This is a genomic window from Pseudomonas sp. HC1(2025) (genome assembly GCF_058742075.1).
This window is the reverse complement of record NZ_CP196017.1, coordinates 2,856,500-2,971,842: the sequence shown is the minus strand read 5'-3', so window position 1 is coordinate 2,971,842 and position 115,343 is coordinate 2,856,500. Positions and strand designations below refer to the sequence as shown.

The following is a 115,343-nucleotide window of genomic DNA, read 5'->3' as shown; positions in this document are numbered from 1 at the left end:
CAAGGTCTGCGCCAAGGGCTGCGAAATCTGGGTGGATGACGACGGCATCGGCATCCCCGAAGAGCAGCGTGCGCGGATTTTCGAACCGTTCTACCGCCTGGACCGCAGCCGCGACCGCGCCACCGGTGGCTTCGGCCTGGGCCTGGCGATCAGCCGCCGGGCCGTCGAAGCACAGGGCGGCACACTCACCGCCCAGGCCTCGCCACTGGGCGGCGCACGCCTACGGCTGTGGCTGCCTACCTGACTGTCTGTCTAGAGTGGGCTTGTGTGGGAGCGGGCTTGTCGGATCGCCGCATCGCCGCGAAGACGTCGGCCCAGCGAACATTGATGTTGACTGACCCACTGCTTTCGCGAGCAAGCCGGCTCCCACACAAGCCCGCTGCCACATGGATGGGTGTTTTTCTGCAGTCCTGCTTTTGGCATATGCGCAGCCTTACCGCCCCTGACGCACCCTTGCTATAGTTCGGCCCTTATCAGCCGCCAGCCAAGGATCACTGCCATGTCCGAATACCAAGCCTTTGTCGTCGAACTCCACGGCAACGTCGCCCATGTGCAGATCAATCGCCCAGAAAAAATCAACGCCATGAACGCGGCGTTCTGGAGCGAAATCATCGAGATTTTCCAATGGATCGACGACACCGACGCGGTGCGCGCAGTGGTGTTGAGTGGTGCGGGCAAGCACTTTTCCTCGGGCATCGACCTGATGATGCTGGCCTCGGTGGCCAATGAGTTTGGCAAGGACGTGGGGCGCAATGCGCGCCTGCTGCGGCGCAAGATCCTGCAACTGCAAGCCTCGTTCAACGCCGTGGATAACTGCCGCAAGCCGGTGCTGGCGGCGATCCAGGGCTACTGCATCGGTGGCGCCATCGACCTGATCAGCGCCTGCGACATGCGTTACGCCGCTGACGATGCGCAATTCTCGATCAAGGAAATCGACATCGGCATGGCCGCCGACGTCGGCACCCTGCAACGCCTGCCACGCATCATCGGCGACGGCATGCTGCGCGAACTGGCCTACACCGGGCGCACCTTTGGCGCCGAAGAAGCGCGCAGCATCGGCCTGGTCAACCGGACCTTTGCCGACCACGCAAGCCTGCTGGCCGGGGTGATGGACCTTGCCGCGCAAATCGCCGCCAAATCGCCGATTGCCGTGACCGGCACCAAGGCCATGATCAGCTACATGCGTGACCACAGCATCAACGACGGCCTGGAATACGTTGCCACCTGGAACGCTGCTATGTTGCAATCCAACGACCTGCGCGTGGCCATTGCGGCCCATATGAGTAAGCAGAAACCCGAATTCGTGGATTGACTGAACATGACCCCAGGCTGGATTACCACAACGCTGCTGGACAACGACGCCCCCGGCGGCTGGGCTGTGGCCCGCAGCCGCGAAGGCTTTTTGGTGGATGACAACGGGCCGCTGTTTCCCAGGGAGTGGCTCAAGCGCCAGGACCTGCCAGTATTGGCCGAGCATGGCATTGGCCATCTGGACGGCGAGCCTGTGTATCTGCTGGAGCTGAATAGCCCCGGCGACGTGCCAGGTTGCCGTTGGCAAGGCTTGCGGGCCTTTATGCTGCAAGGCGATCACCGCCTGTACAAAGTCCTGGGCTATGCCGCGCAAATCGGCACCTGGGCCCGCGAGCACCGCTTTTGCGGCAGTTGCGGGCAGGCGATGGTGCAGGTACCCCGCGAGCGCGCGATGTTCTGCAAGGCGTGCGACCTGCGCAGTTACCCGCGTATTTCACCGAGCATGATTGTGCTGATCACCCGTGGCGATGAGATTCTGCTGGCCCGTTCGCCGCGTTTCGTCACTGGGGTCTACAGCACCCTGGCCGGGTTTGCCGAGCCCGGGGAGTCTGCCGAAGACTGCCTGATCCGCGAAGTGCGCGAGGAAGTGCAGGTTGAAGTGCAGAACATCCAGTACGTGGGCAGCCAGTGCTGGCCGTTCCCCCATTCCATGATGCTGGGCTTTCACGCCGAGTACGCCGGGGGCGAGATCGTACCCCAGGCCGATGAGATTGAAGATGCGCAGTGGTTCAGCATCCACCAGTTGCCGCCGCTGCCGGCCTCGCGCTCGATTGCCCGCTACCTCATCGACCTGTATGTGGCGCGCCGTCTAGGCCACGCTGAACCAGTGCTGCCAGGCTAGGCGCACGGTCAGGCCGAGGACCACGGTGATAAACACCGGGCGAATGAATTTGGCGCCGCCGCTGATGGCACTGCGAGCGCCAAAGAACGCGCCCACCATCACCGACAGGCCCATGCTCAGGCCGACAATCCAGTCCACCGAACCGTTGAAGATAAACACCGATAACGCCGCCGCGTTGCTGACGAAGTTCATGCTGCGCGCCACGCCGCTGGCCTTGACCAGGTCCACCGGGTACATCAGCAGCGTGCTGACGGTCCAGAACGCCCCGGTGCCGGGGCCCGCCACACCATCATAGAAACCCAGGCCGAAGCCTTGGGTCGACTGCCATTTCTTCTTGATCGGCGCATCGGCGTCCAGCGGCGCCTTGGGCGTGCCGCCAAACAACAGGTAGATGCCGCAGGCAAAGACGATCACCGGCAGCATCTTGTTCAGCCACTCGGCGGGCAAGTAATGGGCAACGACGGCCCCGACCAGTGCGCCGACCAGCGTGCCGACGATGGCATGCACCCATTGGCGCGGGTGGAACAGCTTGCGCCGGTAGAAGGTAAAGCTGGCGGTGGCCGAGCCGAAGGTCGAACTCAGTTTGTTGGTGCCCAGCACCAGGTGGGGCGGCATGCCGGCGGTGAGCAGGGCCGGGGTGGTGAGCAAGCCGCCACCGCCGGCAATGGCGTCGATAAAACCGGCAATAAAGGCAACCACGGCGAGGATGGCCAGGGTGGTGAGGTCAACGCTGAGTTCAAAAGGCATGGAGGCGACTTATTTTCGGCGAGGCGCAGAAAGGGGCTGCGCGAAAGTCCGATAGCTTACCTATAACCGATTGTCAGGGCGACTGTTGCGACACACCCGCGCAGGTGCGGTAGGTGTTGTGCCAGCAACAGTGATCCAACAAACCATCCACCAAGGCAACATTGCCCGGCCCAGGCTCGCAGGGGCCAAACGCCCGTGCCACGTGGCTTGGCCCACACTGGCACGCTTGCTGCTCCACCACTTGCACAATCTTTGTGTGCGAGGTACCGAGCCATGACTCAGCAAGCCGTGAAATTTGCCTATTGGGTGCCCAATGTCAGTGGTGGCCTGGTGGTCAGCAAGGTCGAACAACGTACCGACTGGGGCATCGACTACAACCGCAAGCTGGCCCAACTGGCCGAGGAGGCGGGGTTTGAGTACGCCTTGACGCAAATCCGCTTCACTGCCGGCTACGGTGCCGAATACCAGCATGAATCCGTGGCCTTCAGCCACGCGCTGCTGGCCGCCACCCACAAACTGAAGGTGATCGCGGCGATCCTGCCGGGCCCCTGGCAGCCGGCGTTGGCGGCCAAGCAGCTGGCCACCATCGATCAACTGACCGATGGCCGGGTGGCGGTGAACATCGTCAGTGGCTGGTTCAAGGGCGAGTTCCAGGCCATTGGCGAGCACTGGCTGGAGCATGACGAGCGCTATCGGCGCTCCGAAGAATTCATCCGTGCCCTGAAGGGTATCTGGACCCAGGATGACTTTACCTTCAAGGGTGATTTCTACCGTTTCAACAACTACACCCTCAAGCCCAAGCCCCTGGGGCAACCGCACCCGGAGATTTTCCAGGGTGGCAGTTCCCGTGCGGCACGGGATATGGCGGCGCGGGTGTCGGACTGGTATTTCACCAACGGCAATACGCCGCAGGGGATCAAGGCCCAGGTCGATGACATCCGGGCCAAGGCCGCCGCCAATAACCACTCGGTCAAGATCGGGGTCAACGCATTTGTGATCGCCCGTGACACCGAAGAAGAAGCCCAGGCGGTGTTGGCCGAAATCATCGACAAGGCCGACCCGGACGCGGTCAACGCCTTTGGTGATGCGGCCAGGCAAGCAGGCAAGGCATCGCCTGAAGGTGAGGGCAACTGGGCCAAGTCCAGCTTCGCTGACCTGGTGCAGTACAACGACGGTTTCAAGACCAACCTGATCGGCACGCCCCGGCAGATCGCCGAGCGCATCGTCGCGCTCAAGGCCGTGGGGGTAGACCTGGTGCTGGCGGGCTTCCTGCATTTTCAGGAGGAGGTGGCGTATTTTGGCCAGCGCGTGCTGCCCCTGGTGCGCGAGCTGGAAGCCAAGGCCGCGGCGGCCGGCAGCGCCAAGGCGGCGTTACCGGTATAGCACCACTGCCGCACGCAGTTGGTTGTTGCCAAAGCGGCACATCCGCTCGAACTCCCCATGGCTGACCGGCAGGTGCTGGCAGTCCATGGGCTGGCGGTGCTGGCTATGGTCCACGTCGGGATCATGCAGGTAGACAAACTCTTGATCGCAGTCGGTCACGATCACCCAATGCGGTGACTTGGAGCGCGTCAGCCGGTAACTGCTGATCAGCACCAGCGGCTGGCCGCCGCCGTCCAGGACCTGCGGCAGGTCCAGCGCACCGCCAAATACCTGCTGCACATTGCTGCGGGCCAACTCATCCGCGAATCCCTCATGCACCAGGCGCATCACCTCTTTTTTATGCAGGTTGCGCACGCCATCGAGAAACAGCGGCCCACGCACGTTGACCTGCATGCGTACAGCAAACCCCCGGCGCCACGCGGCCAGGGCCAGGCCCTGGGGGCTGCAACCGCCGTGGCCGGCGGTCATGAACACGGTGGTTGCTTCGCGCCAGATCTGCAGTTCTTCGCGGCGCAGCGACTCACGTCCAGGTAACAGGGCCCCCATGGCCATCAGCAAACAGGCAGCGCCGCAGGTAAAGTCAGTGGTCTGCTGGTAGTAGGGGACACTCAAGGCGCGGGCGTGCGCGGGCTGGAGGATACGTTTTTCCAGGCGCAGGGCGTCGGTATGGTCGGCGTAATAGTCGTTGATCAGGGCAAAACGCCGGTAGCCAGCGCGCTCATACAACGCGATGGCGCCTGGGTTATCGGTGCGCACCTCAAGGCGCAGGTACGCACAGTCGTGGGCCACGGCGCAGGCTTCGATGCGCGCCAGCAACTGCCGGCCCAGGCCCATGCCCCGGGCCGGCGCGGCAATGGCCAGGGAGTACAGGCGCGCCAACGAGGTGCCGCGATGGAACAGCACCAGGGCATAACCGACCAATTGCCGGGCATTTTCGGCCACCAGCAACTGCGCGTGGGCACGGCTGATCATCCACTGGAAACTGCGGGCAGACAGCCGGTCAGTGGTGAAACAGTGCTGCTCCAACGTTACCAATGCTGGCAAGTCTTCGAGGGTTGCAACGCGAAAGGAAAGAGTCATATAACCGCCGTAAAAGTTGCGTAACTAAACGAGACTTCTGTGAAAGATCGTGCTTAATAGAAAAGGTCAAGTTCTCTAGCGGATCAATCAATATGTCAGCGGTACAAAGTCATTGGCGAGAAGTATCCGAGCAAACCGTCGCGGCGACAATAACTTCCAGCGGATATTTTTCTACCCCGCCCAAGAGCCCAAGCCAAGTCGTGATTATTGTTGAACGCAAGGAAGACTGGGCCTCGTACTTCCCTAGCGAAGATATAGTCACCGCCCAGGAATACCTCGAACACTCCCGGGAAAACGAGGCGGGCAAACGGGTCCAGGTGATCAACCTGTGCCGCAGCTACAAGTACCTGGGGCATGGTTACTACTGCTCGCTGCTGGCCGAGGCGCGGGGGCACAAGGTGATTCCGTCGGTGCGCACCATCAGCGAGCTGACAAAGAAATCCTTGTATGGCCTGGCCCTGGATGACCTGGATAAAACCCTCGATAAAGCGTTGAGTCATCACCTTTACAGCAATACCGAAGGTTTTACCCTGACACTTTATTTCGGTCGGACCAATATTGAACCGTTGCAGGATTTGGCCCGGCAGTTATTTGAGGCTTTCCCGTGTCCGATCCTGTTAGTTGAGTTTCGTAAACATAACGGCTGGCATATCGAAGGTATCAAGTCTGGAGTCTTACATAAGTTGCGCGATGATCAGGAAGATCAATTCGCCCATGCCCTGGACAACTTCAGTCGCCGGATCTGGCGCCAACCCCGTTCGCGGCGGCTGGCCCGTTATGACCTGGCGATCCTGCATGATCCCCAGGAGCAATTACCGCCGTCCAATGCCAAGGCCTTGGAAAATTTCGTGCGGGTGGGCAAGGGCCTGGGGATCGATGTGGAGTTGATCGAACGCAAGGACTACGCGCGGCTGGCCGAATACGACGCCTTGTTGATTCGCGAGACGACCAGTGTCGACAACCATACCTACCGCTTCGCCAAGAAAGCCGAGAGTGAAGGGCTGGTGGTAATGGATGACCCGGCGTCGATCCTGCGCTGTACCAATAAGGTCTACCTCACGGATATGCTCAAGAGCCATCAGTTGGGCATGCCCGCCACCGAAATTCTGTACAAGGAGCGACCGCAAGATTTCGAACGGGTCGGCGAGCGCCTGGGCTTTCCTCTGGTGCTGAAAATCCCCGACGGTTGTTTCTCCCGAGGGGTGATCAAAGTGGAAAGCCAGGAGGCGCTGCTGGCCGCCACGGCCGAGCTGTTCGAACACTCGGTGCTGCTGCTGGCCCAGGAGTTTTTCTATACCGAGTACGACTGGCGCATTGGCGTACTCAACCGCAAGCCGATCTTTGCCTGCCAATACTTCATGTCCAAGGGCCACTGGCAGATCTACAACCACAAGGCCATCGGCCAGGATATCAACGGCGAATGCCGGACCCTGGCGGTGCACGAGGCCCCCAAGGCCGTCGTGGAACTGGCAGTCAAGACCGCCAACCTGATCGGCGATGGCTTGTACGGCGTGGACTTGAAGCAGTCCGGCGACAAAGTGGTGGTGATCGAGGTCAACGACAACCCGAACATGGACGCCGGGATCGAAGACGCCTACTTGCAGGACGACCTGTACTCCCTGGTGCTGGAAGAGTTCGTGCGCCGCCTGGAGCTCAAACGCCAGGGCCAGGTCTGGTGATCTGCTTTGAGCTCAACGAGGGTGCGCTGCGCCGCACCGAGCGCGACAATGCCGAGATCCTGCTGTTCAACAACCCCGACAGCGATGAGCGTGAATTGCTGCGCGAGCGCTATAAAGTCGATGAGCACGCGCTGGCGTCGGCACTGGACCCGGACGAGGTGTCGCGCATCGAATTCCACCCAGACAACCTGTTTCTGATCTGGAAGCGCCCGCAAAACTACTCCGGGGGCAGCAACCTGGTGTTTGAAGTGTCGTCCTGTGGCTTGCTGTTTTCCCCCGACCGCCTGCTGGTGATTGCTACCGACGACAGCCAGTTGTCGGGCCTCGGCGCGCGCCGACCGCTGCATACACCGCTGGACGTGTTGCTGGACCTGCTGCTGAACAACATCCACCACTACCTGGGCCACCTCAAGGTGATCAAGCTGGTCGCCCGCGAGTTGCAGCAGCAGTTCAACGCCTCCATGAGCAACCGCCACCTGATGCAGATGTTCAGCCTCAGCGAGAGCCTGATCTATTACATCAACGCGCTGCACAGCAATGGCGCGGTCTTGACGCGCTTGCGCAACCACGGCGAAAAAGAACACTTCAGCGCGCAGACCCTGGGCCTGATCGGCGACCTGATCATCGAGAACAACCAGTGCTACAAGCAGGCGGAGATCTACTCCAACGTGTTCTCCGGGCTGATCGATGCCCGGGGCAACCTGATGAACAACAGCATGAACAACCTGCTGCGCAAGCTGACGCTGATCAACGTGGTGTTCCTGCCGCTGAACCTGATTGCCAGCATTGGCGGCATGTCCGAGTTCAGCATGATGACGGCGGGGACGCCGTGGTGGGTGGCGTACCCGCTGTTTTTGCTGGCAATGGCGTTGGGCGCGGCGGGGATGGTGCTGGGGCTGCGGCGGATTGCCAGGGGCGGCGGCAAAGCGGGGTGACCGGGCCCCGCATTCGCGCCGGTGCAGGCGGGCTTAGGCGCCGGCCTGCAGGGTCAATACTTCAAAACCCTCTGCGGTGACGGCCACCGTATGTTCCCACTGGGCCGACAGGCTGTTGTCACGGGTCACCACGGTCCAGCCATCCTTGAGGCTGCGCACCTTGGCGCTGCCCTGGTTGAGCATCGGCTCGATGGTGAACACCATGCCTTCGCGCAGGGTCAGGCCGGTGCCTGGGCGGCCGAAGTGCAGGATTTGCGGCTCTTCATGCATTTCCCGGCCAATCCCATGCCCGCAATACTCGCGCACCACACTGTAGCCATTGGCCTGGGCGTGGCTCTGGATCGCATGGCCGATATCCCCCAGGCGGGCGCCGGGCTTGACCTGGCGGATACCGGCCCACATCGCCTCGAAGGTCTGCTCCACCAGGCGCCGGGCCTTGGGCGCGACGGCTCCGATCATGTACATCTTGCTGGAGTCGGCGATAAAGCCGCCTTTTTCCAGGGTGATGTCGATATTGACGATATCGCCATCCTTCAACACGTCCTTGGCACTTGGCATGCCATGGCACACCACCTCGTTGATGGAGGTGTTGATGCTGAAGGGGTAGTCGTACTGCCCCAGGCTGGCGGGGCGGGCTTGCAGGTCCTGGCGGATAAATGCCTCGACGGCTGCATCCAGTTCCAGGGTGGTCTGGCCGGCCGCGACGCGGCTGTCGAGCATAGTGAACACCTGGCCCAGCAGGCGCCCGGCTTCGCGCATCACGGCAATCTGTGCAGGGGTCTTGATCATCAGCTGCGCCCCCGGATCAGGTCGGGCTTGTCGAGCAACAGTTTGTTGATCAGGTCGTTGTAGGCCAGGTGCGGATTGAGTTCGGCCAGCAGGCCGATCTTGATCCAGAACTCCGCCTGGGCGTTGATGGAGCGGTCCATCGTGGCGCTGGCCAGTCGGATTTGTTCATGCAGTTGGTCGGTGATCTTGACGATGCCCATGGGGTTCACTGTGTAGGGTTTATATACAAAGCGTATACGTTTCGTATATCGCTCGTAAACCCCGGTGTTGACTTGCCCAGGACCGGCGGTTAGTTTTGTTGCATGACATTACAAACCTATCGTTCCCAGCCAAGCATTATTACCGCCATTCCTCATTTGGCGGGATAGCGTTCGGCTGTACCCAAACCCGCCCTAGAGGCGGGTTTTGTTTTTCCGTCTCCAGGGCTCTGTCAAACGCCAGGAGACACCCATGAGTAGCCCGCTGCCGCAGTCCACCGCCGACGATGGATTGCTTGAGCATTACTTGAAGAAAATCCTCGCCGCGCCGGTCTACGACCTGGCGGTACGCACGCCGTTGCAGGCCGCCCCGGCGCTGTCGGCGTTGCTTGGCAATCAGATCCTGCTCAAGCGCGAAGACCTGCAGCCGACGTTTTCCTTCAAGATTCGCGGCGCCTACAACAAGCTGGTGCAGCTTGGCGAGGCGCAAAAAGCCTGCGGGGTGATCACCGCCTCGGCAGGCAACCATGCCCAGGGCGTGGCATTGGCGGCGCGCGAGTTGGGGATCAAGGCGACGATTGTGATGCCCAGCACCACACCCGAATTGAAAGTACTTGGCGTGCGTTCGCGGGGCGCCGACGCGGTGTTGCACGGCGCCAGTTTCCCGTTCGCCCTGGCCCACGCGTTGCAGTTGGCCGAACAGTCGGGCGCGACCTTTGTGTCGCCGTTCGATGATCCCGACGTGATCGCGGGGCAGGGCACCGTTGCCATGGAAATCCTGCGCCAGCAACAAGGTGCACTGGACGCGATCTTCGTGCCCGTGGGCGGTGGTGGCTTGATCGCCGGCATCGCGGCCTACATCAAGTATTTGCGCCCGCAAGTGCGGGTCATAGGCGTGGAGCCTGAAGGTTCCAGTTGCCTGCTGGCGGCCTTGCGTGCAGGCGAGCGGGTGATATTGCCCAGCGTCGACAGCTTTGCCGATGGCACCGCAGTGGCGCAGATCGGCGCCTACGGCTTTGAAATCTGCCGCGAGCATGTCGATGAAGTGATCACCGTCAGCAACGATGAACTGTGCAGCGCCATCAAGCTGATCTACGACGACACTCGCTCCATCACCGAGCCCTCCGGTGCCCTGGCGGTTGCCGGGATCCGCCGCTATGTGACACGCACCGGGGCCCGGGGGCAGACGCTGGTGGCGATCAACTCCGGGGCCAACATCAACTTCGATAGCCTGCGCCACGTGGCTGAGCGAGTGGCGGCGCAACAGCACAGCCTGAATGTAGGCGTTGTCGAGCGTTAGCGAGGCTACGATGGCGCCAGCAACTACACCTCGTCCATTGTGGGAGCGGGCTTGTCGGATCGCCGCATCGCCGCGAAGACGTCGGCCCGGCAAACATTGATGTTGACTGACCTACCGCTTTCGCGAGCAAGCCCGCTCCCACATTTGATGTGAGGCGCTACTGCACCCTGGCCTTCTCGACGGTGCTCGATGCCGACCAGATGCGGTAACGCACTTCGACATCTTTTGGAACATATATAACGATGGGTAACTTGCTGTTGTAGCGCAGCACAAAACCGTCGCCGACCACCGGCACAAAGTCCTCGCGGGTCTTGCCGCCGGGGCAGGCCATCATGGTGCTCATGGGGCCGCTGACCTTCTCCAGGCGGTAGAACGGATAACCCCAACCCTCGAGGTTTTTCTCTTCCAGTACACCACCCAGTCGCTGCTGGTTGCAGTCCACAGGCAAGGTTTTACCGGCGAGGATTTCGACCTTGAAGTCCTGCTCCTGGGGCTTTGCGGGCAAGTGGATGACCTGGCGAACCTGCCCGGCATCGGCCTTGGGGTAGGGCGCGATATCTTCAAGCTTGGCGGCATGGGCCTGGGCGGCCAACATGCTCATGGCCAGTACGCAAAGGATGTTGAGTGCAGAAGAAGTCATGGGACGTCCTTATCTTGGGGGGCGCTGAAACGGTCACTGCCACGCTGCACGCCAACGTCCGGCCGTGCAAACCAGCAGCAACTTATATAAGGGTTGCTGGTGCTTATGAGGAAAGGATCCTACGCCAAAAAACACAAGGAGTAGGCTTTGCAATGGAACGTGCCTGCCAGGGTTGGCAAGGCAGCGGTCAGACTATTGATAGCTATAAAAATTCATTGGCGGTCTCAAAAAAAGGAGAGGTTCAGCCATGCTTTCGGAATTGGAACTACGCGGCCTTATTGAAGGAAGCTTCCTGCCCAGGCGTTGTGAATGCATCAAGGCCCAGGATGCGTCGTTGACCATCAGAATCTACGACGACGATGGCACCAACATGACTGTCACCGGCATCCAGGCCGATAAACTCGACAGCAGTCGTGCCATCTGTAACTTGATCACGACGCTGCGTGGAGACCTCCATCACGCCCACGCACCCGCCCCGCGCAGGGCCGGCGCCAGGCTCTACTGATCAGCCCACGTTGGGCTTGCGGGCCTGGATAAACCCCAGGCCCAGCACCAGCTCCGTGCCCACGGCCAACAGAATCCCCGGGCCAGCATGCCCATTGAGCCATTCGCCCATCCCCAATGCGGCCAACCCCAGGCAACCGACAATAAAGCCGGACACCAGCGCGCTGCGCGTGGGTGACGGGGCGGTATGACGCAGGCGATAAAACATGATGCCGATTGCCAGGAACAGCATGGCATTGCGGCGCGCCACCAGGCCGCTGGCATCGGTGTATTGCACCCCCCAGAGCCACAGCAGCAGGTCGGGCCGCACACCCCAGGTAATCGCCAGGGCCAGGCATAGCACGGCAGTGAAGGTGGCGAGTGAGTGGAAGCTGAGGCGCATGGCGAGTCCTTTCGGCCGTTTCAGAAGGGCCCAAGAATAAGCTGTGCGGCAAGCCTCAGACAAATCCGATACGGCACGTTCCCATCTCGCTGCTAGTGTTTCGCCAAATCTGTCGGCAGTGGCTGAGGTAGTGCGTGCAACAAAAAATCGCAGCAGAGTTTCTCGGCACCTTCTGGTTGACGTTCGGCGGCTGTGGCAGCGCCATCCTGTCGGCCGCGTTTCCCGGCCTGGGCATCGGGTTTGCGGGGGTAGCGCTGGCGTTTGGCCTGAGTGTGCTGACCATGTCCTACGCGGTAGGCAGTATCAGTGGTGCGCATTTCAACCCGGCGATCACCGTTGGCTTGTGGGTCGCAGGGCGTCTACCGGCAATGGATGTGTTGCCCTACATCATTGCCCAGGTCGCCGGGGCGACGGTTGCGGCGGCGATCCTCGCGCTGGTCGCCAGTGGCCGGCCGGGGTTTGAAATCGGCGAGTTCGCCGCCAATGGCTATGGCGCCTTGAGCCCGGGGCAGTACAGCCTGCTGGCCGCGGTGGTGGTGGAAAGCGTGGGCACCTTCTTCCTGGTGTTTATCGTCATGCGGGTGACAGCGCCCGGGGCCGCGCCCGGGTTTGCGCCGATAGCCATCGGCTTGACGCTGACCCTGATTCACCTGGTGTCGATCCCCGTGACCAACACCTCGGTCAACCCGGCCCGCAGCACCGGCCCGGCACTGTTTGCCGGCGCCGATTACCTGAAGCAACTCTGGCTGTTCTGGCTGGTGCCCCTGGCCGGGGGCATCCTTGGGGCCATGGTGGCCAGGGCCGTACGGGAGCGGCCGTGAGCCGCTACCAGCTCATGCGGATGCCGGCATTGCCGCTCACGCCCTCCAGGGTGTTGGTGTCCAGTTGGGTGCTGTAGTCGGCGGCCACGTACACGCTGACGCTGGCGGACAGTTTGGCGACCACGCCGACGCCCAGATCGGCATAGGCTGACTTGTGGTCAGTCTTGATCCGATCAATGTCATCGTAAGTCACCGTATCGCTGCCACCGAACGTGCGCCAGGCGTTGACCCGCAGGTAGGGTTCAACGGGGGTGTCTTGCAGCAGGTAGCGACCTTTCAAGCGGGCACCCACGCGCCCGGTCCAGTAATCCTGGGAGTCGAAGGACACACTGGAGATCCCGTCATTCTGGCGATCGAGGTCAATCTGTTGGTGGATCACCTGGGCCTGTGGCTCCACCACCCAGTTCGCGGAAACGGCGAACGGGTAGCCCGCCTCCGCAGACAGGGCCAGCGCATGGCCTTTGGTATCCATCTTTATCCCGCGCTCGGATTTGTTGTCACCGTCCAGGCGCGTGCCCATGGCCACCAGGTCCACGTACCAGCCCTTGGGATCGGTCAACGTCCAGTAAGCACCGACGTTGTCGCCGGTGAGTTTGACTTGCCCGGAACGCTGGTCTTCAAAACCCAGGGCAAAGCCTTTGACGTCACCCTGCAGGCGGCTCTGCCCGATAAACAGCCCCAGGCGCTGGAGTTGCCCGCCATCGGTGGCCCAGGCATAGAGATCATGGCCCACCTGATAACCCTTGACGGAACCGTCGAAACTCGGAGACACCGTGCCGGACCAACTCTGCTTGAAGTCACTGCCATAGGCCCGGCCCCAGCCAGCCGGGGCGGTGCCGGTCTCGCCCAACAGGCTTTGCTCGCCCTGGCGGTCATGGAACGTGCCAAGCGCCTGCAAGGTCATGCGCTGGGCCGCCGGAACCACCACCGAGTACACCGGCACCTCGACGCGATACAGCGGGATCGGCTCGGCGCCGGCCACGGCGGTGGGCAGGGGCGGTGTGGAGTCGGCAGGGGTTGGCGAGACCTCGGCCGGGACCTGGGTCGGTGGTGGCGGCGCAGGCTCGACGGGAGCCACGGGCTGCGCGGTAGGGGGTTCGACCAAAGGCTCGTCGGGGCCGACCACCGGAGGCACGGCCGGGATAGGGGGTTCTGGCACGATCACCGGTGGCACCACCGGCGGCGTGGGCACGGCGGGTGGCTGCACGGCCACCACGGAAGAGCGTAGATACCAACTGTTCTCCGAACCGGCCGTCACGCCACCCTTGAACAGGAAGTACTCATAGGCCCCGGCCGACACCGCGCCTTTGAGGGCAAACGCGTCGCTGCTGCTGGTCGCGCCATTGAGCGCCTGCACCACTTCAATCCCATTGTTGCGGGTCAGCCCACCCAGGCCACCCAGGTTGCTCACGGCCAACTGGGTGTTACCGCTGATCGTGCCCTGGGACACCAGCAGCTTGTCGGTGGCCGAGGTCTCGTCGCCCAACACCGTTTGCAGCCACAACTGGCCGTTGTTACCGACATAGTTGCCGTGCACCGTCAACGAATCCGTGGCGCTGTTGCTGGCGCTGGCCATGTCGATGGTCCCGGCATTGTTCAGGGTGGCCAACTGGCCTGCGGTGTAGGGCCGGATACTGCCTTGGGTCACCGCCAGCACACTGCTGTTATCGATGGACAACACCCCGGTGCCGCTGGTGTTGTCCCCCAGGAACAGATCCTGCGTCAGGTCCAGGCGCGAGCCATTGTTGAGGTCGAAGGTTTCCCAGCCGATATAGCGGCCAGCATTGCCTGAGGTGGTGTTGTCGAAGGTCAAGCGATCATTGCCCAGGCCACCGTCAATCGAGGGGGTGCTGCCAAGCAGGGTTTCGTTGAGGTTGGCCAGCAATGCCGTGTCGTCACCGTCGCCCATCAGCACCGCAGACTTGATCACGCCGCCCGAACGCCACTCGAAGGTGTCGTTGCCGAGGCTGGCGCGGATCTCGCCGTTGATCACGCCGCCGCTGACGAGAAGGGTGTCGTTGCCGCCACTGACACTGATGTTGCCGCCAATGGTGCCGCCGGACACGCTGATCCGGTCGGTGCCAAAGCCAGTCACCAGGTTGCCGAGGATTGCGCCACCGGACAGGTCATAGATGTTGTTGTCCAGCTTCATGTCCACCCGGCCGATGGTCCCGGCGCTCTGGCTGGCCACATCGCCGTCTTCAAAGGCGCCGACGATGGTGCCGCCGGTCATGGTGAAGGTGTCGCGCCCATCGCCCTGGGCCAGGGACTGGATCTGCCCGCCGCCCATCACAAAGTCATCGATGCCGTTGCCCTGGGAGACTGCCCCGGTGACGGTCCCGGCGTTGATCTGGAAGCGATCGGCGCCGTCGCCCTGGGTCACCGAGCCGACGATGCTGCCGGAGTTCATCTGGACCCCATCGACGCCCGGCCCGAACAGCACATTGCCATTGACGGTGCCGGAGCCCCCCGTGGGCAGCGTCAGGCTGTTGTTGCCGGATACGTCGGTCAGGCCGCCTGCCGAGGTGCCGCTGTCGCAGGTATAGCTGTCGTCGCCACTGCCTGGGGTGAGGACGCATGCGGCCTGGGCAGGAGTCTGGAGTGAAAGAATGCCGACTACAAAAACGGCTGGCTTGAAAAAAGTCCGTTCATTGCTCATCGATCATCCCTGCCCATGTAGGAAAAATATACGTAACTAGGGTCTAGTACAGCCTGGGATGAATCGCAATGTTTAAGGCAAGGCTGAAAGCCACGAAATCCGTGGCCTGCAGTGATGGCACTGTGCAGTTATGCCTGTATCTAAGCGTTTAATTGCTGGCGATAGGGCAGGTCTGGCCCGGTCTTGCCACAGGTCAGCGCGGCGGCGCGAATGGCGAACTTGAGCATGCTGTCGATCTGTTCCCGGGCCAGCCCCTGCACCCCCTCAACCGAATCCAACTGCTGCTCGGTAAGCCAGGCGATCAAGGCCGCCTGGAAGGTATCGCCAGCGCCCACGGTATCGACCATCACCACTTTGACGGCCGGTGCCGACCAACTGCCATGCTGGCGGCTGAACACGCTCGCGCCATCGCCGCCACGGGTCAGGAACACCAGTTGGCAGCGCTGCTGCAACCAGCCTTGCAGCACGCTTTCGGGGGCCTGGCCTGGGTAGAGCAGGTGCAGGTCTTCATCGCTGACCTTGATCAGGTCGGCATGCTGCACCCACTCGGCCACGCGCTGGCGCCATACCTCGATATCCGGCTCGGGATTCAGGCGTACATTCGGGTCGAGACTGATCAGGCGCTTGCCGCTTTCCCGGCGGGCCAGGGCCAGCAGGCTATCGGCGACCGGCTGCACCACCAACGAAAACGAACCAAAATGCAGGCCGCGTACCTGCGCATCGAGGGCGGGCAAATGCTCGATCTGCAACTGCCGGTCGGCACAGCCTTCGCCGCGAAAGCTGTACTGCGGCGAGCCGTTGGCACCCACGGCGACCATCGCCAGGGTGGTCGGCGCGGCAAACTCCAACAGGTACTCGTCGTGTACCCCTTCATCCTCGAGCACCTGGCGCAGGCGCTGGCCCAGGTAGTCGCTGGACAACCCGGCGAACAGCCCGGCCTCGATCCCCAAACGGCGCAGCCCCACCGCCACGTTGAACGGCGAACCGCCGGCAAGCGCCTTGAAATTGACTTTGGAGGCCTGCCCGCTGGGATCCTCCTGGCTGAAAAAATCAAACAGCGCTTCGCCACACACCAGATACATAATTATTCGCTCTTAAAGGGTTGCCACATGCTGTTGATAGCGTTCATAGGCCTGCTGGTACGCCCTGACGCTGGCGGCGACGGGCTGGGTGCGACTGGCCGGGTCGACACTCACGCACCGCGCGCACAGCCCCTCCAGGCTTTCGCCGGACTGGCACCACGCGGCCTGGATCGCCGCGCCCAGGGCTGCCGCTTCGCTTTGTTCGGTACAGATCACTTCGGTGTCCATGATATCGGCGACCATCTGCCGCCACACCGGGCTTTTCGAGCCGCCGCCGATCAGGCGGATACTGTGGCTTTGCAGGCCGGTCTGGCGCAACAGGTCCAGGCCTTGGCGCAAGCCAAAGGTGGTGCCTTCGACCACCGCGCGGCACAGGTTGCCACGGGTCAGGTTGGTCATGGTCAGGCCGTGCAGGCTGCCGGTGGCGTGGGGCAGGGCGGGTACGCGCTCGCCATTGAGAAACGGCAGCATGCAGACGCCCTCGGCGCCAATCGGCGCCTGGGCCACCAGGGCGTTGAACGCCACCAGGTCCAGCTCGAACAGCTCACGGATGACCCCGGTGGCATTGGTCAGGTTCATGGTGCAGATCAGCGGCAGCCAGCCGCCGCTGGAGGAACAGAATGTCGCCACCGCGGCCTGGGCGCTGACAGTCGGCTGATCGGCAAACGCATACAGGGTGCCCGACGAACCGAGGCTCATGGTAAACACTCCAGGCTTGATATTGCCGGTGCCGATCGCCCCCATCATATTGTCGCCGCCGCCACTGGACACAATGGCCCCGGGGTTGATCCCCAGGCGCTTGGCGATGGCCGGCAGCACAGTGCCCAGCGCCTGATTGGCTTCTATCAGGGTTGGCAGCGCCGCTTCCAGGCGCCCGCTGGGGTCGATATGCCGCAGCAATGGCAGGTCCCATTGCCGGGTGCGGACATTGAAATAGCCGGTGCCCGAGGCGTCGCCATACTCGGCGCAGGCTCGGCCGGTGAGCCAATAATTGAGGTAGTCGTGGGGCAACAGGATATGGGCGACGCGTGCGAACACATCCGGGTGTTGCTCCAGGGTCCATAACAGCTTGGACACGGTGTAGCCCGGCGCAATCGCCACCCCGAGGCGCTCCAGGGAGCCGCTTTCACCGCCCAGGTAGTGCAACAATCGCAGGTTTTCGGCGCTGGTCTCGGTGTCGCACCACAGCTTGGCCGGGCGCAGCACCTGGCCCTGCTCATCGAGCAGCACCAGGCCATGTTGCTGGCCGGACACGCCGATGCCGAGAATGTCCTGGCCGTCCACACAGGCTTGCTGCAAGGCGCGGTGGGTGGCTTGGGTAAAGGCGTCCAGCCATTGCGTGGTGTCTTGCTCGCGCCGGCCATTGGCGCCGCTGATCAGGCTGTGGGTCGCGGCGCCCAGGCCCAGCACCCGGCCGCTGGCGGCGTCGAGGACGATGGCCTTGGTGCCTTGGGTGCCGCAGTCGATACCTAGAAACAGAGATTGGCGGGGCATGGTGGTTACTCAGCAGAAAACAGGGTGAAAACCCGAGCAATGTGGGGTTCTTCAGTCGGTAAGTCGTTTCAAGGTCTCTGTGACACCGTTATCGCGCAAACTGACAAAACACCGCTCGAACGCTGCCACAAACTCAGGCGAATTGGGAATCGCCGTGCCAAAAATCTCTTCCACACCCAACAAGCGCTGGCTGATCGAGGCGTCATCCGCCACCAGCGCCCGGCAGAAGTCGGCGCGGGGATCGGGGATGCGGTAGCGCACGCCGTTCTCGTCGACGCCTTGCAGGTACAAAGCCCAGGCTGCCACCACCAGTGCCGCCCGCTCGGTGTCGCGGCCCTCGGCAATCAGGCGGTTGATGGTTGGCACGGTGAACTTGGGAAACTTCGAGGAGCCATCGGAACACACCCGCTCCAACTGGTCGGCAATCGCCTTGTTGGAGAAGCGGTCCACCAGGGTCTGCTTGTACTCGCCCAGGTCAATGCCCGGCACCGGCGCCAGGTTGGGGGTCACGTCCAGGTCCATATAAGCGCGCATATACGCGACAAACAGCGGGTCGTTCATGGTCTCGTGGACAAACCGGTAGCCCTTGAGAAACCCCAGGTAAGTCAGGGCCAGGTGGCTGCCGTTGAGCAGGCCGATCTTCATTTCTTCATACGGCGTGACGTCGTCGGTGAATTGCACACCCACCTGTTCCCAGGCCGGGCGGCCGTTGACGAACTTGTCTTCCAGCACCCATTGCACAAAGGGTTCGCACACCACCGGCCAGGCATCGTCGATGCCGTGTTCATCATGCAGTTGCAAACGGTGCGCGGTGCTGGTCATCGGTGTGATGCGGTCGACCATGGCGTTGGGGAAACTCACATGCTCCTTGATCCAGTCATGCAGCTCGGCATCGCGCAATGCGGCGAACGCCAGCAGCGCCTTGCGAGTCACAGCGCCGTTGTGCGGCAGGTTATCGCAGGACATCACGGTAAAGGCAGGCACGCCCGCCGCCCGGCGCTGGGTCAGGGCCGCGCAGATAAAACCGAACACGGTTTGGGGCGCGTCGGGGTGGGCCAGGTCATGCTGGATCTGCGGCAGGTGGGCCATGAACTCACCGTTGCTATCGTCGATGCAGTAGCCGCCCTCGGTGATGGTCAGCGAGACGATGCGGATTGCAGGGCTGGCCAGCTTGTCGATCAGGGCCTGGGCGCCGTCCTGTGCCAGCAGCATGTCGCTGATGGCGCCGATCACTCGTACTTCGGTGTCGTCGGTATCGCCCAGTTCGTACAGGGTAAACAGATAATCCTGGCCGGCCAGGTCATCGCGCGCCTTGCGGTCTTCGGCCCGCAGGCCGATGCCGCAGATGCTCCAGTCCAGGCCGTCGCCGGTGTTCATCAGGGCGTCGGTGTAGTACGCCTGGTGCGCACGGTGGAAACCGCCGACGCCGATATGGGCGATGCCCTGGCGCGTATCGGCGATGGTGTAGGCGGGCAGGCGCACTTCAGGCGACAGCTGCGTGAGGTTTTGCTTATTGAGTTTCATCAGAAAATCTCGCGAAATCAGGCGGCAGCGCGCAGTGGGCGGGCCACGGCCACACCGTCGGTGTCGAACAGATGGCAGTGCGCCGGGTCCAGGTGCAGTTGCAGGGTCTCGCCATACTGGCTGGCCATGTCGCCACGGATCCGCATGGTCAGCGGCTCGCCGCTGGTGGTGAGCACATGGCAGAACGTGTCGCTGCCCAGGCGTTCGCCCACGTCGGCGGTGACGGTCAGGGTGGTATCGTCCGGCGCGGCCAGTTCCAGGTGCTCGGGGCGGATGCCCAGGGTCACCGCACTGCCCACGCGCAAGCTGGCGCTGCTCAAGGGCAGGCTGATCAGGGTGCCGGCGTCCAGTTGCACGTCGCAGCCCTGGCCCTCGATCCGGGTGACCTGGCCCTTGAGAAAGCCCATTTTCGGCGTACCCAAAAAGCCTGCGACAAACAGGTTGGCCGGCTGGTGATACAGCTCCAGCGGCGAGCCGACCTGTTCGATGCGCCCGCTGTTGAGTACCACCACCTTGTCGGCCAGGGTCATGGCTTCGACCTGGTCGTGGGTCACGTAAATCATGGTGGCTTGCAGTTCTTTATGCAGGCGCGCCAGTTCCAGGCGCATTTGCACGCGCAGGGCGGCGTCGAGGTTGGACAGCGGCTCGTCGAACAGGAAGATTTTTGGGTTACGCACAATCGCCCGGCCAATGGCCACGCGCTGGCGCTGGCCGCCAGACAGCTGCTTGGGCTTGCGCTCCAGCAGCGGGCCCAGCTCCAGGATGCGTGCCGCTTCACTGACTTTACTGTCGACGATTGTTTTGTCGACGCCGGCCAGGTCCAGGGCAAACGACATGTTCTTGCGCACGCTCATATGCGGGTACAGGGCGTAGGTCTGGAACACCATGGCCAGGTCGCGCTTGGCCGGGGTCACTTCGGTGATATCGCGGCCATCCAGTTCGATAGTGCCCTCAGTCACTTCCTCAAGGCCGGCAATCAGGCGCAGCAGGGTCGACTTGCCACAGCCCGACGGCCCGACGAATACCACGAACTCCTTGTCGTTCACTTGCAGGTCGATGCCCTTGATGATGGAGAAACCTTCGAAGCCTTTTTGCAGATTGGTGATTTTCAGGTTGGCCATGATGGGCCTCCTTTTTATAAGGGGTCGTTATTTCACTGCGCCAAAGGACAAGCCGCGCACCAGTTGCTTCTGGCTGATCCAGCCGAAGATCAGGATCGGCGCGCAGGCCAGGGTCGAGACGGCAGATAATTTGGCCCAGAACAAACCTTCGGGGCTGGAGTAGGAGGCGATCAGCGCGGTCAACGGTGCGGCATTCGAGGAGGTCAGGTTCAGCGACCAGAACGCCTCGTTCCAGCACAGGATCAGCGACAGCAACACGGTGGACGCCAGGCCGCCCTTGGCGATGGGCAGCAGCACCCGCAGCATTTCCTGCAACAAGGTGGCGCCATCCAGGCGCGCGGCTTCGAGGATGTCCTTGGGGATGTCCTTGAAGTAGGTGTAAACCATCCACACCACAATCGGCAGGTTGATCAGGGTGTAGATGATGATCAGCGCGATGCGCGTATCCAAAAGGCCCATGCTCTTGGCCAGCAGGTAAATGGGCATCAGCACGCCCACCGGTGGCAGCATCTTGGTCGACAGCATCCACAGCAACGTGCCCTTGGTGCGCTGGGTTTCGTAGAACGCCATGGAGTAGGCCGCCGGCACTGCAATCAGCAGGCACAAGGCGGTGGCGCTGAAGGAAATCACCACGGAGTTCCAGGCGAAGCTTAGGTAATTGCTGCGCTCATTGATGTGCAGGTAGTTCTCCAGGGTGGGCGTGAAAATGAACTGCGGCGGTGTGGCAAACGCGTCGATTTCGGTCTTGAAACTGGTGAGCACCATCCAGAAGATCGGGAAGAAAATCACGATCGCGATGGCCCAGGCCAGGGTGCCGAGCAACAGGCTTTGCAGGCGGCGGGATTGTTGAAGCGTCATGGCGCGGCCCTCAAGGCTTGTCAGTCAGGTTTTTGCCGAGCATCCGCACCAGGATGATCGCCGCGATATTGGCAATGACCACGGCAATCAAGCCGCCGGCCGAGGCCATGCCCACGTCGAACTGCACCAGCGCCTGGTTGTAGATCAGGTAGGCGAGGTTGGTCGAGGCGTAGCCGGGGCCGCCGTTGGTGGTGGTGAAGATTTCAGCGAATACCGAGAGCAGGAAGATGGTCTCGATCATCACCACCACGGCAATGGGCCGGGCCAGGTGCGGTAGGGTCAGGTGCCAGAAGATCGCAATCGGGCCGGCACCGTCCAGGCGCGCGGCTTCTTTCTGCTCCTGGTCCAGGGACTGCATGGCGGTCATCAGGATCAGGATCGCGAAGGGCAGCCATTGCCAGGACACAATGATGATGATCGACAGCAGCGGGTAGTGCGCCAGCCAGTCCACCGGCTGCGCGCCAAACAACTTCCACACCGCCGCCAGTACGCCGGACACCGGGTGGAAAATCAGGTTCTTCCAGATCAGCGCACCGACCGTGGGCATGATGAAGAACGGCGAGATCAACAACACCCGCACCAGCCCCCGGCCGAAAAACTCGCTGGCCTCCAGCAAGGCACTGATCAACACCCCCAGCACCACACTGATCAGCAGCACGCTGCCGACCAGCAACAGGGTGTTGGTGGCACCGGGCAAAAAGCCGGAATCGGTGACGAAGTAGGTGAAGTTCTCCAGGCCCACGAATTGGTTTTCGCCGGGGTAGAGCAGGTTGTAACGGATCAGCGAAAAATACAGGGTCATGCCCAGCGGCACGATCATCCACAGCAGCAACAGGGCCACCGAGGGGCTGACGAGGAACCAGCCGGGGTTGAGCAGGCGGCTTTTAGACGTATTCATGACAATCAGAACCCATTGGAGGCAAACAGAATCAGCCTTGGAGTGCGGTCAATGTAGGAGCTGGCTTGCCTGCGATGGCGGCCTGTCAGTGGATAAATCAGTTAACTGATCGACCGCTATCGCAGGCAAGCCAGCTCCTACATTGACGAGGGTGAGCCTGGGCTATTTGGGGTAGCCGGCACGCTTCATTTCCCGCTCGGTGGTGGTTTGCGCGGCAGCCAGGGCCTGGTCGACTGTCTGCTGGCCGGTCAGGGCGCCGGCGAAGAACTTGCCCACCTGGGTGCCAATGGCCTGGAACTCGGGAATGGTCACCAACTGGATGCCGACATAGGGCACGGGCTTGAGGGTCGGTTTGGTCGGGTCTGCGACTTTCAACGACTCCAGCGTCACCTTGGCAAAGGGCGCGGCCTGCATGTATTGCTCGCTGTAGGTCGAGGCGCGGGTGCCTGGCGGTACGTTGGCGATGCCATCGGTCTTGGCCACCAGCGCGCCGTACTCCTTGGACGTCGCCCAGGCACTGAAGACCTTGGCCGCGTCCTTGGCCTTGGAACTGGTGGGGATCGCCAGCGACCAGGAATACAGCCACGAAGTGCCCTTGTCGGTGACCTGTTGCGGGGCAAAGGTGAAGCCGACATGCTCGGCGACCTTGCTCTGGGTCTTGTCGGTGACAAACGAACCGGCGACGCTGGCGTCCACCCAGATCGCGCACTTGCCGCTGTTGAACAGCGCCAGGTTTTCATTGAAACCGTTGCTGGAAGCGCCCGGTGGGCCGGACTTCTTCATGTTGTCGACGTAGAAATTCAGCGCATCCTTCCACTCAGGGCCATTGAATTCGGGTTGCCATTTCTCATCGAACCAGCGCGCGCCATAGCCATTGGCCAGGGTGCTGATCAGCGCCATGTTCTCCCCCCAACCGGCCTTGCCGCGCAGGCACAGGCCGTATTGCTCCTTGCTCTTGTCGGTGAGTTTTTCGGCAAACTGGCCAATCTGCACCCAGGTCGGATGCTCCGGCATGCTCAGCCCGGCGGCCTTGAACAGGTCGCTGCGGTAGTAGGTAATGGAGCTTTCGGCATAGAACGGCAGGGCGTACAGCGTGCCCTTGACGGACAGGCCGTCGCGCACTGATGGGAACACATCGTCCAGGTCGTAGGACGCCGGCAGGTCCTTCATCGGCTCCAGCCAGCCCTTGGCGCCCCAGAGTGCAGCTTCGTACATGCCGATGGTCAGCACATCGAACTGCCCGCCCTGGGTGGCGATGTCGGTGGTCAGGCGTTGGCGCAGCACGTTTTCTTCGAGCACCACCCAGTTCAACTTGATGTCCGGATGCTCGGCCTCGAAGGTTTTCGAGAGCTTTTGCATGCGGATCATGTCGCTGTTGTTGACGGTGGCAATGGTCAGGGTTTGTGCACCCAGGCTAACGGCGCTGAGGGTCATGCAGGTACAGGCAAGCAGGGCTTTTGCTGGGAACTTCATCGCGCACTCCGTATCTGCGCCCAGAGGGCTGCAGAAGGACAGTTATTGTTGTTGTGTCTTCCAGGGCAGCAGGAAGAGTGTGCGTTGATTACAGCCTTGTGCAGGCCCGGTGACAAATCCTTGGACACACTTGCACTGATACTTTTTTGCACTGGTCGATGGGTGCCATGGGCGACCTGTTACTTTTGACAGTAGACGATCTAAAGGAATCAAGGGTTAATTGTTGTGCACAACCAACCGAGGATATGTTCATGAACTATTCCACCGTAAGACCCGACATTAACTGGCTCTACAAAGTTGCTCTTGGCATGGTCGTCGCACTGTTTGTCAGTGCATGCACAGGGCAGTCACCTTCTTCCGGTAATTTTGATGAATGCGTGCGTGAGGGTTATTTCAAAAGTGTCGAAATCGCCGGTGGGTATTACCGCTGCGTGTATAATTCAAGCACTAAGAAATATACGCTTTATCGCTACACTTGCCCGGCAGGCAAAGAGTTCAACGAAGCGACCAGACAATGTGAGTGAGCCCGTGTAAACCCACAAGGCCCCCAGTGTTTTCACTGGGGGCCTTGTGTTTTCAGGGGGTGAGTAGTAGATCAGTCGACCCCGTCTTCCTGCTCCAGGGTTATTTGACTTGGATAAGGCCGCTGCTGGATGATGATGTCGTCAAAATCGTAGATACCCTCGGTTGACGGATTCGTTATGGCAATTGACGCCTCAAATGGCTGGCCTGGCAAATATCCCATATACACATCGGCATACAACCACGTATTGATGCTGGGTATCGCCACGTTCTTGGTCAAGTTGCCTATATGAATAAACACACTGGTCGGCCCGCCGATATCCGCGAACTTGCTGATCCTGAAGCGCAAACTTACCCGATAGTAGCCCACTGCGGCGGGGGTGAAGGTTTTGTAAATCCTCACACCACTGCCGGGGTAGGGGGCGGCTTGCAGGTAGTAATTGCCGTTTGCCTCGCGGCGGATCCCGGTATTGGGCCACTGGCTGAGCCAACCATTGAGGAAGGAGCCGGTAAAGGTCGTCTCGTCGGTGATCATCCGGCTGCGGATGGTGTAAATGACCGGCGGGAACTCAATCGCCCGCGACTCTTCGATGCTGTTGTTGAACGCCACCTTAAATTGCAGGGTCAGTTGGCTGTTGTTGCCCAGGTCCGACAGGTAGCTATTGAGGATGGTTTGCTGGTGATACCCAAGGCTCAACCAGCCAGAGGTCACCCGGTCGCCGTAGGAACCGTCCAACAGGGTCAGGTTGTGGGCCGCGCCGTTGGGCCGGTTGCCGAGCAAGCGCAGCCAGACGGGCTGGTCCCTGGCAATAAGTGGCCAGGTACCTACGGTTGCCGTGGCGTTGCCGGCCAGTTCGCCCACATCCAGTACACCGCTGACGGCCTCGTCGATCCGCAGCACGGTTTTTTTCAGCTCAGTCACCGGAATGGCTTTGAGGGTCACGCTCAACACCGTTGACGAACGGCGCACGCCGTTGCGCAAGACGGAATACTGCACGGTGAACACGCTGTCGCGATTGTCCAGATTGGCGGCAATCAACGCGGCCGGCAGGCTGAAAGTCACCGTGCCATCGGCTTCGCCATTTTTCGGCCCCAGTTGCACCGACCCTGGCCCGCTGGCACCCAGTACCTCCAGGGTGAGGCTGTCGGTGGTGTACATCGGGCTGTAGGCCACCTCTACCGTCGCCCCGTTTTGCGCATTGAGCGGTGTCAGGGTTACCGCGGCTCCCGAACCCGTGGCCTCGAGCACTCGGGGCACTGGAAATTCGGCGGGAATGGCCTGCACGGTGTAACGGCGTTCCGGGAACCACAGTGCATTGGCCTGTTCGGTCGATTGGTCAAACGTCACCCCAAAGCGCATCACAAGTTGTGAGCCGTCCTTGAGCTGGCGCAATTGCGCCACCGGCGCCTGGGGGCGGATCCCGATCTGTTCGCCGTTGTAGGTCACCAGGTCACCGTCGTAGAGCACGGCAACAAAGGGCGTGTCATTGGCAGAGGTGCCGCGCAGTTCAAACCACATGCGTTGATTGCGGTTGATAAAGTTCCAGCGATCAACCATGGCGCGCTCGGAGCCGACCAGGTTGCTGAGGTTCAGCACGCTGCTGGTATGACCTTCGATATAGGGCAGGGGCAGTACCGGCGCCAACAGATTCAGGCTCAATACCGGCGAAGGTTTTTGGTGGGCACCCAGCAATACAAAGTACTGCACCTGAATGTAACGCCCGTATTCGCTGAGGTTGGCCCCGATGACCTCTGCCGGCACCTCGAAATGCAGGGTCCTGGAGGTGTTGCCATCCTTGGTTTCGCAATAGGTGCCCAATTGCGGGATACCGCTCCAGCAGGCCTGGATACGGTGACTGGGCAGCATTTGCGGGTAGGTGACGGTGATGGTCGCACCGTTCAGCGCCGCCTCCGGCAACAGTTGGTCGGGATAGCGCTGGGCTTGCAATACCTCTGGGCGCAACAGGTCCAGGGCCGCACCCACCGTGACCACTAACACGTCCGAGTAGAGCGTGGCGCCACCGCTTGCAGGCACCAGCGAATAGCTCAGGCGCAGCTCGCCATTTTCGCTGGCACGGATCAACGCCTCTTCCAGGGTGAATACCACCGGCTTGCCCGCCGTTGCATTGTTGAGGCGTATCTCATCGCTGGCAGTGCCGTTGCTGGTCGCGCCCAACAGTGTCCAGCGCAGAATGTCGCCACTGGCGGTGCGCGTGTAGGGCAGGGTTACCTGCAACTGACCACCTTTGATGCGCGCCGGGTCCAGGTTGTTGAACTCATCGACATATTGCATCAGGGGCGATGGCAGATCGGCATAGCGGGGGCCAAAGGTGACTTCCAGCACCTCTGACATGCGCACCGTCTGAATACTGGGGCTCAGGATACCCAGGGTGCCGGTGTCGACCAGGTAGTACACCCGTACGGTGCCCAGCCCGACGAAGCGATCGAAATTCTCCTTGAGCACAATGCGAAAACGCTCCGGAGGCGGCTCGGCGCCGGCCAACAGGGTTTCTTCGTAGACCACCAGGCCGCCGCCTGGGCGCACGGCTTCCATGCGCAGGGTCACGCTGTAGTTGCGGTCGTATGGGGTGTAACGCGGGAAAATCGCCTTGATAAAAGGATGGTCCGGGACAATGTTGCCGCCCTCGTTTTGCTCGATGATCATCGGCGGCATCGAGCTCCTGGTGCCGAACACCGTGATATTCAGGCGTCGGGAGGAGGCGAGGAACACGCCCGTGGCCGTGGTCAGCTTGTACTCGATTTGCAGGTGGCCGTTGAGCACCGCCTGCAGGTATTGGGGGGCCACGGCGACGGACGACGACAGGCCAATGCGTGCTGCAAACGCGGGCAGGGTCCTTTCGAACGGCAGGCCATCGGCATCGGCGCCTCGCAACGTCACTACGATCAACGCGCCTGTAGGGGTCGAGGCGCCATTGGGCAGGCGCCGCGGTACCACCATTTCGATATTGAAGTCGTTGTGGATGTCGAGGTTGACGTCGATAACGGAGTCCCCGTCCACTACAAAATGCGGAGCGTCAAGCAGGTAAGGGTCCAGGTCGCTGACGACCGTGACCGCCTTCGACCATTGCTGGGTTTCCCCGGAAAAGTTGAACACCTTGTCGTAGGCCCGGAAGCGAATAGTCACCACCCCACTGCCGCCCAGCAGGATGATTGATTCCGGGACCAATACGGTGATCGGCTTGATGCCGGCGACATGCTCGGCATCAAGCCTCAAGGAAATGGGGTAACCGTTCCAATACACCTCGACGGTGTCGCCTTCGGTCAGGTTAGGGTAAGGGTCGATCGTCATTTCCACCCCTTCGGCGGCGCGATGGGGGTCTATCACGCCGCCTTCCAGGTCGGGTGGCAGGTGTATCACCAGTTCCGTGTGATACGCCAGCCCGGGATCTTTACTGACCCCGCCGGGGCGAGTGCGCTTGACATACCAGGTTTCGTAGGGCGAGCTGCTGGTGGTGCCGCTGCCCCTGCGGATGACCTCGTAAAAACACGGGTAGGTATAACCCAGTGGCACCAATGGCGGGAGAATCACCAACGCCACCGACGTCTTGTCCAGATCCTCATCGCGGATTTCCGTCGACACAAGGGCAAAGCGGTTGCTGCCCATGAAGAAGTTCAACCTATCGCCGACAGTCAATTGGGTCCAGCGCGGGAAATGCACGGTCAACCACGGCTCGGTGTGGCGTATCCCCAGGCCGCGCACCGCGTCTGGCAGCGTGCGCACCGCATCGCTGACGTCAGGCGGGTCCAGGTCGTCGATAACGCTTGGGTCCACAGGTCTTGGATGGGGGAGGCAGGGCAAAGTGCTCGGGTTGGATGACTCGGTGTTCTTCATCATGGGTGCTCCGTGTGCAGAGGTAACTGGCCACGGACATCACACACCCAAGGTGCTGCTGCATATAACTGTCAAAATTGACAGTGGCGACGAGTGGTCGCTGTCAGGCCAGGTTCTGTTCCGTCAGGCGCTGCACTGCCAAGCGCCGGTAGTGTGAGGGCGTCATTCCCTTGAGCTGCTGGAAGCGCCGGTTGAAATTGGAGATGTTGTTGAACCCTGACTCAAAGCACACATCGGTCACGGCCTTGTCGCCCACGGCCAGCAACTCGCAGGATTTGCTGATGCGCAGGCGGTTGACGAACTCGACGAAGGTGCGCCCGGTGGCCTGCTTGAACACCCGGGAAAAGTAGGTGGGTTTCATCCCCAAGTACTGCGCGACTTCTTCCAGGGACAGTTCGCGGGCGTAGTGGGCAAAGATGTAGTCCACCGCGCGGTTGGTCCGGTCGATGCTGTGTTCATCGGCCAACTGCGCTGTAGTCCCTCCTGACAGCACCAGGTAGTCCTCACAGGCACAAAGTGCCTCCAGCAACACAAAGAAGTGCCCCAGCCGCGCCATGCCCTGGGCATCCTCGATGCGTTGCATCAGGGTCATGGCCTGGGCGATGGTGTTCTTGCAGCGAAATTCGATGCCGTACTGCGCGCGCTCCAGCAAGGGCGCCAGGCTCTTGAACTCGGTGAAGACCTGGCTGCCGTCCTCCAGCAACTGATCGGTGAAATTCACCAGCATGTCGCGCTTGGTGATCACTTCGCCTTCCTCCACCTGGCTGATCCAGTTGTGGGGCAGGTTGGGACCGGTGAGGAACAGGCTTTGCGGGTAGAAGTTGCCGATATAGTCGCCGATAAACACCTTGCCGGAACTGGCGACAATCAGGTGCAGCTCATACTCCTTATGAAAGTGCCAGCGCACCAGGGGGCAGGGGAAACCATGCTGGCGATAGATGATGGACAGGCCGTTGTGGTCGTCCATCAACTCGTAGGAGGGGTCGGTGATGCGCGTTGCTCGGCTCATGCTGGCGTCGCTTTTATTGTGGTTGCGCAGCCGATAATGCCCCGTTGCACGTCACCTCGCCAGCGCCGCTGTTTAAACGGGGCGGTTTTTTGCCTCGATCCACTGCGCCATGTATTGGGTACTTTTGTGCAGATGGTGGCGCAGCATGCTGCCGGTAAAGTTGTCGCGCCGATGTTGCGCCAGCTCGCCCAGGCAGTGTTGCAGGCGCTCGACCAAGGCCGGGCCGTGGTTGTGCGGGGCATAGCGACGGGCCAGCAATTGCTCGCCATGTGCCTGGGCCTCGGTCCAGGCTTGCCGATCTGCGTACAGGGCCACGGCAGCAGCGGCCAAGGCCGTGGCGCTCCGGGCGATCATCCCCGGCCAGGGTTGCCCGTCGCCCATGCCTTCGGCGCCGATGGGAGTGGTGATACTGGGGGTGCCGCAGAGCATGGCATCGGCCAGTTTGCCCTTGATCCCGGCGCCGAAGCGCAGCGGGGCCAGGCAGATGCGCGCCGCCGACATCACTTGCAGCGCGTCCTCGGCCCAGTTCATCACATGGAAGCCTTGCGCCGGGTTATGCAGCGCAGTGGCCTTGGGCGGCGTGTAGGCCCCATAGATATGCAGTTGGGCGCCGGGGAGCTGCTGGCGAATCAACGGCCAGAGGCTGTTTTTCATCCAGAGCACCGCATCCCAGTTGGGTGCGTGGCGGAAGTTGCCGATACTCAGGAAGTGCGCGCGGTCTTCATAAGGAGTAAACGCCTGGCTGGGCGCCTCGATCATCAACGGGCACCAGTGGAGCAGGGCGGCCGGCACCTTGAAGTGCTCGGTGAGCAGTTGGATCTCGACGTCGGAAATCATCAGGCTGATATCACAGCGGTAGATCGCGGCGATCTCGCGCTTGGCCAGGTCGGTGTCGGCCATCCTCTGGAACTCCTGGTCCAGGACCTGGGCGAATAACGGGCTGAAATCGTCAGCATCCGGCTGGTGCTTGAGGTAGTCCTTGAGGCGCTGCTGGCGGGCATCGCGCAGGCTCTGCAAATCCGAAGTCTCCAGCACGCGCAAGGCCTGCGGGCAATGCTTCTCTACGCGCCAGCCGAACTGCTCCTCCATCATGAAACGATCGAACAGCACGATATCCGGGGCCAGTTCACGGATAAAGTCGTCGAAACTGCGGTTATTGAGCTCGATAGCGCATTCGCGAACACCCAGTGCCGCAAGGTCGGCCTTGTGTTCACCGATAGCGGCTGGGCTGCTGAAGGTTACTTCCCAGCCTTGCGAAAGAAAGCTCTGCAAAATCTGCATCATATGTCCGCCAGCTGCCGAGGAGCGAGGCTCCGGCCAGACGTAACCGATGACCAGGACTTGGGTGGCAGGCTGATTCTTCAACGACGAACTCCTTCAAGGGCAGGGCAAAAGCGGCGCAATTAAACCACAGCCGTCGGCCCAGGCGCTGTCATGACAATTTGTGACGGCCATAGGTGTAAATCGAACTTTGTGGTTAACTTCTGCCTCTCGAATTCGTTTCATCCAACCCAGCATAAGGATTCCGTTCATGGCTCAAGTCACCCTCAAAGGCAACCCAGTCCAGGTTGAAGGCGAGTTGCCGCAAATCGGTACCCAGGCCCTCGACTTTTCCCTGACCGCAGGCGATCTGTCGGACGTCACCCTGGCGACTTTCGCCGGCAAGCGCAAAGTACTGAACATCTTCCCAAGCGTTGACACCCCGACCTGCGCCACGTCGGTGCGCAAGTTCAACGCCCAGGCCAACGAGCTGAACAACACCGTTGTACTGTGCATCTCCACCGACCTGCCATTCGCCCAAGCCCGTTTTTGCGGTGCCGAAGGCCTGGAAAACGTGAAGAACCTGTCGGACTTTCGCAGCGCCGATTTTGCCGTTGACTACGGTGTTTCCATTGCCGACGGCGCCCTCAAGGGCCTGACCGCCCGCGCCGTGGTGGTACTGGACGAAAACGACAAGGTGCTGCACAGCGAGCTGGTTGGCGAAATCGCCCACGAGCCAAACTACGAAGCGGCGCTGGCTGTACTGAAGTAATTGCGGCTGCGCGTTACTGTCGCTTTGCAGTAACACGTATGATGCATGCTTGCGGCCTGGCCTAGTCCAGGCCGTTTTTATTTGTGCTTCAGCGGTTTAGCCCAAATTGCTGACATTTCACTTCGAAAAGTAAATGTTTGTAAGCGCGAAGGTAAATAGCCGGTAAAGGCGCTTTTCTAAACGCGCCCCAGTGCTTATCTTTCAGCCTCCCACAGTAGAAGCCCTCGCATCCAATGGTTGATCAATCCATGCAATCGTCCCCCCGTAGTTCCCGCCGCTGGCTGTTTGGCTTGCTCGTCCTGTTGGTTGTTGCCGTGCTGTGCTGGAAGTTCTGGCCAACCGGCGCCGCCCAGAAAGAGGCCCCGGCAGCCCGGACCAGCAAGACGGGGATGATGCGTCCCGGCTTCGGCGGCTCAGGTGCTGCGGTGCCCGTGCGTGTCGCGCCCGCGATCACTGGGGATTTCCCGGTGTACTACAAGGCGCTGGGCACTGTGACGGCGCTGAACACCATCAATGTGCGCAGCCGGGTGGGGGGAGAGCTGGTCAAGATCGCCTTTGAAGAGGGGCAGATGGTCAAGGCCGGCGACCTGCTGGCAGAAATCGACCCGCGCAGCTACCAGAACGCCTTGCTCCAGGCCCAGGGCACGCTGCTGCAAAACCAGGCCCAATTGAAGAACGCCCAGGTCGACCTCGAGCGTTATCGCGGCCTGTATGAACAGGACAGTATTGCCAAGCAGACTTTGGACACCGCCGCTGCGCTGGTCCTGCAATACCAGGGCACGGTCAAGACCAACCAGGGCGCGGTGGATGACGCCAAGCTCAACCTGGAATTCACCAAGATCCGCGCACCGATTTCCGGGCGTGTCGGCCTGCGCCAGCTGGACGTCGGCAACCTGGTGGCGGCCAATGACACCACCGCCCTGGCGATCATCACCCAGACCCAGCCGATCAGCGTGGCATTCACCTTGCCGGAGAACAGCCTGCAAACCGTCCTGGCCCGCTACCGCAGCGGCAACAAGCTACCGGTGCAGGCCTGGGACCGTGGCGACCTGCAACTGCAAGCCTCCGGCGTATTGCAGAGCCTGGACAACCAGATCGATGTCGCCACCGGCACCCTGAAATTCAAGGCCCGCTTCGATAACCAGGACCAGGTGCTGTTCCCCAACCAATTCGTCAATGTGCGCCTGTTGGCCGACACCCTGAAAAACGTGGTGCTGGTTCCCTCGGCGGCGATCCAGTTCGGCACCAACGGCACCTTTGTTTATGCCCTGGACGGTGACAAGAAAGTCAAGATCCGCACCCTGGTGATTGGGGATACCGATGGCCAGAACACCGTGGTCAAGGAAGGCCTGGCCGCAGGCGATCGCGTGGTGCTCGAAGGCACCGACCGCCTGAAGGACGGCACCGACATCGAAGTGGTCAACGACAGCAACCTGGTCCCGACCACCCCAACCGAACATTTGCAGGGCAAACCCGCGGCGAAAGGCGAAGGCAGCCCGGCGGCTGACGCCGGCAAGGCGCAAAAGGCCGGCGCATGAACCTGTCACGGCTGTTCATCCTCAGGCCCGTCGCCACCACCCTGAGCATGCTGGCCATTGTCCTGGCCGGCCTGATTGCCTATCGCCTGATGCCGGTGTCGGCCTTGCCCCAGGTGGATTATCCGACCATCCGCGTCATGACCCTGTACCCCGGCGCCAGCCCAGACGTGATGACCAGCGCGGTCACCGCGCCCCTGGAGCGCCAGTTCGGGCAAATGCCCGGCCTCACGCAGATGGCGTCCACCAGTTCCGGCGGGGCCTCGGTGCTGACCCTGCGCTTTAACCTCGACGTCAATATGGACGTGGCCGAGCAACAGGTGCAGGCGGCGATCAACGCGGCCAGTAACCTGCTGCCCTCGGACCTGCCGGCGCCACCGGTGTACAACAAGGTCAACCCGGCCGATACCCCGGTCCTGACCCTGGCCATCACCTCCAAGACCATGCTGTTGCCCAAGCTCAACGACCTGGTCGATACGCGCATGGCGCAAAAAATCGCGCAGATCAGTGGCGTGGGCATGGTCAGCATCGCCGGCGGCCAGCGCCAGGCGGTGCGGATCAAGGTCAACCCCGAGGCCCTGGCCGCCAATGGCTTGAACCTGGCGGACGTGCGCAGCCTGATCGCCGCCTCCAACGTCAACCAGCCCAAGGGTAACTTCGACGGCCCGACCCGGGTGTCGATGCTCGATGCCAACGACCAGTTGGTATCGCCCGAGCAGTATGCCGAACTGATCCTGGCCTACAGCAACGGCGCACCGCTGCGCCTTAAAGACGTCGCGCAAATCGTCGATGGCGCAGAAAACGAACGCCTTGCCGCCTGGGCCAATGAAAACCAGGCGGTGCTGCTGAACATCCAGCGCCAGCCGGGGGCCAACGTGATTGAGGTGGTGGACCGGATCAAGGCGCTGCTGCCAAGCATCACCGACAACCTGCCGGCCGGCCTTGACGTGACGGTACTCACCGACCGCACCCAGACCATCCGCGCCTCGGTCACCGATGTGCAGCATGAATTGCTGATCGCCATTGCCCTGGTGGTGATGGTCACGTTCCTGTTCCTGCGCCGTTTCAGCGCCACCATCATCCCGTCGATTGCCGTGCCGTTGTCCCTGGTCGGCACCTTTGGCGTGATGTACCTGGCCGGCTTCTCCATCAATAACCTGACCCTGATGGCCCTGACCATCGCCACCGGGTTTGTGGTGGACGATGCCATCGTGATGCTGGAGAACATCTCCCGCTATATCGAGGAAGGCGAGACGCCGCTGGCCGCCGCGCTCAAGGGCGCCAAGCAGATCGGCTTCACCCTGGTTTCCCTGACGCTGTCGCTGATTGCGGTATTGATCCCGTTGCTGTTCATGGCCGATGTGGTCGGGCGCTTGTTCCGCGAATTTGCCATCACCCTGGCCGTGGCGATCCTGATTTCCCTGGTAGTGTCCCTGACCCTGACGCCAATGATGTGCGCGCGCCTGCTCAAGCGCGAACCCAAGGAAGAAGAACAGGGGCGCTTCTACAAGGCCAGCGGCGCCTGGATCGACTGGCTGGTCGCCGCCTACGGCCGCAAGCTGCAGTGGGTGCTCAAGCACCAGCCGCTGACCCTGCTGGTGGCCATCGCCACCCTGGGCCTGACGGTGGTGCTGTACCTGGTAGTGCCCAAGGGTTTCTTCCCGGTGCAGGACACCGGGGTGATCCAGGGTATTTCCGAGGCGCCGCAGTCGATTTCCTTCGCGGCCATGAGCCAGCGCCAGCAGGAACTGGCGAAGATCATCCTCGAAGATCCTGCGGTGGAAAGCCTGTCTTCCTACATTGGCGTCGATGGCGATAACGCCACCCTCAACAGTGGCCGCCTGCTGATCAACCTCAAGCCCCATAAAGAGCGGGACTTGAGCGCTGTCGAGGTGATTGCACGCCTGCAACCGACACTGGATAAACTGGTGGGCATCCGCCTGTTCATGCAGCCGGTGCAGGACCTGACCATCGAAGACCGTGTCAGCCGCACCCAATACCAGTTCAGCATGTCCTCCCCGGATGCCGAGCTACTGGCCCTGTGGAGCGGCAAGCTGGTGCAGGCCCTGAGCCAGTACCCGGAACTCACCGATGTGGCCAGCGACCTGCAGGACAAAGGCTTGCAGGTGTACATGGTGATCGACCGCGATGCGGCCTCGCGCCTGGGGGTGTCGGTAGCCAATATCACCGACGCGCTGTATGACGCCTTCGGCCAGCGGCAGATTTCCACGATCTACACCCAGGCCAGCCAGTACCGCGTGGTGTTGCAGGCCCAATCCGGCGAAAGCCTGGGGCCGGACGCGCTGAACCAGATCCACGTGAAGACCACCGATGGCGGCCAGGTGCGCCTGTCGAGCCTGGCCCGCATCGAGCAGCGCCAGGCGCAGTTGGCGATTACCCATATCGGCCAGTTCCCGGCGGTGATGATGTCGTTCAACCTGGCACCCGGCGTGGCCCTGGGCAAGGGCGTAGAGCTGATCAACCAGGTACAGAAGGACATCGGCATGCCGGTCGGCGTGCAGACCCAGTTCCAGGGGGCTGCCCAGGCGTTCGAAGCGTCGCTGTCGAGCACCTTGCTGCTGATCCTCGCGGCGGTGGTGACCATGTACATCGTGCTTGGCGTGCTGTACGAGAGCTACATCCACCCGATCACCATCCTCTCGACCTTGCCGTCGGCAGCGGTGGGGGCCCTGTTGGCGCTGCTGCTCACGGGCAATGACCTGGGGATGATTGCGATCATCGGCATCATCCTGCTGATCGGCATCGTGAAAAAGAACGCGATCATGATGATCGACTTCGCCCTCGACGCCGAACGCAACCAGGGCCTGGACCCGCAGACCGCGATCTACCAGGCTGCACTGCTGCGCTTCAGGCCGATCCTGATGACCACCCTGGCGGCATTGTTCGGTGCGGTGCCGTTGATGCTGGCCACCGGCTCCGGCGCCGAGTTGCGCCAGCCCCTGGGCCTGGTGATGGTCGGCGGCTTGCTGCTGAGCCAGATCCTCACGCTGTTTACCACGCCGGTGATCTATCTGTACTTCGACCGCCTTGGCCGTCGCTGGCGCAAGACCCCGGACGCGCTGGAGCCGGTTGAGCCATGAACCTGTCCGGACCTTTTATTCGCCGGCCGGTAGCCACCATGCTGCTGAGCCTGGCGATCATGTTGCTGGGCGGTGTCAGTTTCAGCCTGTTGCCGGTGTCGCCGTTGCCGCAGATCGACTTCCCGGTGATTGTGGTCTCTGCCAGCCTGCCTGGCGCCAGCCCGGAAGTGATGGCGTCTACCGTGGCCACGCCGCTGGAGCGCTCATTCGGTGCGATTGCCGGGGTCACCACCCTGAGCAGTTCGTCCAGCCAGGGCTCGACCCGGGTGATCCTGGCATTCGACTCCGACCGCGATATCAACGGCGCGGCGCGAGAAGTACAGGCCGCGATCAATGCCTCGCGCAACCTGTTGCCCAGCGGCATGCGCAGCATGCCCACCTACCGCAAGATCAACCCGTCCCAGGCACCGATCATGGTGCTGTCGCTGACCTCGGACGTATTGCCCAAGGGCCAGCTCTACGACTTGGCGTCCACCATCCTCTCGCAAAGCCTGTCCCAGGTGCCGGGTGTGGGCGAAGTGCAGATCGGCGGCAGCTCCCTGCCGGCGGTGCGTATCGAACTGGAGCCCAAGGCCCTCGACCAGTACGGCGTGTCCCTGGACGAGGTGCGCGACACCATCGCCAACGCCAACGTACGCCGGCCCAAGGGCTCGGTGGAAGATGGCGAGCGCAACTGGCAGATCCAGGCCAATGACCAGCTGGAAAAAGCCAAGGACTACGAGCCGCTATTGATCCGCTACCAGGACGGCGCGGCGTTGCGCCTCAGTGACGTGGCCAAGATCAGCGACGGCGTCGAAGACCGCTACAACAGTGGCTTCTTCAACAACGACTCGGCGGTATTGCTGGTGATCAACCGCCAGTCCGGCGCCAACATCATCGAGACCGTCAAGCAGATCAAGGCCCAGTTGCCGGCGTTGCAGGCGGTGTTGCCGTCCAGCGTCAAGCTCAACCTGGCCATGGACCGCTCGCCGGTGATCACCGCCACCCTGCATGAAGCGGAAATGACCCTGCTGATTGCCGTGGCCCTGGTGATCCTGGTGGTGTACCTGTTCCTCGGTAACTTCCGTGCCTCACTGATCCCGACCCTCGCGGTGCCGGTGTCGCTGGTGGGCACCTTTGCGATCATGTACCTGTATGGGTTTTCCCTGAACAACCTGTCGCTGATGGCCCTGATCCTCGCCACCGGCCTGGTGGTGGACGATGCCATCGTGGTGCTGGAGAACATCTCGCGGCATATCGACGACGGCATCGCGCCGATGAAAGCGGCGTACCTGGGAGCCAAGGAGGTCGGCTTCACCCTGTTGTCGATGAACGTGTCGCTGGTGGCGGTGTTCCTGTCGATCCTGTTTATGGGCGGGATTGTCACCAGCCTGTTCCGTGAGTTTTCCATCACCCTGGCGGCGGCGATCATCGTGTCGCTGGTGGTCTCGCTGACCCTGACCCCGATGCTCTGCGCGCGCTGGCTCAAGCCCCATGTCAAAGGCCAGCAGACCGGCTTGCAGCGCTGGAGCCAGAAGGTCAACGACCATATGGTTTCGGGTTATGCCAAAAGCCTCGACTGGGTGCTGCGGCACAAGCGCCTGACCCTGCTCAGCCTGTTCGTCACCATCGGGGTGAATATCGCGCTGTATGTGGTGGTGCCCAAAACCTTCATGCCGCAACAGGACACCGGGCAACTGATCGGTTTTGTACGCGGCGATGATGGCCTGTCATTCAGTGTCATGCAGCCGAAGATGGAGATCTTCCGCAAAGCCGTGTTGCAAGACCCGGCGGTGGAAAGCGTGGCCGGTTTTATCGGTGGCAGCAACGGTACCAACAACGCGGTGATGCTGGTGCGCCTCAAGCCGATCAAGGAGCGCAAGTTGTCGGCCCAGGCGGTGATCGAGCGCCTGCGCAAAACCGTGCCGCTGGTACCCGGCGGCCGCTTGATGCTGATGGCCGACCAGGACCTGCAATTTGGCGGCGGCCGCGACCAGACGTCCTCGCAATATTCCTACATCCTGCAAAGTGGCGACCTGGCCGCCCTGCGCCTGTGGTACCCGAAAGTGGTCGCCGCGCTGCGTGAGCTGCCGGAGCTGACCGCCATCGACGCTCGTGAAGGGCGCGGGGCGCAGCAGGTGACGCTGATTGTCGATCGCGACCAGGCCAAGCGCCTGGGGGTGGACATGAACATGGTCACCTCGGTGCTGAACAACGCCTACAGCCAGCGGCAGATTTCCACCATCTATGACAGCCTCAACCAGTATCGGGTGGTGATGGAGGTCAATCCGAAATACGCCCAGGACCCGATCACCCTTAACCAGGTGCAGGTGATTACCGCTGATGGCGCGCGAATTCCACTGTCGACCATCGCCCACTACGAAAACAGCCTGGCCGACGACCGCGTCAGCCACGAGGGGCAATTTGCCTCCGAAGACATCGCCTTCGACATGGCCCCCGGGGTCACGGTAGAGCAGGGTACGGCTGCCATCGAGCGGGCGATCGCCAAGGTGGGCTTACCGGAAGACGTGATCGCCAAGATGGCCGGCACCGCCGACGCCTTTGCCGCCACCCAGAAAAGCCAGCCGTTCATGATCCTCGGCGCGTTGGTGGCGGTGTACCTGGTGCTGGGGATTCTGTATGAGAGCTACATCCACCCACTGACCATTCTCTCGACCCTGCCGTCGGCCGGGGTCGGCGCGCTGTTGTCGATCTACGTGCTGGGCGGCGAGTTCAGCCTGATCTCGCTGCTGGGCCTGTTCTTGCTGATCGGTGTGGTGAAGAAAAACGCGATCCTGATGATCGACCTGGCGCTGCAACTGGAGCGCAAGGAAGGCATGCAGCCCCTGGAATCGATTCGCAGCGCTTGCTTGCTGCGCTTGCGGCCAATCCTGATGACCACCCTGGCGGCGATCCTCGGGGCCTTGCCCTTGTTGCTGAGCACCGCCGAAGGCGCGGAAATGCGCCAGCCCCTGGGCCTGACCATTATCGGCGGCCTGGTCTTCAGCCAGATCCTGACCCTTTACACCACCCCGGTGGTTTACCTCTATCTCGACCGCCTGCGCCACCGTTTCAACGGCTGGCGCGGGGTGCGTACCGATGCTGCCCTGGACACTCCGTTATGACCAACCCAACCTTTTGTAGCGGCCTGCGGTTTTTCGCGAGCAAGCTTGCGCCTACAGTTGTGTGCGCCATGCTCCTCAGCGCCTGTGCCATCGGCCCCGATTACCAACGCCCGCCAGTCGCCGAGCCGGCGCAGTACAAAGAAGCCCAGGGCTGGCGCCAGGCCGCGCCCAGCGATGCCCTGGCCCGTGGCGCCTGGTGGGAGTTGTATGGCGACCCACAACTCAACAGCCTGGTGGATAAGCTCAACAACGCCAACCAGACCGTGGCCCAGGCCGAAGCTCGCTACCGCCAGGCCCAGGCCACCGCCCGCAGTTCCCGTGGCGCATTCTTCCCCACCGTCGACCTGAGCGCCGGGAAAACCCGCGCCAGCCAGGGCACCGGCAGCAGCAATGCGAGCTTGAGCAGCTCCAGCAGCGGTATCCGCGACACCCTCAACACCCAGTTGGGCGTGAGCTGGGAAGCCGATATCTGGGGCAAACTGCGCCGCGGCCTGGAGGCCAGCAACGCCAGCGAGCAAGCCAGCGCCGCCGACCTGGCCGCCATGCGCCTGAGCCAGCAGTCGGAGTTGGTACAGAACTACCTGCAACTGCGGGTCATGGACGAACAGACGCGCTTGCTGCAATCCACCGTCGAGACCTACCAGCGCTCGCTGCAAATGACCCAGAACCAGTACCGCGCCGGCGTCTCCGGCAAGGACGCGGTGGCCCAGGCGCAGACCCAGCTCAAAAGCACCCAGGCCAGCCTGATCGACCTGATCTGGCAGCGCGCGCAGCTGGAAAACGCCATCGCGGTATTGATCGGCGAAGCGCCGGCCACCTTCAACTTGGCGGTAAGCAAGGACATTCCCGCCTTGCCGCAGATCCCTGCCAACCTGCCATCGCAACTGCTGGAGCGCCGCCCGGACATCGCCTCGGCCGAACGCGCGGTGATCGCCGCCAACGCCAATATCGGCGTGGCGAAAACCGCCTACTACCCGGACCTGACCCTGAGCCTGGCCGGTGGTTATTCCAGCAGCACCTACGCCGACTGGATCAGCCTGCCGAACCGTTTCTGGTCGGTGGGGCCGAAACTGGCGATGACCCTGTTCGACGGCGGGCAGCGCTCGGCCGAAGTCGACCGCGCCGAAGCGTCCTACGACGAAACCGTGGCCAAGTACCGCCAGACCGTGCTCGACGGTTTCCGCGAGGTGGAAAACTACATGGTCCAGCTCAAGGTCCTGGAAGATGAGGCGGGCGTGAGCAACGAAGCCCTGGAGTCGGCACGCGAATCCCTGCGCCTGACCCAGAACCAGTACAAGGCGGGCCTGATTGCCTACCTGGATGTGGTGAATGTCCAGGCCACGGCATTGAGCAACGAACGCACCGTGCTGACCTTGCTGCAGACCCGCCTGGTGGCCAGTGTGCAACTGATCGCAGCGCTGGGCGGCGGCTGGGATGGCCAGTTGGAGCCGCAAGAGAACCCCTGACCCTGTAGGCGATGGTCGTCAACGATAACGGATGAACAGCTGATAAACCCTCAGTTGTTATTACTGACGCCATCGCGGGCAAGCCCTAGTGCCAGTCAGTTAAGCGCAGATCCCTTGTGGGAGCGGGCTTGCTCGCGAAAGCAGTGGCTCAGTCAACATCAATGTTTGCTGGGCCGACGTCTTCGCGGCGATGCGGCGATCCGACAAGCCCGCTCCCACAGGGCGTAGTTTTGCCCCCCCAGGCCATACATTTTCAGTAATGGCCTTGTGACAATATTCCACCTGTACAAGAATTATTCTCGCTACAATCTGCGACTTTTCCACGGCATGGACGCCGTTCGTATCGTCAGCCACGAGAAGTCCCATGCTTACCGGCAGTTATTCCCCCGCACTGGTCCTGATCTCCCTGTTAGTGGCGATCCTCGCTTCCTATACTGCCCTGGACCTGAGCGGCCGTATCGCCACGGCCAAAGGTCGGACCGTGTACCTGTGGATGAGCGGCGGCGCCCTGGCCATGGGGATTGGCGTGTGGTCGATGCACTTTATCGGAATGCTGGCGTTTCGCCTGCCCATTACCCTGGGCTACGACATCGGCATAACGGCGCTGTCGCTGTTGATCGCCGTCCTGTCCAGTGGCTTCGCCCTGTGGCTGGTCAACCAACCGCGCCTGCCGGCCTGGCAACTGGGCTTTGGCGCCCTGATCATGGGCGCGGGTATCAGCACCATGCACTACACCGGCATGGCCGCCTTGCGCATGATGCCGGGGATCGACTACGACCCAACCCTGTTCGGCGCCTCGCTGCTGATCGCCGTCGGCGCTTCGGCGGCCGCCTTGTGGATTGCCTTCAACCTGCGGCGCAACACCCCCTATGTGCGCCTGGCACGGGGCGGGGCGGCGGTGGTGATGGGCGTGGCCATCGTCGGCATGCATTACACCGGCATGGCGGCGGCACGTTTTGCCGATGGCAGTTTCTGCGGGGCGGCGGTGGACGGCCTGAGCGGTAGCGGCCTGGATAATCTGGTGCTGGTGACAACCCTGGCAGTGCTGGCCATCGCCCTGTTGACCTCGTTGCTTGACGCACGCCTGGAGGCGCGCACCGCGATATTGGCCGACTCCCTGACCCTGGCCAACCAGGAACTCACCCACCTGGCCCTGCACGACACACTCACCGGCCTGCCCAACCGCACGCTGCTGGCTGATCGCATTCAGCAGGCCACGCAACTGGTGGCGGAGCAGGGCGGCTGTTTTGCCCTGATGTTTATCGACCTGGACGGTTTCAAGCCAGTCAACGATGCCTTTGGCCACCATCTGGGCGACCAGTTGTTGCGCGAGGTGGGCCTGCGCCTGCGGGAAGACCTGCGCAGCCAGGACACCCTGGCGCGGATCGGCGGCGATGAGTTCGTGCTGCTGGTGCAATTGAGCCAACCCGACGATGCGCTGCGCCTGGCCGAGCGCCAGGTGGGGCTGATCAACCAATCGTTCCGGGTGGCCGAGCATGACTTGAACATCTCCGCCAGCGTCGGCATTGCCCTGTTTCCTGGAAACGGCGCAACCCCCCAGGAACTGTTGATGAATGCCGATGCGGCGATGTATCACGCCAAGAGCATGGGCAAGAACGGCTACAGCTTTTTCGATATGTCGATGAACACCAACGCGCGCCGCCAACTGCAACTGTTGCAGGATCTGCGCAATGCGGTGGAAAAACAGCAACTGCGCCTGTTTTACCAACCCAAGTTCGACGCGCTCAGCGGCCGCGCCATCGGGGCCGAGGCCCTGTTGCGCTGGGAACACCCGCAACATGGGCTGTTGCTGCCGGACAAGTTCATCGAACTTGCGGAAAAGACCGGGGTGATCATCGCCATCGGCGACTGGGTGCTCAACGAAGCGTGCCGGCAAATGCAGGTGTGGTTTGCCCAGGGTTATCGTGACTGGCGCATCGCGGTCAACCTGTCCGCCCTGCAGTTCTGCCATGCGGGGCTGGTCGCCAGTGTGGCCAACGCCCTGCAACGCCACCAGTTGCCGGCCAATAGCCTGACCCTGGAAATCACCGAAACCACGGCCATGAGCGATGCCGATGCCAGCATGACGGTGTTGCAGCAGCTCTCGGAGATGGGCGTGGACCTGTCCATCGACGACTTTGGTACCGGCTACTCGAGCCTGATGTACCTCAAGCGCCTGCCGGCCAACGAGCTGAAAATCGACCGCGGTTTTGTGCGGGACCTGGAGCATGACAGTGACGATGCCGCCATCGTCTCGGCCATTGTCGCCCTGGGCCAGGCCCTCGGCCTGCGCATCGTCGCCGAAGGAGTGGAGACCGATGTGCAGCAGACCTTCCTCACGCGCCTGGGCTGCGACTCGTTGCAAGGCTACCACCTGGGCCACCCGCTGCCGCCGGATACCTTCATGAGCGCGATCGAGGCCAAGGAACGGCTCACCCGACCCTGAGATCAATTGACCCCGGTCCATGCAAAACCTGGCAGGCACAGGTATTCTTGGATCCAACAGCTCACGTTGAATGGGGAGTCAGCACACATGGACAAAGTCGTCATCATTACCGGCGGCAGTCGTGGGATCGGGGCCGCCACGGCCTTGTTGGCGGCCCGGCAGGGCTATCGCATCTGCATCAACTTCCAATCCGATGAACAAGCCGCGTTGGGCGTGCTGGAGCAGGTGCGCGCCTTGGGCGCCCAGGCCATTGCGGTGCGCGCCGACGTGAGCATCGAAGACGAAGTGATCAGCCTGTTCAATCGCGTCGACGCCGAGTTGGGTCGTGTCACCGCGCTGGTCAACAACGCCGGCACGGTGGGGCATAAGTCGCGGGTCGAGGAGATGTCCGAGTTCCGCATCCTGAAAACCCTCAGGACCAATGTGCTGGGGCCGATCCTGTGTGCCAAGCATGCGCTGCTGCGCATGTCGCCCAAGCATGGCGGGCAGGGCGGTAGCATCGTCAATGTCTCGTCGGTAGCCTCACGCATTGGTGCCCCCGGCGAGTATGTCGACTACGCAGCGTCCAAGGGTGCGCTGGACAGCTTCACCATTGGCCTGTCCAAGGAAGTGGCGGGCGAGGGGATTCGGGTCAATGCGGTACGCCCTGGCTACATCTTCACCGACTTCCATGCCTTGAGCGGCGATCCGGATCGGGTCAGCAAGCTTGAATCGGGAATTCCCATGGCCCGTGGCGGGCGCCCGGATGAAGTGGCGGAAGCGATTGTCTGGCTGCTATCGGACAAGGCGTCCTATGCCACCGGGACCTTTGTTGACCTTGGCGGCGGCCGCTAACCGACGCCGTTGTTGGCAGGACGCCTCTGGCAAGCGGGGCGTCAATGCACCAGCCGCAACATATTGCGCCCCAGGCCCTTGGCCTCGTACAGCGCGGCATCGGCCCTGGCAAGCAGGCTGGCGGTGGTATCAGCGTGCTCTGGCACTACACAACAAACCCCGATACTGATGCGCAGTTCAATGCTTGCCCCCCCAAAATGCGCCGGCGCCTCGGCCAGGGAGGCGCGCAGTTGATCGAGGACACTTGTGGCTCCTTCGGGGCTGGTGCCTGGCAGCAATAGCAAAAACTCCTCGCCGCCATACCGACCAATACTGTCGGAATGCCGAAGGCGCTGGGTCAGATGGCAGACACAGTGGCGAATCATCTCATCACCGGCCAGATGCCCATACACATCGTTGATCTGTTTGAAGTGATCTATGTCGACCATCGCCACCGCCAGGTAGGCATTGCCCAGGCGTGCACGTTCCAGTTCGGTGGAAAACTGCTCAAGGATGGCGCGACGATTGAGAATGCCCGTCAGCACATCGCGCTGGGCCAGATGCTGAAGCAGTGACTCGCTGCGTTCTTTGGCCAGTAGCACCAACCCCAGAGAAATCATCATTGCGGTGAACGTGCCGATGCTGACCGAGATGGTTTGCTTGAGGTTGCTGACGTCATAACGCATCTGGGCAGCACCTCCGCCGAGCACAGCCACCACGCGCATGCCCAAGCCAATCAGGCTAATGCTCGAACCAATGATCAGCAACATCCTTGCACGGCCATGGGCCGGGATGTAGCGGCGCGTCCAGTGGATGATCAACGCGCACTGCACCATCAAAACCAGCGTGGCAGCGAGCATGCGCGGTTCCAGGGTTTCGATCAGGCTTGCCATCAGCACCAGCATCAATCCAGCGGGGGCGAATACCCGCCACCAGGGCACTGGCAGCTCAACGATGCGAAATAAACTCGCCCCATAAAAAGCCAGCGCCACCGCCAACAATGTATTGGCGGCACCGTAGGTAAACCACAATGGGGCATGCCCGTAGGAGCTGTAGCCAATGTAGGCCAAGGCATGGGCCAACAAACCGACGCCAATGGTGAGCAAGCCATCACGCTGGTTGAACTGGCCGACCAGAATCAGACAAAACGCCATGATCGTCGCCACTAACGCGACACAGGCAAAAAGCGTGGGGGTATGAGCGACCATGGAATCTCACACAGCGTTTCTAGAAGTGACTCTGTGCGCAAGTCTAGCTGAGCTGGCCGGCTGCCACTATGCGTTTGTCTTTGAAGTGCGCAAGTCCCGGCCAGCGCCTCAATAGCGGGCCACCCTTAGAAGGAGTGCAACACCGGGTAGCCTTTGCGGGCAAACTGGTCCAGGCGGTCAGCCTCTGAGTTGGGCAGGATGACCACACCCAAGTCGGAAAAACCGTCGATCTTGCCGTTGCGCTCCTCGCTGCCTTTGAGCTTGCACTCGTCCAGGTTGTCGATAAAGCGCAGCACCTTGTCCAGATCATAGGCTGCATTGGCGCGCGCATCCGGGTCGGGATTGGCGTGCGTCCAGTCACCCACGTGCCGTTTGAGGTCAAGCTCCAGTTGCCAGCGGTCGTTCCCCTCGAGGTAGCGCCTGAGCACCGAACTCTGTTCAATAATCCTCTCTGCCGAGCGGTGATCCCCGGCAGGGCGTCCCATTGGCGCAGTCAATTGGCGAACTTCGCGCTGCTCTGCGACACGCATGTAATGGGGCGGGATGGGCAATGGAAAAGAAAAAAATGGCAGTACGGTATTTTTCATGGCGCCTCTGTTCTTCAGTAAAAAGAGGCTGATCCTAAACTGCCGGAGGGTGCCTTCCTACGGCAGCGGCTGGCTGATCTATTTCAAGGTGTCTTTCAAAACGAACGGACAATCCGCCCTAGCGTCTCCATGGCCTTTTCCGCCGACTCGTCCCAAGGGCTGCCGTAATTCAGACGGATGCAATTACGAAAACGCTGGGTCGGTGAAAAAATCGGCCCCGGCGCAATACTGATGCCCTGGGCCAGGGCCATCTGGAACAGCTTCAACGAGTCGGTCTGCTCCGGCAGTTCCAGCCACAGGAAGTAGCCGCCGGCGGGTTGGCTGACCCGGGTCTGCGCCGGGAAGTAACGGCCGATGGCGGCGAGCATCGCGCTTTGCTGTTCTTCCAGGGCATAGCGCAGTTTGCGCAGGTGCCGGTCGTAGCCGCCGTGTTGCAAGTAGTCGGCAATCGCCGCCTGGGCCGGCATCGAGGCACACAGCGAGGTCATCAATTTCAAGCGTTCGATCTTCTGCGCATAGCGGCCCGCGGCCACCCAGCCGACGCGGTAGCCGGGTGCCAGGCTCTTGGCGAAGGAGCCGCAGTGCATCACCAGGCCTTCTGTGTCGAAGGCCTTGGCGGGTTTGGGCGCCTGTTGGCCGTAGTACAACTCGGCGTACACATCGTCTTCGATCAGCGGCACCTGATGCCCACGCAGTAACTCGACCAACTCCTGCTTCTTGGCCTCGGGCATGGTGGCGCCCATGGGGTTCTGGAAGCTGGTCATGCACCAGCACGCCTTGATCGGGTAGCGTTCCAGGGTCTGGGTCAGCACCTTGAGGTCAATGCCATCGCGCGGATGCACGGGGATTTCCACCGCCTTGAGCTTCAGGCGTTCCAGCACTTGCAGGCAGGCATAAAACGCCGGGGCCTCGATGGCTACCAGGTCGCCCGGTTCGGTAACGGCTTGCAGGCACAGGTTCAGCGCTTCGAGGGCGCCGTTGGTGATCAGCAGTTCTTCCATGGGCAGCATCAGGCCACCGACCATGTAGCGCAGGGCGATTTGCCGGCGCAGTTGCGGGTTGCCCGGCGACATATCGGTGACCACCATGCGCGGGTCCATCTCGCGGCTGGCGCTGGCCAGGGAGCGGGCCAGGCGTTGCAGGGGGAACAGCGTCGGGCTGGGGAAGGCCGAGCCAAAGGGCACGGTTTGCGGATCCTTGATCGAATCGAGCACCGAAAACACCAGCTCACTGACGTCCACCTCGGTGGATTCGTGGACATGGGCGCTGACCGCCGGCTCCGAGAACGGGCTGGGCGCATGGGTATTGACGAAATACCCTGAACGCGGCCGCGCCCGGATCAGGCCACGGCGCTCCAGCAGGTAATAGGCCTGGAACACCGTGGACGGGCTGACGCCGTAAGTCTGGCTGGCATAGCGCACCGACGGCACGCGCTGGCCCGGTCCGAGGACGCCGGAGCGGATCAGTTCAGCGATGTCGTCGGCAAATTTCTCGTAGCGTTTCATCGTGATCCTAGGTTCTACACAGGTCAAAACGTGGGAGCGGGCTTGCCCGCGATGGCGGTGTGTCAGTAGCCGATAGTTTGACTGACACAGCGTAATCGCGGGCAAGCCCGCACCCACAGGGGGGCTTGCGGGCTCAGCGGTTCAGCGGCGCCACAAAACGGCTGTCGGCGACACTATAAACACTTGGTTCATCCCTATCCGTCACCTTGAAGCGGATGGTTTGCGAGCTGCTGGTCGGTTTGTCACTGGTCAGTGCCACCGACACCGGCACATCGGTGATTTCCCCGGGCGCCAGGCTGACTTCGGTCTTGCCTTGCAGCTCAAAGCCCTCGCCATCCACCAGTTCCAGGCGGTAGTCCTGGCGCTGTTGGGTCTTGTTGATGATCTTCAGGCTGTAGATGTTCTCGATCAGCCCCTGGCTGTTCTCGCGGAACATCCCGCGGTCCTTGGTCACGTCCAGCGACACCATCGGCCGCTGCACCAATGCCATCACCAGAGCCGCAATCATCACCAGCAGCACCGCACTGTAGCCGATCAAGCGTGGCCGCAGCAGGTGGGTCTTGCCGCCTTGCAACTGATGCTCGGAGGTATAGCCCACCAAGCCTCGCGCATAGCCCATCTTGTCCATGATCGAATCACAGGCATCGATACACGCCGCGCAGCCGATGCATTCCATTTGCAGGCCGTCGCGGATATCGATGCCGGTAGGGCAGACCTGCACGCACAACTGGCAGTCGATGCAGTCGCCCAGGCCAACGTCCGCCGGGTTCACCTCGCGCTTGCGCGGGCCACGGCTTTCGCCACGGGCAGCGTCGTAGGAAATGGTCAGGGTGTCCTTGTCGAACATCACGCTCTGAAACCGCGCATAGGGGCACATGTGCATGCACACCGCCTCGCGCAGCCAGCCGGCATTGATGTAAGTGGCGCCGGTAAAAAACAGCACCCAGAACAGGCTGACACCGCCCATCTGCCAGGTCAGCAGCTCTTGGGCCAAGGGCCTGATCGGCGTGAAGTAGCCGACAAAGGTCAGGCCGGTCAGCACACTGATCGCCAGCCACAGCGTGTGCTTGGCGGCCCGGCGCGCCAGTTTGTTCACGCCCCAGGGCGCGGCCTGCAGCTTGATCCTTTGGTTTCGCTCGCCTTCGGTGACCTTCTCGCACCACATGAACAGCCAGGTAAACGAACTTTGCGGGCAGGTGTAGCCACACCAGACGCGGCCGGCAAACACGGTGATCGCAAACAGGCCAAAGGCACAGATGATCAACAGCGCCGACAACAGGATGAAGTCCTGGGGCCAGAAGGTCGCGCCAAAAATATGGAACTTGCTTTCAGCCAAGTCCCACAGCACGGCCTGGCGTGAGTCCCAGTTCAGCCACACAGTGCCAAAAAACGCGAGGAACAGAAAGCCTGCACCGCTTACGCGCAAGGTGCGGAACAGGCCGGTGAAACTGCGGGTATGGATCTGGTTGTCGCTGGATTTGGCCTTCATCTTCTTTGGATGTGCAGGCTCGAAATGTTCTACTAATCGGACGGGGATTCTATCGCTCATGGTCTTTCGCTCATCAGCCTCCATCAGGCAGATGAACTATGCGACGCGATCTGTTTGCATAACAGACTCAGGTAAATCGATAAAAAGCGGATCAGATGGGTTTTTGCGCCGGCGCTGCGACAATGTGCAGCACCCCGCAAGCCGTGGGGCCGGTGCCTGGATCAACAGTGCACGCGGCATGCTGATCCAGATCAATCAAATCACCGAATCACCCGCGCTGGCCTTGAGGTGCTTGCGCCCGTCAATGGCGCCGGCGACGGTCAGGGCGTCGGCTTGTGCCTCGGTGATGTAGATGCGCTGGCCGTCGATCTCGACTGCCGACATCGATTTTTCGCTGTCGGTAATCACCGTCACCTCCAGCACGCTTAGGCGTTGCTCTTCACCGCTGTCGTCGATCTTGAAGTAGCAGGTCTGGTTTTCGATACGTACGGGCATGGTCTTCTCCTGGTTGATCGGTGCTGTTCGTTAGGTGACGCACACGGGCCAATGGTTCGGCGCAACTGACTGGCGGTCGTTGCTGTCCATCCTTTATCCCCCCTACGAAAAGGACAGGACCATGGACGCCTGGTGGCAAGAAGTCTGGCAAACCCTGCAAAGCGAATTCGCCGATATCGGCGATGCGCGGCAACTCACGCAAATCACCGTGCGCCTGCTGATTGCCGCGATTCTGGGGGGCATCCTGGGGTTTGAGCGCGAACAAAAAGGCAAGGCCGCCGGCGTGCGCACCCATATGCTGGTGGCGATGGGTGCGGCCTTGTTTGTGCTGGTGCCGCAGATGGGCGGTTCCCAGGCCGACGCCATGAGCCGGGTGGTGCAGGGGGTGATCGCCGGCATCGGCTTCCTGGGCGCAGGGACGATCCTCAAGGGCAAGGAGGAAGAGGCCGGCCAGCATGTCAAGGGCCTGACCACCGCAGCCGGCTTGTGGATGACCGCCGCCATCGGGGTGGCGGCGGGGCTGGGCAAGGAGTCCACCGCGGTACTGAGCACCGTGCTGGCGCTCGCGGTGTTCAGCGTGATGCCAAGGATTGTGAAGCTGCTGGACAAGCCCTAGCTGCGGGCGCCTACACGATGACCGGCGGTATCGTTGTCGGCGGTTCTTCCTTTGCCGCAGGCACGCTTTGCGGCGGCTCCTGCTGAGGAATCGGCTCTGGCTCGGTCGGCGGCAAGGTAGGCTTATCAATGTTCGGGTCAGGGGTTTGGGCAGGAATCGGGATATTCATCGCGGTGGCCTCGTTTGTGCTTTGCTCAATCGGTGGACAACCGCCATGGCCGATTGATTCCCGCCCGGTGGCGGCACATCCATCTGAACTTTCCGTCGGCCACCGGGCTCGGACCTTATACGGCCCGCCCGGGAAGAGCCCGCCTGCTGCACAGACAATCAAGCACAAGAGCGTCCATGGGGCGTAAGGGGAGATGCTCGATGACGGCTGAAATACCCGTATTACCGCTGTCCCAGGCACTGTTGCTGCCCAGGATCGCCATTGAAGACACCATGCCGGTGATTGATGCCGGTGCATTCGCGGTCAAGGCCGTGCAAGGGCAAACCATCCACGTTACCAGCAAGGTATTCGCTGACGGGCATGACCAGTTGGCCGTGTTGATTCGCTGGCGGTCGTTGAGTGAAGACAACTGGCACAGCGCGGTCATGGCAGACAAGGGCAACAACACCTGGGAAGGCACCTTTGGTGTAAGCCAGCAGGGCCCGCACCACTATTGCATCGAGGCCTGGATCGATCATTTCGCCAGTTTCTGCTACGAACTGGGTAAAAAACACACCGCCGGGGTTCCTGTCAGCCTGGAGCTGCAGGAAGGCCGCCAGCAGGTCTTGCAAGCCGCTGAACGCAGTGAAGGTGAGCTGCAGGAGCACTTGCAGCAACTGCATCACCAACTGTCCGGGCTGCTGGAAACCGAGCAGGTCGCGCTGTTTTTGCACGAACACAGTGCACAGCTGATGGCCCAGGCCGATTTGCGCCCCTACTTGAGCATCAGCCCGGTGTATCCACTGGATGTGGAGCGCCCCCAAGCGCTGTTTGCCAGTTGGTACGAGCTGTTCCCGCGCTCGATCACCGATGACCCGACGCGCCACGGCACGTTCAATGACGTGCATTCGCGCCTGGCGATGATCCACGACATGGGCTTTGACGTGCTGTACTTCCCGCCGATCCACCCCATCGGCCGCAGCCACCGCAAGGGCAAGAACAACTCCCTGAGCGCCGGCCCCGAGGATCCCGGCAGTCCCTATGCGATTGGCAGCGAGGAGGGCGGCCACGACGCGATCCATTCGCAACTGGGCACCCGCGAAGATTTCCGCCGCCTGGTAGCCGCCGCCGCCGAGCATGGCCTGGAGATCGCCCTGGACTTTGCCATCCAGTGCTCCCAGGACCACCCGTGGCTCAAGCAACACCCAGGTTGGTTCAACTGGCGCCCGGACGGCACGATCAAATACGCGGAAAACCCGCCGAAAAAATACCAGGACATCGTCAACGTTGACTTCTATGCCGCCGATGCGATCCCCAGCCTGTGGTTGGAGTTGCGCGATATCGTGCTGGGCTGGGTCGAGGAGGGGGTCAAGACCTTCCGCGTCGACAACCCCCACACCAAGCCGCTGCCATTTTGGCAATGGCTGATCAGCGACGTACGGGCCCAGCACCCCGAGGTGATCTTCCTTGCCGAGGCCTTTACCACCCCGGCGATGATGGCGCGCCTGGGCAAGGTCGGTTACTCCCAGAGCTACACCTACTTCACCTGGCGCAACACCAAGGCCGAACTCAGCGAGTACTTCACCCAACTCAACCAGTCGCCCTGGCGTGAGTGCTACCGGCCGAACTTTTTCGTCAATACACCGGACATCAACCCAGGCTTTCTGCATGAATCCGGGCGCCCGGGCTTTTTGATCCGCGCTGCACTGGCCACCATGGGCTCGGGCCTGTGGGGGATGTACTCGGGCTTTGAACTGTGTGAAAGCGCGCCAGTGCCGGGCAAGGAGGAATACCTGGACTCGGAAAAGTACGAGATCCGCCCCCGGGACTTCAGCGCCCCCGGCAACATCATCGCCGAGATCGCCCAGCTCAACCGCATCCGCCGGCAAAACCCGGCGCTGCAGACACACCTGGGCCTGACGCTCTACAACGCCTTCAACGACAACATCCTGTACTTCGGCAAGCGCAGCGAGGATGGCAGCAACTTCATCCTGATCGCCGTCAGCCTCGACCCGTTCAACCCCCAGGAGGCGCATTTTGAGTTGCCGCTGTGGGAGATGGGCCTGCCGGACGACGCCCAGGTGCAGGGCGAAGACCTGATGAATGGCCATCGCTGGACCTGGTACGGCAAGACCCAATGGATGCGCATCGAGCCCCATATGCCGTTTGGCATCTGGCGCGTCACCCAGTCTTGAGTCGGATGCAGATCAACTGTGGGAGCGGGCTTGCCCGCGATAGCAGTGTGTCAGTCACGTATCCATCAACTGATCCAGCGCTATCGCGGGCAAGCCCGCTCCCACATTGACCACGTCCTGTCTGTCAATTTTTTTGAATTTTCCAGGAGTTTCCAATGGCGAAGAAACCCAAGGCTGCCACCTTTATCAAAGACCCGCTCTGGTACAAAGATGCGGTGATTTACCAGGTTCACGTCAAATCCTATTTCGACTCCAACAACGACGGCATCGGTGACTTCCCCGGGTTGATCGCCAAACTCGACTACATCGCCGACCTGGGCGTGAACACCATCTGGCTGCTGCCGTTTTACCCCTCGCCACGCCGTGACGATGGCTATGACATCGCCGAATACCGTGGCGTGCACAGCGACTACGGGACCATGGCCGACGCCAAGCGCTTTATCGCCGAGGCGCACAAGCGCGGCCTGCGGGTGATCACGGAACTGGTGATCAACCACACCTCCGACCAGCACCCGTGGTTCCAGCGCGCGCGCAAGGCCAAGCCCGGCTCCAGCGCGCGGGATTTCTACGTGTGGTCTGACGACGAGCAGAAATACGACGGCACCCGCATCATTTTCCTCGACACCGAAAAGTCCAACTGGACCTGGGACCCGGTCGCCGGCCAGTACTTCTGGCACCGCTTCTATTCCCACCAGCCGGACCTCAACTTCGACAACCCGCAAGTCATGAAGGCTGTGCTGTCGGTGATGCGCTACTGGCTGGACATGGGCATCGACGGCCTGCGCCTGGACGCGATTCCTTACCTGATCGAGCGCGACGGCACCAACAACGAAAACCTCCCCGAAACCCACGATGTACTCAAGCAGATCCGTGCCGAGATCGACGCCAATTACCCCGACCGCATGCTGCTCGCCGAAGCCAACCAATGGCCGGAAGATACCCAGCTGTACTTTGGCGACCAGAAGGGCGACGACGGCGATGAATGCCACATGGCCTTCCACTTCCCGCTGATGCCGCGCATGTACATGGCGCTGGCCCAGGAAGATCGCTTCCCGATCACCGATATCCTGCGCCAGACCCCGGAAATCCCTGCCAACTGCCAATGGGCGATTTTCCTGCGCAACCATGATGAGCTGACCCTGGAAATGGTCACCGACAAGGAGCGCGACTACCTGTGGAACTACTACGCCGCCGACCGCCGCGCGCGCATCAACCTGGGGATTCGCCGGCGCCTGGCGCCACTGATGGAACGCGACCGGCGCCGCATCGAGCTGCTCAACAGCCTGCTGCTGTCGATGCCCGGCACACCGACCCTGTATTACGGTGATGAAATCGGCATGGGCGACAACATCTACCTCGGCGACCGCGACGGCGTGCGTACGCCGATGCAATGGTCCATCGACCGCAACGGCGGGTTTTCCCGTGCCGACCCGGCCAGCCTGGTGCTGCCACCGATCATGGACCCGCTCTACGGCTACCAGTCGGTCAACGTCGAAACCCAGGCCCAGGACCCCCATTCGCTGCTGAACTGGACCCGCCGCATGCTGGCGATCCGCAAGCAGTCCAAGGCCTTCGGGCGCGGCAGCCTGAAAATGCTCTCACCGAGCAACCGCCGGATCCTGGCCTACACCCGCGAATACACCGGCGTCGATGGCAAGCACGAAATCATCCTGTGCGTGGCCAACGTGTCGCGCACGGCCCAGGCGGCGGAGCTGGACCTGTCAGCCTTTGCCGGCATGGTTCCGGTGGAAATGCTCGGGGGCAACGCCTTCCCGCCCATTGGCCAGCTGAATTTTCTCCTGACCCTGCCTCCTTATGGCTTCTACTGGTTCGTGCTGGCTACCGAAAACCAGATGCCCAGCTGGCATGTGGAACCGGCCCAGAGCCTGCCGGACTTCACAACCCTGGTCCTGAAAAAACGCCTCGAAGAGTTGCTCGAAACGCCGTGCCGCACCACCCTGGAGCAGACCTCGTTGCCCAGCTGGCTGCCCAACCGGCGCTGGTTTGCCAATAAAGACTCGGCCATCGACCGTGTGCATATCGCCTATGGCGTGCGCTTTGGCGATGCCCAGCATCCGGTATTGCTCAGCGAGATTGAAGTGACCAGCGGCGGGCAGACCAGCCGTTACCAACTGCCATTCGGCTTGCTCGGCGAAGACCAGTTCACCAGTGCCTTGCCGCAACAACTGGCCCTGGCCCGGGTGCGCCGGGTGCGCCAGGTGGGCCTGATCACCGATGCCTTCAGCCTCGACAGCTATATCCGTGCCGTCATCGACGGCCTGCGCGCCCAAACGGTGCTCAGCAGTAGCGACGGCGAGATTCGTTTCGAACCCACCCCGCACTTGGCCGACTTGCCGGTAGGCGATGAGTTGCAAGTGCGTTACCTGGCGGCCGAGCAGTCCAACAGTTCGGTGGTGGTCGGCGAAAGCCTGGTGCTCAAGTTGATCCGCAAAGTCAGCGCCGGGGTTCACCCGGAACTGGAAATGGGCGCCTACCTGACCGCCGCCGGCTACAGGCATATCTCGCCATTGCTGGGCTCGGTGATCCGGCGCGATGCCGCGGGTGAGGACAATCTGTTGATGATTGCCCAGGGCTATCTCAGTAACCAGGGCGACGCCTGGGCCTGGACCCAGAACAACCTGGAGCGGGCGATCCGCGACGAACTGGCCGAAGCGATCTCCGAGCAGGAGCAGCACTACAACGCCCTGGGTGAACTGGCAGATTTCGCCGGGTTGCTCGGCCAGCGGCTGGGGGAAATGCACCAGGTGCTGGCCGCGCCAACGGCCAACCCGGACTTCAAGCCTGAAGTCACCTCGGTCAAGGACAGCCAGGGCTGGGCCAAACAGGTGGGGGCGCAGATTGAACGCGCCTTGCAGTTGCTCAAACAGCATCAAACCCAATTGAACCCCGCCGACCAGGCGTTGGTCACTCAACTGCTGGGGCAAAAAAAGGCGATTGCCAGCCATGTGCAGGACCTGGCGAAAGCCACGGTGGGCGGCTTGCGTATCCGGGTCCATGGTGATTTGCATCTGGGCCAGGTGCTGGTAGTCAAGGGCGATGCCTACCTGATCGACTTCGAAGGCGAACCTGCACGGCCGCTGCACGAGCGCCGGGGCAAGCACAGCCCGTACAAGGACGTCAGCGGCGTACTGCGCTCGTTCGACTATGCCGGCGCCATGGCCCTGAATGTGCAAGGGCAGGGGCTGGATCACTCGGCCGACGCCGATGCGGCACGCCAGCGTGTCGCCGATCGTTACCTGAGTGAAGCTCGCCAGGCATTTATCCAGGCGTATCAACAGGCTACGTCTACACTGGCGCATGGCTGGCAGGATGCCAAAGGGGCGGATGCGGCACTGGCACTGTTCAGCCTGGAGAAGGCTGCGTATGAAGTGGCCTACGAGGCAGAGAACCGCCCGACCTGGTTGGCGGTGCCTTTACGCGGATTGCACGGGTTATTGCAAGGTTATTAATGACGTTCAGTCCAAGCGCGCGAACGTCAAGGTGGGAGAAACCATGAGCTTTACACATAAAGAACCGCTGCAATCGAAGTTCGCTGTCATGCCTGCGCCCAAGGATATCGAAGCCCTGGTGCGTGCCGAACATCCGGATCCTTTTGCGATCCTCGGCCCCCATGACGATGAGCAGGGCGGCCAGGTTATCCGTGCATTCCTGCCGGAAGCCTTGAGCGTCCTGGTGCTGGCCCGCGACAGCGGCGATGTGCTCGGCAGCCTCGACGCGACCCCAGTCCCTGGCTTGTTTATCGGGCATGTCTCCACGCGCCAGGGCTACCTGCTGAAGATCCAATGGGCCGGCGGCGAGCAGATCACCGAAGACCCCTACAGCTTCGGCCAGTTGCTTGGCGAGATGGACCTGTACCTGTTTGCCGAGGGCAATCACCGCGACCTGAGCAGTTGTCTGGGCGCCCAGGTGATGAGTGTGGAGGGTATCCAGGGCGTGCGTTTTGCCGTGTGGGCACCCAATGCCCGCAGGGTTTCGGTGGTCGGCGACTTCAATATCTGGGACGGGCGCCGCCACCCGATGCGCCTGCGGCATCCCGCCGGGGTCTGGGAGATCTTTATCCCGCGCCTGCAACCGGGCGCCGCCTACAAATACGAAATCCTCGGCGCCAGCGGCATCCTGCCGCTCAAGGCCGACCCCATGGCCCTGGCCACGCAGTTGCCGCCCGACACGGCGTCGAAAGTCGCCGCACCGTTGCAAGTGGACTGGGCAGATGAAGCCTGGATGCAAGCCCGTGGCGAACGCCAGGCGCCCAGTGCGCCGTTGTCGATCTATGAACTGCACGTGGGTTCCTGGCAGTGCGAGCTCGACGAATTGGGCGAAGTGTCACGCCAATACGGCTGGCGCGAGCTGGGCGAGCGGCTGATCCCCTATGTGCAGCAACTGGGGTTTACCCATATCGAACTGATGCCGATCATGGAGCATCCCTTCGGTGGTTCCTGGGGCTACCAGCCGCTGTCGCAATTTGCGCCCAGCGCGCGCTTCGGCTCACCGGATGAGTTTGGCGCCTTCGTCAACGCCTGCCACCAGGCAGGCATCGGCATCATTCTCGACTGGGTGCCGGCGCATTTTCCCACCGATACCCACGGCCTGGCCCAGTTCGACGGCACTGCGCTGTACGAGTACGGCAACCCGCTGGAAGGTTTCCACCAGGATTGGGACACGCTGATCTACAACCTGGGGCGCACCGAAGTCCACGGTTTTATGCTGGCCTCGGCGCTGCACTGGCTCAAGCATTTCCATATCGATGGGCTGCGGGTGGATGCGGTGGCGTCGATGCTGTATCGCGACTATTCACGCAAGGCCGGCGAGTGGGTGCCCAACCGCCACGGTGGGCGCGAGAACCTCGAAGCCATCGACTTCCTGCGGCATTTGAATGACGTGGTGGCCCTGGAAGCCCCCGGCGCCCTGGTGATCGCCGAGGAGTCCACGGCCTGGCCGGGCGTCAGCCAGCCGACCCAGCAGGGCGGCCTGGGCTTCAACTACAAATGGAACATGGGCTGGATGCACGATTCGCTGCATTACATCCAGCAAGACCCGGTGTACCGCGCCCATCACCACAATGAGCTGAGTTTCGGCCTGGTGTACGCCTGGTCCGAACGTTTTGTGCTGCCCATTTCCCACGATGAAGTGGTGCACGGCAAACACTCGTTGATCGACAAGATGCCCGGCGACCGCTGGCAGAAATTCGCCAACCTGCGGGCCTACCTGAGCTTCATGTGGATGCACCCCGGCAAAAAGCTATTGTTCATGGGCTGTGAATTCGGCCAGTGGCGCGAGTGGAACCACGACCAGCAACTGGACTGGTACCTGCTGCAATACCCGGAGCACCGCGGCGTGCAAAAACTGGTGGGCGATCTCAACCGCCTGTACCGCGAAGAGCCGGCGCTGCACGAGCAGGACGCCGCGCCCCAGGGCTTCCAGTGGTTGATTGGCGACGACGCGATCAACAGCGTCTATGCCTGGCTGCGCTGGAGCAAGGACGGCAAGGCGGTGCTGGTGGTGGCCAACTTCACCCCGGTGCCCCGCGAGGCGTACACGGTGGGCGTGCCCTTTGCCGGCACTTGGAAAGAGCTGATCAACAGTGATGCCGACACCTATTCCGGCTCCAACTACGGCAATGGCGGTGAAGTCTTTACCCAGGACGAGCCGCGCCATGGGCAGCCGGTGTCACTGGCGTTGAATCTACCGCCACTGGGGGTGCTGATCCTGGGCCAGGAATGAAACCCCAGGGGCCGGCCAGCCGGCTCCTTGGGATGATCTGACGAACGTTGTTACCAATCCTCTGGAGCATCTTCTTACAGGCGCTCCACACAAGGGTGTCTGTGTATCCTTGCCAGAGGCGAAAGGCCATGACGTCTGTCCACCTGAATGCCCCACCTCCCGCTGTCGCTCTTTCTCACGTGCAGCCGGCCAACGCCCAGGCCAGTTCCGGCCTGGCGCTAGTGCAGCCGACCACGCAAACAGCCGATTCTTACCAGGCGCAACTGCGCGGAAAACTGGCGGATCTGGACGAAATATCTCGGGTGCTACACCAACTCAAAACATCGGACGGCCCCGGCGGCGATGTGAATAAAAGCCTGTTCCTCAACAAAGATTCACCGTTGATCCCGCCCAACGGCTCCACCCAGCCAGGCACCAATCGGCTGGACAACATGCTCAGGTTCTATGGGGTTGTGCCGGCCGATCCGAGGACGCCTGCGCAAGTGCAGGCGGCGCTTGATGCCACGCAAGATGCCCGCAGCGAAATTGCCCTGGGCCTGGATGATGGGGCCACTGATGTGGACGGTTTACTGCAACCGAGCACTGAGCCCGCTATCGCGGCATGGGTCGCCAAGCAGGAGGCCACGTCTAAAAAGCCCCTGCTCAGCCTGTTGACCGAGGGCCTCTCGCCACAGGCCCTGGCCAAAGCCCAGGGCACGCCGGCCGCCGTGCTCGAGCTAATACTCAAATCCCCCCAGGCCAAGGCGCTGCTTGAACAGTTGTTGAGGCACCTGGGCGGCGCGCCGTTTCCCCTCGATGGGGTGATTGCTCCCCAGGTAAAGGTCAAGTTGCTGGTGAAGGCCCTGAGCTTGAGCCTGGACCCGTTGCACGGGCGCAAACCTGGGCATATTGCCGGTTTTGATCTGGCTTCACGTGACCTGGCGAACCAAAGCTATCCGGCGATCAAGGCGCAATTTCGCCAGCACCTGGTCGACTCCAGGCAGTTGTCCGCCGACCAGGCGCATCTGGCGGCCTACGTTCTGCGCGCCCGGTTCCCGGCCGATTTTTCCGTACGTGATGTGCCCGCCGACCTTGCGTATCAAGGATCGGCAGTGTGGGTGAATTTCCAGCACGGCGTCAGTTTGGCGGAGGCGATCCGGCCCGGTTCGTCGCGCAGCATGGGCTTCCAGGAGCTGGTTGACCTGCCCGGCAAGTTCAGCGAACAAGCCACCACCGACGCCCAGTGGGCGCTTATCACATCGACCCGTATCCCGGCGACCCTGGATTGGGCGGTGGTGCAGGGGGTAATCGCGCACAAAGACAGCTATTTGCAGGAGGACATCAACAAGGCGGTCACGGCGTTTGATGCCCATCTTGATCGGGTGGTCGCGGCAACCCAGCAAATGGCAGCCGATGTGCCGATGCGCAAGGATTATTTCGAGCGCATGGAGAAGGGCACCTCGCGTACCGAACTGCTGAGCATGATCAGCCCGATTTTTGCCCTGTACCGGCACATGAGCGGTGAGAAAATCACCCCCTCGGACATCCGCTATCAATACCCTGTGTATGACGAAGATCAGTTCCAGGGCAAGTTTGACCAATACCTGGCCGACACCAAGGTTGCCTATTCACAACTTATCCGCAGCCAACTGACCCAGTTGCCCATAAAGGATCGCACAGCGCTTGAGCAGGGTGACGTCACGGTGTTTGCCCTGCGCACAAAGCCCGGCCCCGGCCATGAGACGGATGAAGAGAAACGGGCCGCCGTGACACGCCCGGCGTTTATTCTCAAGGCCGTGCATGACGGCCAGACAAACTACTACGAAATCAATCCGCTCAAGGGCATCGCCCGGCGCCGCGACGACTTGCAGCCGATCCTGGAGGCCTACAATCCTGCGGACAAAAGCTATGGCAAGGACTTCATCTCTGTTGAGCACGCCGCAGACGGCGTGCCTAGCGAAGAGTTGGTGGTGCGCAATACCCGCCCCGACAGCCGGGCCGAGTTCAAGCAGCAGTGGGCCGCCTACACGGCAGGCAAGGGGCCTAGACCCAAGAGTTTTTCGATCGTGGTGCCGCAACAGCTTGCGCACTTCGCCGCGACGGGAAACCCATCCAAAAGTTTGGTGCCGCGCACCTTTGACTCCGAGCGTTCGGTCGCCATTGCCAAGGCCATTACCACGGATCTGTTTTATGTCGATGAGGACACGCTCAAGCAATGGACCGCGTCGGACCCCGCCCGGGAAAGCGCAGCGCATAAAAACGATGAAGCATTCTGGGAGCGGGTCAAAGGCGTCGGCCAAATGGTTATTCCGTTCTGGAGTGGTATTGAGAACCTGGTCAACGGCAACACCAAGCAGGGCATCATGGAGCTGGTGGTCGATGGGCTACTGACCTTCGCCAGCCCGGCGGGCAAGCTGGCAGCAGGCTCGGTGCGCCTGCTGTCCCAGGCCGGCAAGATCGGCGTGCGCGCACTGCTGCCAAAATTTGCGCCCCTGGTGAAGAAGTTCGCGGTTTCCGTGGCGCGCAATCTCAACCCCCTGGACCCGGTGATGCCCGCGCTGAACAGCGTCGGGAACCGTCTGATGAAGCACGGGAGCCTCCAACTCAAGGAGGTCCAGGCCGGCATTGCGAAATTCAGACAATCGGCCGCCCTTGAACTGCCTGGCAGAGGCCGTTACGACATCACCCAGCAAATCCCCCTGACCGCCAGGCCCCTGGCGCCAGGCCAGACTGTACGGGTGGCCGAAGGCATCACCAGTGACCAGGCCCGCGTCCTGCATCGGCGCACGCACAGCGATGTGGTGGTCGGTGATGACGTCTATCGTTATCGCCCGAAAAACCCCGAGAGCCTGATCAAACTGGGCGGCCCCAGCGATACCGAGCCATTTGAAGGCTTCGTATTGACCTGTGGTGTCGGGGGCCGGCGTTTCAAGCGCGATCTGGGTGACCTGTGCTACACCAAGCAAATCGAACCTGGCGGCACTCCGATATTTCAGGACGCCCAGGCCCTGGAGCATCGCCGCCTGATTCCTGGCGCGGGCCCGGTGAAAGGGCCACGCACGGTGATTCACGAACACCGTCGCTACCGCGTCAACGAAGCAGGCAACCAGGAACTGCTGCCGATGGCCAGCACCCAGCCTGTCACCTACAAAAACCGTACCTCTGGCACCGTGGTCAATGAGCCGGACTTTGGTTACGACGACTTCGGCGTGCCCCGGGCGCTCAATCAGGAAACGCTGGTGATCAAAATGGATGCCATCAGCGATTTGAGCAACGATCAGCGCGTCGTCAGAGGGCTCAAGATCGACCATGCTGGCCAGCAATACGTGATGGTCGAGGGCGATACCGGGGTGTATTTCTTCGCGCCGCTGGACGGCACCGGCAAGCTGGACTTTCATCGTCTGACCCGCAGTGGCCCACTGGACCTGGAGTTCATCCGCCGGTACGACCACTACAAGGATGTCTACAGCTTTGTGGCGCAGGGACTGCCGGATAACCCGCTAGTGGTACTGCCCAGCCTTGAGACCCTGATCAAGAAAATTGTCGCGGATGAGCCCATGTCGCCTGCGGAAATCGACCACTTGGTCAAGGTCCTGCGCGCACTTCCCCCCGAAAAGCAGCGTGAAGTCTTGATGGGGGTGTATGCCGCCGGGAGCAACCCTGGGCATGTGGTGGTTGCGGCAAAACCGGTGCGGCTCTCGCCGATCAACAAACCGGCGGACTTCGCCCTGTTGCCGACCGAACAGCAGAACCATTTATATGCACAGGGCGGCAGCAAAGCGGTTGAAGAGCAATTCCAGGCCACGGGCATAAGGTCGGCCAATCAACAGGTTCCCGGCCTTCCCGCGGAGGTCGTTCGCAGCCAGACAGCCACGGAGATGGTGGGCTGGCTCTACACCCGCACTGGGGCGCCCAACTATTCGCAAATGGTCCTCAAGACCGGTGCCGGCAATTGCGACCAGATGGCCAAGGTGGCGGTGGATACGATCAACGCCAGTGGCGGCAATGCGCGGATCGCCCAGGTCAAGGGGCATACATTCGCCGTGGTCGGCGGGCCGCCCGGCCAGCCGCGCAGCAAAGGCTTCACGGGGCCGGAATGGGACGAGGCGTGGGTGGTCGACCCGTGGGCCGGCATTTCGTGCAAGGCCGCGGACTATCCGGCCCAATTCAAGGCGCGGATGCAGGAGTGGAGCCAGTCGGGCCGGCGCATCCTGATCAGCGACGGGGGCACGCCGCCGCGCTCGGTGTGGAGCGACCCCATGGAGCCACGCTGGATCCGCGCCACCGTCGATGGCGAGGCGCAGGTGTTTCAATAGGACTGCGTAACGCCGTGTGGCGTGGTGCTCCAAGGCATTACAGAAACACAATCTCGTAGGGTACGCGCATGCGCTCCAGCAGCACCGGGGGCAGCATCGGCGCCAGGCCGATCAAAGGGTCGCCGAGCAACTGGCTGGCGTAGGCATGGGCCGCGTGGCGTTTGCGCGCCACGCTCCAGGTGTCGAGGCGTATCTTGCGCGCGCACTGCCAGGGCATGCGCCCGGCTTCGCGGGCGGGCCAGTGCCAGGCCCAGATCGGCAGCTCCAGCAGGCGCGCGCCGGTCAGCGCGCAGGCGATGGCGGTGGCACGGCCGACGGCATCGTGGTCGTCATTGCCATCATTGCGCCAGGTGGTGAATACGACGTCACCGGGTTGCAGGTAGCGGGCGATAAATTGGCTCAAGAGCTGTTCGCGGCCCGCCAGGGCGTTGTCGCAAAAGCCCCCGCGAATCCACTTCAGGCTATGCATGGGCAAGCCGAGGCGGCGCAGGGCCTCGACACTCTCCTGGGGCCGGAACACGCTCAAGCGCTGCGCCGACCACTGGTTGGAGCCCGGATGGCTGGCGCTGCCGTCGGTGATCGAGATCAGTTTCAAGGGATAGTCGAGGGCGCTGAGCAGTTGCAGCAAACCGCCACAGGCCAGCACTTCGTCACCCGGATGCGGCGCCACCACCACCACTCGCGAGCCAGGAGGCACCAGTAGGGAAGGGCTGATGGTGGGGATTTGCGCCAATTGCGGCGCGCTGTTCCAGATTTGCGCCGGCGTGCGGCGAACGTCGTTCAAAGTGGCGGGATTGATCAATGTTACGTCCTTGTCCTGGTAATGCAGGTCGTGCCCCGTGGCCGGGTCGACTCTCCTTTTTGTCGCGCCGGCCTCATGGCCGGTGCGGCACGCTGGCATTCCGAATCCTAAGAGTGCCGTGCTTGAGTATTGTTCATCACCCGGATTTCGCCGGGCAAAGTTGTAAGTTTTTCAAGATGGCAACATCAGGCCTTTCAAATAGTCGCCAAAGCCTCCCTGTGCGCGGCAGTCCAAGCGGGCGCTGGTGATGACTTGTGGAGCATGGCTCCAGGCTATGGTTGCGCCGCAACGCTCCAGTTGGCGCACCAGTTGCACGTCCTCATGGCAGGCCAGGGGTTCAAACCCGCCAGCGCGCACGTAGGCGCCGGCGCTGACGCCGAGGTTGGCCCCATGAATGTGCCGGTGCCCGTCACTGGCCTGATAGGCCTGGTGGTAGCGGATCTGCGCCGCCTCGTCGAAACCGTCGCTCCAGGCATCGACTGTGACGGTGCCACAGACTGCATCCACCCCCAGGGCCAGTTGCGCCACCAGCCAATCGCCCGCCACGCGGCTGTCGGCATCGGTGCAGGAAATCCAGCGCGCGCCCTGGTTCAACAGATGCCGCGCACCGATTCCACGCACCTGGCCGACATTGCGTGCCGCAACGCTCAGGCTGTGTACCCCGAACGCCTCGGCAATGGCGGCGCTGCCATCGGTACAACTGTCGAGCACCACCAGTATCTGTACCTGCTCACCGAGCAGTCCCGGATGGCTGGCGGCGATCATCGCGGCTTTCAGGCACTCGGCCAGCAGCGCCTCTTCGTTATGCACCGGAATCAGAATGCCGATCATCGCAGCCCCTCAAGATGGGCGACCGAGGCGCTTTCGCGAGACCACAGGTCGAGTAGGAAATCACTGTCAGCGACCTGCGCCACGCGCGACATGCCCAGGCGTTGGTGCAGCAGTTGGTGGACCTGTTCGGCGGTTTGCGGGCAACCGTCGATGGGCGCTCGCCAGTGGCAGGCCAGGACCTGGCCATCCGGGCTGAGTGCGCCCAGGGCCTGATCGATCAGCACGCACAAATCGTCATGATCAAGGTAGTAGCACCACTCGCTGAGGACGATCAGTTCGAACGAGCCTTGCGGCCACTGTGCAGGCAAGCGCAGCCGCTCGACCTGGGCGTGGGCAAACTCCTGCAAGCGCGCTTGCGCGAGGGCTACCGCCGCCGTAGCGGTGTCGCAGCACAGCAGGCGCTCACAGCGCGTTGCCAGTTCGGCGCTCAATTCGCCATTGGCGCAGCCGGGTTCGAAAATCGAGGCGTAGCGTGGCCGGGTCAGCAGCGCCAGGGTCAAGGCGCGCTTGCGCTGCTCGTACCAGCGCTGGCGAAAGGCCCAGGGGTCGTCGTTGTCGACAAACAGCTGGTCGAAGTAAGCCGTGGCCACACTCATAGAAACACCACTTCAAAAGGTTGCAACAGCCGCTCCAGCACATGGGGCGGCAAGACGGGCGGCAGGTCGACCTGCGGGTCGCCTTCCAGTTGGCTGGAGAACGCGTGCAGGGCGTGGCGCTTGCGGGCCACGGCCGCGGGTGCCAGGGCAATCTTGTGCGCGCGGTGCCAGGGTACCCGTGGGTCCTCGGGGGTTGCCCAGTGCCAGGTCCACACCGGTAGCTCGATCAGGCGCGCGCCGACTGCCCGGGCCGCCTGGGCACTGGCGCGGCCAACCGCTTCGTGGTCGCAATGGCCGTCTTCGCGCCAGGTGGTGAACACCACGTCTTCGGGTTGCAGGTGCTGCTGGATAAACGCCGTCAGCGCAGGTTCGCGCGCCTGCACCTGGCTGTCGGAAAAACCGCCGCGCAACCAGCTCAGGCGTTGCTGCGGCCAACCCAGGCGCTGCAGGGCCTCGGCCGACTCACGGGGACGAACCTCGCGCAGGCGTTGCCTTGGCCAACGGGTTGAACCCGGATGGCTGGCGCAACCGTCCGTGACTGAAACCAGCAGCAACTCGCGGTCCAACGCCGCCAAGCCTTGTAACAAACCGCCGCAGCCCAGCACTTCATCATCCGGATGGGGCGCGATGATCACCGCGCGGCAACCTTCAGGCACCAGTTGCGCCACGCTGATCAGAGGCAGGCCGGCGACACGGGCAGAGCCTTGCCAGGCGCGCAGGGGCGTGCCTTGGCCGACAATCGGGTTGGCTTTCATAGTTGCCATGTCCCGCCAGCAGCGCTCGACAGATGCTCGCCGAGCGCTGCCAGGTCCCGCTCGGCATGGCTTTGGCGCAAGTACACCGGCAGGTCTGCGATCAATTGCGCGAAGTGCCGGTCCTGGCAATAGGGCCCGGCTCCCATGGCCCTGCCGACGTGATGGATGACTTCGTTGGCCGCCGCTTCAATCACTGCCCGCGTCCGGCGCGCCAGCAACTGGGCGTTGGCCTGGGGTTGCTCGTCGATCTGCCGCGCAGCGCTGCGCAGCACCGTGGCGGCGGCGAACAAGGCCATGTCCACCGCACCCAGATGGGCCAGGGCATGGGGTTCTGCACGACGGTCACAGTGTTCGCGCAGGGCCTCGGCCAAGCGCTGCGCCGCGCCGTACCAGCAGGCGGCGATGCCAACCCCTCCTTGCCAGAACCCTGGGCGTTGCAGGTAATCCCCTGGCTCGCCCACGGCCAGCGCCACGGCATTCTCGAACCGCACTTCGACACTGGCGCACGCGCCCATGCCCACGGCTTGCCAGCCTTCACCGGTGACCTGGACACCCGGCTGGTCCATCGACACTGCAACCAACTGCTGGCGCGCCTGTTCATCCCAGGCAGTCAACAACCCGTGGCTGACCACCGCCGCCCCGGAGCACCAGGCCTTGCGCCCATGCAGCAGCCACTGCGAGCCCTCACGCCGAACCTGCACCCGTGCCGTCGGCGGCTCGGCGGCCCACATGCCCCAGGTGCTACCGGCAGGTGGGGCCGGGCTGTCGAGCTCGGCCATGATCGCCAGTGCATCGGTGTGCCCTTCAAACAGCTTGCACAGGCTCAGGTCGTGGCCGGCCACCTGGGCCAGTTCGCTGAAGCGCAGCAGCGTCTGCCCGCTACCGGGGCGCGGCAATTGGTCGAGGCCCGCATCCACCAGGGCCCTCAGGGTCTGGCCAAGGCCTTGGGTGTCGGCCAGTCCCTGGGGATTGCGTTGCAAAAACCCGTGTAGAGCCATTTCACACCTCTTGCTCATGTTGCAGTTCAAATAGCAGCAACGAGCGTCCGGTCACCGCATATTCGTGGTCAAAATCGAAACGTTCCTGGCCACGCACGGCCGGTTGGTTGGTGTCGACCATGCAGGTCCAGAAGCCGCCATCCGGTACCTGGGGCAAGCGGAAATTCACCAGATCGTGGTGCGCATTCACCACCAGCAACAAGGTGGCGTCGGACCCGGGACGGCGGATCCCGGTTTCCTGGGCGCGCCCATCCATCAACATGCCCAGGCAGCGGCCCTGGCTGTCTTCCCACTGTTCGATGGTCATTTCGTTGCCGTCGGGAGCCAGCCAGGTCACGTCCTTGACCCCGATGTCTTCGTTGTAGTCACCCACCAGGAAGCGCCCGCGCCGCAGGATAGGGTAGGCCAGGCGCAGCTTGATCAGGCGCTTGACGAACTTGAGCAGGGATTTGCCATCTTCATCCAGCTCCCAGTTGACCCAGCCGATTTCGCTGTCCTGGCAGTAGGCATTGTTGTTGCCGTGCTGGGTGCGGGCGAACTCATCCCCGGCCACCAGCATTGGCGTGCCCTGGGCCAGCAACAGGGTGGCGAAGAAGTTGCGCATCTGGCGCAGGCGCAGCGCGTTGATCTCGGGGTCTTCGGTCGGGCCTTCGACGCCGTGGTTCCACGACAGGTTGTTATTGCTGCCGTCCTGATTGTTCTCGTCGTTGGCCTCGTTGTGCTTGTCGTTGTAGGACACCAGGTCGTGCAGGGTGAAACCGTCATGGGCGGTGATGAAATTCACCGAGCTGTAGGGCCGGCGCCCGCGCTGGTTGAACATCTCGCCGGAAGCGGTCATGCGCCCGGCAAAGTCGGCCAACTGGCCGTCATCGCCTTTCCAGAAGGCGCGCACGGTGTCGCGGAAACGGTCATTCCATTCCACCCAGCCAGGCGGGAAGTTGCCCACCTGATAACCGCCTGGGCCCACATCCCAAGGCTCGGCGATCATTTTTACCTGGCGCAGCACCGGGTCCTGGCGGCAGGCGACAAGGAAGCTGTGACGCTCATCAAAACCATCGTGATAACGCCCCAGAATGGTCGCCAGGTCAAAGCGGAAACCATCCACATGCATCTCCGTGGCCCAGTAGCGCAAGGAGTCGGTGACCATTTGCAGTACGCAAGGGTGGCTCAGGTCCAGGGTGTTGCCGGTGCCGGAATCGTTGATATAGAAGCGTTTGTCATCGGGCATCAACCGGTAGTAGGAGGCATTGTCGATGCCGCGCATCGACAGGGTCGGGCCCTGCTCGTTGCCTTCGGCGGTGTGGTTGTAGACCACATCGAGGATCACCTCCAGCTTGGCTTCGTGCAGGTGCGCGACCATTTCCTTGAACTCGGCGATCTTGCCGCTGGCCAGGTAGCGCGGGTCGGGGGCAAAGAAGGCGATGCTGTTGTAGCCCCAGTAGTTGGTCATGCCTTTTTGCAGCAGGTGCTGGTCATTGACGAAGGCGTGGATCGGCAGCAGTTCCACCGATGACACACCCAGTTGGCGGATGTGCTTGAGCACATCGTCGACCATCAACCCGGCGCAGGTGCCGCGCACCGCCTCGGGGACGGACGGATGGCGCATGCTGATGCCGCGCAGATGGGTTTCGTAGATGATCGTGCGGTCCCACGGCGTGCGTACCGGCTGGTCGTTGCCCCAGGTATGGGCCGGGTCGATGACTTTGCATTTGGGCACGAAGGGCGCGCTGTCGCGTTCATCGAAACTGAGGTCGGCATCCGGGTGGCCGATGGTGTAGCCAAACAGCGCTTCGGACCACTTGAGTTCGCCCACCAGCTGCTTGGCATAGGGGTCGATCAGCAATTTATGGTGGTTGAAGCGATGGCCATTGGCCGGGTCGTAGGCACCGTATACGCGGTAGCCATAAATCAGCCCCGGGTGGGCGTCGGGCAAGTAGCCGTGGAATGTCTCGTCGGTGTACTCCGGCAGCTCGATACGCTCCAGTTCGACTTCACCGGTATCGTCGAACAGGCACAGCTCGACCTTGGTGGCGTTGGCCGAGAACAGTGCGAAATTGACCCCCAGACCGTCCCAGGTCGCGCCAAGGGGGAAGGGCAGCCCTTCACGAATCCGCGATGGCTCGGTATCGGGTGTCTTGCTCATGGTGTTGCTCCTGCAAAGTTTTTCCGGGCCGAACGGGGCCGTGCTGACATCAGGTCAGATCAATAATCGAGCATTTTTTGTAGCAGCCGGGTGGCCGGGGATAGCGTCTCGGGTGGTGCTTGATGGAGACCTATCGCCGGCAAGCCGGCTCCTACAGGTGGGGTCAGCCGGCGGGTTTGCGTGGGGCTCGAGGCTTTTTCGCGGCGGCGGGTTTTTCCGCTGGCGGCTTGGCCTTGGCCTTGGCGCCGGCCTTGGGTTTACTAGGCGTCAGAGCCTCGGCTTCAGCCAACTTGCGGGCCATTTCCCAATGGCGGGCTTCCTGGCCTTCGGGCTTACCTTCGGACTCCCAGATCTGATACGCGAATTCACGAACGCGCTTGTCTTCGGTGCTCATCGCAATGCTCCTCACAGAAAATTTCAGCTTTCTTGATCGTCAGAATGGATAAAGACATTCACCGGGAGATCCCCCAGGGCAGCGCTGATCAGTAGCTCCTTGTTGGGTGTGACTGCGCCTGTTTGCAAAAGTCCCTTCCAATTTCGCAGCGTGGCGTCGAACGGTAATGTGATCCGGGTATCGCCCCAAACCTGCGCATCCACCCGGGGCTGGGCGCTGTTTTCAAGCAGGGCGTGAGTCCAGCGCGGTACCACCACCAACAGCCATTGGCCCTGGTACTCACGGCTGAAGGCGACAACCCGTTGGGCATGCCGGCCCAGCACTTGCAGCGGTACATAGCGCCCCCTGGCAAACAGCAGCGGGTGGGCCTTGCGCAGGTTCAAGACCTGGGCAATCAACGCCTGCTTGAGGTGGCCGTCACGCCAGTGCTCAAGCAAGGCATCGGGTGTTGCCGCCAGTGCCTGTTGCCGGGCACTGAAATCCACCGCCCGGCGGTTGTCCGGGTCCACCAGGCTCAAGTCCCAGAATTCGTCGCCCTGGTACAGGTCTGGCACGCCTGGCACGGTGTTGCGCAGCAAGGATTGCGCCAGCCCGTTCAACGCGCCGGCAGGGGCGATGGCCTCGGTTGCCGCGTGGATCGCCGTGCGCAAGGTCAGACCGGCGGGGTCGAGCAGCAAGCGGCTGAGGAAGGCTTCGACACCTTGCTCATAAACATCGTTGGGGGCGCTCCAGCTGCTGTGCAGCTTGGCTTCGCGCAGGGCCTTTTGTTGCCATTGCCAGAGGCGCTGCTGATAGTTGCCGGTGTTCTCAATGCCCAGGTCCAGGGGCCAACTGCCCAGCAGCACCTGATACAGGATCAGCTCATCACCGGCCGAGGGGATGGCCGGATCGTCGCGCAGGGGCGCCGCCAGCCGGCGCCACTGCTGCACCTGCTCGGCATACCACGGTGCGCACTCGCTGAGCACCGCCAGGCGCGCGCGGCTGTCTTCGCCGCGCTTGTGATCGTGGGTGGCGGTGGCCAGCAGGTTATCGGGGAAGGTGTGCAGGCGCTGCTGGTTGGCGGCATGGAAGTCGGCCAGGGGCGCGCTGAACTGTTCGGTACTGAAGCCCACGTCATTGCGTGAGAGCAACACTGCCGAGCGGTAGAAGGCCGTGTCTTCCACCGCCTTGGCGGCTGCCGGCGAGGTCAGTTGCTGGAAGCGCACGCAGGCGTGCTTGAGGATCTTGCGCGGTTGCCCCACCGGGCGCTCGCGCCAGGGTTGCCCGCCGAGCCACTGTTGCAGGTAGTCGAGCACCGGCCAGTCAGCTTCGCTCAAGGTCCCACGGGCGCCGGCCAGGGCCTGTTGGAACACGCGCTCGTCCGCGGCGCTACGGCCACCTGCGCTGATATAGGTGCGGTACACCGGGAAATGCACGACCAGTTCCTGCAAGGCGCGGCGGATTGCGCCCAGGGTCAGGTCGCGACTCATCACATCCGCGCGGGCCACTTGCAGCAGGGCCTGGGCCACGCTTTCAAAATCCCCGGCGAGGGAGCCGTTGAGGATTTGTTGCCGGGCCAGCCAGGCTTCCTCGATAAACGCCGAAGGCCGCTCGGTAGCCTCGCTCCAGAGCTGGGCCAAGGCCTCGAATCCCTGGGGATCATGCTGCATCAGCGACACCTGGTTCATGAACTCATAGCCGGTGGTGCCATCGACCCGCCAGTCTTCGCGCAGGGTTTCGCCGGCGCCGAGGATCTTCTCGACAAAAATCGGCAAGTGTCGGGTCGGCGACAACCCATCCACGCGCCGCCGCAACTTGCGGCAATAGCCCCGTGGATCGGCCAGGCCGTCGATATGGTCGATGCGCAGGCCATCCACCAGGCCTTCGCTGATCAGCTGGAAAATCTTGCTGTGGGTGGCCTCGAATACGGTGGTCCGTTCCACCCGCAGGCCACCGAGCTCGTTGACGTCGAAAAAGCGCCGCCAGTTGATGTCATCCGCCGCCGTGCGCCAACTGGCCAGGCGATAGGCTTGCTGTTCCAGCAGTTGATGCAGGCGCAAAAAACCTTCGCGCTGGCGCCCGTCAAACCATTGCAGGGCGTGCTCGATGGCTGCCAGGGTCAGTGGGTCGCGGGCCTGTTGTGCCAGTTGCTGTTTAAGCTCGCCCGCCAGGGGCCAGGCATCGGCCTGATAGGCCAGGGCGCTGAAGCGGTCGGCCAGCGCTTTGAGCGGGGCATGGGCGCGCAGGATATCGCCGTAATCACTGGGGCAGATCGGGAAGCGGTGTTCGTAGTGCTCGACAAAAAAGCTGCCCTGGGCCGGGTCAAACCGCAGGGGCAGGTTGCCACTTTGCAAGGCTTCGCCGTAGTCGCTGCCAAGGAAGGGCATCAGCAGTTGGCCCTTGAGCAGCGGGTCCGGTGAATGCCACTGGATGTCGAAGAATTCGCTGTAGGGGCTCAGGCGCCCCCATTCCAGCAAGTCCAGCCACCAGGGGTTGTCGCTGCCGCCGACGGCCATATGGTTGGACACGATGTCCAGAATCAGGCCCATGCCGTGCGCGCGCAGGGCCGCTACCAGGCGACGCAAGGCGGGTTCGCCGCCCAGTTCCGGGTTGACGGTGGTCGGGTCGACCACATCGTAGCCATGCATCGAGCCGGCGCGGGCCTTGAGCAGGGGCGAAGCGTACAGGTGGCTGATGCCCAGGCTGGCGAAATACGGCACCAGCGGCACCGCATCATCCAGGGTAAAACCCTTGTGAAATTGCAGGCGTTGGGTGGCCCGGAGCAAGACGGCGCTCATCGGTCACGCTCCAGGGCCTGATTGCGCGCCACCGCCAGCAACTCCAGGCGGCGCGCGGCGTTTTCATCGTCGAGCAGCTGCGCGGCGTCCCCCGGCAGGCGTCGGCGCCAGTTGGGGTGGGTGTCGATGGTGCCGGGCAGGTTGGCCTGTTCCTCGACGCCCAGGGCATCCTCCAGAGGTAGCAGTACCAGGGGCGCACGGGTGTGACCGAGGTAGCGCACGCTGGCATCGAGTATGTGGTCAGTTTCGTTGCGCAGCTCATCGCGAAAGTTCTGCGGGTCTTGCACCAAGGCCTGGCGCAGTGACTCGCGCTCGCGCTGGCGGTGCTCGCTCCATTGCTCCACCGTGGGCACGTCGATCAGCCCCAGTTGCACATTCCAGTCGATATCGCGGCTGTGCCACCAACCATTGAGTGTCGGCAGGTCGTGAGTGCTGGTGGTGGCCAGGGCGTTATCCGGCCAGTCGAGGATCGGCGTGAAGTGCCCGCCATGGTCCTGCTCGAACAACAGCACGCGCATGCCGAGCATGGCACGGGCGCTGAGTTTTTCCCGCAGGCCCTCGGGCACCGTGCCCAGGTCTTCGCCCAGCACAATCGCCTGGTGGCGGCTGGACTCCAAGGCCAGCAGGCGCAGCAGGTCGTCTACCGGGTAATACAGGTACGCGCCTTGTTTGGGTGAAGCATCCCGGGGGATGACCCACAGCTGTTGCAGGCCCATCACATGGTCGATCCGCAGGCCGCCGGCATGGGCGAAGTTGGCCCGCAGCATTTCGATAAATGCGCGAAAGCCGTTGCGCTTCAGGCCTTCAGGAGAAAACGCGGAGATGCCCCAGCCCTGGCCGGCACGGTTGAGGATATCCGGTGGCGCGCCCACGGTCAGGTCGGCCAGCAGCTCATCCTGACGGCTCCAGGCCTGGCTGCCGGCGCCATCGGCACCCACGGCCAGGTCGGCAATCAGGCCGATGCCCATGCCACTGCCGCGGGCGGCCTGTTGGGCGCGCGCCAGGCAGCGGGCGATCAGCCATTGGTTGAAGGCATAGAAACCGATCGCTTCGCCCTGTTCGGCGGCGAATTGCGCCAGCGCAGCGCTGGCGGGGTCGCGCCAGTCCTCGGGCCATTGGCGCCAGTCGAGGCTCTCACCGTTGGCGGCGCGCGCGGCCTGCAAGGCTTCGAAGCGGCAGTGGTTTTCCAGGGCCTCGCCACCGGCCTCGCGGAAACTGAGAAAGTCCGCCTGCTGCGGGTGCTCGCCCTGGCGAAAGTCCTCGTACAGGGCGCGCAGCAGGCGTTGCTTGGCCTTGGCGGCGGCGGGCCAGTCGATCAGGCTTTGTTGTTCCAGTTCGTGCAACTCGTCGGCCAGTCCCGTGGCCTCGATGGCGCTGTGCACGGCGCGTTCGCCGAGGATGCAACCGGGGGACGCATACAGGCTATTGAGAAACAGGCGGCTGGACGGCGAATAAGGGCTATAGCGCTCGGTATCGGCACTGAACATGGCATGCAGCGGGCTGATCGCCAGGGCGTCGACACCCCGCTCAGCGGCAGCGCGAGCCAGTTGTTCCAGGGCCTGGGTGTCGCCAAACCCACAGTCGCCGCTGCGGCGCAGGGCATACAACTGGGCACTCAGGCCCCAGGCGCGGGCAGGCTGGCTGTCCACCGCCTCGGCGACAGTGAAACAACGTTCAGGGGCCACGGCCAGGGTGAAGGATTGATCGGCGATCTGCACCCGGTGATAGCCCACGGGCAACACGCCAGGCAGGGTGGCCTGGGCATCCAGCGCAAGGTCCCGGGTACTGCCGTCCTCCAGATGAGCCTGGCACGGCGTACCCGGGGCAAAGTAGGCGGCCAGGTCCAGGCCTGCGCCCACGTCCACGGTCAACAGCGGCGCCAGGTGCCGATCTTGCTGCACGCGCTCCAGCTCTTGCAGGCTGGCGGCGATGGCGGCGTCGGTGTCGGCGGGGTGGCCAAGGCCATGGAGCACGGCACGCAGCGCGTCGGCGCTGACATGTTGCGGCCGGCCGTTGGCGTCGATCCAGTCCACCGCCAGGCCCGCACGGCTGGCGAGTATTTCCAATTGCGCTTCGCTCAAGAGTGCTCTCCAACAGATGATGAGGTGTCACCCGGCGCCAAGCTGACGCGGGCAGAGAAGGGCGTGAGTAACGCGGCGTCATTGCTGGTGCTGAACAGTTGGCCGATAGCGGCCGGGGGCTGCAGGGTGGCCGGCCCCAGGTTGAGGTCGATCTGCAATACGCTGCCATTGCCCAGGCGCCAGCGTGCAGACACCGCGCCCTGGCCCAAGACTTGGGCGCCGAGGGCGGTGCTGCCGGGCAGGTGCGGCACGATATGCTGCTGGCGCAGGCCCAGCAGTTGCCGGTATAGCGCAGCAGGTGCCTGGGTAAACCGGGGTATGGAGCGTTCGAAAGTCTGTAGCGCGTTGGGGTCGGGAATCTGCGCGCGGCGCTGGGGATCACTGAAGGCGGCAAAATCAGCAAATTCGTTGCGCCGGCCTTCGCGCACCGCCTCGGCCAGCTCGCCGTGATGGTCGGTAAAGAACAGGAAGGGCTGCTCGGCGTTGACTTCATCCCCCATGAACAACAGCGGGATCATCGGCGACATCAATAGCAGCACGGTCGCTGCCTGCAACGCCTGGGGCGAACACAACTGGTGCAGGCGCTCGCCGAGCGCACGGTTGCCGATCTGGTCGTGATTCTGCAAAAACAGCACAAAGGCACTGGGGGGCAAATGCCCGCTGGGCTCGCCGCGTCGGGTACCGTGGCGCGTGGTCTGGCCTTGGTAGATAAACCCTTCGCCCAGGCAGCGGGCCAGCTTGGCGGTGGGGTCGTCGGCAAAATCGGCGTAGTAGGCGTCGGTCTCGCCGGTCAACAGCACATGCAAGGCGTTATGCCCGTCATCGTTCCATTGCGCATCGAAGCCTTGCTGCAACAGGCTGGCCTGATTGAATTCGTTTTCCAGGACCAGCCATACATGGCGCGCCGGGTCGACCTGCTCACGCACCCGTTGGGCCAGCTCCTTTAGGAACGAGGGGTCGTTGATGGCATGCACCGCATCCAGGCGCAGGCCATCGAAGCGGTATTCGAGGAGCCACATCAGGGCGTTGTCGATAAAGAAGTCGCGCACTTCGCGGCGGCCAAAGTCGATCCCGGCGCCCCAGGGGGTGTGGGTGTCTTCGTGGAAAAAGCCCTTGGCGTACTGGCCCAGGTAATTGCCGTCGGGGCCGAAGTGGTTGTAGACCACATCGAGGATCACCGCCAGGCCATGCTCGTGGGCACTGTCGACCAGCTGTTTCAACTGCTCCGGCGTGCCCAGGGACGCTTGCGGTGCGTAGGGCAGGACCCCGTCGTAACCCCAATTGCGCTCGCCGGGATACTGCGCCAAGGGCATCAGTTCGATGGCGGTGACGCCCAGTTCCGCCAGGCGCGGCAAGTGCTGCTCCACTGCGGCGTAGCCCCCGAGTATCCCCACATGCAGCTCGTAGATCACCGCTTCATGCCAGGGCCGGCCTTGCCAGGTGCCGTGGCGCCAGGGGTAGGCCAGGGGATCGACCACCACGCTGTCACCCTGCACACCTGCGTATTGGAGGCGCGAGGCCGGGTCCGGCACATCCAGCTCGCCATCGATGTTGTAGTGGTAGCGGGTGCCAGCCCCACAGCGCACGTAGGCGACAAACCAGCCCTCTGCTTGGGGCAGCATGGGCACCGACTGACCCTCGTGCAGCTCGACGCTGACGTAAAACGCGTCAGGTGCCCACAGGGCGAAGCGGGTGTGTTGCGCATCCTGCATGATCGCGCCGTGGGGCCATGTTTCCAGAGTCCGTAACGGCATCTATCCTGACCTCTTTATACTTTCCCTGATTTTCCCAGCGCTTTCGCTACCAGTTTCTTGTAAAGTTCGGCATAGGGTTCCACCGCCTGGCACCAGTTGAACGGCGCGGCCATGGCCCGGCAACGCATGGCGTTGAGCAGGCCTGGGAAGGCAAACACCTTGAAGGCACGGGCGAGGGCGGCTTCGTAGCTTTGTACGGTGGATTCGTCGAACAGAAAGCCGGTCACGCCGTCTTCAATAGTGTCTGCCAGGCCACCGGTATTGCGCGCCACCGGCAGCGAGCCGAAACGCTGGGCGTACATCTGGCTCAAGCCGCAGGGCTCGTAGCGCGAGGGCATCAACAAGAAGTCGCTGCCGGCAAACATGCGGCGCGCGTCGGTTTCGTTGAAGCCGATGCGCACACCGATGCGGCCGGGGAATCGCAGGGCCAGGGCGCGCATGGCCTGTTCTTCTTCCGGCTCGCCACGGCCGATAATGGCAATTTGCCCGCCGTTTTCCACGATAAACCCGGCGACGGCTTCGGTCAGGTCCAGGCCTTTCTGGTACACCAGGCGCGAGACCACGGCAAACAGGGCGCCGGTGGACTCGTCCAGGCCAAACAGCTTGCGCACATGGCTGGCGTTGACCGCCTTGCCTTGCCAGTCGCCGATATTGAATGGGTGATCCAGGTGCGGGTCGGTGGACGATTCCCAGCTTTCATCGATGCCGTTGGGGATACCACTGAGCAGACCTTGCTGGGTCTTGCTGGCGAGAAAGCCATCCAGGCCGCAGCCAAACTCGGGCGTGGTGATTTCCCGGGCATAGGTGGCGCTGACCGTGGTGATGTGACTGGAATACGCCATGCCGGCCTTGAGGAATGACATCTTGCCGTAGAATTCCATGCCTTCTTGTTGCAAGGCATGTTCGGGAATCCCCAGTTCCGGGCACGAGGCCAGGCTGACCACACCCTGGTAGGCCAGGTTATGGATGGTAAACAGCGTAGGGGTGCGTGACCCACGCCAGTGCATGTACGCCGGGGCCAGGCCGGCTGGCCAGTCATGGGCGTGCACCAGGTCCGGGCACCAATGGATTTGCGCAAGGTTGGCGGCAATATCGGCGGCGGCCAGGCCCAGGCGGGCGAAGCGGATGTGGTTGTCGGGCCAATCGCGACCATTGTTGGCGCCATAGGGCGTGCCTTCACGCTCGTACAGTTCGGGGCAGATCAGTACATAGATAACCAGGCCGTCCTTGAGGTCCATGCGCCCGATCTTGCACGGCGGCAGCGCGGCATGCCCGCCCAACTCGCCGATGATGTGGATCGGGTTGTCGCTGTCCAGCACCTGGCGGTAGCCCGGAATCAGCACCCGCACATCGTGCAGGTGGGCCATGGCACGGGGCAGGGCAGCGGATACATCGCCCAGGCCACCGGTTTTCACCAGGTCGGCCAGCTCCGAGGTCACAAACAGCACTTTCTTGCGATTGGGGTTTTGAGACGAGACCGGCCGCACTGCGCCGGGCAGGTCAACCAAGGCGGTTGGCCCATCGACCGGCTGACTGAAACGCTGTCCCTGAATTCCCGAAGCGGCACTGATCATAGTTCTCTCCCATGTGGTGGTCAGCCGAGAGCCTGGCGCCCTCAGCGAAAGTCAACCGCGTCCTGCGGTCACGCGCACTAGCACTGCACAGACTGGCAAGGCTTATGCCAATTGCACCGAACTGATAAATAGATTGGATGGGCGGACGTCCGGCTGGCGCCGGTGGCGTGCGTCCTACCTTAAACCTGACCTACGGCAGAGTTGGAAAGTTTCGATTTATTGCGGGGGCTTTTGTTCTGATCGTGACCCATCGGTCATCAGTCTAGGACACAGCCCAGAGCCTGCAAGGCTTGTAGGATAATTTTGTAGGACAATATTATTTTTCAGGCAGGCGCCTCCCTTGCAGGAGCCGGCTTGCCGGTGATGGCGACCTTGGGGAGTGCGTCGCTGCTGAGGGCTTCATCGCCGGCAAGCCGGCTCCTACGGGGGGATCGCCTCTTGATGGGGCATCGGGGTTGGGCTGCTCGATAGTGGTGCGGGATGCTACTTAAAGTGACTTGTTAAGAGTTAATACCCATATAAATCAATATCTTGATGTATATATGTGAAGCTATTTATCATGTCAGGCTGCGCAAGACCCGCCCACTGGCCCACGCCTGGATATCCTCGATCATCTGCCCATAGAACTGCCGGTAGTTGCGCGCGCTGACATAACCCACATGGGGGGTGGCCAACACGTTGGGCAGATGGCGAAACGGGTGGTCGACCGGCAAGGGCTCCTGCTCGAACACATCCAGTGCCGCGCCCGCCAGTCGCCCATCGCGCAGCGCATCGATCAGGGCCGCCTCATCGACGATCGGCCCGCGCGCCGTGTTCACCAGGCGTGCGCCGGGTTTCATCCAGCCCAGGGCCTGGGCATCCACCATGCCGCGGCTGCGCTCGCTGAGTACCAGGTGAATCGACAGCACGTCGGCCTGTTCGAACAGTTCGCGCTTGCTGACCCAGGTCACGCCTACATCGGCGGCGCGTTGCGCAGTGAGGTTTTCACTCCAGGCGATCACGCGCATGCCAAACACCTGGCCAAACTGCGCGACACGCTGGCCGATACTGCCCAGCCCGAGGATACCCAGGGTCTGGCCATGCAGATCGCCGCCCAGCCCTTGCTGCCACTGGCCGGCACGCAAGGAGGTCGCTTCGGCCAGCAGATTGCGGGTGGAGGCCATGATCAGGGCCCAGGTCAGCTCCGGTGCCGCATGTTTGTAGCTGTCGGTGCCACACACCTGGATACCCAGGGCCTTGGCGGCGCCAAGGTCGATGGCGGCATTGCGCATGCCGCCGGTGACCAGCAACTTGAGCCCCGGCAGCCCTTGCAGCAGCGCCTGGTCAAACACTGTGCGCTCGCGCATCACGCAAATCACCGCAAAACCCTGCAAGCGTGCGATCAAGGTGGCGGTGTCGGCAGGGTAATCGTGAAGGAAATGCACTTGGCCGATCGCCTCCAGGGCGGACCAGTCCACCACCTCGCGGGCCACATCTTGCCAATCATCAATGACTGCGATCTGAACTGACATGCACGGTGCCTCGCTTAGTGGGAATTAGAGCGCCTTGAGCCCTTGCAGCAGCGCCTGGTGGAAGCGCGCGGGTTCTTCCATTTGTGGTGCGTGGCCCAGGCCCGGGAACTCCACCAGGGTCGAGTGGGGAATGAGCTTGGCCACTTGCTTGCCCAGTTCGTTGTACCGGCCGATCTTGGCCTTGACCTCGGGCGGCGCGCTATCACTGCCGATTGCGGTGATATCGGACGTACCGATCAGTAGCAGGGTCTGGACCTGCAGGTCCTTGAACTCGTAGTACACCGGCTGGGTAAAGATCATGTCGTAAATCAACGCCGAATTCCACGCCACCCGCTTATGGCCCGGGCCCTGGTTCAGGCCGACGAGCATGTCCACCCAACGCTCGTATTCAGGCTTCCAGCGCCCGTCGTAGTAGGTCTTGCGCTCGTACTCGCGCACGCCGTCGGCGCTCAGTTTCAGTTCGCGCTCATACCATTGGTCGACGCTGCGATAGGGCACGCCCAAGGCTTTCCAGTCTTCCAGGCCGATCGGGTTGACCAGCGCCAGTTGCTCGGTTTGTGTGGGGTAAAGCAGGGCATAGCGGGTAGCCAGCATGCCACCGGTGGAATGGCCGACCAGGGTCGCCTTGGGAATGCCGAGTTTTTGCAGGAGTTGATGGGTGTTGATTGCCAACTGCTGGAAGCTGTACTGGTAGTGCTCAGGCTTGGTGGAGGTGCAGAAGCCGATCTGGTCCGGTGCGATCACCCGGTAGCCGGCCTCGCTCAGGGCCTTGATCGACGCCTCCCAGGTCGCGCCGCAGAAGTTCTTGCCATGCATCAACACCACGCTGCGGCCATTGGCGGGGCCTTTGGCCGGCACGTCCATATAGCCCATTTGCACTGCTTGGCCCTGGGACTGGAAATCGAAATGTTCGACCGGGTAGGGGTATTGGAAACCTTGCAACTGCGGGCCGTAGCTTGGGTTTTGCGTGGCTGCCAAGGCAGGGAGGGCGCAGGTGGCCAGCAGGCCGGCAAGGAGAAACGAACGTGTCAGCGGCATGGGAAAGCTCCAGGGACGATGCTCCCGGATGCTGTGGCGGGGGGATTAAGCGGGGATTAACCCGTCGCCGCAGGCCCAGTGCAGCAACGCACATTGCTTACATCCAATGCAACGTAAGCATTGCCACCACCGCATACCGGGCCGCCTTGGCCAGGCTGACGATCAGCACAAAACGCCACAGCGGCTCCTTCATCACCCCGGCCACCAGGGTCAGCGGGTCGCCGATGATCGGCACCCAACTGAGCAGCAGTGACCAATGCCCCCAGCGGCGATAATGGCCGCGGGACTTTTCCAACTGCGCGGCGCTTAGCGGGAACCAGCGTCGATCCTTGAACAGCTCGACCGAGCGGCCCAGCAGCCAGTTGACCAGCGAACCCAGGACGTTGCCCAGGGTCGCGATCCCGAGCAGCAACCACACCGCGTAGTTGCCGTTGAGCAGCAGCGCGACCAGTACCGCTTCCGATTGCAGTGGTAACAGCGTTGCCGCGCCAAAGGCGCTGAAAAATAGCCCGGCATACCCAGCGAGCATTGATCAGTGGGCCGGGTATTGGGCTACCACTACATCTTTACCTTCGCGGGTCAGGCCGATGACTTGATAGGCGTCGCTCATGCCATCCATTTCCATGCCCGGCGAGCCCATGGGCATGCCTGGGGCGGCGATGCCCAGCAAGTCGTCACGTTTGCGCAGGGCCAGCACCTGATCAGCAGGCACGTGGCCTTCGACGAATTTGCCGTCGATCACGGCGGTATGGCAGGACGCCAGGCGAGGCGCCACGCCCAGGCGCTGCTTGACCGAACTCATGTCCGCTTCCACATGGTCGTTGACCTTGAATCCGTTGCTTTCAAGGTGGCTGATCCATTTCTTGCAACAACCGCAGTTGGCATCGCGGTGCACGTCAATCGGGATCAGTTCGGCGGCCTGGGCCAGGGTGGTCATGAACAGGGCGGACAGCAAAGTCAGGCGCAGGGTGGTTTTCATAGACAGGTCCCATCGGTTACGGAGTGCGCAAAGAGGGCGCATTGTCCGCGCTTTTGCGAATCAGGTGAGGTGGTTATGTTTCGAAATTATACGGACACGCGACAACCCCGCAGCTTAAGGTGCGCAGCTGTCAGCCAACTGAGGCAAAGATGACAATTTTGTCAGTTCAGGACGATTCCAGGCGCTGCTTGAGCTGGTCCATGGCCTGCTCCGACAGCTCTACCATGCGCGTTTGCAAGGTGCGCAGCTGCAGTTCGGTCTCATAGCTCAGCACCCGGGTGAACAAAGTGCCGCTACCTTGAGGCTGGAGTAAGTAATGAATGCTGCCATCGACCGCAAGGGAGGTGAACACGGTCTTGAATTCCCGGGGCGGCACGGCGATTTGCACCCGGTAGCTCATGGGTACACGTACCCCCAGTAGGTCGATCGTCTCGGTGAAGCGCTGACCGGCAGGCAGTGAACCGCTGGTGCCGGTGTCCGCGCCCAGGGACGTGGGATGCCATTCATGCCAGCGATCCGGCTGGGTCACGTAGTCGTAGACGGCTTCGATAGGGGCTTGGATGTAGCGTTCCTGGCTGATTCGCTCGACGCGGAGCGGGTGCTCGACTGCATTCATGACACACCTCCTGTGTGGCTAGGAACTGTCAGAATAGTCGCACTCCCGTACAACGCACGGGAGTCTTCAGGCTTTTTCGACGGGTTCGCAGCAAGGCCTATAGCTGATAGTTCTTCAGCTCCCGAGCAATCACCAGGCGCTGGATCTCACTGGTGCCCTCATAAATCTGCGTAATCCGCGCATCCCGGTAGTAACGCTCCACCGGGTAGTCTTCCAGGTAGCCATAGCCGCCATGGATCTGCATCGCAGATGAGCAGACCTTCTCGGCCATTTCCGACGCGAATAGCTTGGCCTGGGAGGCTTCGGACAGGCACGGCTTGCCCGCACTGCGCAAACGCGCGGCATGCAGGATCAGCAGCCGTGCGGCATTGAGGCGGGTCTGCATGTCAGCCAGCAGGTTGGCCACGCTCTGGTGCTCGATGATGGCCTTGTCGAACTGCACCCGGTCACGGGCGTAGGCCAATGCGGCTTCAAAGGCTGCACGGGCGATGCCCAAGGCCTGGGCGGCGATGCCGATGCGCCCACCTTCGAGGTTGGACAGGGCAATGGCCAGGCCCTTGCCGCGCTCGCCGAGCAGGTTGGCCTCGGGCACGCTGCACTGGCTAAGGGTTACCGCGCAGGTGTCCGAGGCACGGATGCCCATCTTGTGTTCGGTACGGTCCACGGTGAAGCCTGGGGTAGCGGTGGGCACCAGGAACGCCGAAATACCTTTCTTGCCCAGCTCCGGGTCGGTCACGGCAAACACAATCGCCAGCTTGGCGCGTTTGCCGTTGCTAACGAACTGTTTGGCGCCGTTGATCACCCACTGGCCATCGCGCAGTTCGGCGCGAGTGCGCAGGTTGTGGGCTTCGGAGCCGGCCTGGGGTTCGGTCAGGCAGAAACAACCGATGGCCTGGCCGCTGGCCAGCTCGGCCAACCAAGTCTCTTTTTGCGCAGGTGTGCCGTAGTTGAGGATTGGGCCGCAACCCACTGAATTATGGATACTCATCAGTGCGCCTACTGCACCGTCACCCGCAGAAATCTCCTCGACGGCCAGGGCATAGGCCACGTAGTCCACATAAGTGCCGCCCCATTCTTCCGGCACCACCATGCCCAACAGTCCCAGTTCGCCCATCTTGGCTACCAGGCCGTCGTCGATCCAGCCGGCTTTTTCCCAGGCCTGGGCATGGGGGGCGATTTCGCCACGGGCAAAGTCGCGCGCCATGTCGCGGATCATGACTTGTTCTTCTGTAAATTCAATATCTTGCATGAGTTAGTTCCCGTTCTTCGCGAAGTCTTGGAAGAAGCTGTCGACATGGCGCTGGTCCAGTGCCGCTAACGTTGGCGGGTTCCAGCGCGGGGCTTTGTCCTTGTCGATCAACAATGCGCGTACGCCTTCGATCAGGTCGCCACGGGCGAACCACTGGCGGTCGAGGTGCAGTTCCAGGGCAAAGCAATCTTCCAGCGCCAGGTGCCGTCCACGCCGCAGCATCTGCAGGGTCACCGCCATGGCCAATGGCGAGCGGGTGTGCATCAGTTGCGCTGTGCTCACGGCCCATTCATGGCTGTCGGCAACGGTCACTTGTTGCAGCTGTTCGACAATGCTCGGTACGTCGGGCTGGGCAAAGAAGTGGTCGATGGCCGGGCGCAGGGCCGCCAGCGGCGCATCCGGCAATTGTTGCACGGCGAGCTTGGCCAGCAGGCCTTGCAGATCCTTGAGTGGCGAGTCGCGCCATTGCAGGTGGTCGAGTTTGTGGTCCAGCTCCGCCAGCCTGGCGCTGTCCAGGTACCAATCAGCCAGCCCGCAATACAAAGCGTCGGCGGCGCGGATCTGCACCCCGGTCACGCCCAGGTAAATCCCCAGTTCGCCGGGAATGCGCGGCAGGAAGTAGCTGCCGCCCACATCCGGGAAATAACCGATGGCCACTTCCGGCATGGCCAGGCGGCTGCGCTCGGTGACTACCCGCAGGTCGGCACCCTGGACCAGGCCCATGCCGCCGCCCAGGACAAAGCCGTCCATCAGGGCGAGGATCGGCTTGCGGTAGTGATGGATGGCCAGGTCGAGGGCATATTCCTCGACGAAGAAGTCTTCGTGCAGGGTGTCGCCGCTCTTGAAGCTGTCGTACAGCGAGCGGATATCGCCACCGGCGCAGAAGGCCTTTTCACCGGCGCCGCGCAACACCACGGCGTGCACCTCGGGCGCATCGGCCCAGACGCGCAAATGCGCCGAGAGGCTGCGGACCATGTCCAGGGTGATGGCGTTGAGGCCGGCGGGGCGGTTGAGGGTCAGGTGGCCGATGTGGTTGCGTACTTCGGCCAGGACGCTGTCCTGGGAGGACTCGGTGCTGCGTGTCGCCTGGGACTGAGCCTGAGCAGTCATCTGTAACTCCCTGCTTTTATTGTTCTTTATCAAAGTGTTCGCGGGCGAACCATCTCCGGATCGTACCAGTGCAAATTTGCCCAGTACAAGCCGGAATCCTGCAGGTCATCTTTGCATTTATGCAGCGAGGCATTCGATAAAAAACTGGGCAGGCTTGGCTAGACCCGGCTGGCCAGCACCTGGCTGATACTGCGGCGGCGGGCATGGTCTTCGGCGATATGGATCAGTTCCTCCAGTTCGCTGGGGGTAACGTCAAAAAACTGCTCCATTTGCGCCAACGCTTGTTCCAGGTCTGCGGCGGTGATTTTTGCATCCACCTCTGGGGACGGCGTCGGCACCACCACTGGGGTTTCAGCCGGGCCCTTGGGGTAACGGGTGCGGGTCAGGTTGTTGTAGGCCAGGGCCGACAGCAGCAAGGTGCCAGCGCCGAGCATGACCGGGCCGACTTCCTGCCAGCCCAGGGCGATGGTGGCCGGGTCGGCCAGCACCAGGGTCATGGCCAATCCACCGGAAGGCGGGTGCAGGCAACGCAGCCAGCACATCAGGATCAACGCCATGCCCGCCGCGAGGCAGGCGCTGCCCAGGGTCCGGCCCAAGACGCGGGCCACCAGCAAGGCCACCACACTGGCGCATAGATAGCTGCCAATAATCGACCATGGCTGGGCGAGGGCCCCCGATGACACCGCAAACAACAGCACGGCGGAGGCGCCCAGCGGGCCCAGCAGGTGCATGGCCACTTCCAGGCCATACACCTGGGCACAGAGCCATACGGTAAACAGGGTGCCCAGGGCCATGCCGATGGCGGCACGACTCCATTCGGCGGGACGGGTATTGATGGCAGCGGGGAACCAGCGAGCGAGCATTGCGGGGCAGTCCGATCTTGAAAGGCAAAAAAAGGGCTTTGCGGTTTCCCGTAAAGCCCTTCGAAAGTTCCAACATTTGGGGGAGGAACCGGCGCAGTGTGCCGATCAATCAACACTGGCGCCAATGCATATTAATGCAGGTTAAGTGCAGTAATTTTGCATCAAGCCCACCGGGGCCCTGAGCAGACCTTGCCCAGGACACGCTCGTGGTTCTCGGCATTGATCAGCGATTTGTGCACGCTTTCCCGCAACTGTGGGTCGCTGGCCAACGGCCCCTTGAGTGCGACCAGGGCGTCGCGCAGTTCCATCAGGCGGTCGAGGGTGGGCAGCGGGATATAGCCGACGTGTACAGGCTCGGCAGCAACAGGCAATTGCTCGTCAGGCACGGCAGCGGTCCTCTGAGGGCAGTAACGATATGGCGCGAATGGTGGCGCAAATGTAAAACGAGTTTACCGGTGGGGTCAGAGAGCCGGTAGGGGAACCGCTACCGGCATTTACGGATACAAACGTAGGAGCTTTCTTGATGACTCACACTCAAGGCGCAAGCGGCTCCAGATGCAGCAGCACATAGGGGTTTTTATCGAACTGCCCGACAAGCACCGGCGTTAATCCGCGCCAGCGCGGCTCCTCCAGGCCATCGAATTGCGCCTTGTCCATCACCAGCCACGCCGGCGCCGGCAGCGCTGCGAGGTCGGCAGGTGCCTGGGTGAACAGCGGCACCCGGTCACACTCCACATTGACCATGAATTTGATGGCCTTGGCGTCTTTGCCCAGGCCATGCAACACCAGCGGCGCGGGGTCCTGGCGAATCAGCGCCTGCGCCTCGCGGGCAAAGGTGCGAGTGTCATACAGGCGGCGTTCCAGGGGTTCGACCACCAGGATGTACACGCTCCACACCGCCAGCACCGCGCAAAACGCCGGCCCCACAGGGCGCCAGCGCCACTTCACAAGCATCGCGACGGCAACGACCTGCAAGCCGATCAACAGGCCCAGCGCGCCCTGGAAATGCTCCACCTGCGCGCCAAAACGATGCCGGGCCACCAGCAGCGCGCCGACCAGCAAACCCGGAGCCAGTGCCCATAACCCCAGCATCAAGCCCCGTAGCCCCTTGAACAGGCGCCCATCCGTCCGATGAAACGGATACGCGGCGATGATCGCCACCATGGGCATCATCGGTAACACATAGCGGGCTTTCTTCGCCTCGGGGATCGATAGGCCCAGCATCACGATCAACCCCGCAGCGATGCATCCCAGCAGCAATTGCCAGCCGCTATCGGACGCGCGCCGGCCTCTTTGCAGCACCGCCAGCAGCGTCAACAGGGCCAGCGGGTACGCCGGGGCGTAGTTGCCCAGGGAACTGCTGAAGTAATACAGCACGCTGCTGGAGCCTTCGCGGCCGTCCATGCGCCCAAGGAACTGCATGCGGATCACGTCCTGCATAAAGGCCTCGCCGCCACTGAGCTTGGCCAGCAACAGCAGCAAGCCCACGCACGCCACCAGCAACGCCAGGGCCAGCAGGCCGAAGCTGAACAACGGCCGCCATTGGCGGTTGAGCAGGTAATAGGCGCACAACACCCCAGTGGGGATCACCAGGCCGATGGGCCCGCGAATGGCAAACCCCAGCAGCAACAGGAGTAACAGCCACGGCAGGCGCCGGGGGCTGGCGAAATGATCATGGGCATAGCCCAGGTAAAACACCGCCAGGGTCACCGCCGCCAGCATCTGGTCCAGGGAAACCGAGCGGGTTTCGCTGATAAACGTGCTGCTGAGTAACAGCAACGCGATGCTCAGCAGCGCCCAACGCCGGGAGTAAGGCGCCGTCAGGCGGTAGACCAGGGCAACGATGACCGCCGCAGCGATGGCCGTCGGCAGCCACGCACTAAGGCTGGTGACGCGCCCCAGGGGCAGCGACAACAGCCAGGTCAGCAGGGTCGAGGTCGAGAGGTAATCGGCATATGGCTGGCCATAGGTGGTGGGGAAAAACCCCGGCCCGTGGCGCAGCATTTCCTGGGCGAACAGCACGAAGCGCGAGTCGAAACCGATAATTGCCTGGTCCCAGTTACCGGCGACAAACAGCAACAGGGCCAGCAGCCCGACGCCCCAGGACTGGCGGCGCAAGACAGGCGCGAGCAGCGTGTCCACGCCTCAGGCCTCCAGCAACCGCGGCACCCACTGTTGCTGGGGGATCGGCAACTCGCAGGACTGCCCACGGCCCATGGGGAAGTAGTCAAAGCCCTTGCGCGCCAGGCGCTCGGCGTCATACAGGTTGCGCCCGTCAAAGATCACCGGCGCCTTGAGGCGCGCGTGCAGCAGGTCGAAATCCGGTGCCTTGAACTGCTGCCACTCGGTGCAGACGATCAAGGCGTCGGCGCCCCCCAGGGTCGATTCCGGGGTGCCCATCAGCATCAGGCGCGGGTCATCGCCGTAGAGCTTCTGGGTTTCCTGCATGGCCTCGGGGTCGAAGGCCCGTACGTTGGCCCCGGCGGCCCAGAGCGACTCCATCAGTACCCGGCTCGGCGCGTCGCGCATGTCGTCGGTGTTGGGCTTGAACGCCAGGCCCCACAAGGCAAACGTCTTGCCGCGTAACTCGCCCTTGTAGAACGCCCGGATACGCTCGAACAGTTTGCTTTTCTGGCGCTGGTTGATGGCTTCCACCGCTTCCAGCAGGTCGCTGGAGCAGTTGGCTTGGCGGGCACTGTGGATCAGCGCGCGCATGTCCTTGGGAAAGCACGAGCCGCCGTAGCCGCAACCAGGGTAGATAAAGTGGTAGCCGATCCGCGAATCGGCACCGATGCCCAGGCGCACCGACTCGATATCGGCCCCCAGGTGCTCGGCCAGTTCGGCGATCTGGTTGATAAAGCTGATCTTGGTGGCCAGCATGCAGTTGGCGGCGTACTTGGTCAGCTCGGCGCTGCGCACGTCCATGAAGATGATGCGGTCGTGGTTGCGGTTGAACGGCGCGTACAGGTCACGCATCACCTCGCGCACTTCTTCGCGCTCGCAGCCGATGATGATCCGGTCGGGGCGCCGGCAGTCAGCCACGGCGGAGCCTTCCTTGAGGAATTCCGGGTTGGAGACGATATCGAACACCAGGCTGCGCCCAGCCAGGGCCTTGTCGATATGGGCCCGCAGGGTGTCGCCGGTGCCCACCGGGACCGTGGATTTCTCCACCAGGATCACCGGCTCGACACGATGCCGGGCCACCGCATCACCCACCGACAGTACGTATTTCAAGTCTGCCGAGCCGTCCTCGTCCGAGGGCGTGCCGACCGCGATAAACAACACTTCGCCATGCTCGACCGCGAGTTTTTCCTGGCTGGTAAAGGTCAATCGACCGTTTTCCAGGTTTTCCCGGACCAGGCTGGCAAGCCCCGGCTCGAAAATGCTCACATGGCCCTGTTGCAGCAGACGCACCTTGTTTTCGTCAACGTCCATGCAGATCACATCGTGACCGACCTCGGCCAATACGGTGGCCTGTACCAGGCCAACGTAACCACTACCAAATACGCTGATTTTCATGGGGCATTCCTGGGGCTTGTATTGCCGATACGACGGGAGTTGATGGTCAAAACGCCGAGGATGACCAGTGCCACCCCCAAGGTCCGTGACAGGGAAAAGGGTTCGTTGAAGCCGGGCAGGCTGGCGGCCAGCAGGTACACCAGGACGTAGCTGATACTCAGCAACGAATAGGCGCGGCTCAGGGGCAGGTGCGCCAGCGCACCGAGCCAGCAGAGCATCGACAGGGCGTAGGCCACGATGGCCAGGGCCACCACGCCCAAGGCCACGGGATCAACCATGGGCGCGGTGAGCCAGTCGGCGGGCAATGGCAAGCGTGTCATGCTCCAGCGCATGCCCAACTGGGCCGCGCTGACCAGCACCACGCTGGACAACGCCAGGGTGAAACCGCGCAACCGGCTCATACCTGGCCTCCCAGCAGCAGCACGCCGCCCATCACCAGGGCCACGCCGACCCAGTGGCGGCGGTCTACCGGCTCATGAAACACAAAGCGCGCCACCAGGGTGATCAGTACAAAATTCAGGCTGAGCATCGGGTAGGCAATTCCCACTTCCAGGCGTTGCAGCACCAGCAGCCACACCAGCAGGCCCAGGCCCAGGCACAGCAGGGCCGACCAGAGCCAGGGCGAGCGCAGTTTCAACGCCCAGCCCGCCGGCTGGCCACGCCAGCCTTCCACGGCATACTTTTGCGCGATCTGGCCCATGCAGGTCAGCAGGCACGCGGCCAGGAGCAGCAGCAGGCTGATCAAGGCGCCACCTGCGGGAACACCAGGATCACCATGTTGCCTTGCTCGTAGCGCTGGCCATCGCTGGGCAGCAACTCGACTTCACGCACTTCACTCTCGCCCTTGACGCGCATCACCACGCCCACCGAGCCCTGTTTGCGGGCCTCGGTCATCCATTGCTGGACTTGTGTGGTGTCGACCCGGCGCGCGGCGCTGTCAGGGTAGGCCAGGCCGTATTTGACTTCGCCCAGGGTGTCGTAAAGCGTCACATCCGGGCGCTTGAGCCGCCACGCCAGGGCGGCCGCTGCGCCCAGGTCGTTGCTCAGCAAACGATTGGTACCTGCCAGTTCCTGGGCGTGATCAATAATGAATTGGTCCGGGGTCTTGTTATTCACCACCGAGTGCGGCAACGCCGCAGGCACCAGGGCCACCAGCAACCAACTGCCCAGGGCCGGCGCCGCCCACAGGCGCAGCGGGCGCGCCGCCTGTAGCAGATTGACGATAATCCAGCCCAGCAACACGATAAACACCAGCACCAGGCTCGACAGTTCCTGCTGGTGGGCATAGATCGGCTTTTTCAGCTGGAAATACACAATTGCCAGCAGGCCCAGCACCCCGAGGATCAGGTTGAGCCAGCCATTGACTTGCAACACCCGGCCACGGGCCTGGGCCAGTTTGTCGGCCAGGGTATGGCCCATCAGCAATGCCAAAGGCAGCAGGCACGGCAAGATGTAAGCCGGCAGCTTGCCCTTGCTCAGGCTGAAAAACGCCAGGGGCATCAGCAACCACAACAACAGGAAGCCAGTGGTGTGCGCACGTTTTTCCTGCCACGCCTGTTTCAGGGTGGAGGGCAACAGGGCCAGCCATGGCAGGCTGAATGCGGCCAGCAACGGCAGGTAGTACCACCAGGCTTCTTCGTGCTGGGCATCTTCACCGGCAAAGCGCTGAATGTGTTCGTGCCAGAAAAAGAAGTTCCAGTAGTCGGGCTCCTGGGCATGCACCATCAGCGCCCAGGGCAGGCTGACCACAATCGCCACAGCCACCGCCACCAGGCCGTAGGCCAGCAGCTCACGCAAGCGCTTTTGCCAGATCATGTAGGGCAGGGCGATCAATACCGGCAGCAGCCAGGCCAAAAAGCCCTTGGTCATGAAGCCCATGGCGCAGGAAAACCCCAACAGGGCCCAGGCGCCTAGGCGCGCCCGCCGGCTGTGGCTGTCGATGCACAGCCACAAGGCCACGCCGCTGAGGTTGACCCAGAAGCTGAACTGCGGGTCGAGGTTGGCGTAGCCCCCCGACATCGCCACGCTGACAAAACTCATGTACAGCACGCTGCTGACCAGGCTCTTGCGTGGATCGTTCCACAGGCGCCGGGCCATGAAGTACACCAAAAGGATGCTCAAGCCCGTGGCCAGCGCAGAGGCCACGCGTACGCCGAACAGGTTTTGCCCGAACAGGGCCTGGCCGAGGGCGATCATCCAGTAACCGGCCGCCGGTTTTTCGAAATAGCGGATGCCCATGAAGTGCGGCGACGCCCATTTGCCGGTCAGCAGCATTTCCTGGCTGATCTGCGCGTAGCGGGTTTCGTCCGGGATCCATAGGCCATGGGTGACCATCGGCAGCAGGTAACACAGGCCGAAGGCCAGTAGGAGCAGGGGCAGGGCCCAACGTCGGATCATGCCTGTTGCACTCCCAGCCAGCCTTCGCGGCCACTGAGTACGCCGCGTGTCAGATGCGCCAGGGGCAAGCTCGCCGGATCGGCCGGCAACAGGTTGCCCAAGGGCTGGAATTGGATGCCGCGCTGCCCTGCCTGGGCGAGCAACTGGCGAAATTCATTAGCCATAAGAATCCCTTCGACTTCTGCGTGGATCGTATAGACGTTGAGTGTCGATTCGGTGAACCGATCAAGAATGAAGCCGTTGAAGTCCTTGGCCGCGACCTGGGGCCCGACCACTTCGTCGAAGGTCGGCAGGTCTACCGGGATCTGCGGCGTGCCGGCGCGGCCATCGGCGAGGATCGGACGGAACAGGCCGGTGCCGCGACAATCGCTGTTGTAACGCAAGCCAAAGCCTTGCTTGGCCTGCACCACCCGCTCATCGGCACGCCAGCCGGCGGCAGCGGAACATTCCACCGGGGCGCCGAGAATATCGCCCAACGTGTCGAGCCCACGGCGTACCTGCTCCACCAACTGCGCATCGCTCCAGCGCCCGGCATTGGCCTGCCAGCCATGGTGATCCCAGGCATGCAGGCCTACTTCGTGCCCGGCGGCCTTGGCCTGGCGCATCAGGTGCCCCAGGTCGCGGCCAATCGGCTTGCCCGGCCAGGCAGTGCCGGCCAGCAGGATGTCCCAGCCGTACAGCCCGGCCGCGTTGGAGCGCAGCATCTTCCACAGGAACTGCGGGCGGATCAGGCGCCACAAATGCCGCCCCATATTGTCCGGGCCGACACTGAAGAAAAACGTCGCCTTGATCCCGGCCTCATCCAGCAACTCCAGCAACCGTGGCACGCCATCACGGGTGCCGCGGTAGGTGTCGACGTCGATGCGCAGACCTGCCTTCATTATTTGCCTGCTTCGCTGGACTGGGCGAATTCCAGCATCGCTTCACGCAGGAAGAAGTCCAGGGTGTTGCCGATGGTTTCGCTCATCTGCACGCTCGGCTCCCAGTCCAGCAGGCGCTTGGCGTTGGCAATGCTCGGCTTGCGGTGCGCCACGTCCTGATAGCCAGTGCCATAGAACGCCTTGCTTTCGACATCACGGAACCCGGCGAATGGCGGGAAGTTACCGCGCAACGGGTGGGCCTCGAACTGACGCAGCAGTTCTTCGCCCAACTGGCGGATGCTCGCTTCGTTGTCCGGGTTGCCGATGTTGATGATCTGGCCGTTGCACGCGTCGTTATCGTTGTCGATGATCCGCGCCAGGGCCTCGATGCCGTCGGCAATGTCGGTGAAGCAGCGTTTCTGCTCGCCACCGTCAAACAGGCGGATTGGCGTGCCTTCCACCAGGTTGAGGATCAATTGGGTGATCGCCCGGGAGCTGCCGATACGCGCCGAGTCCAGGCGATCCAGGCGTGGGCCCATCCAGTTGAAGGGGCGAAACAGGGTGAAATTCAGGCCTTTGGCGCCATAGGCCCAGATCACCCGGTCCAGCAGTTGCTTGGAGACCGAGTAGATCCAGCGCTGCTTGTTGATCGGCCCCACCACCAGGTTGGAGGTGTCTTCGTCGAAATTCTGGTCCTGGCACATGCCATAGACTTCAGAGGTCGACGGGAAAATCACGCGTTTGTTGTACTTGACGCAGTAGCGCACCAGCTTGAGGTTTTCTTCAAAATCCAGCTCGAACACACGCAACGGGTTGCGGGTGTATTCGATGGGCGTGGCGATGGCCACCAGCGGCAGGACCACGTCGCATTTTTTGATGTGGTACTCGATCCACTCGGAGTGAATGCTGATATCGCCTTCCACATAGTGGAAGTTGGGGTGGCTGCGCAGGCGTTCGATGGCGTCGGAGCCGATGTCCAGGCCGTAGACCTCGTAGCGATCATCGCGCAGCAGGCGCTCGGACAGGTGGTTGCCGATAAAGCCGTTGACCCCCAGGATCAGCACGCGGGTGCGCCGTGGTTTACCGCCCGACTCGGCGCCGCGCAGGATCGAGCCGTCCACCAGGCCCAGTTCATCGGCCAGGGCCGGGCCGGTCAGGTACAGGCCGTGGTCATTGCGCTGGCCAAAGTTGATGACCAGGGAGTCTTCACCGCAGGCAATGCGCAGCGGGTTGACGCTGATCACGCGCCCCGGCGCCTGGCCTTCATTGCCCTTGAGCACTTCGGCTTGCCACACGATCAGCTTGTGCTCGCCCACCGCACAGAACGCGCCGGGGTACGGTTGGGTCACGGCACGCACCAGGTTGAACAATTCTTCTGCGGGCTTGCTCCATACGAGCTTGCCGTCTGCCGGGGTGCGGCGGCCAAAGCAGGTGGCCTGGCTTTCGTCCTGGGCGGTTTCGCTCAACTTGCCCTGGGCCAGTTGCGGCAGCGCGTCACGCAGCAACTGGGTGGCGGCCTCGCGCAGCTTGGCGTGGAGTGTCAGGCCGGTGTCGCTGCGTTCGATCATGACTTTTTGCTGGGCAAGAATCGCGCCGGCGTCGGCACGCTTGACCATGCGGTGCAGGGTCACGCCGGTTTCGGTTTCGCCATTGACCAGCACCCAGTTGGCCGGCGCGCGGCCACGGTACTTGGGCAGCAGCGAACCGTGCAGGTTGAATGCGCCCTGGCGCGCGGTGGCCAACAGCGCTTCGCCCAGCAGGTTGCGGTAGTAGAACGAGAAAATGAAGTCTGGGTTCAGCTTCGCCACACGCTCGACCCACAGCGGGTGGTTGGCGTCTTCCGGCGCGTGCACCGGGATGCCGTGGCGCGCGCACAGCTGGGCGACCGAGCCGTAGAAGGTGTTTTCCTTGGGATCATCGGCATGGGTGAACACGGCAGCAATCTGGTAGCCCGTGGCGAGCAGGGCTTCGATGCCTGCACAGCCAATGTCGTGGTACGCGAAGACAACAGCTTTTGAACTCATGACGAAACCTGACTGGAAGAGGAAGTGGACGATTGGGAAGAGGGCAGGCCATCAACGATGACCGCTGGCGCAGGGGCTGTCGGCTCGTTGCGCAGCACCTTTTCAATAAAGAAGCGTGGGCGGGCGCGCACATCGCTGTACATGCGCCCCAGGTATTCACCCAGCAGGCCCATGCCGATGAACTGCCCGCCAGTAAACACAAACAGCACGGCGAACAGCACGAACAGGCCATCGCCGGCCCAATCGGCACCAAAGGCCAGGCGCATGACGATCAGGGCAAAGGCAAACAGCATGCCCAGGGCCGCCAGGCTGAAACCGACGATGGACAACAGGCGCAGGGGCGTGGTGGTCATGCACGTCAGCAGGTCGAACATCAGGCTGATCAGGCGCATGGCGCTGTATTTGGATTCGCCGTGTTCGCGCTCGGCGTGGTGCACCAGGATTTCCGTGGTATGGCGCGCAAAGCCGTTGGCCAGGATCGGGATAAAGGTGCTGCGCTCACGGCAGGCGAGCATGGCGTCGACGATGGTGCGCCGGTAGGCACGCAGCATGCAGCCGTAGTCGGTCATGGCCACGCCGGTCGAGCGCTGCACGGCCAGGTTGATCAGGCGCGAAGGCCAGCGGCGAAAGGCCGAGTCCTGGCGATTGTTGCGCACGGTCGCGACCACGTCGTAACCCAGGGCGGCTTGCTCGACCAGGCGTGGAATCTCTTCGGGCGGGTTTTGCAGGTCGGCATCGAGGGTAATCACCACCTCGCCCCGGCATTGTTCAAACCCGGCCATGATCGCGGCGTGCTGGCCGTAGTTGCGATTGAGGATCACCGCTACCACATGGCTGCCGGGCTCGCTTGCCGCGTCTTCCAGCAGTTGGGCGGAACTGTCGCGGCTGCCGTCGTCCACCAGGATGATTTCGTACGCATAGGCCAACTGCTCGCATGCCGCACGGGTACGGCGCAGCAGTTCGGGCAGGCTCTGTTCTTCGTTGTAGACCGGGATAACGATCGACACGCAATGAATAGGGTAGGGTTTCAAAGATTCATGACCTCGGGTTAGAGCAACTTTGAGCGTAGAGATGACAACAAACAGCGGATGAAAGTGCAGGCAGTTCAATAAAAAAGAGCCGCGTGCAGAGCCACCCTGAGTAAAGCCCATAACGGCCAAAGGTAAAGCATTATCAAGGAGTTAGTCAGCAAAACCCGGCTTGCCCCAAGTATTGCGGCCAAGATTAAGCGCAAATTTGTCCAGCGAATATGAAAGGCAGATGAAAAACTCGTTTATTTGGTGGGCAGACAGCTAGTGTTCAGCTAGACAATAAAGAACGCAGACAAACGATAACTGTTTACACGTAGTCCTAATCCGTAAGTGCTTTAGTGCGTATTCGCGCTGATTTAATCGGGTTGGCAATCCATGGCGATTGAACAATCTTCTCAGCAACACCCTGCAAGTGCCGGTAAAGTAGGCGGTCTCTTGCCAGGGTAGTCGGATGAATAGCGTGCAGTTTTTACGGGGCCAGTTAAGGCCGGTGTTGATAGTGATGTGGATGACCCTGGGGGCTGCCCAGACTGCGGGCGCTGCCGAGCAAGTGAGCCTGACGCCGCTGGCCCAGGTTCCGCCCGGGGTCGAGGTGCAGGGCAAGCAGGTGGCAGCGTATAGCTGGGATGACCGCCAGGGTCATAACCTGCTGGTACTGGCCGAGCAGGAAGCAGGCGAGCGCGATGACGACGGCACGCAATCGGCGTCGATCTATGCCGCGCAGTACCTGTTGGAAGGGGATCGCCCCAAGCGCCTGTGGATGCTGCATGACGATGTGCAGCGCTGCGAGTTCGACGCCGGCCTGCACTTCGATAACGCCGCGACCCGCGTCACCGACTTGCTGGGTGACGGTCTGAGCCAGGTGACCGTGGGCTATTCACGCACCTGCACCAGTGATGTCAGCCCCCGTGAGTTCAAGCTGATCATGCACATCGGCAAGGCGCACAAGTACGGGCTGCGTGGGGTCGACCGCTACGGCGCCAGTTGGTGGGACGAGGAGGCCGGCGCGCTGCGCGGTATGCCGCTGCCCACCGATTGCACGGTTGCCGCGCAGCAGGCCCTGGTCAGTCAATACCAGGAGCAGGGCACCGACCTGCCATTGCCAGGCTGCTACAACGACGAGCAAGACTTCGCCAAGGCGCCCGCCAAGCTGCTGGTTTTCATGCGCCAGCAGTGGTTTGCGCTGATGCAAAAACAGGACGCCGACTGGAGCCAGCAGCAGAGCCCGGCACCGGCCGAGGATGAGCCCTAGTTTGGTATGCGGCGCCGACCTGCGTTAGACTCGGCGCTCGCCAAACCAATAAATACCGAGATTAAACATAGGCTTAGTCTCGATATTTAATCTCAAGGCTGATCTATTTTGACTGAGATTTCCCGCAACCCCCTGACCCTTTATCTCGCGCGCCTGGCGCCCTCCAGCCAATTGACCATGCGCTACGTTCTGCAAGACGCCGCCGACCGCCTGGGTTTCGAAGAGATCAACCTGGAAGATATCGACTGGCATCTGTTGCAACCCGAACACGTGATGGCCCTGGTCGCCGTGTTACGTGAAGACGGGTACGCGCCCAACACCTCATCGCTGTATGTCAACGCCGTGCGCGGGGTGATGAACGAAGCCTGGCGCATCAGCCTGATCAGCCAGGAACACCTGCTGAAGATGCGCTCGGTCAAAGCCACCGCCGGCACGCGCTTGAGCCAGGGACGCAACCTGCGCCGCACCTTGATCCGCGAACTGATGGACGTCTGCGCTGCCGATCCAAGGCCCCAGGGCCTGCGGGATGCGGCAGTGATCGCAATCCTCTATGGCTCGGGGATGCGCAAGTCAGAGTCGGTCAACCTCGACCTGGCCCAGGTGAACTTTGCAGAGCGCAGCCTGCGGGTGATCGGCAAGGGCAACAAGGAACTGGTCAAGTACGCGCCAGCCTGGGCGTTTGCCAAGTTGCAGGCCTGGCTGGAATTTCGCCGCGAGCATCTAAAGGACGGGGAACAGGACGATAGCTTCCTGTTCAACCGCATCCGCCGTGGCAGCCACATCACCCGCGAACGCATTACCAAACATGCGATTTACTACATCGCCCGCCAACGCGGCGAGCAGGTGGGCGTGAAGATCATGCCCCATGATTTCCGGCGATCATTCATTACCCGGGTGATCGAGGAGCATGACTTGTCGATTGCGCAGAAACTGGCGCACCACACCAATATCCAGACCACCGCCAGCTACGACGTGCGCGATGACAACGAGCGGCGGCGGGCGATTGATCGGTTTGATCTTTGATTTTTCAGACTCAGGAAGTAAGCATGACTACAAGCATTAATGATTTTTGGTGGGCGACCCTGCTTGCACTGAGCGGTTGGGGTGCGATCGCCTTTTTGATCGGGTGGCGGGTACGTTCCGGCAAGGTCTTTAAGGGCATCACGGCGGCGAAACAGAATATCTACCTGGGGTTGATTCTGGTGGTTGTTTCTATGGTCCCGCCTGGTGTTTCGTGGTTCAAGTACATGGATTTCAAAGAGCAGCGGCAAGCTGAGTCCCAAGAAACAGCGCAAATAAACCAGCGCCTGCAAGCCGATACCGACGAAAAAAAATGCGCTGCGCTCAAGGCTCAGAACCAGGAATGCGCGCCAAAAAAAGACGAGCAGAGGCAAGAGGATGATGGCGAAACGCTATACGCCATCATGGCCAAAATTGTCGATATGATCGGCGTGTTTGTGGGCTTTCTCGGGGGTGCGCTGGGGGTCAATATCTTGTCTGAAGGCCTGTTCAGGAGAGACAAGACACTGCCTGAGCCCCTGGAGCCTTCGCCGATGTCTGTGAAGCGAACCATCACCTACGAATGCGGCAAAATACACCATGAGACCATCATGGAATATCGCCCATCCAAACCAGAGTAGGGGATAGGCACAACCCCGCAGATCTGTCGAGCCGCTATCGCAGATTTGAGCGGTGTCGCCCTCGACAAGGGCTACGGCTTATTGGCATGTCAATGCCTGGCGCTCGTAGTTCAACGCCCTGTTTTGCGCGGGCAGGGCGTACGGCGCCGTACATTGCTGGTCACCCCACTTGATCGTCAGGCTGCCCTGGTCTTCTTCAACCAGCACCAAGGCATTGCCGCTGGGGTCGGCGATGGCCAATTGCTTGCCGCTGGCGTCTTCCAGGGAGGCGCCAAACGTCATGCGCTGGTGCTGTGCATCAAACAGTTCAAACAGCACGCGCCGCCCGCTTTTGCCGCTGTAGCGGGCCAATACTACGGCCCCACGGCGTGGCACCAGTTGCTGCGTGGCTTGGGTGATTTCGATGTCGCCGCCCAGGTCGCGGGTGTCGAGGCTGATCCAGTTCACTCGATAAGGTTGTGTCGAGGGGATAACTGCATAGCCGTTGCGCCCGGTTTCAACCCCGCTGTAGCTGCTGATCTTTGCCCCGCTGATGCCCGGCACCTGGGCCAGGGCGAAGGTCTCGCTGACAGTCTGCCCAAGGTTGATACCACCGGCGTGGGCCACCACCGAACCGGCAACGTTAAGGTTTTGCGAGTCATAACCACGCCCCTGGCTGTACCCCAGGCTGATATCGGCCATGGAGGTGCGGCTGTTGATGTTGGCTGATCCCGATTGGCCGCCCGTACTGCTATGGCCGGCCTGCACCGAATAGAACACATCGCTGGTATCGGCCACATAACCGTTGATACCGGCCTGGGTGCTGGTATCGCCTCGCTGGGTGCTGCTGGTGACGAACGCGCGCGGCGCCCGGGGCTGGCTGCCCAAGGGGAACGAAACAGACAGGTTGAACTGCGTGTCGGAGTCGGGTGCGCCCCAGCTGGCGATCTGTTTGGTGCGGGTCACGCCCAGGTTGTAGCTCAGGTCGCCCCAGTTGTTGTTGTAGCCAGCTGAAAAGCTCTGGGAGCCGCCACGGTTCCAATAGCGTTGGTCGGTGGCGTTCACGTAGAGGCTGCCGAACTCACGGTTGCGCCCCAGACTCTGGTTGATGGTCAGGTCGGTACGGGTTTTCGAGTTGCCGGTGCGCTTGACGGCCTCTTCGCTGGTGTCCTCGACGTGGTCGGTCAGGGTGCGGTAACCCTCGGTTGAATAACGATACGCGGCGAGGGTGAAATTGGTGTCGGTGCCGGCAAAGGTCTTGGCATATAACGCACGCACACTGTTGCCCTGGGTCGTTTGCCCTTGGGCGGCGCTCGACGAGTGAGTGACGTCCATGGACACGGCGCCCAGCGATGTGTTGCGGCCCACTCCCAGGGAGAACGCCTTGTAGTCTTCACTGGCTTGCAGGCCGACAATCGCGCTCAGGTTGCTGGTGAGGCCGTAGGCGAGGGTGCTGCTGACAAATTGCGGGCTCGCCAAGCCGTCAGCATTGCTGCTGAATTTACCGGCCGACACGCTGTATTTGACCTGGCCTTCACGCACCATGATCGGCAGGCTGGAGAACGCCTGGGTGCTCACGTGACGACGGCCGTCGGCCTCGATGATGGTGATTTCCAGGTCGCCGTTCGAGCCGCTGGGGTAGATGTCGTTGATCTCGAAGGGGCCGGGCGCGACGTTGGCGGTGTACAGGATGTAGTCGTTCTGGCGGATTTCTACGGTGGCGTTGGTTTGCGCTACACCACGGATCACCGGCGCATAACCGCGCTCGCTGTCGGCGCGCATGCCTTCGTCGGACGCCAGCTTCAGGCCACGGTAGCGCACGCTGTCGAACAGGTCGGTATCGGAAAAAATCTCGCCGGCACTGAACTGCCCCTTGAGCACAGTCACGTCATGCTGCACATAGCTGCGGTTGCTGGTGAAATTGCTCGGGCGCCCGGTACCGCTGCTCAGGTTCGACTCGTTACGCAGCCGCCAGCCCCCCAGGTTGATACCATTGCGCAGCCCCAGGTTGTTGTTGATGCGCGTTTCATAGTCGCCGCCTGTGCGGCTGCTGTTGAGTTGATAGTTGATAAACGCCGCCGGCACGCCGTCGTCCCAAAGCTCTGGGTCGACATAACCGCGCATGCCCCGTTGCATCGCGACCTGCGGAATGCTCGCCGCCAGGCGCAGGCGACTGGCGTCATAGCGCAAGGTCGCCTGGTCGATCAGCGTCGGCAGGTCGTAGCAGTCCTGGGGCTGGTTGGGGTCGAGCTTGCCCTGGGCCTGCAAGAGGGGCATGTCGATGCCCAGTTGCTTGAGCAGATCCAGGGTCAGGCAGGGATCGACCCGGCCGGTCTGCGGGTTGCGTTTGAAGTCGATGTCACGCCGGCCCACCAACACCTCATTGCTGTACAGGTCGACCCGGTAGTTGCCAGGCAGCACGCTGTTGGCCGAGAGCAGTTGCTGCAGGTCGACCGACGATTGTGCACCTTGCAAAAAAGTGGTGTTGAACACTTCCAGGGACGGTTCATCGGCAACGGCCCAAGCGGGCGAACCGGCAAGAATGGCCAGTGACAGCGTGCAAGTTGTCGACGCGCGTAAAGTGCGCTCGCTTGATATGTAATGATTGGGCCTGCTGCCTAAAAGAAAAAACATGCAATCATCCCTGCTTATCGGACAGGCGAGGCACGCGAGTACGCACTCGAATCGAACCTGAAGGGTTTAAGGGAAATGCTTATTGCTTGGTGCGCGCCTCAATGGCCTTGGCTGTCAGACGCGTGGAAAGTTGTGCGGTGTATTTATCTTGTGCGCCATAGTCGTTAATACTGGAAAAAGACAACTGCACAGCATCGTGACTATTGAGTTGTTTAACGCTGAACTGTTTTTCGGCACCCGGCGCAATCATTGTCGAGTCGGCAGCCAGTTCTGTTTGTTTACCGGCCTGCAGTTGTATGTCGGCCATGGACACGTGATACAGCGTCGGGTTCTTGACCGTCAGCAGCGAGTCAGCGCTGCGCTTTTGCAATTGCCACTGCAGTTGCGCGGGCGCCGACAGCGCGCTACCTGGCAACCCCGCTGGGCGGAAAAACACCTTGATGCGCTGGCGTACCGCCAACTGCAACGTGTTGTCGGAGGCGGCGGCCTGGGGAATCTCTTGCACATTGAGCCAGACCACGGACTCACGATCCGTTGGCATCCCGGCACCCTGGTAAAGAATTCGCAGCAACTGCTGCTCCTTGGCAAATATGCGTGCCAGTGGCGGGGTTACCGCGAAGGGTGCAGCACTGGCTTGCGCATCGTTGGTGTCGACCCAGGATTGAATCAATACGTCCTGGTTACCGTTGCGCACGGTGATATTGGCCTCCTTGTGATCGCCATCGAAGACGATACGGGTGGCACTCAGTGAAATGCTCGCGGCAGCCTGGGTCGCCATAAGCAGGGTCAGCAGCCCGAGGCCTGCTGCAATGGAACGAGGCAACATGATGTCTACCGTTTGGTGGTCGAATAAATGGCGAGGCCCGAAGGCCTCGCGCGTGACAGGCGCTGCGTGTCGTTTATTCGTATTGCAGGATGAACGGCAGGGTGGCGTCACCACGACCCGCGGTGGAGGCACCGGCTGCACCGGTGGTGACGTAGGCCGCAGCAAAGCTCAAGGTTGCGTCGCCGCCTACGGCACCTTGGCCGTGCATGGCGCTTTCGATACGAGCGGTGGCCGGGGAGCTGAGGTCGATCAGCGCGCCAGTGCTGTCGAGCAGTGCGATACCGACGTTGCTTGCGCTGCCGTTACCAGGGGTCAGGGCGAGGACTTTTTTACCAGTCACCAGGCCTGAACCACCACTTTTGGCGTCAAAGATCATCGCCACTTTAGTGCCCAGGTTGCAGTTCACGCTGAGGTTGAAGTCCTTGGCGGTCACACGGCCCGAGGCCGGGTTTTCAGCAGTGCCCATGTCTTTGATGGAGACGGTGCCCATGTCGACGGAGATCACGCGATCAGCGTTGGCACCGTCAACCGAGCAAGCGTCGTTGTTGATCAAACCGGTGAAGGTGATTTTGCCGCCGCCGCCCGGGGTACCCGTACCCGGGGTAGTTTCGGCAAACGCACTGCCGCTGGCGGCAATAACTGACACAGCGATAAGGGCCAGGGAAAACTTCTTCATGATGATGTCCGTTAGTGTTGGTTGTAGAGGCGGGTTGAAACTGCCAACGAACAATAGTGAATTTGTGCCTTAGAGAGAATAAGACGATTCTTATAAAGCACTACAGCGCGAGTTAGTTAAAAATGGCACTACTTGATAAAGTGCGAACTAGTTGAAGATATTCTGCTCCAGGCAGTAAGTTAATAAATCCTGATCACTGCTGACTTCAAGTTTGCGCATGGCCGAAATTTTTTGCGCACTGATAGTCTTTGAGCTTCTATTCTGGCTGCGCGCGATATCACTGACACTTTTGCCCGAAATGAATAAACGCAATATCTCGAACTCCTTCGGCGATAGCGTCGAGAAGCGTGCATCAATGGCAGTCATTGACTCGATCACCGAGGTCTTGGCCGGCTCCAGGCTGCGATACAGCGCCTGTTGCGCAATGGACTTGAGGGCGACCTGGATTTCGGTGTGCAACTGGCTTTTCTGGATTACCCCAACCACCCCCAACTCTTGCAGGCGGGTCAGGATCAGATGGTTGGAAATCATGGTCAGGATCAGAATCTGCACCTCGGGGAAGTGTCGCTTGAGGTACTCCACCAGTTTCAAGCCATCACCGTAGGGCGAATCGCCGGGCATGTTGTAATCGGTAATCACGATGTCGACAGGCTGCTGCTCAAGCAGGCCGATGAGGCCCGCCGAACAGATCGCTTCACCAACGACTTCAAAGCGCTCGTCTCGCTCGACGAGTTCTCGCACCCCCAGGAGCACGATGGGGTGATCGTCTGCAATAACCACAGTGAATGTTTTCATAAGGCGGGCCCGTAATGCTGGTTCAGTAAGTGAGGTGGTCCCACGCGCTTGCGCGCCAGGCGGTGCAATGCGCTCATAGCTGTGCCCCGAGCAAGGCTGACAGCCGAGTCATGACCTGTTTTGTCTCAAGCTCCAGCGTGGTACTGAGCCGGCCGCCGGCCAACTGGCTTTCCAGTTCGATACACGCCTGGGCCAGGTCGAGTGCCTGCACCGCCCCCAAGGCGCCGGCCACCGAATGCAAGGTTTCGGCCAGGCCCCGGCAATCACGTTGCTCGAGTGCGGCGCTGATGCGCTGCAGATCGTGCTGCACACTGCTGATAAACAGCGGGCGCATTTTGTCTGACATCTGCACCGTGTCAATTACCGCCGGCTCGGCGCGTACCGTGGGTTTGCACAGTTTGATCAACTGCGCACGCAGGGTTTGCAGGCTCAAGGGCTTGACCAGCCAGGCATTCATCCCGACCGCCAGGCAACGCTGGCCTTCCTCGCGCATGGCATTGGCGGTGACACCGATGATCGGCAGTTGCGGATCGTGCTCCCTGAGGGTGCGGGCCAGTTCATAGCCATTCATCAACGGCATATTGACGTCCGTCAGCACCAGGTCGAAGGCTTGGGGTTGCCATAGGTGCATGGCCTGCTCGCCGTTGTCCGCCAGGGTTACCGTACAGCCCAACGCTTGCAGCTGTTCCTGGATGATGGCCTGGTTCACCGGGTTGTCCTCAGCCACCAGGATGCGCAGCTGCAACTGCCCGGCACTCTGTTGTTCGGCGTGCAGCACGGCCTCCTGTTTACCCCGTTGCGCCAGTGAAACCACCGCCGCAATGGCGCGCACGTCATGCATATCCACTTCCCAGCCTTGGGCGGTGTGCAGCGGCGGGCTGTGTGCACCCGGCACACACAACACCCGTGGCCCGGACCAGGGCCGCGGCGGGCCTGCGGGCAGCATCTCGACCAGCACCGCTAGCTCGCTTTGTTGGGCCAGGGGCAGCGCTGCCACCGAGGCCTGGATGCCCAGGCGGCTGAGCCAGTCGCACAGCGACTCGGCCAACTCGCGCACGGGCGCCAGCACCTGCACCGGTGTGGTGCTTGGTTCAATGGGCGGCAGCCCCGGCAGCTCGCCACGGCCTGTCGGCAAGCTCATCTTCAGGGTGAAGCTGCTGCCCAGGCCGGGTTCGCTGACCACCTTGATCTGGCCATCCATCATCTCGGCCAGCCAGCGGCAAATCGGCAGGCCAAGCCCGGCGCCGCCTTGGCCGGCGGTGTCCGGGGCCTGGTAGAACAAGTCGAACAGCTTGGCCTGCTGCGCCTGGCTGATGCCCACGCCGGAGTCGGTCACTTGCCACTCCAGGTCGACGCGATCGTTGCCCCGGCGCATCGCCCTGGCACGAATCACCACGCGGCCTATGTCGGTAAACTTGATGGCATTGCTCACCAGATTGTTGAGGATCTGGCGGATACGCATCGGGTCGCCAACCACGCAATCGGGTAACTGCGCATCGATGCAGCCGTACAGTTGCAGGCCCTTGCGCTGGGCGAAGGCTGCGTAGGTGTGCAGGGTGTCTTCGAGCATGTCCAGTGGGCAAAACTCGATGGATTCGATTGCCATCTGCCCGGATTCGATTTTCGACACATCGAGCACATCACTGATCAGTTGGAACAGCGTGGCAGACGAGCGCTGAATGGTGTGCAGGTAGGTTTTCTGGCGCGGGTCCAGGGGCGTCAACCCGAGCAGTTCCAGGGTGCCGAGCACACCGTACAAAGGCGTGCGGATTTCATGGCTCATGGTGGCCAGGAACAGCGTCTTGGCTTCATTGGCCGCATCGGCGGCGCGCCGGGCGTCTTCCAGGGCCAGGGCGTCCTCGATGTGCCGGGTGACGTCGTTGAATGCATACAGGCGCACATCCTGGCCCTGGTAACGGGTGGAGACGAAGCCCACCTGCAAGTGCCGGCCCTCGATTTCCAGGTGGGTTTCGCCACTGTCGGCGTTGTCGTGGGAACGGCTGAGGGCCGCCACCAGCCTGGCGGTGCCAGGCCATTGCTGGGCGCGCTGGTTCTCGATCAATACCTGGCCATCCGCGCGGCCCACCACACACAGGCCGGTGGGCGCGGTGTCGATAATCACCCGGCTGAACGCCACGCTTTCGGCAATGCGCTCATGGGCCTGGCGCGCCGGGCGAATCACGTGCTTGCGGTACCAGCGGTTGCCCGCCCAGGCAATCGCCAGTACCGCACACACAAATAGCGCAAGGCTCGTCAGTGGCCACAGGGCATAGCGGAAAAAATGCTTGTAGCTGATCCCGTAGATCGCCGTCCACTGCGACTCAGTATTGTGGGTGATCTTGAACTCCAGGCCTTCAGCGCGAAAATTCAGCCCTTCGCCCAGGGACGACGCCATGGCCTGGGGGCCAGTCAACGTCTGGCCGGCCGGGGAGATCAGGGTGAACCGGTCATAGATGGACGACTCCATGGTGCGTTCCACATCGTTGACGTGCGCCATGTCCAGCAGGGTAGCAACCATCACCGGGTTATCGCCTTGGCCGGCGCGCAATACCTGAGGGTTGAGGGTCACCGCCACATACGCCAATAACTGAGGGGCCGCAGGGGGCGTGCCGGATGGGATGTAGGCCTCCCAGTAAAGGCGCTCGTCCACTCGGTGCAACTGGCCGAGCCTTTGCCGCACGGCCTCGGCCTGCTCGGGGGACGGGCCGTTGAATGGGGTTTTGCCGCCTCGCTGGTAGCCGACCGCAGGCACCGCCATGTCGTAGTTGACCAGGCGGTTGAAGATAAAGACATGGGGCGAAGCGTAGGGCGACGATGACCAGAACGCACTGTAGTAGCTGGCCAGGTGCACGCCGAGGGCAAAGATCTTCTGCTGCTCGGCGGGCGTGACCCGTTGTGCCTCGAACCGCGCGCTGAAGGGCACCGAAAACGCGAACTCGCGGCCTTCATAACGGGTGGTGTGGGCGTCCAGGCGTTGGCTCTGGAGGCTGGCCTGGACGTTCTTGTCGCTGGTCAACTCGCGTTGGATAGCCGGCTGCGCCAGGGTCCGGAGGAAGACTTCCTGTTCCTGGATGTTTTCCATCAGCCGCGCAAAATGAAAACCCACGGCAGCGTACTGTGCATCGATGATCCGCTGCAGTGCCCAGTAACTGGTGCCTGCCAGCAGCAACGCGACGCCGAGCACCACCATCAGCCCTTTGTTCAAGCGCAGTGAGCTGCGGGTGAATGCTTCGAGGATCGCGTTGTTGTGCTTCATGGAAGGTTTTCGCAGGCGGATGAAGAATCGGCGCTGGATGGAGTTTACTCCTTATACAGGTTAGACAAATCCAGGCCGCGGGCTAATGAGATGTCGCAGGGCCATCATTGTTCAACAGTTGCTGAAATTGTTCTGACGACACCGCGTGAGAGATCAGGAAGCCCTGGACCTGGGTGCAGTCGATTTTGCGCAGCAGCGCCAGTTGCTGGGGTGTTTCGACTCCTTCGGCGACGACGGTCAGCCCCAGTTTGCGGCCCAGTGCGATGATGCTGGCCAGGGCCGAAGCCATGCCCTCGTTATCATGGCAACCCTGCACCAGCGCCTGGTCGATCTTCAGTTCGGTAAACGGGGTCGAGACCAGGTTCAGGTAAGAGCTGTAGCCTTTGCCGAAATCGTCCTGGGACAGGCCAAATCCCTTGATCCGCAGGCGGCAGGCACCGGCGTAGAAGTTGCTGATGTCCTGGGGCACCGAGCATTCCATCAGCTCGAAGCAGATCATCCCCGGGATGCCCTGGTGCTCCAGGACAAACGCCAGCAGGCGGTCTGCCAAGTCATGGCTGTTGAGCAGGTGCGTCGGCAAGTTGATCGATACCGGGATTTCATACCCGCGCTGGCGCCAGCGCTCCTGGGCATGGATCGCTTGCTTGAGCACCAGCCACAACAGGCGCTCCTCCAGGTCGAAGGCCTTGATCGCCGGCAAAAACGCCGCGGGCAACAGTACCCCTTGTGCGGGGTGCATCCAGCGCACCAGCGCTTCGGCAGCGACGATCCGGCCGTTGGCCAGGGATTTTTTCGGTTGGAACCAGGCCTGGATTTGCCCGTTGCCCATGGCCTGGATGAGCGTATGCCGGTCAATCGCCGGGGCCGTCGCGGCCGGTGGGGAAGGGCTGCGGTCCTTGTGGTTGAGCTGGCTGACCAGGCTGCGCAGCGCATCAGCGGCGACCGGCTTGGAAATCAGCCCGATGACTTTCACATCGAGATTTTTCGCCACCAGGCTGGCCGCCATCAACATCCGCCGGGACGCGGCACTCATGATAGCCAGGGCAGGCTTGCAGCGCAGGGTCGCCAGGCTCTGGATAAACTGCACACCGTCCATGCCCGGCATCAGCAGATCCGTCAGTACCAGGTCGAAATCACGCTGGCGCAGGCGCTCCAGCGCCTCGTTCCCATCCTGGGCAGCCTCCAGCAGGAAGTCACCCAATTCATTGAGCAGGTTCTGCAGGTACAGGTGCTGCAGGGGATGGTCCTCGACGATCAAAATACTATAGGGCTTCATGGGGGATCCGTGCGTAAGGCTCCAGGTAGTTGAAGAGGGCCCGCAACGCAAAGGGTTTGACCAGGCAATGGTTCATTCCGGCGGCCAGGCACAGGTCGGCCTCGCCGCGCATGGCGTTGGCAGTCGCGCCGATGATGGGCAGCGCGCAACCTTGGCTGCGCAACTGCCTGGCTAATTCGTAACCGTTGACTCTGGGCATATTCACATCCGTCAGTACCACATCGAAGTGTGAGGCCTTGCACAGCTGCAGCGCTTCATGACCATCGCAGGCCAATTCCACGGTGCACCCAAGTTCCTCAAGCTGATCGCGCAAAATCAATTGATTGATAACGTTGTCCTCGGCCACCAGCACATGCAGGTTGAGCTTGCGCAGTTCACGCTTTTGCGCCTGCTCATCGACCCGGGCGACCCACAATCCCTGGGCCTGGCTGACCGCCTGGTGAATCGCACTCAATTGGTTGAGGTTGGCGTGCCACGTACCGGTCTCGGGTTGCTGGCCATTGCCGCTGTTGCTACTGACCAGGATCACCGGCCCCGGCCAATCGGGCACCAGGGGTTGTTCGATGGCGCCGGGGTGTAGCTCCAGCAGCAGTTGACCATCGGGGTGGGTCGGCTGGCCGGTCTGGGCCCGGGCGCCCCAGCGGCGCAGCCAGCCGCTGATCGATTGAGCGAGTTCGGGAATCGGCGAGACCACATAGACAGTCTCGGCAAGCAAGCTGCTCATGGGCGCACAGTGCGCCACTTCCAGTGGCAGGGTCAGGCTGAAACTGCTGCCCAGGCCCAGCTCGCTGACCATGCGGATATGCCCATTCATCAATTGCGTCAGGCGCTGGCATATCGGCAGGCCAAGCCCGGTGCCGGCCACCACGTTGGTATTGCCCTCGCTTTGATAGAACGGCTCGAAAATCATCGCCTGGTCTTCCTGGGCAATGCCTTTGCCGGTGTCGGACACTTGCCACAGTACGCTGGAGCGCTCGTCATCGCGGTCAAGCAACTTGACCCGCAGAACCACGCGCCCGTAGTCGGTGAATTTCACCGCGTTGTTCAACAGGTTGTTGAGGATCTGCCGCAGGCGTGTGACATCGCCCATCAGCCGCTCGGGCAGCTTGGGATCAAAGCAGGCGTAGAGCTGCAAACCCTTGCCCCTGGCGGCCGCGGCATAGCCCTGGATGATTTCATTGACCAGGTCCAGGGGCGAGAACTCGCTCAGCTCCAACGCCAACTGCCCGGCCTCGATCTTCGACACATCCAGCACATCGCAGATCAGTTGCAGCAACGTGGCCGAAGAACCCTCTATGGCATGCAGGTAGTCTTTTTGCTGGGCATCGAGCTGAGTGCGGGCCAGCAGTTCCAGGGTGCCCAGCACGCCGTACAGCGGTGTGCGGATCTCGTGGCTCATGGTCGCCAGGAACAGGGTTTTCGCGGCATTCGCCGCATCCGCTGATTGCCGCGCGTCTTCCAGGGCCGCTTCCACTTGTTTGCGCGCACTGATGTCGCTGAATGCACAAAACAGCACGTCCTCACCTCTATAGCGGGTGGGCGCGCTGCTGAGGTAAAGGTGGCGACCGTCGACGGTCTCGAAGTAATCCGAATGCCCGCAGGAGGTGCCATCGAAGGCCTGACGGATCCAGCCGGCGCACAGCGCTTCACGCTCCAGGCCGGTGCCCAGCCACTGCTGGGCCAGGGTGTTTTCCAGCACCACCTGGCCGTCGGTGCGACGCAGCACGCACAACGCCACCGGCGCGGTCTGGATCACGTCGCGCCCGAAGGCCTCGCTTTCGATCAGCGCCTGGATGCCATTGATCGACGGGATGATGAAGCGTTGATTGACCCGGCGCATCACCAGCCAGATCAGGGTCACGCTGAACAGGCAAAACACCAGCGAGCCAAGCAGTTCGCGCCACAATCCGCGCACTACATCGCGCAAGTTGATCGAATACATCAGTTGCCAGTCCGACGACTTCAATTGCTTGCGAATCACCAGGTGATCCGGCACCAGGCCACCGCCGACAAAACCGAAAAAATTCTCGCCCTTGGGCTTGAGCAGGGACTGGTCCAGCCGTGGGTCGTGGCTATTGGTAAACACCAGCATGCCCTGGGAGTTGAGCATCATGAATTCGCCTGCACTCTGGTCATTGAGGGTCGTGGACACTTCATGGCTTTCCATCTCCAGGCCCAGCCAGCCGGAGTCGGGGTCGCGCTCATCCAGCAGAATGAACAGGTAGAGGTGGGAATGGCCTTCGGTCTGGTCGCTGAGCCAGAGTTCGCCGGGGTCCAACGGGTTGTGCTTCTTCAGCGCCCGCAGGCGATTGAGCATGCACTGGGAAAACGGCAGTACCTGGGGCGTGGAGTCGTAGAGCCGGGTCAGTTGCGGATCGGGGCCGGCGGTCACGTAGAGCAGGTTGACCTGCTTGGTCTTCAGGTAACTGCGCATGCGCGAGGTCAGCCAGATGCTCCACTGATGGCTTGGCGTGTTGCCCAGCAGCAGGCGCTGCTCTTCGCCCACGGTCGGGTAGACCTGGGCCTTGGCCTGCGCGGATTTGCGCACCGCCGACAGGCTCAGGCTTTCAAGCAGCGCTTCACGGGTGGTGAAGAAGGTATGCGCCTCGGCAATGGCGCTGCTCATATAGCCGCGCCGCTGGGAGATGTCATTGTTGAAGGTGGAGAGCAGAAACGTATAGACACCGCTCAAGATGCCAACCAGCAACACGGTGGCGAAAAGACGAAGCAGCCTTCTGGCTGCTTCGGGTCGGGACAGGACGGGATTGATTTGCAACAGATAACTTTTAAATCGCATCGGCGGATTTTAATCGGCCGCCCAGCGCCTGGGCATAAGACGATCCTTAAAAGCGCCGGTGCCGTTACTTGTAGAACATATCGACCACGACCGCCGCATCGAACGCGCCGGGAATGGGCAGGCTGCGCCACTTCAAGTCCGCCCTGAAGTCTTGGCGGAAGGTCTGATTAGCACCATTCATTCGGGCCAGGGGGAACCATTCATTAAAGGGCAGATGCTGATTGGTATAGTCCCAGGCCAACGAAATGCCCACGGAACTGTTATTGGCCGGCACCAACAGGCCATTGATCACGTTCCCGCCGCCCGGGGTGGTGGCGAAGCGCGCGCTCACCGTATACGGGGTGTCGCAGGCTTTGCGCAGGCTCAAGCTGAAGGTGGCGGTGCTTGCCACCTCGCCGATCTGCGCCTTGCGCGAGGGCTTGGGAAAGTTCACCACGTTGGGCGTGATCGTCAGGTCTGGCGTGCAGGGCACGAAGCGGATGTCGTTGACGCCGGTGACGATGTAATTGAGGTTGCTGTTGGGGCGGTTGTTGAGCCCCGTAATACCGTCCAGTTGAAAGACCCGGTATTGCGACAGGGTACTGGCCTGGCCGTTTTGCGGCGTGGTACCAAATTTCTCGATAAACACGCTGAAGTTGAGGGTGAACCGGGCCTTGTCCCAACCGACGCAGTTTGACAAGTTGCAACCGCGGTCGGAGTAGAACCCAGTACCGTACTTGCCACTGCTTTGGGTGATCGGCACCGAGTTATAGCGAATCCCGGCACGAATGCCCTGACCGATACTGACGCTTGCCGGGTTCAGGTAAAAAAACACTTCTTCGCGGCCATGCTCAAAGTCATCCTTGCAAATCACGTTCACCGAGCGTGGGCCCGACTCCCAGATAATCGTGCCATCCGGCGCATCGGCCGCTACTGCCAATGCCGTGCCCAGGGGCGCGGTGTCAGCGACAGAACCGCTACCGTCCACCCGACAGGCCAGCGCATAGCTGGTAGCGGGGAGGGCGGCGCAGGCAAGCAAGGTGGCCAGGAGCAGGTATTTAAGGTGTGACATAGGTCGGTGTTCCCCACGAACCATCACTTGAGGGCCGCACGATGGCGGGCCTGCAAGCCGATATCGGTGATTTCGGTAAAGTTGATTTGGCTCCCGGCGCTGATGGGGGCCTTGGCACTGAAGACTTTGCGTTCCCCGGGCTTGAGCAATGCGTAGTCATCCAGCGCCTGAACCTGGCCGCCGGCGTCGATTTGCACATCGATCAGGGACAGGTGAAACGCACTCGGATTGGTGACCGCTATGGACTGCCCATCGGTGCGCTCCCACATCAAGCGGGGCACCGCCTCTGACGAGCTGCCGACAAGCCCAGGCGGGCGATAGAACAGCTTGAGACGCTGGCGCACGGCAAATTGCACGCTGTCGGTGGCTTGCGGCTTCAGCGGGATTTCCATGACGTTGAGCAAGAACATCGATTCCACGTCGTCGGGCAAGCCTTCGCCGGCATACAGAATACGCAGCAGGTGATGCTGTTGAGCATCCAGGCGAACCAGCGGCTGAACCACGGCAAAGGGCACCGGCGAAGTTGCATCATCGTCCTCGCGGGTGACCCAGCTTTGCACCACCAGTTCGCCGGGAGACTGATTGACGATGTTGATGCTGGCTTCTTTATATTGGCCAAAGTAGATCAGGCGCGTGCCTTCAATCTTGACCGTCGCCTGCGCGCAGGGCGCCAGGGCCAGCAGCGCTGCAAGCAGCGCACTGATCCAGAGCAGGGACCGGCAGAATGGCAAATGCTTGAGTGGTGACATGAGGGCCCGCAGCTTCCCTGGATAGGTTTGGAATGGCTTCGGGGCTCATGTTAGGAGGTGGGCGCTGGGGATTCTCTCAGGCGATTCTTAAAAGCCACATTTGCAGGCTCAGGGCTGGGGCGCGTTCTGCTTGTCTGCGCCGAAAGTGACGCTCTTGTTTGGGCGTGCCTGCCAATCACGCAGCCATTGCAGGCCCTTGGATGTGTTGCCGCGCGGCCGGTATTCGCAACCCACCCAGCCGGTATAGCCCAGTTGGTCGATCAGTTCGAACAGATAGGGATAGTTCAGCTCGTTATGCAGGTCCGGCTCGTGGCGATCCGGCACGCCCGCGATCTGGATGTGGCCGATACCGGCAAAGTCCTGGCGCAGCTTCGTCGCCACGTCGCCCTCGACAATCTGGCAATGGTAGATGTCGAACTGGACTTTCAGGTTGGCATGGCCGACGGCTTTGCAGATGGCGTGCGCCTGATGCTGGTGATTGAGGAAAAACCCCGGTATGTCCCGGGTGTTGATCGGCTCCAGCAACACGGTGACGCCGCTCTTGGCGGCTTGTGTGGCCGCATAGTCGAGGTTGTCCAGGTAGGTTTGCTGGTGCCTGGCGCGATCCGCTTCGTTTGCCAGCAGCCCGGCCATAACGTGAATGCGGTCGTTGCCCAGGACGGCGGCATATTCCAGGGCCTGGTCGAAACCTGAGCGAAACTCCGATTCACGACCAGGCAGGGACACGGTGCCTTTCTCGCCCGCCGCAACATCGCCGGGCGGCGCGTTGAACAGGGCCTGGACCAGGCCATTGTCGTCGAGCCGTTGTTTCAACTGTTGCGCGGGGTAGGCGTAGGGGAACATGTATTCCACGGCCTGGAAACCATCGGCAGCGGCGGCGGCAAAACGGTCGAGAAAATCATGTTCGGGGTAAAGCATGCTGAGGTTGGCAGCGAAACGAGGCATGAAGACTCCAGGGGTGAACAATCAATCGTATGGCCGGTGTTACCACTGAACACCAAAGGCCGCGTGCAACTCATCCAGTGCCGACTGGGGCAGGGGAGCGGGGCGCGGATCGGTCATCAGCCACAGGCGTGCGGTTTCTTCCAATTCTTCCAGGGCATAGCTGGCTTTGGACACCGAGCTTTCCCAGATCACCGGCCCGAGGCGCTCAAGCATCACCCCGCGCACACGGTTGGCCAGCTGCGCCACCCGCTCGGCCACCTTGGGAGAGCCGGGGCGCTCATAGGCGATCTGCGGGATGCGCCCGACTTTCATCACTTGGTAAGGGGTCAACGGCGGCAGGATTGTATCCTCCTGCCAGACCCCGGACAGCGTCAACGCCACCAGATGGGTCGAGTGGGTGTGGACCACACCGCCCACCCCTGGGTTGCGATCGTAGACCTGACGGTGCAGGGCCAGGGTCTTGGACGGTTTGTCGCCGCTGACCCATTCCCCGGCCAGGTTGACCTTGGCAATCGCCGCCGGGTCGAGACGCCCCAGGCATGCGTCCGTGGGCGTGATCAACCAGCCGTCCTCCAGGCGCGCGCTGATATTGCCGGCGCTGCCCACCGTGTAGCCACGGGTGTACAACGAAGCGCCGACGTCACAGATCTCTTCACGCAGGGTATTTTCGTTGCTCATGTCCGAACTCCTGCCAGTTGCTTGAGGGCCTTGTCGAAGAAATCCACACCGCCGAAGTTACCCGACTTGAGCGCCAGTGCCAGGGGTTCCCCGGGCATGCTGACGCAGGCGGGCACCCCTGGGTCGATTTGCGCGCCGATCTGCAATAGCTGGATATTCAGCGCCTGGACCACGGCGCCCGAGGTTTCCCCGCCGGCAACCACAAAGCGCCGCACACCGGCCTCGCGCAGCCCGCTGGCGATCCGCCCCATGGCTTGCTCCACCAGGTGCCCCGCACGCTCGGCGCCTAATTCGCGCTGGACCGCCTTGACCTCATCGGCCGTGTTGGTGGCGTAGATCAGCACAGTTTGCGCATGGTCGGCGGCGAAGGCCAGCGCCTCCTCGACCACCGGTTTTCCCGCCGCCAATGCCAGCGGGTCAATACGCAAGGCCGGGCGACCTGCCTGCAACCAATTCGCGACCTGCCCCCTGGTGGCCTGGGAAGCGCTGCCCGCAAGCACCACCTCAGCGCCTTTGACGGCGGGCACTTGTGTAGCGTCCAGCGCGCGCAATTTGCCGGCACGCCGAAAGTTGCCCGGCAAGCCCAGGGCCAACCCGGAACCGCCAGTGAGCAGCGGCAACTGCGCACAAGCCTCGCCCAGCAGATAGAGATCGGTATCGCACAGGGCATCGGCGACAGCCATGCTGACCCCGTCGGCGCGCAACTGAGCGATGCGCGCGCGGATGCTCTCGACGCCGCCGGCCACGCTGTCATAGCGCAACAGGCCGACCTTGCCTTGGGTCTGCGCCTGTAACACGCGAACCAGGTTGGCGTCAGTCATTGGCGTCAGCGGGTGATGCTGCATGCCCGACTCGCTGAGCAATTGGTCTTGCACAAACAAGTGCCCGCGAAACACCGTGCGCCCGTTTTCCGGGAACGCCGGGCAGGCGAGGGTAAAATCGCTACCCAGCGCGTCCAGCAAGGCGTCGCTGACCTGGCCGATATTGCCGGCCGCCGTGGAGTCGAAGGTCGAGCAGTATTTGAAAAATATCTGCTCGCAGCCACGCTCGCGCAGCCAGTGCAGCGCTTCGAGGGACTGGGCGACGGCATCGGCGGCCGGCACCGTGCGTGACTTGAGGGCAATGACGATTGCATCGGCGTCGAGCTGGCTGGCAACATCGGCAGCGGGTATGCCGATGCTCTGCACAGTACGCATGCCGCCGCGCACCAGCATGTTGGCCAGGTCCGTGGCTCCGGTGAAATCGTCGGCAATGCAGCCCAGCAGCGGCCGGGCAGGGGCGTTCAACATGGTGCGCTCCTCAATCGGGTTTAGCCGGGCTGGTATTCATGGATGAATTGCTCGATCACATCAGTGAAATGCTCGTCTGCGGTAAAGCCCAGGTCCCGGGAATAGGTGGCGCAAAAGGCGCCGGGCCAGGAGCCGACGATGCGCTCGATCGCCTGGTTGGGCTCCATGCGAATCCGTTCGGCCACTTGCGCACCGGCGATCTGGCGCAGGGCATCGATCATGCGCTCAACGGTGATCGACAGGCCCGGCATGTTGATCACCCGGCCCTGGACCAGTTGCTCGCCACCCAGTTCATGGCCATGAATCAGGTTGCCAATGGCCTGTGCCGGCGACATCAGCCACAGGCGGGTGTCGAGTGGTACCGGACACACGCTGGGTTGGCCGTTGAGCGGCTCGCGGATAATCCCGCTGGCGAAGCTGGAGGCCGCCAGGTTGGGTTTGCCTGGGCGCACCACGATGGTCGGCATGCGCAGGCTGCGACCATCGACGAAGGCGCGCCGGCTGTAGTCGGCGAGCAGCAAGTCGTTCATGGCTTTTTGCGTGCCGTAGGAGCTTTGCGGCGCCCAGACCTGATTATCCGGCACCTGTTCCGGCAACTGTCCGCCGAACACCGCGACAGAGCTGGTCATCACCCATTTGGGGCACGTACCGAGCTGGCGCACGCGCTCCAGCATGTTCTGGGTTGCGCTGAAGTTGATGCGCATGCCCAATTCAAAGTCGCCTTCGGCCTGACTGGAAACCACCGCAGCCAGATGGAAGATGCTGTCTGTGTTGGCATCGATCAGGCTTTCCAGCACTTGCGCGTTGGCGATATCGCCACACACCACTTTGACCCGGGGATCAGCGATCCCTGTGAGTTCGACCATGTCGAAGGCGAGGATCTGCCCGATGGGCCGCGACTGGCCAGTGCGGTCGGTGAGCGAACCACGCAGCAGCAGCGCTTCGATCAGGCGCCGGCCGAGGAAGCCGGCTGCACCGGTCACGAGAATATTCATGAGTTACTCCAAACGTCAGCGGTTGACGAGTTTTCCGGGAATTCTGAAGACCAGCAGGGCGCCGAGGAACAGGGCGCTCGCCATCACGTACATGCCGATTGTGGTGCTGTGGGTCAGGTCCTTGAGGAAGCCCATCAGGTACGGCGAGACAAAGCCCGCCAGGTTGCCCCAGGAGTTGATCAGCGCAATACCAGCAGCGGCAGCCGTGCCGCCGAGGAAGGCTGTCGGCAGGCTCCAGAACAAGGGCAGGGTGCTCATGGCCCCCATCGAGCCCAGGGTCAGGCCGATCATCGACACGGTGAAGTTGTCGCTCCAGGTGGCGGAGATGAACAGGCCGATACCCCCGAGCACGGCGGTCAGCGCCAGGTGCCAGCGCCGTTCGCGCAGCCGGTCGGCACTGCGTGAAACCACGATCATGGTGACTGCCGCGGCGGCGTACGGGATGGCGGTGAGCATGCCCACCTCAAACACATCGCTGACGCCGGCCTGGCGGATAAGGGTCGGCAACCAGAAACCGACGGTGTAGAACCCGGCGATCATGCAGAAGTAGATGGCCGTCAACAGCCAGATACGCGGTTGCAGGAACACCTCTTTAAGGCTTTGTTTCTGGTGGCCGACGGCTTCGGCGTCAATGCGTGCCTGCAGCAGGGTTTTTTCTTCGCGGGTGAGCCAGCCGGCGCTGGAGATCCGGTCGCTGAGGCAGAACACCACGAGGAAACCGACG

89 protein-coding genes (2 of these 89 running past the window's edge) are annotated in these 115,343 nt (G+C 62.0%); 25 read left to right on the top strand and 64 right to left on the bottom strand.

What is annotated here, in order from left to right:
• The 3 genes from ACSSVH_RS13360 to nudC form a co-directional block, all read left to right on the top strand.
• On the top strand, window positions 1-244 hold the end of the coding sequence (locus ACSSVH_RS13360; RefSeq protein WP_432754172.1) for an ATP-binding protein. Its footprint begins 1,052 nt before the window's first position; the window shows 244 of its 1,296 coding nt (coding positions 1,053-1,296); the start codon falls outside the window, past its left edge; the stop codon is at window positions 242-244.
• 255 nt (window positions 245-499) lie between these two features.
• Window positions 500-1,312, top strand: coding sequence for a crotonase/enoyl-CoA hydratase family protein (locus ACSSVH_RS13355; protein ID WP_169951849.1), 813 nt, complete (start codon window positions 500-502; stop codon window positions 1,310-1,312).
• Between the two features lie 6 nt (window positions 1,313-1,318).
• Window positions 1,319-2,152 (top strand): NAD(+) diphosphatase, encoded by an 834-nt coding sequence (gene nudC / locus ACSSVH_RS13350; protein ID WP_492633294.1) that lies wholly within the window; start codon window positions 1,319-1,321, stop codon window positions 2,150-2,152.
• On the opposite strand, the gene ACSSVH_RS13345 is transcribed toward nudC, so the two are convergent.
• Window positions 2,120-2,899, bottom strand: coding sequence for a TSUP family transporter (locus ACSSVH_RS13345; protein ID WP_029291538.1), 780 nt, complete (start codon window positions 2,897-2,899; stop codon window positions 2,120-2,122). The genes nudC and ACSSVH_RS13345 overlap by 33 nt on opposite strands.
• Before the next feature lie 273 nt (window positions 2,900-3,172).
• Here ACSSVH_RS13345 and sfnG point away from each other — a divergent pair, with 273 nt between their 5' ends.
• Window positions 3,173-4,282: a dimethylsulfone monooxygenase SfnG gene (gene sfnG / locus ACSSVH_RS13340; RefSeq protein WP_492633293.1), complete on the top strand. Its 1,110-nt coding sequence runs from the start codon at window positions 3,173-3,175 to the stop codon at window positions 4,280-4,282.
• On the opposite strand, the gene ACSSVH_RS13335 is transcribed toward sfnG, so the two are convergent.
• Complete coding sequence (locus ACSSVH_RS13335; RefSeq protein ID WP_492633292.1) at window positions 4,271-5,362, bottom strand: GNAT family N-acetyltransferase/peptidase C39 family protein; 1,092 nt, start codon at window positions 5,360-5,362, stop codon at window positions 4,271-4,273. The two genes, sfnG and ACSSVH_RS13335, sit on opposite strands and share 12 nt — an antisense overlap.
• 92 nt (window positions 5,363-5,454) lie before the next feature.
• Between ACSSVH_RS13335 and ACSSVH_RS13330 the strand changes: the two genes are divergently transcribed.
• Entirely contained in the window at window positions 5,455-7,041 is a 1,587-nt protein-coding gene (locus ACSSVH_RS13330; RefSeq protein WP_178123665.1) for a RimK family ATP-grasp domain-containing protein, read from the top strand.
• A complete protein-coding gene (locus ACSSVH_RS13325; RefSeq protein ID WP_170041615.1) occupies window positions 7,035-7,976 on the top strand; it encodes a magnesium transporter CorA family protein in 942 nt (313 codons plus the stop codon). The genes ACSSVH_RS13330 and ACSSVH_RS13325 overlap by 7 nt, the downstream gene beginning before the upstream one ends.
• 33 nt (window positions 7,977-8,009) lie before the next feature.
• On the opposite strand, the gene map is transcribed toward ACSSVH_RS13325, so the two are convergent.
• Entirely contained in the window at window positions 8,010-8,765 is a 756-nt protein-coding gene (gene map, locus ACSSVH_RS13320) for a type I methionyl aminopeptidase (protein ID WP_170041355.1), read from the bottom strand.
• A complete protein-coding gene (locus ACSSVH_RS13315) occupies window positions 8,765-8,965 on the bottom strand; it encodes a ParD-like family protein (RefSeq protein ID WP_169951839.1) in 201 nt (66 codons plus the stop codon). The genes map and ACSSVH_RS13315 overlap by 1 nt, the downstream gene beginning before the upstream one ends.
• Window positions 8,966-9,215: 250 nt before the next feature.
• Between ACSSVH_RS13315 and ilvA the strand changes: the two genes are divergently transcribed.
• The gene (gene ilvA / locus ACSSVH_RS13310; RefSeq protein WP_492633291.1) at window positions 9,216-10,262 is read left to right on the top strand and encodes a threonine ammonia-lyase, biosynthetic; all 1,047 of its coding nucleotides are present in this window, start codon (window positions 9,216-9,218) and stop codon (window positions 10,260-10,262) included.
• Window positions 10,263-10,419: 157 nt separating this feature from the next.
• Here ilvA and eco read toward each other — a convergent pair whose 3' ends face one another.
• Complete coding sequence (gene eco, locus ACSSVH_RS13305) at window positions 10,420-10,902, bottom strand: serine protease inhibitor ecotin (RefSeq protein ID WP_170041356.1); 483 nt, start codon at window positions 10,900-10,902, stop codon at window positions 10,420-10,422.
• A gap of 247 nt (window positions 10,903-11,149) precedes the next feature.
• Here eco and ACSSVH_RS13300 point away from each other — a divergent pair, with 247 nt between their 5' ends.
• A complete protein-coding gene (locus ACSSVH_RS13300) occupies window positions 11,150-11,407 on the top strand; it encodes a DUF1652 domain-containing protein (RefSeq protein ID WP_169951832.1) in 258 nt (85 codons plus the stop codon).
• On the opposite strand, the gene ACSSVH_RS13295 is transcribed toward ACSSVH_RS13300, so the two are convergent.
• Window positions 11,408-11,788 (bottom strand): hypothetical protein, encoded by a 381-nt coding sequence (locus ACSSVH_RS13295; protein WP_492633290.1) that lies wholly within the window; start codon window positions 11,786-11,788, stop codon window positions 11,408-11,410.
• Window positions 11,789-11,922: 134 nt separating this feature from the next.
• Here ACSSVH_RS13295 and aqpZ point away from each other — a divergent pair, with 134 nt between their 5' ends.
• Complete coding sequence (aqpZ, locus tag ACSSVH_RS13290) at window positions 11,923-12,609, top strand: aquaporin Z (RefSeq protein WP_169951828.1); 687 nt, start codon at window positions 11,923-11,925, stop codon at window positions 12,607-12,609.
• A 4-nt stretch (window positions 12,610-12,613) separates the two neighbouring features.
• On the opposite strand, the gene ACSSVH_RS13285 is transcribed toward aqpZ, so the two are convergent.
• From ACSSVH_RS13285 to ACSSVH_RS13250, 8 genes are all read right to left on the bottom strand, one after another.
• Complete coding sequence (locus ACSSVH_RS13285) at window positions 12,614-15,268, bottom strand: autotransporter family protein (protein WP_492633289.1); 2,655 nt, start codon at window positions 15,266-15,268, stop codon at window positions 12,614-12,616.
• Between the two features lie 140 nt (window positions 15,269-15,408).
• On the bottom strand, window positions 15,409-16,350 hold the full coding sequence (locus ACSSVH_RS13280; protein ID WP_169951824.1) for a carbohydrate kinase family protein: 942 nt from the start codon (window positions 16,348-16,350) through the stop codon (window positions 15,409-15,411).
• A gap of 12 nt (window positions 16,351-16,362) precedes the next feature.
• Window positions 16,363-17,844 (bottom strand): xylulokinase, encoded by a 1,482-nt coding sequence (xylB, locus tag ACSSVH_RS13275; RefSeq protein ID WP_492633288.1) that lies wholly within the window; start codon window positions 17,842-17,844, stop codon window positions 16,363-16,365.
• Between the two features lie 51 nt (window positions 17,845-17,895).
• Entirely contained in the window at window positions 17,896-19,368 is a 1,473-nt protein-coding gene (locus tag ACSSVH_RS13270) for a mannitol dehydrogenase family protein (protein ID WP_492633287.1), read from the bottom strand.
• Between the two features lie 17 nt (window positions 19,369-19,385).
• Window positions 19,386-20,489 (bottom strand): ABC transporter ATP-binding protein, encoded by a 1,104-nt coding sequence (locus ACSSVH_RS13265; protein ID WP_492633286.1) that lies wholly within the window; start codon window positions 20,487-20,489, stop codon window positions 19,386-19,388.
• A gap of 27 nt (window positions 20,490-20,516) precedes the next feature.
• Window positions 20,517-21,347 (bottom strand): carbohydrate ABC transporter permease, encoded by an 831-nt coding sequence (locus ACSSVH_RS13260; RefSeq protein ID WP_170041361.1) that lies wholly within the window; start codon window positions 21,345-21,347, stop codon window positions 20,517-20,519.
• A gap of 10 nt (window positions 21,348-21,357) precedes the next feature.
• Window positions 21,358-22,245, bottom strand: coding sequence for a carbohydrate ABC transporter permease (locus ACSSVH_RS13255; RefSeq protein ID WP_051903031.1), 888 nt, complete (start codon window positions 22,243-22,245; stop codon window positions 21,358-21,360).
• A 162-nt stretch (window positions 22,246-22,407) separates the two neighbouring features.
• Entirely contained in the window at window positions 22,408-23,718 is a 1,311-nt protein-coding gene (locus ACSSVH_RS13250) for an ABC transporter substrate-binding protein (protein ID WP_169951814.1), read from the bottom strand.
• Window positions 23,719-23,969: 251 nt separating this feature from the next.
• Between ACSSVH_RS13250 and ACSSVH_RS13245 the strand changes: the two genes are divergently transcribed.
• Complete coding sequence (locus ACSSVH_RS13245) at window positions 23,970-24,242, top strand: chitin-binding domain-containing protein (RefSeq protein ID WP_170041362.1); 273 nt, start codon at window positions 23,970-23,972, stop codon at window positions 24,240-24,242.
• Window positions 24,243-24,313: 71 nt separating this feature from the next.
• On the opposite strand, the gene ACSSVH_RS13240 is transcribed toward ACSSVH_RS13245, so the two are convergent.
• The 3 genes from ACSSVH_RS13240 to ACSSVH_RS13230 form a co-directional block, all read right to left on the bottom strand.
• A complete protein-coding gene (locus tag ACSSVH_RS13240) occupies window positions 24,314-28,096 on the bottom strand; it encodes a hypothetical protein (protein WP_492633285.1) in 3,783 nt (1,260 codons plus the stop codon).
• 100 nt (window positions 28,097-28,196) lie between these two features.
• Window positions 28,197-29,102 (bottom strand): AraC family transcriptional regulator, encoded by a 906-nt coding sequence (locus tag ACSSVH_RS13235; RefSeq protein ID WP_169951808.1) that lies wholly within the window; start codon window positions 29,100-29,102, stop codon window positions 28,197-28,199.
• A 72-nt stretch (window positions 29,103-29,174) separates the two neighbouring features.
• Window positions 29,175-30,467 (bottom strand): glycosyltransferase, encoded by a 1,293-nt coding sequence (locus tag ACSSVH_RS13230; RefSeq protein WP_492633284.1) that lies wholly within the window; start codon window positions 30,465-30,467, stop codon window positions 29,175-29,177.
• Between the two features lie 166 nt (window positions 30,468-30,633).
• Between ACSSVH_RS13230 and tpx the strand changes: the two genes are divergently transcribed.
• From tpx to ACSSVH_RS13195, 7 genes are all read left to right on the top strand, one after another.
• A complete protein-coding gene (gene tpx, locus ACSSVH_RS13225; protein ID WP_169951804.1) occupies window positions 30,634-31,134 on the top strand; it encodes a thiol peroxidase in 501 nt (166 codons plus the stop codon).
• Between the two features lie 233 nt (window positions 31,135-31,367).
• A complete protein-coding gene (locus ACSSVH_RS13220) occupies window positions 31,368-32,672 on the top strand; it encodes an MdtA/MuxA family multidrug efflux RND transporter periplasmic adaptor subunit (RefSeq protein ID WP_492633283.1) in 1,305 nt (434 codons plus the stop codon).
• Window positions 32,669-35,770 (top strand): MdtB/MuxB family multidrug efflux RND transporter permease subunit, encoded by a 3,102-nt coding sequence (locus ACSSVH_RS13215; RefSeq protein ID WP_170041366.1) that lies wholly within the window; start codon window positions 32,669-32,671, stop codon window positions 35,768-35,770. Before ACSSVH_RS13220 ends, ACSSVH_RS13215 begins: the two co-directional genes overlap by 4 nt.
• Complete coding sequence (locus ACSSVH_RS13210) at window positions 35,767-38,874, top strand: efflux RND transporter permease subunit (RefSeq protein ID WP_169951798.1); 3,108 nt, start codon at window positions 35,767-35,769, stop codon at window positions 38,872-38,874. The genes ACSSVH_RS13215 and ACSSVH_RS13210 overlap by 4 nt, the downstream gene beginning before the upstream one ends.
• Window positions 38,871-40,340, top strand: coding sequence for an efflux transporter outer membrane subunit (locus ACSSVH_RS13205; RefSeq protein WP_492633282.1), 1,470 nt, complete (start codon window positions 38,871-38,873; stop codon window positions 40,338-40,340). The genes ACSSVH_RS13210 and ACSSVH_RS13205 overlap by 4 nt, the downstream gene beginning before the upstream one ends.
• Before the next feature lie 364 nt (window positions 40,341-40,704).
• A complete protein-coding gene (locus ACSSVH_RS13200; RefSeq protein ID WP_432754159.1) occupies window positions 40,705-42,786 on the top strand; it encodes a putative bifunctional diguanylate cyclase/phosphodiesterase in 2,082 nt (693 codons plus the stop codon).
• Between the two features lie 87 nt (window positions 42,787-42,873).
• Window positions 42,874-43,620: an SDR family oxidoreductase gene (locus ACSSVH_RS13195; RefSeq protein WP_170041369.1), complete on the top strand. Its 747-nt coding sequence runs from the start codon at window positions 42,874-42,876 to the stop codon at window positions 43,618-43,620.
• 41 nt (window positions 43,621-43,661) lie between these two features.
• Here ACSSVH_RS13195 and ACSSVH_RS13190 read toward each other — a convergent pair whose 3' ends face one another.
• From ACSSVH_RS13190 to ACSSVH_RS13170, 5 genes are all read right to left on the bottom strand, one after another.
• On the bottom strand, window positions 43,662-44,807 hold the full coding sequence (locus tag ACSSVH_RS13190; RefSeq protein WP_492633281.1) for a GGDEF domain-containing protein: 1,146 nt from the start codon (window positions 44,805-44,807) through the stop codon (window positions 43,662-43,664).
• A 125-nt stretch (window positions 44,808-44,932) separates the two neighbouring features.
• Window positions 44,933-45,394 carry a hypothetical protein gene (locus ACSSVH_RS13185; RefSeq protein ID WP_492633280.1) on the bottom strand — a complete coding sequence of 154 codons (462 nt, stop codon included), beginning with the start codon at window positions 45,392-45,394 and terminating at the stop codon, window positions 44,933-44,935.
• Between the two features lie 95 nt (window positions 45,395-45,489).
• Entirely contained in the window at window positions 45,490-46,899 is a 1,410-nt protein-coding gene (mapR, locus tag ACSSVH_RS13180) for a GntR family transcriptional regulator MpaR (protein WP_492634687.1), read from the bottom strand.
• A 133-nt stretch (window positions 46,900-47,032) separates the two neighbouring features.
• Window positions 47,033-48,448, bottom strand: a complete 1,416-nt coding sequence (ccoG, locus tag ACSSVH_RS13175; RefSeq protein ID WP_170057305.1) for a cytochrome c oxidase accessory protein CcoG — start codon at window positions 48,446-48,448, stop codon at window positions 47,033-47,035.
• A 195-nt stretch (window positions 48,449-48,643) separates the two neighbouring features.
• Window positions 48,644-48,883 (bottom strand): DUF3203 family protein, encoded by a 240-nt coding sequence (locus ACSSVH_RS13170; protein WP_169951784.1) that lies wholly within the window; start codon window positions 48,881-48,883, stop codon window positions 48,644-48,646.
• Between the two features lie 121 nt (window positions 48,884-49,004).
• Between ACSSVH_RS13170 and ACSSVH_RS13165 the strand changes: the two genes are divergently transcribed.
• From ACSSVH_RS13165 to ACSSVH_RS13145, 5 genes are all read left to right on the top strand, one after another.
• Window positions 49,005-49,499 (top strand): MgtC/SapB family protein, encoded by a 495-nt coding sequence (locus tag ACSSVH_RS13165; RefSeq protein WP_170041372.1) that lies wholly within the window; start codon window positions 49,005-49,007, stop codon window positions 49,497-49,499.
• Window positions 49,500-49,868: 369 nt separating this feature from the next.
• Window positions 49,869-51,842 (top strand): alpha-1,4-glucan--maltose-1-phosphate maltosyltransferase, encoded by a 1,974-nt coding sequence (locus ACSSVH_RS13160; RefSeq protein ID WP_492634686.1) that lies wholly within the window; start codon window positions 49,869-49,871, stop codon window positions 51,840-51,842.
• Between the two features lie 155 nt (window positions 51,843-51,997).
• Window positions 51,998-55,312 carry a maltose alpha-D-glucosyltransferase gene (gene treS, locus ACSSVH_RS13155; RefSeq protein ID WP_492634685.1) on the top strand — a complete coding sequence of 1,105 codons (3,315 nt, stop codon included), beginning with the start codon at window positions 51,998-52,000 and terminating at the stop codon, window positions 55,310-55,312.
• A gap of 43 nt (window positions 55,313-55,355) precedes the next feature.
• Window positions 55,356-57,584: a 1,4-alpha-glucan branching protein GlgB gene (glgB, locus tag ACSSVH_RS13150; RefSeq protein WP_492634684.1), complete on the top strand. Its 2,229-nt coding sequence runs from the start codon at window positions 55,356-55,358 to the stop codon at window positions 57,582-57,584.
• A gap of 128 nt (window positions 57,585-57,712) precedes the next feature.
• Window positions 57,713-61,879: a hypothetical protein gene (locus tag ACSSVH_RS13145; RefSeq protein ID WP_492634683.1), complete on the top strand. Its 4,167-nt coding sequence runs from the start codon at window positions 57,713-57,715 to the stop codon at window positions 61,877-61,879.
• A 37-nt stretch (window positions 61,880-61,916) separates the two neighbouring features.
• Here the strand turns inward: ACSSVH_RS13145 and ACSSVH_RS13140 are convergent, their stop codons facing one another.
• The 28 genes from ACSSVH_RS13140 to arnC form a co-directional block, all read right to left on the bottom strand.
• Window positions 61,917-62,678, bottom strand: coding sequence for a PIG-L family deacetylase (locus ACSSVH_RS13140; protein WP_169951973.1), 762 nt, complete (start codon window positions 62,676-62,678; stop codon window positions 61,917-61,919).
• Between the two features lie 174 nt (window positions 62,679-62,852).
• Window positions 62,853-63,512 (bottom strand): glycosyltransferase family 2 protein, encoded by a 660-nt coding sequence (locus ACSSVH_RS13135; RefSeq protein ID WP_169951772.1) that lies wholly within the window; start codon window positions 63,510-63,512, stop codon window positions 62,853-62,855.
• Window positions 63,509-64,108: an SAM-dependent methyltransferase gene (locus ACSSVH_RS13130; protein WP_169951770.1), complete on the bottom strand. Its 600-nt coding sequence runs from the start codon at window positions 64,106-64,108 to the stop codon at window positions 63,509-63,511. Before ACSSVH_RS13130 ends, ACSSVH_RS13135 begins: the two co-directional genes overlap by 4 nt.
• A complete protein-coding gene (locus ACSSVH_RS13125; RefSeq protein ID WP_492634713.1) occupies window positions 64,105-64,863 on the bottom strand; it encodes a PIG-L deacetylase family protein in 759 nt (252 codons plus the stop codon). Before ACSSVH_RS13125 ends, ACSSVH_RS13130 begins: the two co-directional genes overlap by 4 nt.
• The gene (locus ACSSVH_RS13120) at window positions 64,860-65,861 is read right to left on the bottom strand and encodes an acyl-CoA dehydrogenase family protein (RefSeq protein ID WP_432754151.1); all 1,002 of its coding nucleotides are present in this window, start codon (window positions 65,859-65,861) and stop codon (window positions 64,860-64,862) included. Before ACSSVH_RS13120 ends, ACSSVH_RS13125 begins: the two co-directional genes overlap by 4 nt.
• A gap of 1 nt (window position 65,862) precedes the next feature.
• Window positions 65,863-68,004 carry a glycogen debranching protein GlgX gene (glgX, locus tag ACSSVH_RS13115; RefSeq protein ID WP_169951766.1) on the bottom strand — a complete coding sequence of 714 codons (2,142 nt, stop codon included), beginning with the start codon at window positions 68,002-68,004 and terminating at the stop codon, window positions 65,863-65,865.
• A gap of 163 nt (window positions 68,005-68,167) precedes the next feature.
• The gene (locus ACSSVH_RS13110; RefSeq protein WP_169951764.1) at window positions 68,168-68,398 is read right to left on the bottom strand and encodes a DUF2934 domain-containing protein; all 231 of its coding nucleotides are present in this window, start codon (window positions 68,396-68,398) and stop codon (window positions 68,168-68,170) included.
• Window positions 68,399-68,421: 23 nt separating this feature from the next.
• Window positions 68,422-71,175 carry a malto-oligosyltrehalose synthase gene (locus ACSSVH_RS13105; RefSeq protein WP_492634682.1) on the bottom strand — a complete coding sequence of 918 codons (2,754 nt, stop codon included), beginning with the start codon at window positions 71,173-71,175 and terminating at the stop codon, window positions 68,422-68,424.
• The gene (gene malQ, locus ACSSVH_RS13100) at window positions 71,172-73,256 is read right to left on the bottom strand and encodes a 4-alpha-glucanotransferase (protein WP_492634681.1); all 2,085 of its coding nucleotides are present in this window, start codon (window positions 73,254-73,256) and stop codon (window positions 71,172-71,174) included. The genes ACSSVH_RS13105 and malQ overlap by 4 nt, the downstream gene beginning before the upstream one ends.
• Window positions 73,253-75,010: a malto-oligosyltrehalose trehalohydrolase gene (gene treZ, locus ACSSVH_RS13095; RefSeq protein WP_492634680.1), complete on the bottom strand. Its 1,758-nt coding sequence runs from the start codon at window positions 75,008-75,010 to the stop codon at window positions 73,253-73,255. Before treZ ends, malQ begins: the two co-directional genes overlap by 4 nt.
• A 14-nt stretch (window positions 75,011-75,024) precedes the next feature.
• The gene (gene glgA / locus ACSSVH_RS13090) at window positions 75,025-76,584 is read right to left on the bottom strand and encodes a glycogen synthase GlgA (protein ID WP_492634679.1); all 1,560 of its coding nucleotides are present in this window, start codon (window positions 76,582-76,584) and stop codon (window positions 75,025-75,027) included.
• 557 nt (window positions 76,585-77,141) lie between these two features.
• A complete protein-coding gene (locus ACSSVH_RS13085) occupies window positions 77,142-78,095 on the bottom strand; it encodes a D-2-hydroxyacid dehydrogenase family protein (RefSeq protein WP_492634678.1) in 954 nt (317 codons plus the stop codon).
• Window positions 78,096-78,119: 24 nt separating this feature from the next.
• The gene (locus ACSSVH_RS13080) at window positions 78,120-79,133 is read right to left on the bottom strand and encodes an alpha/beta fold hydrolase (protein ID WP_492634677.1); all 1,014 of its coding nucleotides are present in this window, start codon (window positions 79,131-79,133) and stop codon (window positions 78,120-78,122) included.
• A 97-nt stretch (window positions 79,134-79,230) separates the two neighbouring features.
• Window positions 79,231-79,662 carry a YqaA family protein gene (locus ACSSVH_RS13075; protein WP_169951748.1) on the bottom strand — a complete coding sequence of 144 codons (432 nt, stop codon included), beginning with the start codon at window positions 79,660-79,662 and terminating at the stop codon, window positions 79,231-79,233.
• A gap of 3 nt (window positions 79,663-79,665) precedes the next feature.
• Entirely contained in the window at window positions 79,666-80,112 is a 447-nt protein-coding gene (locus tag ACSSVH_RS13070; protein ID WP_170041383.1) for a DUF411 domain-containing protein, read from the bottom strand.
• Window positions 80,113-80,278: 166 nt separating this feature from the next.
• Window positions 80,279-80,728, bottom strand: coding sequence for an SRPBCC family protein (locus ACSSVH_RS13065; RefSeq protein ID WP_169951744.1), 450 nt, complete (start codon window positions 80,726-80,728; stop codon window positions 80,279-80,281).
• Between the two features lie 97 nt (window positions 80,729-80,825).
• Window positions 80,826-81,977, bottom strand: coding sequence for an acyl-CoA dehydrogenase family protein (locus ACSSVH_RS13060; protein WP_172311432.1), 1,152 nt, complete (start codon window positions 81,975-81,977; stop codon window positions 80,826-80,828).
• 3 nt (window positions 81,978-81,980) lie between these two features.
• Window positions 81,981-83,087 (bottom strand): enoyl-CoA hydratase/isomerase family protein, encoded by a 1,107-nt coding sequence (locus ACSSVH_RS13055; protein WP_492634676.1) that lies wholly within the window; start codon window positions 83,085-83,087, stop codon window positions 81,981-81,983.
• 158 nt (window positions 83,088-83,245) lie between these two features.
• On the bottom strand, window positions 83,246-83,950 hold the full coding sequence (locus tag ACSSVH_RS13050; protein WP_169951738.1) for an HPP family protein: 705 nt from the start codon (window positions 83,948-83,950) through the stop codon (window positions 83,246-83,248).
• Between the two features lie 161 nt (window positions 83,951-84,111).
• Entirely contained in the window at window positions 84,112-84,279 is a 168-nt protein-coding gene (locus tag ACSSVH_RS13045) for a type VI secretion system contractile sheath small subunit (RefSeq protein WP_262376917.1), read from the bottom strand.
• A gap of 205 nt (window positions 84,280-84,484) precedes the next feature.
• Entirely contained in the window at window positions 84,485-86,092 is a 1,608-nt protein-coding gene (locus ACSSVH_RS13040) for a glycosyltransferase family 39 protein (protein WP_492634675.1), read from the bottom strand.
• A 3-nt stretch (window positions 86,093-86,095) separates the two neighbouring features.
• Window positions 86,096-87,469, bottom strand: coding sequence for a UDP-glucose dehydrogenase family protein (locus tag ACSSVH_RS13035; protein ID WP_169951734.1), 1,374 nt, complete (start codon window positions 87,467-87,469; stop codon window positions 86,096-86,098).
• Entirely contained in the window at window positions 87,466-87,870 is a 405-nt protein-coding gene (arnF, locus tag ACSSVH_RS13030) for a 4-amino-4-deoxy-L-arabinose-phosphoundecaprenol flippase subunit ArnF (RefSeq protein ID WP_170057319.1), read from the bottom strand. Before arnF ends, ACSSVH_RS13035 begins: the two co-directional genes overlap by 4 nt.
• Window positions 87,867-88,214 (bottom strand): 4-amino-4-deoxy-L-arabinose-phosphoundecaprenol flippase subunit ArnE, encoded by a 348-nt coding sequence (gene arnE / locus ACSSVH_RS13025; protein WP_170041388.1) that lies wholly within the window; start codon window positions 88,212-88,214, stop codon window positions 87,867-87,869. The genes arnF and arnE overlap by 4 nt, the downstream gene beginning before the upstream one ends.
• Complete coding sequence (gene arnT, locus ACSSVH_RS13020) at window positions 88,211-89,866, bottom strand: lipid IV(A) 4-amino-4-deoxy-L-arabinosyltransferase (RefSeq protein WP_492634674.1); 1,656 nt, start codon at window positions 89,864-89,866, stop codon at window positions 88,211-88,213. Before arnT ends, arnE begins: the two co-directional genes overlap by 4 nt.
• Window positions 89,863-90,750: a 4-deoxy-4-formamido-L-arabinose-phosphoundecaprenol deformylase gene (gene arnD / locus ACSSVH_RS13015; RefSeq protein ID WP_170041619.1), complete on the bottom strand. Its 888-nt coding sequence runs from the start codon at window positions 90,748-90,750 to the stop codon at window positions 89,863-89,865. Before arnD ends, arnT begins: the two co-directional genes overlap by 4 nt.
• Window positions 90,747-92,750 (bottom strand): bifunctional UDP-4-amino-4-deoxy-L-arabinose formyltransferase/UDP-glucuronic acid oxidase ArnA, encoded by a 2,004-nt coding sequence (gene arnA / locus ACSSVH_RS13010; protein ID WP_492634673.1) that lies wholly within the window; start codon window positions 92,748-92,750, stop codon window positions 90,747-90,749. The genes arnD and arnA overlap by 4 nt, the downstream gene beginning before the upstream one ends.
• A complete protein-coding gene (arnC, locus tag ACSSVH_RS13005; protein ID WP_169951725.1) occupies window positions 92,747-93,781 on the bottom strand; it encodes an undecaprenyl-phosphate 4-deoxy-4-formamido-L-arabinose transferase in 1,035 nt (344 codons plus the stop codon). Before arnC ends, arnA begins: the two co-directional genes overlap by 4 nt.
• 451 nt (window positions 93,782-94,232) lie before the next feature.
• Here arnC and ACSSVH_RS13000 point away from each other — a divergent pair, with 451 nt between their 5' ends.
• The 3 genes from ACSSVH_RS13000 (at window position 94,233) to ACSSVH_RS12990 (ending at window position 96,673) form a co-directional block, all read left to right on the top strand.
• Entirely contained in the window at window positions 94,233-95,033 is an 801-nt protein-coding gene (locus ACSSVH_RS13000) for a M949_RS01915 family surface polysaccharide biosynthesis protein (protein ID WP_170041391.1), read from the top strand.
• A gap of 108 nt (window positions 95,034-95,141) precedes the next feature.
• Window positions 95,142-96,056: a site-specific integrase gene (locus ACSSVH_RS12995; RefSeq protein WP_169951721.1), complete on the top strand. Its 915-nt coding sequence runs from the start codon at window positions 95,142-95,144 to the stop codon at window positions 96,054-96,056.
• A 23-nt stretch (window positions 96,057-96,079) separates the two neighbouring features.
• The gene (locus ACSSVH_RS12990) at window positions 96,080-96,673 is read left to right on the top strand and encodes a hypothetical protein (RefSeq protein WP_492634672.1); all 594 of its coding nucleotides are present in this window, start codon (window positions 96,080-96,082) and stop codon (window positions 96,671-96,673) included.
• A 78-nt stretch (window positions 96,674-96,751) separates the two neighbouring features.
• Here ACSSVH_RS12990 and ACSSVH_RS12985 read toward each other — a convergent pair whose 3' ends face one another.
• The 14 genes from ACSSVH_RS12985 to ACSSVH_RS12920 form a co-directional block, all read right to left on the bottom strand.
• Window positions 96,752-99,286 (bottom strand): fimbria/pilus outer membrane usher protein, encoded by a 2,535-nt coding sequence (locus ACSSVH_RS12985; protein WP_169951717.1) that lies wholly within the window; start codon window positions 99,284-99,286, stop codon window positions 96,752-96,754.
• 79 nt (window positions 99,287-99,365) lie between these two features.
• Complete coding sequence (locus ACSSVH_RS12980) at window positions 99,366-100,112, bottom strand: fimbrial biogenesis chaperone (RefSeq protein WP_169951715.1); 747 nt, start codon at window positions 100,110-100,112, stop codon at window positions 99,366-99,368.
• Between the two features lie 73 nt (window positions 100,113-100,185).
• Window positions 100,186-100,788, bottom strand: coding sequence for a fimbrial protein (locus ACSSVH_RS12975; protein ID WP_169951714.1), 603 nt, complete (start codon window positions 100,786-100,788; stop codon window positions 100,186-100,188).
• Window positions 100,789-100,935: 147 nt separating this feature from the next.
• Window positions 100,936-101,583: a response regulator gene (locus ACSSVH_RS12970; protein ID WP_170041395.1), complete on the bottom strand. Its 648-nt coding sequence runs from the start codon at window positions 101,581-101,583 to the stop codon at window positions 100,936-100,938.
• A gap of 73 nt (window positions 101,584-101,656) precedes the next feature.
• Window positions 101,657-104,839 carry a hybrid sensor histidine kinase/response regulator gene (locus ACSSVH_RS12965; protein ID WP_492634671.1) on the bottom strand — a complete coding sequence of 1,061 codons (3,183 nt, stop codon included), beginning with the start codon at window positions 104,837-104,839 and terminating at the stop codon, window positions 101,657-101,659.
• An 82-nt stretch (window positions 104,840-104,921) separates the two neighbouring features.
• On the bottom strand, window positions 104,922-106,115 hold the full coding sequence (gene pvrR / locus ACSSVH_RS12960; RefSeq protein WP_492634670.1) for a response regulator cyclic di-GMP phosphodiesterase PvrR: 1,194 nt from the start codon (window positions 106,113-106,115) through the stop codon (window positions 104,922-104,924).
• Window positions 106,102-108,912 carry an ATP-binding protein gene (locus ACSSVH_RS12955; protein WP_492634669.1) on the bottom strand — a complete coding sequence of 937 codons (2,811 nt, stop codon included), beginning with the start codon at window positions 108,910-108,912 and terminating at the stop codon, window positions 106,102-106,104. The genes pvrR and ACSSVH_RS12955 overlap by 14 nt, the downstream gene beginning before the upstream one ends.
• A gap of 64 nt (window positions 108,913-108,976) precedes the next feature.
• Window positions 108,977-109,963 (bottom strand): fimbrial protein, encoded by a 987-nt coding sequence (locus ACSSVH_RS12950; RefSeq protein WP_169951703.1) that lies wholly within the window; start codon window positions 109,961-109,963, stop codon window positions 108,977-108,979.
• Between the two features lie 23 nt (window positions 109,964-109,986).
• The gene (locus tag ACSSVH_RS12945) at window positions 109,987-110,712 is read right to left on the bottom strand and encodes a fimbrial biogenesis chaperone (RefSeq protein ID WP_432754140.1); all 726 of its coding nucleotides are present in this window, start codon (window positions 110,710-110,712) and stop codon (window positions 109,987-109,989) included.
• Between the two features lie 108 nt (window positions 110,713-110,820).
• Window positions 110,821-111,657, bottom strand: coding sequence for a 2-oxo-tetronate isomerase (gene otnI / locus ACSSVH_RS12940; protein ID WP_492634668.1), 837 nt, complete (start codon window positions 111,655-111,657; stop codon window positions 110,821-110,823).
• Between the two features lie 39 nt (window positions 111,658-111,696).
• On the bottom strand, window positions 111,697-112,335 hold the full coding sequence (gene otnC / locus ACSSVH_RS12935) for a 3-oxo-tetronate 4-phosphate decarboxylase (RefSeq protein ID WP_492634667.1): 639 nt from the start codon (window positions 112,333-112,335) through the stop codon (window positions 111,697-111,699).
• On the bottom strand, window positions 112,332-113,624 hold the full coding sequence (gene otnK / locus ACSSVH_RS12930; protein ID WP_492634666.1) for a 3-oxo-tetronate kinase: 1,293 nt from the start codon (window positions 113,622-113,624) through the stop codon (window positions 112,332-112,334). Before otnK ends, otnC begins: the two co-directional genes overlap by 4 nt.
• Before the next feature lie 20 nt (window positions 113,625-113,644).
• Window positions 113,645-114,619, bottom strand: a complete 975-nt coding sequence (gene denD / locus ACSSVH_RS12925) for a D-erythronate dehydrogenase (protein WP_492634665.1) — start codon at window positions 114,617-114,619, stop codon at window positions 113,645-113,647.
• Window positions 114,620-114,634: 15 nt separating this feature from the next.
• On the bottom strand, window positions 114,635-115,343 hold the 3' portion of the coding sequence (locus ACSSVH_RS12920; protein ID WP_492634664.1) for an MFS transporter. Its footprint extends 602 nt past the window's final position; the window shows 709 of its 1,311 coding nt (coding positions 603-1,311); the start codon falls outside the window, past its right edge; its stop codon occupies window positions 114,635-114,637.

Excerpts from the sequence above, each read along its gene's own strand:
- ilvA (WP_492633291.1), top strand. The coding sequence starts at position 9,216 with ATGAGTAGCCCGCTGCCGCAGTCCACCGCCGACGATGGATTGCTTGAG.
- ACSSVH_RS13050 (WP_169951738.1), bottom strand. The coding sequence starts at position 83,950 with ATGCTCGCTCGCTGGTTCCCCGCTGCCATCAATACCCGTCCCGCCGAA.
- ACSSVH_RS12985 (WP_169951717.1), bottom strand. The coding sequence starts at position 99,286 with ATGTTTTTTCTTTTAGGCAGCAGGCCCAATCATTACATATCAAGCGAG.
- ACSSVH_RS12970 (WP_170041395.1), bottom strand. The coding sequence starts at position 101,583 with ATGAAAACATTCACTGTGGTTATTGCAGACGATCACCCCATCGTGCTC.
- eco (WP_170041356.1), bottom strand. The coding sequence starts at position 10,902 with ATGACTTCTTCTGCACTCAACATCCTTTGCGTACTGGCCATGAGCATG.
- ACSSVH_RS13200 (WP_432754159.1), top strand. The coding sequence starts at position 40,705 with ATGCTTACCGGCAGTTATTCCCCCGCACTGGTCCTGATCTCCCTGTTA.
- ACSSVH_RS12955 (WP_492634669.1), bottom strand. The coding sequence starts at position 108,912 with ATGCGATTTAAAAGTTATCTGTTGCAAATCAATCCCGTCCTGTCCCGA.
- tpx (WP_169951804.1), top strand. The coding sequence starts at position 30,634 with ATGGCTCAAGTCACCCTCAAAGGCAACCCAGTCCAGGTTGAAGGCGAG.
- arnF (WP_170057319.1), bottom strand. The coding sequence starts at position 87,870 with ATGAGCCGGTTGCGCGGTTTCACCCTGGCGTTGTCCAGCGTGGTGCTG.
- nudC (WP_492633294.1), top strand. The coding sequence starts at position 1,319 with ATGACCCCAGGCTGGATTACCACAACGCTGCTGGACAACGACGCCCCC.
- ACSSVH_RS13345 (WP_029291538.1), bottom strand. The coding sequence starts at position 2,899 with ATGCCTTTTGAACTCAGCGTTGACCTCACCACCCTGGCCATCCTCGCC.
- xylB (WP_492633288.1), bottom strand. The coding sequence starts at position 17,844 with ATGCCCCGCCAATCTCTGTTTCTAGGTATCGACTGCGGCACCCAAGGC.
- ACSSVH_RS13315 (WP_169951839.1), bottom strand. The coding sequence starts at position 8,965 with ATGGGCATCGTCAAGATCACCGACCAACTGCATGAACAAATCCGACTG.
- ACSSVH_RS13135 (WP_169951772.1), bottom strand. The coding sequence starts at position 63,512 with ATGATCGGCATTCTGATTCCGGTGCATAACGAAGAGGCGCTGCTGGCC.
- ACSSVH_RS13185 (WP_492633280.1), bottom strand. The coding sequence starts at position 45,394 with ATGAAAAATACCGTACTGCCATTTTTTTCTTTTCCATTGCCCATCCCG.
- sfnG (WP_492633293.1), top strand. The coding sequence starts at position 3,173 with ATGACTCAGCAAGCCGTGAAATTTGCCTATTGGGTGCCCAATGTCAGT.
- ACSSVH_RS13265 (WP_492633286.1), bottom strand. The coding sequence starts at position 20,489 with ATGGCCAACCTGAAAATCACCAATCTGCAAAAAGGCTTCGAAGGTTTC.
- ACSSVH_RS13295 (WP_492633290.1), bottom strand. The coding sequence starts at position 11,788 with ATGCGCCTCAGCTTCCACTCACTCGCCACCTTCACTGCCGTGCTATGC.
- glgA (WP_492634679.1), bottom strand. The coding sequence starts at position 76,584 with ATGATCAGTGCCGCTTCGGGAATTCAGGGACAGCGTTTCAGTCAGCCG.
- ACSSVH_RS13355 (WP_169951849.1), top strand. The coding sequence starts at position 500 with ATGTCCGAATACCAAGCCTTTGTCGTCGAACTCCACGGCAACGTCGCC.
- ACSSVH_RS13055 (WP_492634676.1), bottom strand. The coding sequence starts at position 83,087 with ATGACTGCTCAGGCTCAGTCCCAGGCGACACGCAGCACCGAGTCCTCC.
- glgX (WP_169951766.1), bottom strand. The coding sequence starts at position 68,004 with ATGAGCAAGACACCCGATACCGAGCCATCGCGGATTCGTGAAGGGCTG.
- ACSSVH_RS13255 (WP_051903031.1), bottom strand. The coding sequence starts at position 22,245 with ATGAATACGTCTAAAAGCCGCCTGCTCAACCCCGGCTGGTTCCTCGTC.
- arnT (WP_492634674.1), bottom strand. The coding sequence starts at position 89,866 with ATGATCCGACGTTGGGCCCTGCCCCTGCTCCTACTGGCCTTCGGCCTG.
- ACSSVH_RS13120 (WP_432754151.1), bottom strand. The coding sequence starts at position 65,861 with ATGGCTCTACACGGGTTTTTGCAACGCAATCCCCAGGGACTGGCCGAC.
- mapR (WP_492634687.1), bottom strand. The coding sequence starts at position 46,899 with ATGAAACGCTACGAGAAATTTGCCGACGACATCGCTGAACTGATCCGC.
- ACSSVH_RS13235 (WP_169951808.1), bottom strand. The coding sequence starts at position 29,102 with ATGAGCCGAGCAACGCGCATCACCGACCCCTCCTACGAGTTGATGGAC.
- pvrR (WP_492634670.1), bottom strand. The coding sequence starts at position 106,115 with ATGAAGCCCTATAGTATTTTGATCGTCGAGGACCATCCCCTGCAGCAC.
- ACSSVH_RS13125 (WP_492634713.1), bottom strand. The coding sequence starts at position 64,863 with ATGAAAGCCAACCCGATTGTCGGCCAAGGCACGCCCCTGCGCGCCTGG.
- map (WP_170041355.1), bottom strand. The coding sequence starts at position 8,765 with ATGATCAAGACCCCTGCACAGATTGCCGTGATGCGCGAAGCCGGGCGC.
- ACSSVH_RS13105 (WP_492634682.1), bottom strand. The coding sequence starts at position 71,175 with ATGAGCGCCGTCTTGCTCCGGGCCACCCAACGCCTGCAATTTCACAAG.
- ACSSVH_RS13260 (WP_170041361.1), bottom strand. The coding sequence starts at position 21,347 with ATGACGCTTCAACAATCCCGCCGCCTGCAAAGCCTGTTGCTCGGCACC.
- ACSSVH_RS13165 (WP_170041372.1), top strand. The coding sequence starts at position 49,005 with ATGGACGCCTGGTGGCAAGAAGTCTGGCAAACCCTGCAAAGCGAATTC.
- ACSSVH_RS12965 (WP_492634671.1), bottom strand. The coding sequence starts at position 104,839 with ATGAAGCACAACAACGCGATCCTCGAAGCATTCACCCGCAGCTCACTG.
- ACSSVH_RS13250 (WP_169951814.1), bottom strand. The coding sequence starts at position 23,718 with ATGAAGTTCCCAGCAAAAGCCCTGCTTGCCTGTACCTGCATGACCCTC.
- ACSSVH_RS13035 (WP_169951734.1), bottom strand. The coding sequence starts at position 87,469 with ATGAAAATCAGCGTATTTGGTAGTGGTTACGTTGGCCTGGTACAGGCC.
- ACSSVH_RS13280 (WP_169951824.1), bottom strand. The coding sequence starts at position 16,350 with ATGTATCTGGTGTGTGGCGAAGCGCTGTTTGATTTTTTCAGCCAGGAG.
- ACSSVH_RS13240 (WP_492633285.1), bottom strand. The coding sequence starts at position 28,096 with ATGATGAAGAACACCGAGTCATCCAACCCGAGCACTTTGCCCTGCCTC.
- ACSSVH_RS13065 (WP_169951744.1), bottom strand. The coding sequence starts at position 80,728 with ATGAATGCAGTCGAGCACCCGCTCCGCGTCGAGCGAATCAGCCAGGAA.
- ACSSVH_RS13300 (WP_169951832.1), top strand. The coding sequence starts at position 11,150 with ATGCTTTCGGAATTGGAACTACGCGGCCTTATTGAAGGAAGCTTCCTG.
- ACSSVH_RS13330 (WP_178123665.1), top strand. The coding sequence starts at position 5,455 with ATGTCAGCGGTACAAAGTCATTGGCGAGAAGTATCCGAGCAAACCGTC.
- ACSSVH_RS13335 (WP_492633292.1), bottom strand. The coding sequence starts at position 5,362 with ATGACTCTTTCCTTTCGCGTTGCAACCCTCGAAGACTTGCCAGCATTG.
- ACSSVH_RS13245 (WP_170041362.1), top strand. The coding sequence starts at position 23,970 with ATGAACTATTCCACCGTAAGACCCGACATTAACTGGCTCTACAAAGTT.
- ACSSVH_RS13220 (WP_492633283.1), top strand. The coding sequence starts at position 31,368 with ATGGTTGATCAATCCATGCAATCGTCCCCCCGTAGTTCCCGCCGCTGG.
- ACSSVH_RS13145 (WP_492634683.1), top strand. The coding sequence starts at position 57,713 with ATGACGTCTGTCCACCTGAATGCCCCACCTCCCGCTGTCGCTCTTTCT.
- ACSSVH_RS13110 (WP_169951764.1), bottom strand. The coding sequence starts at position 68,398 with ATGAGCACCGAAGACAAGCGCGTTCGTGAATTCGCGTATCAGATCTGG.
- ACSSVH_RS13170 (WP_169951784.1), bottom strand. The coding sequence starts at position 48,883 with ATGCCCGTACGTATCGAAAACCAGACCTGCTACTTCAAGATCGACGAC.
- ACSSVH_RS13060 (WP_172311432.1), bottom strand. The coding sequence starts at position 81,977 with ATGCAAGATATTGAATTTACAGAAGAACAAGTCATGATCCGCGACATG.
- ACSSVH_RS13215 (WP_170041366.1), top strand. The coding sequence starts at position 32,669 with ATGAACCTGTCACGGCTGTTCATCCTCAGGCCCGTCGCCACCACCCTG.
- ACSSVH_RS13205 (WP_492633282.1), top strand. The coding sequence starts at position 38,871 with ATGACCAACCCAACCTTTTGTAGCGGCCTGCGGTTTTTCGCGAGCAAG.
- ACSSVH_RS13160 (WP_492634686.1), top strand. The coding sequence starts at position 49,869 with ATGACGGCTGAAATACCCGTATTACCGCTGTCCCAGGCACTGTTGCTG.
- otnC (WP_492634667.1), bottom strand. The coding sequence starts at position 112,335 with ATGAGCAACGAAAATACCCTGCGTGAAGAGATCTGTGACGTCGGCGCT.
- ACSSVH_RS13085 (WP_492634678.1), bottom strand. The coding sequence starts at position 78,095 with ATGTCAGTTCAGATCGCAGTCATTGATGATTGGCAAGATGTGGCCCGC.
- ACSSVH_RS13070 (WP_170041383.1), bottom strand. The coding sequence starts at position 80,112 with ATGAAAACCACCCTGCGCCTGACTTTGCTGTCCGCCCTGTTCATGACC.
- ACSSVH_RS12980 (WP_169951715.1), bottom strand. The coding sequence starts at position 100,112 with ATGTTGCCTCGTTCCATTGCAGCAGGCCTCGGGCTGCTGACCCTGCTT.
- arnA (WP_492634673.1), bottom strand. The coding sequence starts at position 92,750 with ATGAGTTCAAAAGCTGTTGTCTTCGCGTACCACGACATTGGCTGTGCA.
- ACSSVH_RS12990 (WP_492634672.1), top strand. The coding sequence starts at position 96,080 with ATGACTACAAGCATTAATGATTTTTGGTGGGCGACCCTGCTTGCACTG.
- ACSSVH_RS13195 (WP_170041369.1), top strand. The coding sequence starts at position 42,874 with ATGGACAAAGTCGTCATCATTACCGGCGGCAGTCGTGGGATCGGGGCC.
- ACSSVH_RS13210 (WP_169951798.1), top strand. The coding sequence starts at position 35,767 with ATGAACCTGTCCGGACCTTTTATTCGCCGGCCGGTAGCCACCATGCTG.
- otnI (WP_492634668.1), bottom strand. The coding sequence starts at position 111,657 with ATGCCTCGTTTCGCTGCCAACCTCAGCATGCTTTACCCCGAACATGAT.
- ACSSVH_RS13285 (WP_492633289.1), bottom strand. The coding sequence starts at position 15,268 with ATGAGCAATGAACGGACTTTTTTCAAGCCAGCCGTTTTTGTAGTCGGC.
- denD (WP_492634665.1), bottom strand. The coding sequence starts at position 114,619 with ATGAATATTCTCGTGACCGGTGCAGCCGGCTTCCTCGGCCGGCGCCTG.
- ACSSVH_RS13270 (WP_492633287.1), bottom strand. The coding sequence starts at position 19,368 with ATGAAACTCAATAAGCAAAACCTCACGCAGCTGTCGCCTGAAGTGCGC.
- ACSSVH_RS13075 (WP_169951748.1), bottom strand. The coding sequence starts at position 79,662 with ATGCTCGCTGGGTATGCCGGGCTATTTTTCAGCGCCTTTGGCGCGGCA.
- ccoG (WP_170057305.1), bottom strand. The coding sequence starts at position 48,448 with ATGAGCGATAGAATCCCCGTCCGATTAGTAGAACATTTCGAGCCTGCA.
- ACSSVH_RS13000 (WP_170041391.1), top strand. The coding sequence starts at position 94,233 with ATGAATAGCGTGCAGTTTTTACGGGGCCAGTTAAGGCCGGTGTTGATA.
- ACSSVH_RS12945 (WP_432754140.1), bottom strand. The coding sequence starts at position 110,712 with ATGTCACCACTCAAGCATTTGCCATTCTGCCGGTCCCTGCTCTGGATC.
- otnK (WP_492634666.1), bottom strand. The coding sequence starts at position 113,624 with ATGTTGAACGCCCCTGCCCGGCCGCTGCTGGGCTGCATTGCCGACGAT.
- ACSSVH_RS12975 (WP_169951714.1), bottom strand. The coding sequence starts at position 100,788 with ATGAAGAAGTTTTCCCTGGCCCTTATCGCTGTGTCAGTTATTGCCGCC.
- ACSSVH_RS13190 (WP_492633281.1), bottom strand. The coding sequence starts at position 44,807 with ATGGTCGCTCATACCCCCACGCTTTTTGCCTGTGTCGCGTTAGTGGCG.
- ACSSVH_RS12950 (WP_169951703.1), bottom strand. The coding sequence starts at position 109,963 with ATGTCACACCTTAAATACCTGCTCCTGGCCACCTTGCTTGCCTGCGCC.
- treZ (WP_492634680.1), bottom strand. The coding sequence starts at position 75,010 with ATGCCGTTACGGACTCTGGAAACATGGCCCCACGGCGCGATCATGCAG.
- glgB (WP_492634684.1), top strand. The coding sequence starts at position 55,356 with ATGAGCTTTACACATAAAGAACCGCTGCAATCGAAGTTCGCTGTCATG.
- ACSSVH_RS13080 (WP_492634677.1), bottom strand. The coding sequence starts at position 79,133 with ATGCCGCTGACACGTTCGTTTCTCCTTGCCGGCCTGCTGGCCACCTGC.
- ACSSVH_RS13130 (WP_169951770.1), bottom strand. The coding sequence starts at position 64,108 with ATGAGTGTGGCCACGGCTTACTTCGACCAGCTGTTTGTCGACAACGAC.
- treS (WP_492634685.1), top strand. The coding sequence starts at position 51,998 with ATGGCGAAGAAACCCAAGGCTGCCACCTTTATCAAAGACCCGCTCTGG.